94 protein-coding genes, 1 other RNA gene and 1 pseudogene (1 of these 96 only partly in view) are annotated in these 115,343 nt (G+C 39.5%); 59 read left to right on the top strand and 37 right to left on the bottom strand.

The genetic code is table 11. The annotated features are described in order from the left end of the window. Positions 1-316: 316 nt before the first annotated feature. Both bcp and ACT3S9_RS05370 read right to left on the bottom strand, forming a co-directional pair. Positions 317-799: a thioredoxin-dependent thiol peroxidase gene (bcp, locus tag ACT3S9_RS05365; RefSeq protein ID WP_441836434.1), complete on the bottom strand. Its 483-nt coding sequence runs from the start codon at positions 797-799 to the stop codon at positions 317-319. A 10-nt stretch (positions 800-809) separates the two neighbouring features. After that, positions 810-1,343 (bottom strand): glycine cleavage system protein R, encoded by a 534-nt coding sequence (locus tag ACT3S9_RS05370; RefSeq protein WP_441836433.1) that lies wholly within the window; start codon positions 1,341-1,343, stop codon positions 810-812. 353 nt (positions 1,344-1,696) lie between these two features. On the opposite strand from ACT3S9_RS05370, the gene bamC reads away from it, so the two are divergent. The 4 genes from bamC (at position 1,697) to ACT3S9_RS05390 (ending at position 5,692) form a co-directional block, all read left to right on the top strand. Continuing rightward, a complete protein-coding gene (bamC, locus tag ACT3S9_RS05375) occupies positions 1,697-2,758 on the top strand; it encodes an outer membrane protein assembly factor BamC (RefSeq protein ID WP_441836432.1) in 1,062 nt (353 codons plus the stop codon). Positions 2,759-2,825: 67 nt separating this feature from the next. Beyond that, entirely contained in the window at positions 2,826-4,244 is a 1,419-nt protein-coding gene (locus ACT3S9_RS05380; protein ID WP_441836431.1) for a YjiH family protein, read from the top strand. A 105-nt stretch (positions 4,245-4,349) separates the two neighbouring features. Next, entirely contained in the window at positions 4,350-4,850 is a 501-nt protein-coding gene (locus tag ACT3S9_RS05385) for a transposase (protein WP_444750572.1), read from the top strand. After that, positions 4,847-5,692 carry an IS3 family transposase gene (locus tag ACT3S9_RS05390; protein ID WP_444511517.1) on the top strand — a complete coding sequence of 282 codons (846 nt, stop codon included), beginning with the start codon at positions 4,847-4,849 and terminating at the stop codon, positions 5,690-5,692. Before ACT3S9_RS05385 ends, ACT3S9_RS05390 begins: the two co-directional genes overlap by 4 nt. Positions 5,693-5,745: 53 nt before the next feature. Here ACT3S9_RS05390 and ACT3S9_RS05395 read toward each other — a convergent pair whose 3' ends face one another. Continuing rightward, complete coding sequence (locus tag ACT3S9_RS05395; protein ID WP_441995199.1) at positions 5,746-8,115, bottom strand: EAL domain-containing protein; 2,370 nt, start codon at positions 8,113-8,115, stop codon at positions 5,746-5,748. A gap of 215 nt (positions 8,116-8,330) precedes the next feature. Between ACT3S9_RS05395 and pyrC the strand changes: the two genes are divergently transcribed. The 10 genes from pyrC to ACT3S9_RS05445 all read left to right on the top strand — a co-directional run bounded on the left by pyrC (position 8,331) and on the right by ACT3S9_RS05445 (position 17,955). After that, positions 8,331-9,383, top strand: a complete 1,053-nt coding sequence (gene pyrC, locus ACT3S9_RS05400) for a dihydroorotase (RefSeq protein WP_441836010.1) — start codon at positions 8,331-8,333, stop codon at positions 9,381-9,383. Positions 9,384-9,705: 322 nt separating this feature from the next. Further along, the gene (locus ACT3S9_RS05405; RefSeq protein ID WP_441836011.1) at positions 9,706-9,909 is read left to right on the top strand and encodes a cold-shock protein; all 204 of its coding nucleotides are present in this window, start codon (positions 9,706-9,708) and stop codon (positions 9,907-9,909) included. Between the two features lie 998 nt (positions 9,910-10,907). Next, positions 10,908-11,678 (top strand): DUF3450 domain-containing protein, encoded by a 771-nt coding sequence (locus tag ACT3S9_RS05410; protein WP_441833657.1) that lies wholly within the window; start codon positions 10,908-10,910, stop codon positions 11,676-11,678. Between the two features lie 6 nt (positions 11,679-11,684). Beyond that, entirely contained in the window at positions 11,685-13,049 is a 1,365-nt protein-coding gene (locus ACT3S9_RS05415) for a MotA/TolQ/ExbB proton channel family protein (protein WP_441833656.1), read from the top strand. Further along, positions 13,049-13,573: a MotA/TolQ/ExbB proton channel family protein gene (locus ACT3S9_RS05420; RefSeq protein WP_441833655.1), complete on the top strand. Its 525-nt coding sequence runs from the start codon at positions 13,049-13,051 to the stop codon at positions 13,571-13,573. Before ACT3S9_RS05415 ends, ACT3S9_RS05420 begins: the two co-directional genes overlap by 1 nt. A gap of 14 nt (positions 13,574-13,587) precedes the next feature. Further along, positions 13,588-13,992 (top strand): ExbD/TolR family protein, encoded by a 405-nt coding sequence (locus tag ACT3S9_RS05425; protein ID WP_441836012.1) that lies wholly within the window; start codon positions 13,588-13,590, stop codon positions 13,990-13,992. Beyond that, positions 13,992-14,609, top strand: coding sequence for an energy transducer TonB (locus tag ACT3S9_RS05430; RefSeq protein ID WP_441836013.1), 618 nt, complete (start codon positions 13,992-13,994; stop codon positions 14,607-14,609). The genes ACT3S9_RS05425 and ACT3S9_RS05430 overlap by 1 nt, the downstream gene beginning before the upstream one ends. A gap of 11 nt (positions 14,610-14,620) precedes the next feature. After that, a complete protein-coding gene (locus tag ACT3S9_RS05435) occupies positions 14,621-15,880 on the top strand; it encodes a hypothetical protein (protein WP_441836014.1) in 1,260 nt (419 codons plus the stop codon). Positions 15,881-15,942: 62 nt separating this feature from the next. Beyond that, entirely contained in the window at positions 15,943-16,971 is a 1,029-nt protein-coding gene (locus ACT3S9_RS05440) for a hypothetical protein (RefSeq protein WP_441836015.1), read from the top strand. A gap of 99 nt (positions 16,972-17,070) precedes the next feature. Next, positions 17,071-17,955: an IS982 family transposase gene (locus ACT3S9_RS05445; protein WP_444750803.1), complete on the top strand. Its 885-nt coding sequence runs from the start codon at positions 17,071-17,073 to the stop codon at positions 17,953-17,955. A 456-nt stretch (positions 17,956-18,411) separates the two neighbouring features. Here ACT3S9_RS05445 and ACT3S9_RS05450 read toward each other — a convergent pair whose 3' ends face one another. Beyond that, positions 18,412-19,374 (bottom strand): tRNA-dihydrouridine synthase, encoded by a 963-nt coding sequence (locus tag ACT3S9_RS05450; protein WP_441836444.1) that lies wholly within the window; start codon positions 19,372-19,374, stop codon positions 18,412-18,414. A 524-nt stretch (positions 19,375-19,898) separates the two neighbouring features. Here ACT3S9_RS05450 and ACT3S9_RS05455 point away from each other — a divergent pair. The 7 genes from ACT3S9_RS05455 to ACT3S9_RS05485 all read left to right on the top strand — a co-directional run bounded on the left by ACT3S9_RS05455 (position 19,899) and on the right by ACT3S9_RS05485 (position 25,524). After that, positions 19,899-20,048: a hypothetical protein gene (locus ACT3S9_RS05455; RefSeq protein WP_444511361.1), complete on the top strand. Its 150-nt coding sequence runs from the start codon at positions 19,899-19,901 to the stop codon at positions 20,046-20,048. Between the two features lie 356 nt (positions 20,049-20,404). Then, positions 20,405-20,527: a hypothetical protein gene (locus tag ACT3S9_RS05460; RefSeq protein WP_441836443.1), complete on the top strand. Its 123-nt coding sequence runs from the start codon at positions 20,405-20,407 to the stop codon at positions 20,525-20,527. A gap of 226 nt (positions 20,528-20,753) precedes the next feature. Continuing rightward, positions 20,754-21,299 (top strand): adenine phosphoribosyltransferase, encoded by a 546-nt coding sequence (gene apt, locus ACT3S9_RS05465; protein WP_441836442.1) that lies wholly within the window; start codon positions 20,754-20,756, stop codon positions 21,297-21,299. 3 nt (positions 21,300-21,302) lie between these two features. Next, positions 21,303-23,693 carry a DNA polymerase III subunit gamma/tau gene (dnaX, locus tag ACT3S9_RS05470; RefSeq protein WP_441836441.1) on the top strand — a complete coding sequence of 797 codons (2,391 nt, stop codon included), beginning with the start codon at positions 21,303-21,305 and terminating at the stop codon, positions 23,691-23,693. A gap of 58 nt (positions 23,694-23,751) precedes the next feature. Further along, positions 23,752-24,078 carry a YbaB/EbfC family nucleoid-associated protein gene (locus ACT3S9_RS05475; protein ID WP_441836440.1) on the top strand — a complete coding sequence of 109 codons (327 nt, stop codon included), beginning with the start codon at positions 23,752-23,754 and terminating at the stop codon, positions 24,076-24,078. Positions 24,079-24,100: 22 nt separating this feature from the next. After that, a complete protein-coding gene (gene recR, locus ACT3S9_RS05480; protein WP_441836439.1) occupies positions 24,101-24,709 on the top strand; it encodes a recombination mediator RecR in 609 nt (202 codons plus the stop codon). A gap of 101 nt (positions 24,710-24,810) precedes the next feature. Beyond that, the gene (locus tag ACT3S9_RS05485; RefSeq protein ID WP_441835895.1) at positions 24,811-25,524 is read left to right on the top strand and encodes an RluA family pseudouridine synthase; all 714 of its coding nucleotides are present in this window, start codon (positions 24,811-24,813) and stop codon (positions 25,522-25,524) included. A 32-nt stretch (positions 25,525-25,556) separates the two neighbouring features. Here the strand turns inward: ACT3S9_RS05485 and ACT3S9_RS05490 are convergent, their stop codons facing one another. Further along, positions 25,557-26,288: a CBM9 family sugar-binding protein gene (locus ACT3S9_RS05490; protein WP_441835896.1), complete on the bottom strand. Its 732-nt coding sequence runs from the start codon at positions 26,286-26,288 to the stop codon at positions 25,557-25,559. A gap of 850 nt (positions 26,289-27,138) precedes the next feature. Between ACT3S9_RS05490 and ACT3S9_RS05495 the strand changes: the two genes are divergently transcribed. Then, complete coding sequence (locus tag ACT3S9_RS05495; protein ID WP_444511362.1) at positions 27,139-27,333, top strand: hypothetical protein; 195 nt, start codon at positions 27,139-27,141, stop codon at positions 27,331-27,333. A 427-nt stretch (positions 27,334-27,760) separates the two neighbouring features. Further along, positions 27,761-27,847 (top strand): annotated as a pseudogene (locus ACT3S9_RS05500) (ATP-binding protein); the annotation flags it as partial. Positions 27,848-28,225: 378 nt separating this feature from the next. Here ACT3S9_RS05500 and agaR read toward each other — a convergent pair. From agaR to ACT3S9_RS05525, 5 genes are all read right to left on the bottom strand, one after another. Beyond that, on the bottom strand, positions 28,226-28,996 hold the full coding sequence (agaR, locus tag ACT3S9_RS05505) for a transcriptional repressor AgaR (RefSeq protein ID WP_441835897.1): 771 nt from the start codon (positions 28,994-28,996) through the stop codon (positions 28,226-28,228). 286 nt (positions 28,997-29,282) lie between these two features. Continuing rightward, positions 29,283-29,777, bottom strand: a complete 495-nt coding sequence (locus ACT3S9_RS05510; RefSeq protein WP_441835898.1) for a TlpA family protein disulfide reductase — start codon at positions 29,775-29,777, stop codon at positions 29,283-29,285. After that, entirely contained in the window at positions 29,777-31,879 is a 2,103-nt protein-coding gene (locus tag ACT3S9_RS05515; RefSeq protein ID WP_441835899.1) for a glycoside hydrolase family 36 protein, read from the bottom strand. Before ACT3S9_RS05515 ends, ACT3S9_RS05510 begins: the two co-directional genes overlap by 1 nt. Before the next feature lie 44 nt (positions 31,880-31,923). Beyond that, the gene (locus ACT3S9_RS05520) at positions 31,924-33,018 is read right to left on the bottom strand and encodes an amidohydrolase family protein (protein WP_441835900.1); all 1,095 of its coding nucleotides are present in this window, start codon (positions 33,016-33,018) and stop codon (positions 31,924-31,926) included. Between the two features lie 16 nt (positions 33,019-33,034). After that, complete coding sequence (locus ACT3S9_RS05525) at positions 33,035-33,250, bottom strand: hypothetical protein (protein WP_444751105.1); 216 nt, start codon at positions 33,248-33,250, stop codon at positions 33,035-33,037. A gap of 83 nt (positions 33,251-33,333) precedes the next feature. Here ACT3S9_RS05525 and ACT3S9_RS05530 point away from each other — a divergent pair, with 83 nt between their 5' ends. Next, on the top strand, positions 33,334-34,470 hold the full coding sequence (locus tag ACT3S9_RS05530) for an ISAs1 family transposase (protein ID WP_444750804.1): 1,137 nt from the start codon (positions 33,334-33,336) through the stop codon (positions 34,468-34,470). Here ACT3S9_RS05530 and ACT3S9_RS05535 read toward each other — a convergent pair. Both ACT3S9_RS05535 and ACT3S9_RS05540 read right to left on the bottom strand, forming a co-directional pair. Further along, positions 34,457-35,152: an EamA family transporter gene (locus ACT3S9_RS05535; RefSeq protein ID WP_444750805.1), complete on the bottom strand. Its 696-nt coding sequence runs from the start codon at positions 35,150-35,152 to the stop codon at positions 34,457-34,459. The genes ACT3S9_RS05530 and ACT3S9_RS05535 overlap by 14 nt on opposite strands. Positions 35,153-35,275: 123 nt before the next feature. Next, the gene (locus ACT3S9_RS05540; RefSeq protein WP_441835902.1) at positions 35,276-38,014 is read right to left on the bottom strand and encodes a TonB-dependent receptor; all 2,739 of its coding nucleotides are present in this window, start codon (positions 38,012-38,014) and stop codon (positions 35,276-35,278) included. A 202-nt stretch (positions 38,015-38,216) separates the two neighbouring features. Here ACT3S9_RS05540 and ACT3S9_RS05545 point away from each other — a divergent pair, with 202 nt between their 5' ends. The 5 genes from ACT3S9_RS05545 to adk all read left to right on the top strand — a co-directional run bounded on the left by ACT3S9_RS05545 (position 38,217) and on the right by adk (position 45,071). Next, positions 38,217-39,611 (top strand): D-tagatose-bisphosphate aldolase, class II, non-catalytic subunit, encoded by a 1,395-nt coding sequence (locus ACT3S9_RS05545; RefSeq protein WP_444750806.1) that lies wholly within the window; start codon positions 38,217-38,219, stop codon positions 39,609-39,611. 17 nt (positions 39,612-39,628) lie between these two features. Then, positions 39,629-40,780 (top strand): SIS domain-containing protein, encoded by a 1,152-nt coding sequence (locus ACT3S9_RS05550; RefSeq protein ID WP_441836582.1) that lies wholly within the window; start codon positions 39,629-39,631, stop codon positions 40,778-40,780. A gap of 28 nt (positions 40,781-40,808) precedes the next feature. Next, positions 40,809-41,747, top strand: a complete 939-nt coding sequence (locus ACT3S9_RS05555) for an N-acetylglucosamine kinase (protein WP_441836583.1) — start codon at positions 40,809-40,811, stop codon at positions 41,745-41,747. Between the two features lie 599 nt (positions 41,748-42,346). Beyond that, a complete protein-coding gene (gene htpG, locus ACT3S9_RS05560) occupies positions 42,347-44,260 on the top strand; it encodes a molecular chaperone HtpG (RefSeq protein ID WP_441993165.1) in 1,914 nt (637 codons plus the stop codon). Between the two features lie 166 nt (positions 44,261-44,426). Beyond that, the gene (gene adk, locus ACT3S9_RS05565; protein WP_441992779.1) at positions 44,427-45,071 is read left to right on the top strand and encodes an adenylate kinase; all 645 of its coding nucleotides are present in this window, start codon (positions 44,427-44,429) and stop codon (positions 45,069-45,071) included. A 65-nt stretch (positions 45,072-45,136) separates the two neighbouring features. Here the strand turns inward: adk and tpx are convergent, their stop codons facing one another. The 3 genes from tpx to ACT3S9_RS05580 all read right to left on the bottom strand — a co-directional run bounded on the left by tpx (position 45,137) and on the right by ACT3S9_RS05580 (position 46,758). Continuing rightward, the gene (tpx, locus tag ACT3S9_RS05570; protein ID WP_441834921.1) at positions 45,137-45,730 is read right to left on the bottom strand and encodes a thiol peroxidase; all 594 of its coding nucleotides are present in this window, start codon (positions 45,728-45,730) and stop codon (positions 45,137-45,139) included. 67 nt (positions 45,731-45,797) lie between these two features. Beyond that, positions 45,798-45,947 (bottom strand): hypothetical protein, encoded by a 150-nt coding sequence (locus ACT3S9_RS05575; RefSeq protein ID WP_441834922.1) that lies wholly within the window; start codon positions 45,945-45,947, stop codon positions 45,798-45,800. Positions 45,948-46,176: 229 nt separating this feature from the next. Then, positions 46,177-46,758, bottom strand: a complete 582-nt coding sequence (locus ACT3S9_RS05580; RefSeq protein ID WP_441834923.1) for a superoxide dismutase — start codon at positions 46,756-46,758, stop codon at positions 46,177-46,179. Between the two features lie 261 nt (positions 46,759-47,019). Between ACT3S9_RS05580 and ACT3S9_RS05585 the strand changes: the two genes are divergently transcribed. From ACT3S9_RS05585 to ACT3S9_RS05600, 4 genes are all read left to right on the top strand, one after another. Then, positions 47,020-47,358 (top strand): Grx4 family monothiol glutaredoxin, encoded by a 339-nt coding sequence (locus ACT3S9_RS05585; RefSeq protein WP_441834924.1) that lies wholly within the window; start codon positions 47,020-47,022, stop codon positions 47,356-47,358. A gap of 724 nt (positions 47,359-48,082) precedes the next feature. Then, complete coding sequence (gene gltB / locus ACT3S9_RS05590; protein WP_441834925.1) at positions 48,083-52,537, top strand: glutamate synthase large subunit; 4,455 nt, start codon at positions 48,083-48,085, stop codon at positions 52,535-52,537. Between the two features lie 8 nt (positions 52,538-52,545). Beyond that, a complete protein-coding gene (locus ACT3S9_RS05595; RefSeq protein ID WP_441834926.1) occupies positions 52,546-53,961 on the top strand; it encodes an FAD-dependent oxidoreductase in 1,416 nt (471 codons plus the stop codon). Positions 53,962-54,098: 137 nt separating this feature from the next. After that, a complete protein-coding gene (locus ACT3S9_RS05600) occupies positions 54,099-54,476 on the top strand; it encodes a septal ring lytic transglycosylase RlpA family protein (protein ID WP_441834927.1) in 378 nt (125 codons plus the stop codon). Between the two features lie 16 nt (positions 54,477-54,492). Here the strand turns inward: ACT3S9_RS05600 and cydC are convergent, their stop codons facing one another. The 5 genes from cydC to ACT3S9_RS05625 are packed head-to-tail and all read right to left on the bottom strand — an operon-like array spanning position 54,493 to position 60,884. Beyond that, on the bottom strand, positions 54,493-56,250 hold the full coding sequence (gene cydC / locus ACT3S9_RS05605) for a thiol reductant ABC exporter subunit CydC (RefSeq protein WP_441834928.1): 1,758 nt from the start codon (positions 56,248-56,250) through the stop codon (positions 54,493-54,495). Next, positions 56,247-58,007, bottom strand: coding sequence for a thiol reductant ABC exporter subunit CydD (cydD, locus tag ACT3S9_RS05610; RefSeq protein ID WP_441834929.1), 1,761 nt, complete (start codon positions 58,005-58,007; stop codon positions 56,247-56,249). Before cydD ends, cydC begins: the two co-directional genes overlap by 4 nt. Continuing rightward, the gene (gene cydX / locus ACT3S9_RS05615; protein ID WP_441834930.1) at positions 57,997-58,149 is read right to left on the bottom strand and encodes a cytochrome bd-I oxidase subunit CydX; all 153 of its coding nucleotides are present in this window, start codon (positions 58,147-58,149) and stop codon (positions 57,997-57,999) included. The genes cydD and cydX overlap by 11 nt, the downstream gene beginning before the upstream one ends. A gap of 12 nt (positions 58,150-58,161) precedes the next feature. Further along, entirely contained in the window at positions 58,162-59,301 is a 1,140-nt protein-coding gene (gene cydB / locus ACT3S9_RS05620) for a cytochrome d ubiquinol oxidase subunit II (RefSeq protein WP_441834931.1), read from the bottom strand. Beyond that, entirely contained in the window at positions 59,298-60,884 is a 1,587-nt protein-coding gene (locus ACT3S9_RS05625) for a cytochrome ubiquinol oxidase subunit I (RefSeq protein ID WP_441834932.1), read from the bottom strand. The genes cydB and ACT3S9_RS05625 overlap by 4 nt, the downstream gene beginning before the upstream one ends. Before the next feature lie 333 nt (positions 60,885-61,217). On the opposite strand from ACT3S9_RS05625, the gene lpxB reads away from it, so the two are divergent. From lpxB to ACT3S9_RS05660, 7 genes are all read left to right on the top strand, one after another. Next, on the top strand, positions 61,218-62,375 hold the full coding sequence (lpxB, locus tag ACT3S9_RS05630; RefSeq protein ID WP_441834933.1) for a lipid-A-disaccharide synthase: 1,158 nt from the start codon (positions 61,218-61,220) through the stop codon (positions 62,373-62,375). Further along, positions 62,365-62,961 carry a ribonuclease HII gene (gene rnhB / locus ACT3S9_RS05635; RefSeq protein ID WP_441834934.1) on the top strand — a complete coding sequence of 199 codons (597 nt, stop codon included), beginning with the start codon at positions 62,365-62,367 and terminating at the stop codon, positions 62,959-62,961. Before lpxB ends, rnhB begins: the two co-directional genes overlap by 11 nt. After that, positions 62,961-66,452, top strand: coding sequence for a DNA polymerase III subunit alpha (gene dnaE / locus ACT3S9_RS05640; protein WP_441834935.1), 3,492 nt, complete (start codon positions 62,961-62,963; stop codon positions 66,450-66,452). Before rnhB ends, dnaE begins: the two co-directional genes overlap by 1 nt. A 16-nt stretch (positions 66,453-66,468) precedes the next feature. Next, positions 66,469-67,425 (top strand): acetyl-CoA carboxylase carboxyl transferase subunit alpha, encoded by a 957-nt coding sequence (gene accA, locus ACT3S9_RS05645; protein WP_441834936.1) that lies wholly within the window; start codon positions 66,469-66,471, stop codon positions 67,423-67,425. Positions 67,426-67,578: 153 nt separating this feature from the next. Next, positions 67,579-68,886: a tRNA lysidine(34) synthetase TilS gene (gene tilS, locus ACT3S9_RS05650; RefSeq protein ID WP_441834937.1), complete on the top strand. Its 1,308-nt coding sequence runs from the start codon at positions 67,579-67,581 to the stop codon at positions 68,884-68,886. Continuing rightward, positions 68,883-69,215, top strand: a complete 333-nt coding sequence (locus ACT3S9_RS05655; protein ID WP_441834938.1) for a hypothetical protein — start codon at positions 68,883-68,885, stop codon at positions 69,213-69,215. Before tilS ends, ACT3S9_RS05655 begins: the two co-directional genes overlap by 4 nt. Positions 69,216-69,345: 130 nt before the next feature. Continuing rightward, on the top strand, positions 69,346-69,501 hold the full coding sequence (locus tag ACT3S9_RS05660; protein WP_444750807.1) for a hypothetical protein: 156 nt from the start codon (positions 69,346-69,348) through the stop codon (positions 69,499-69,501). A gap of 210 nt (positions 69,502-69,711) precedes the next feature. Here ACT3S9_RS05660 and ACT3S9_RS05665 read toward each other — a convergent pair whose 3' ends face one another. After that, on the bottom strand, positions 69,712-70,857 hold the full coding sequence (locus tag ACT3S9_RS05665; protein ID WP_444750808.1) for a patatin-like phospholipase family protein: 1,146 nt from the start codon (positions 70,855-70,857) through the stop codon (positions 69,712-69,714). A 154-nt stretch (positions 70,858-71,011) separates the two neighbouring features. Between ACT3S9_RS05665 and ACT3S9_RS05670 the strand changes: the two genes are divergently transcribed. The 9 genes from ACT3S9_RS05670 (at position 71,012) to ltrA (ending at position 84,205) form a co-directional block, all read left to right on the top strand. Beyond that, positions 71,012-71,884, top strand: coding sequence for a DUF3014 domain-containing protein (locus ACT3S9_RS05670; protein ID WP_441834940.1), 873 nt, complete (start codon positions 71,012-71,014; stop codon positions 71,882-71,884). A 133-nt stretch (positions 71,885-72,017) separates the two neighbouring features. After that, positions 72,018-72,114, top strand: an RNA gene (gene ffs / locus ACT3S9_RS05675) — signal recognition particle sRNA small type. A gap of 267 nt (positions 72,115-72,381) precedes the next feature. Further along, on the top strand, positions 72,382-72,591 hold the full coding sequence (locus ACT3S9_RS05680) for a Tn7 transposase TnsA N-terminal domain-containing protein (RefSeq protein WP_441834941.1): 210 nt from the start codon (positions 72,382-72,384) through the stop codon (positions 72,589-72,591). A gap of 49 nt (positions 72,592-72,640) precedes the next feature. Next, positions 72,641-73,755, top strand: a protein-coding gene (locus tag ACT3S9_RS05685; protein ID WP_444750809.1) for an IS3 family transposase whose coding sequence is annotated in 2 segments (ribosomal slippage) — positions 72,641-72,896 and positions 72,896-73,755 — 1,116 coding nt in all. Because the reading frame shifts where the segments join, the coding sequence is not laid out codon by codon here. Positions 73,756-74,340: 585 nt separating this feature from the next. After that, positions 74,341-76,683 carry a TonB-dependent receptor gene (locus ACT3S9_RS05690; protein WP_441836446.1) on the top strand — a complete coding sequence of 781 codons (2,343 nt, stop codon included), beginning with the start codon at positions 74,341-74,343 and terminating at the stop codon, positions 76,681-76,683. A 17-nt stretch (positions 76,684-76,700) separates the two neighbouring features. Further along, positions 76,701-77,921 carry a dipeptidase gene (locus tag ACT3S9_RS05695; RefSeq protein ID WP_441836447.1) on the top strand — a complete coding sequence of 407 codons (1,221 nt, stop codon included), beginning with the start codon at positions 76,701-76,703 and terminating at the stop codon, positions 77,919-77,921. Between the two features lie 710 nt (positions 77,922-78,631). After that, positions 78,632-80,074: an IS1182 family transposase gene (locus ACT3S9_RS05700; protein ID WP_004589456.1), complete on the top strand. Its 1,443-nt coding sequence runs from the start codon at positions 78,632-78,634 to the stop codon at positions 80,072-80,074. Positions 80,075-80,596: 522 nt separating this feature from the next. Beyond that, positions 80,597-82,132, top strand: a complete 1,536-nt coding sequence (locus ACT3S9_RS05705) for an acetyl-CoA hydrolase/transferase family protein (protein WP_441836448.1) — start codon at positions 80,597-80,599, stop codon at positions 82,130-82,132. Between the two features lie 798 nt (positions 82,133-82,930). Further along, positions 82,931-84,205, top strand: a complete 1,275-nt coding sequence (ltrA, locus tag ACT3S9_RS05710; protein ID WP_086960535.1) for a group II intron reverse transcriptase/maturase — start codon at positions 82,931-82,933, stop codon at positions 84,203-84,205. Between the two features lie 194 nt (positions 84,206-84,399). On the opposite strand, the gene ACT3S9_RS05715 is transcribed toward ltrA, so the two are convergent. The 7 genes from ACT3S9_RS05715 to ACT3S9_RS05745 all read right to left on the bottom strand — a co-directional run bounded on the left by ACT3S9_RS05715 (position 84,400) and on the right by ACT3S9_RS05745 (position 90,218). Continuing rightward, positions 84,400-84,798 carry a hypothetical protein gene (locus ACT3S9_RS05715; RefSeq protein ID WP_444750810.1) on the bottom strand — a complete coding sequence of 133 codons (399 nt, stop codon included), beginning with the start codon at positions 84,796-84,798 and terminating at the stop codon, positions 84,400-84,402. A gap of 111 nt (positions 84,799-84,909) precedes the next feature. After that, positions 84,910-85,662 (bottom strand): IS21-like element helper ATPase IstB, encoded by a 753-nt coding sequence (gene istB / locus ACT3S9_RS05720; protein WP_208835222.1) that lies wholly within the window; start codon positions 85,660-85,662, stop codon positions 84,910-84,912. After that, positions 85,655-87,148 carry an IS21 family transposase gene (istA, locus tag ACT3S9_RS05725; RefSeq protein ID WP_443490040.1) on the bottom strand — a complete coding sequence of 498 codons (1,494 nt, stop codon included), beginning with the start codon at positions 87,146-87,148 and terminating at the stop codon, positions 85,655-85,657. Before istA ends, istB begins: the two co-directional genes overlap by 8 nt. A gap of 87 nt (positions 87,149-87,235) precedes the next feature. After that, positions 87,236-88,003: a Bcr/CflA family efflux MFS transporter gene (locus tag ACT3S9_RS05730; RefSeq protein ID WP_441995312.1), complete on the bottom strand. Its 768-nt coding sequence runs from the start codon at positions 88,001-88,003 to the stop codon at positions 87,236-87,238. A 101-nt stretch (positions 88,004-88,104) separates the two neighbouring features. Further along, positions 88,105-88,782 carry a response regulator gene (locus ACT3S9_RS05735; RefSeq protein ID WP_441995310.1) on the bottom strand — a complete coding sequence of 226 codons (678 nt, stop codon included), beginning with the start codon at positions 88,780-88,782 and terminating at the stop codon, positions 88,105-88,107. 1 nt (position 88,783) lies between these two features. Next, positions 88,784-89,221 (bottom strand): ATP-binding protein, encoded by a 438-nt coding sequence (locus ACT3S9_RS05740; protein WP_441995308.1) that lies wholly within the window; start codon positions 89,219-89,221, stop codon positions 88,784-88,786. Positions 89,222-89,267: 46 nt separating this feature from the next. Continuing rightward, on the bottom strand, positions 89,268-90,218 hold the full coding sequence (locus ACT3S9_RS05745) for a HAMP domain-containing protein (RefSeq protein ID WP_441995306.1): 951 nt from the start codon (positions 90,216-90,218) through the stop codon (positions 89,268-89,270). A gap of 157 nt (positions 90,219-90,375) precedes the next feature. On the opposite strand from ACT3S9_RS05745, the gene ACT3S9_RS05750 reads away from it, so the two are divergent. The 4 genes from ACT3S9_RS05750 to tolC all read left to right on the top strand — a co-directional run bounded on the left by ACT3S9_RS05750 (position 90,376) and on the right by tolC (position 96,883). Continuing rightward, positions 90,376-91,521 (top strand): efflux RND transporter periplasmic adaptor subunit, encoded by a 1,146-nt coding sequence (locus ACT3S9_RS05750; protein WP_441993321.1) that lies wholly within the window; start codon positions 90,376-90,378, stop codon positions 91,519-91,521. Positions 91,522-91,533: 12 nt separating this feature from the next. Then, positions 91,534-94,638: an efflux RND transporter permease subunit gene (locus ACT3S9_RS05755; RefSeq protein WP_441993320.1), complete on the top strand. Its 3,105-nt coding sequence runs from the start codon at positions 91,534-91,536 to the stop codon at positions 94,636-94,638. Positions 94,639-94,711: 73 nt separating this feature from the next. After that, on the top strand, positions 94,712-95,467 hold the full coding sequence (locus ACT3S9_RS05760) for a DUF1499 domain-containing protein (RefSeq protein WP_441993318.1): 756 nt from the start codon (positions 94,712-94,714) through the stop codon (positions 95,465-95,467). A 60-nt stretch (positions 95,468-95,527) separates the two neighbouring features. Beyond that, positions 95,528-96,883, top strand: a complete 1,356-nt coding sequence (gene tolC, locus ACT3S9_RS05765) for an outer membrane channel protein TolC (protein ID WP_441993316.1) — start codon at positions 95,528-95,530, stop codon at positions 96,881-96,883. 418 nt (positions 96,884-97,301) lie between these two features. On the opposite strand, the gene pelG is transcribed toward tolC, so the two are convergent. The 4 genes from pelG to nadK form a co-directional block, all read right to left on the bottom strand. Then, positions 97,302-97,682, bottom strand: coding sequence for an exopolysaccharide Pel transporter PelG (gene pelG / locus ACT3S9_RS05770; protein WP_441993314.1), 381 nt, complete (start codon positions 97,680-97,682; stop codon positions 97,302-97,304). 81 nt (positions 97,683-97,763) lie between these two features. Next, positions 97,764-98,078 carry a GRAM domain-containing protein gene (locus ACT3S9_RS05775; RefSeq protein WP_441993312.1) on the bottom strand — a complete coding sequence of 105 codons (315 nt, stop codon included), beginning with the start codon at positions 98,076-98,078 and terminating at the stop codon, positions 97,764-97,766. 672 nt (positions 98,079-98,750) lie between these two features. Beyond that, entirely contained in the window at positions 98,751-100,424 is a 1,674-nt protein-coding gene (recN, locus tag ACT3S9_RS05780) for a DNA repair protein RecN (protein WP_441836322.1), read from the bottom strand. Between the two features lie 465 nt (positions 100,425-100,889). After that, on the bottom strand, positions 100,890-101,774 hold the full coding sequence (gene nadK, locus ACT3S9_RS05785; protein WP_441836323.1) for an NAD(+) kinase: 885 nt from the start codon (positions 101,772-101,774) through the stop codon (positions 100,890-100,892). 108 nt (positions 101,775-101,882) lie between these two features. Here nadK and ACT3S9_RS05790 point away from each other — a divergent pair, with 108 nt between their 5' ends. Both ACT3S9_RS05790 and grpE read left to right on the top strand, forming a co-directional pair. Continuing rightward, positions 101,883-102,848 carry an HrcA family transcriptional regulator gene (locus tag ACT3S9_RS05790; protein WP_441836318.1) on the top strand — a complete coding sequence of 322 codons (966 nt, stop codon included), beginning with the start codon at positions 101,883-101,885 and terminating at the stop codon, positions 102,846-102,848. 58 nt (positions 102,849-102,906) lie between these two features. Continuing rightward, entirely contained in the window at positions 102,907-103,521 is a 615-nt protein-coding gene (gene grpE / locus ACT3S9_RS05795; RefSeq protein ID WP_441836319.1) for a nucleotide exchange factor GrpE, read from the top strand. A gap of 47 nt (positions 103,522-103,568) precedes the next feature. Here grpE and ACT3S9_RS05800 read toward each other — a convergent pair whose 3' ends face one another. Further along, positions 103,569-104,771 (bottom strand): Bcr/CflA family efflux MFS transporter, encoded by a 1,203-nt coding sequence (locus ACT3S9_RS05800; protein WP_441836320.1) that lies wholly within the window; start codon positions 104,769-104,771, stop codon positions 103,569-103,571. Between the two features lie 210 nt (positions 104,772-104,981). On the opposite strand from ACT3S9_RS05800, the gene ACT3S9_RS05805 reads away from it, so the two are divergent. Next, positions 104,982-105,779 (top strand): M48 family metallopeptidase, encoded by a 798-nt coding sequence (locus ACT3S9_RS05805; RefSeq protein ID WP_441836321.1) that lies wholly within the window; start codon positions 104,982-104,984, stop codon positions 105,777-105,779. A gap of 117 nt (positions 105,780-105,896) precedes the next feature. Here the strand turns inward: ACT3S9_RS05805 and ACT3S9_RS05810 are convergent, their stop codons facing one another. From ACT3S9_RS05810 to ACT3S9_RS05825, 4 genes are all read right to left on the bottom strand, one after another. Next, positions 105,897-106,742 carry an IS3 family transposase gene (locus ACT3S9_RS05810; protein ID WP_444511517.1) on the bottom strand — a complete coding sequence of 282 codons (846 nt, stop codon included), beginning with the start codon at positions 106,740-106,742 and terminating at the stop codon, positions 105,897-105,899. Beyond that, positions 106,739-107,239 carry a transposase gene (locus tag ACT3S9_RS05815; protein ID WP_444750572.1) on the bottom strand — a complete coding sequence of 167 codons (501 nt, stop codon included), beginning with the start codon at positions 107,237-107,239 and terminating at the stop codon, positions 106,739-106,741. Before ACT3S9_RS05815 ends, ACT3S9_RS05810 begins: the two co-directional genes overlap by 4 nt. 96 nt (positions 107,240-107,335) lie before the next feature. After that, positions 107,336-108,457, bottom strand: coding sequence for a polysaccharide lyase family 7 protein (locus ACT3S9_RS05820; RefSeq protein ID WP_441993164.1), 1,122 nt, complete (start codon positions 108,455-108,457; stop codon positions 107,336-107,338). A gap of 331 nt (positions 108,458-108,788) precedes the next feature. Further along, positions 108,789-110,102, bottom strand: a complete 1,314-nt coding sequence (locus tag ACT3S9_RS05825) for a Na+/H+ antiporter NhaC family protein (protein ID WP_441836668.1) — start codon at positions 110,100-110,102, stop codon at positions 108,789-108,791. A gap of 736 nt (positions 110,103-110,838) precedes the next feature. On the opposite strand from ACT3S9_RS05825, the gene dapB reads away from it, so the two are divergent. The 3 genes from dapB to carB all read left to right on the top strand — a co-directional run. Continuing rightward, complete coding sequence (dapB, locus tag ACT3S9_RS05830) at positions 110,839-111,636, top strand: 4-hydroxy-tetrahydrodipicolinate reductase (RefSeq protein ID WP_441834825.1); 798 nt, start codon at positions 110,839-110,841, stop codon at positions 111,634-111,636. A 207-nt stretch (positions 111,637-111,843) separates the two neighbouring features. Continuing rightward, positions 111,844-112,980 carry a glutamine-hydrolyzing carbamoyl-phosphate synthase small subunit gene (gene carA, locus ACT3S9_RS05835; RefSeq protein ID WP_441834824.1) on the top strand — a complete coding sequence of 379 codons (1,137 nt, stop codon included), beginning with the start codon at positions 111,844-111,846 and terminating at the stop codon, positions 112,978-112,980. A gap of 16 nt (positions 112,981-112,996) precedes the next feature. Then, positions 112,997-115,343 carry the 5' portion of a carbamoyl-phosphate synthase large subunit gene (gene carB, locus ACT3S9_RS05840; RefSeq protein ID WP_441834823.1) on the top strand. Its footprint extends 872 nt past the window's final position, so only the first 2,347 of its 3,219 coding nucleotides appear in the window; it begins with the start codon at positions 112,997-112,999; its stop codon lies beyond the right edge, outside the window.

The following is a 115,343-nucleotide window of genomic DNA, read 5'->3' on the forward strand; positions in this document are numbered from 1 at the left end:
CAAGTAAAACTTTAAAAAATCGCCATATAAACATTCACTTCAGTATCCGATATTTCGACTAAGAATGATCGGATAAACAAGGAATAGGGTTCATTATATGCACTCTTTCAATAGTGTTAGTGAGTTCTTAAAGCCAAACTATTTAAACCACTCAATAAAGTAACGCTACATATTGGCAGCGCTTTTTACTTGTGCTGGAAGACTTGGTTTACCGTTGGTTTTTGCTTTACTCAACTCTGACTAACACTATAGGGTGTGCTTTAACCGTTTAATGTTAAGTTTTCTTTGGCCTTGTAACTACATTTCTTGCGCTAAACTACATTTCTTGCGCTAAATAGTCCAGCACCACTTGGTGATGATCTTTGGTTTTGAATTTATCAAACAAGTGCTTAACTTTGCCGTCTTGGCCGATTAAGAAGCTTAAACGGTGGATGCCGTCATATTCTTTGCCCATAAATTTTTTATAACCCCATATACCGAATGCTTCTGCAATGGCGTGGTCTTCATCTGAGAGTAAATCAAAGTTTAGTTCTTTTTTGGTTTCAAAGTTTTTTAAACGTTTGATTGGATCTGGGCTAATACCCACAATGCGGGTATTTAATTTAGCAAGCTCGGCTTTTTTATCACGTAGGTTTTCAGCTTGTACGGTGCAACCAGGGGTAGATGCTTTAGGGTAAAAATACACTAGTACTTGCTGTTCTTTTAACAAGGTATCAAGGGCGATTGTGTCGCCATCTTGATTAGATAAACTAAAAGCGGGGGCTTTATCACCGGCTTGTAATGGACTAATTGTGTTCATACTTTGCTCCTTAGCGAATACGTCTAAAAATATAATCAACGTTGAGAGTGCGCGAAAGTGCTTCAAAGCTCACTTTGAAGTTATCTATGCTAACATCAACGGGGATGTTAAATTCAAGCTCGCAGCGCATTTTTGTGTGTTTTTCGTCTTCATAAGTATCTGACTTTAATGAGCAAATACTTATTTTATGATCAGCAAAAAAGCGCGTTACTTTGCTTAATGTGCCAGGGGTATCTGTACCTGTATATTCAAGGTTATAACCGGCGCAAAATTCACTTTGGTTATGGCTAGAGGTACGTTTCATCATGGTCAGTAAACCAAGTTCCATACCTTTAACAGGCAGCGCATGATCTACACGACTGATGGCCGACATATCGCCTGCTAGCAACATTATAAAAGAAAACTCATTGCCTAAAATTGCGATACGACTGTCTATAATATTGCAATGACAGTCACTAACCAATTGTGTTAACTCACTCACAATACCTGGGCGGTCTTCTCCAATAGCGGTTAAAACAATCTGATGATTTGTAAATGCAGTCATGAATTCAAATACCTAGATAAAGTAAATAATTACGGTCAAACACGCCTAATAGCGCCAAATGTAAAGGTGTACGACAGTCAAGTTTACCATAAAAAGGGCTCTAAACTATAGTTTGCTAGAATTAACCATGATTAAAGCACAGCCTTTCTTGTTTTTACGAGCGTGTGAAAGTACCATAGTCAAAGTCTTGCATTAAACTGCCTTTTTTATGATTAAGTGTTCATTCACATCCATAAGCGGCTTGTAAAAAATAAGAAATGTAAAATTAATATTGATTTTACACTGAACCAAATCGGCATAACCCACTCATATATTTGTTACAACAATTAAGGGTTTGCTAAGGAGAATTATCTGTGCAGTATTGGATCCCAAAAGCACTTGCTATAAGTGTATTGGTCGGCTTATCAGGCTGTAGCGTTTTTACTGATGAAGCGCACCATAAACGTAATTACCGAGCTGGTGAAGCGGTTAAAGCCCCACAAGGTTTAGAACAACCAGCCCAAGATCCAACTTACAAGATGGAAGTGGCTGAGTATGACAATAACCCTGAAGCAAAAAACTATCGCCCGCCAGCACAAGTTTTAACGGTCGCTGAAGGCAGTTGGGTTGAAGAAACAGATAAGCAAGCCCGTGTTTATTTTGATAAAAATGACGGTATTGCTGATTTAAACGAGTACATTTGGGATTCTATTCAAAGTGTACTTACAGAACATCAAGTCAAAACAGTCAATGAAGATAAGCTTCTTGGCACTATCGAAACAGGTTGGTATTCCATAATTAATCCTGAAGACGGTTGGTTTTGGGAGAATGAAACTGAAGTTTCACAGCAACGCTTTGTATTCAATATTGAAGAAAAATCACACCAACGCACTGCTTCTTTGAGTAGTAAATTAGTTGAATATAAAAGTGATGAAGTAGAGCTGACTCCGTTGTTACAACAACAGTTAGAAGTCCGCGCTTTAAACCAAATAATAGCGGAATTTGACTATCGCTACCGTCAACTTGTAATTGAGATGCGTAAAAAGCAAGGTATTATCTCGCTTGAAATGGGCTTTGACAATAAAGGTAATGCAGCTTTAGTAACTGAACAAGATTACTCTGCTGTATTTGACCGTTTTTCTGGTTTCCTTGAGCGCCTATCATTCACTATTGTTGAAATTGACCAAGAACGCGGTCTGATCACAGCTGATTATGTTAAGCCTGAATCAAGTGTATGGGATTCAATTTGGGGTGATGAATTGGCTGAATTACCAGTTGATGAGGGGCAGTATCAAATATTAGTCAGTCGCACAGATGATGGCGGCACCAGCTTAACGTGGATGGATGATGAAGGTAATACGCTAGAGCCTGGTACGATGAATAGCTTACAGCAAGCATTAGAAAGTGCCTTGCGACAACGCGGTATCAACATTTAATAAAAAGTGAAACATCCACCACAAAAAGAGCTATGGCTCTTTTTGTGGTTTCTACAGGTTGAAAACAATGACGAATCTATCAACGTCAAACACACAGTTTGACTTAAAAGTATGGTTTACTTTTTTAGTTCCTTCACTAATCGGCATTTTATTATTTATGACCCCCGTGCCTATGAACGGCGCAATGACAATTCCAATAGCCGTAATGGCAAAGGCGATACAAACAACTATAGCACCTAATGTAGTGACGATTATTACCGCGATTATTTGTGCTACTGGTGTGATTTCATTGATTGTAAAACTGTTTAAACCTGTAAGTCTGATGCAGTCTGCGATTGTTAAGCACCTGTTTGACGTGCACTGGTTATGGCTGGTTATTCGGTTATTGGGTATGGCGGTTATTGTTTTACTGTTTGTGAATATTCATTACCCCGAGTTTAAATCTGCACTTCCTAATTTTTTACTGCCGATATTTAATGGTGTTACATCGCAGAACACGGGAGGCTTAGTGCTTAATGATTTATTGCCCGTGCTTTTATCGGTGTTTATATTGGCAGGGTTATTATTACCCTTATTGTTAAACTTTGGTTTGTTAGAAATGATTGGCACGCTATTAACCAAATTGATGCGGCCGTTATTTGGTGTGCCCGGACGTAGCGCGGTTGATTGCGCGGCCTCTTGGCTTGGAGATGGTAGCGTGGGTATATTGATGACTGCGCGTCAGTATGAAGAAAAGCATTACACTGAGCGCGAAGCGGCTATTATTGGTACAACTTTTTCGGCGGTTTCTATAACCTTCTCTTTAGTGGTGATAGGGCAAGTTGGACTTGAAAGCTTATTTGCTCCATTTTACTTTACTGTATGTATTGCAGGTATTGTTGCTGCATTGATTGTGCCGCGTATTCCACCACTTAGCTTTAAAAGAGATGTGTTTATAGATGGCACAGCCCCAGATAAACACGCAGAGCGTGTGCCAGATGGTAAAACCTTAGTGAGTCATGCATTGCATATCGCATTAACTAAAGCAAAAAAATCATCAGGATTTGCAGGTACCCTCAAAGAGGGGGTTCATAATGCACTTGATATGGTGTTTGCTGTGCTACCAGTCGTTATGGCTGTGGGTACTTTAGCATTGGTAATTGCTGAATACACCCCTGTATTTGAATATTTAGGTAGACCGTTTGTGCCATTTTTAGAGTTACTACAAATACCAGAAGCCGAGGCTGCAGCGCAAACGATTATGGTGGGTTTTGCTGATATGTTTATTCCGTCTATTCTTGCTGCAGGCACTATTGAGAGCGATGTTACTCGTTTTATAATTGCGGCAATAAGTGTAACGCAATTAATTTATATGTCTGAAGTGGGTGCGTTATTGTTAGGCAGTAAAATACCGGTTAATATTTTTGAGCTGTTTGTCATATTTATTTTAAGAACATTAATCACATTGCCTGTTATTTCTTTAATGGCGCATTGGTTAGTTGGTTGAGCGCTCGGTTGCTTTGCTGGTTTTAAGTCAAAATAAATCATTAAAAGCCCTGAATGTTGAAGTGACCCCCAATAGTTGGACAGTCCAATTACTGGGGGTCTTTTTATGTCCAAACATCATCGAGCTTTTAAGCTCAAAGTAGCTGAGTTCGCTTTATCTGAAAGCTCTCCGGCGATAGGTAATAGATTTAATGTTACACAAAGGCAGGTCCGATATTGGACCGCTGTTTATCGAATTCATGGCGCTGAAAGCTTCAGGTCTGTTCACAAACCTTATTCTCAAGCATTTAAGATAGAAGTGTTAAAATCGATGGCAGCTAACAGTTGGTCACTCAGCTATACCAGTGCGTTCTTCGATTTATCGTCCCCAGGTATTCTTTTTCAATGGCAAAAGCTTTATGCTCGCGATGGTATATCCCGTCTCCAACCACAGAAAAAAGGTAGGCCAACCATGACAAATAATTCTTCTTCATCAAAACCAGTAGAGCAAATGACTGAGGAGGAGTTACGAGAAGAGTTAGCATACTTACGAGCAGAGAATGATGTGCTAAAAAAGTTAGAAGCCTTGGCTCAAGCCAGAAAGAAAAAAGCAAAGACAAGACGATAGTCGTCGAAGAGTTCAAGGCAAAACATAGCTTACGACATCTATTAAAGGCCACGGGGTTGGCGAAGAGTGTCTACTATTATCATCGAACTACATGTGAGCAGCCCTGCGCCAACAGTGATTTACTCGTAAAAATACGTGATATCTATCACACGCATAAAGGGCGATATGGCTATCGCAGAATTACGAGTGCCCTAAGAAAAATGGGGGTACTCGTTAATCATAAGCGCGTTCAACGTCTAATGAATGAGTTAGGCCTTAAGTCAAAAGTAAGGCCTAAGCGCTATAAATCTTACAAAGGTGAAGTGGGTAAAATCGCAGAAAATACGCTTAACCGCGAGTTTACTGCGCAGAAGCCTAATCAAAAATGGGTAACGGATGTGACGGAGTTTAAAGTGGATAATGAGAAGGTATATCTATCGCCTATGATTGACTTATTCAACCAAGAGATAATCAGTTACGAAGTAAGAAAATCCGTTGCGCTTCCCTTGGTAACTGACATGCTTAAAACCGCAACGGCTAAGTTGAAGCCGAACGAGAAGCCGATAGTACACTCAGACCAAGGATGGCAATATCAAAACAAGCAATATCAAAAGCACCTTAAAGAAAAAGGGTTAAAACAAAGTATGTCTAGAAAAGGAAACTGTTTAGATAACGCTGTTGCTGAAAATTTCTTTGCCATACTGAAAAGCGAGATGTATCACAACGAAACGTTCAAGGACGCGAATGAACTCATTGAAAACATCAAAGAATATATCCACTATTATAACAATGAGCGTATTAAGCTGAAACTAAAAGGCCTGAGTCCGATACAATATCGAAATCAGGCCTTGGCTGCCGCTTAGAAATGAGTCCAACTTTATGGGGTCACTTCATGTTCAGGGCTTTTTTATTATATTTACAGTGGCTTATCAATCAGTTTAATGGCGTCGGCTGCGGGTAATGGTTTTGACTTTAAAAAGCCTTGGCCAAAATTACACTGGGTGTTTCGTAAAATAGCTAATTGCTGCTCTGTTTCTATCCCTTCTGCAACGACATCTAACTCTAATGATTGCGCCAAGGATAAAATGGCATCAACTAAAGGGTTTTGACCGTGATGTAAATGGTCAATAAAGCTCTTATCAATTTTTAGTACATGAATGGGTAATTGATGAAGGTAACCTAGTGCCGAGTAACCAGTGCCAAAATCATCAAGGCATAACTTTACTTTTAATGGTGCAAGCCCTTGAATAATATCGGTGGCTAAGGCAAGGTTTTCGATTAATCCTGATTCGGTTATCTCCAAGCATAAAGATCCCAATGGCAACTGGTATTTATTATAAATAGCATGGAGTTGCGAAACAAAGTCGAGGCTTGCAAAGTGCCTTGAAGAAACATTAACAGTAATACGTAAAAAACGTTTACCTTGCTGATGCCAGAGGGCTATATGTTGCGCGGCTAAGTCTAATAAGTGTAAGTCGAGATTGATTATTTGCCCGGTATCTTCCGCTACGGGGATGAAGTCATTAGGCGACACAAACCCTCTTGTAGGGTGGTGCCAGCGTACAAGGGCTTCAAAGCCCGTTATCCTACTGATTTGAATTTCAAATATAGGTTGAAAATAAAGTTCGAACTCGTTTTGCTCTATGCCTTGCTGTAAGTCATTTTCAATATCAGCATGGTTTTTCAGCTTTTTACGCATGGTATTATTAAAAAACTTAACTTGTCCACGTCCTGATGATTTAGCTTCGTACATGGCTGCATCAGCTTGTTCTAATAGCTCAAATGCTTTGTCGGTGTCTTGTATACTAAATGCGACCCCAATACTGGTAGAAGCTTGTAATAAATAGCCATCAATATCCAGTGGCTTAGCTAATGATTTTTTAATACATCTTAATGCTTCATAGACTTGGTTTTTATGAGTAATATTTTCCATAAAAATGGCAAATTCATCACCACCAAGACGAGCAAAGGTATCGGTATTACGAATTGATTTTTTTATAACGCTGCAAATAGTTATTAAAAAATGATCACCTACTTCATGACCAAGCGAATCATTAATACTCTTGAAACGGTCTAAATCAAGATATAACAAACAATGCATGGTATTTTTTGGTGAGCGAGTGAGGCGCATAATGGCGTGCTTTATCCGTTCGATGAGTAATGAGCGGTTGGCAAGGCCTGTTAATTCGTCATGTAATGCTTTGTGCTCAAGCTCTTGTCGAGAAAGTTGGCGATCAATAGCCATACTGACTTGGCGGCTTACATAAGTGAGTAAATCGAGGTCGTGATGATTGTAGTGGTGTGCGCTGTTATAACTTTGAATAACAATAACACCACTTATTTTGTCACTGACTTTAAAGGGAACTCCCAGCCATGACTCTGCTTCTCGGCCTATCATTTTGAAGTGGCCTTCGTCTATGTGTTGTTGATACTGTTCTTTAGACATCAGCATTGGAGCGTCAGCATTGAGCAGATAGTAAGAGGCTGTATCTTTTAATTGCTCTTTCGATATTTTGGTGTGCACACTTGAGCGCACGCCTTCCTCGATAATATAAACAATTTCTAAAATATCTACTTGCTTATTGTAAAGGCCAATAAAGAAGTTATCGGCACGGACTAAGGTGGTTATAATATTATGAATAGATTCAAAAAAAGTATCTAAGTCATTGGCTTGGTAAGTTAAATTAGCGATTTGCAGCATGCTACGCTCAAGTTGCTGGGCAGCGTTTAACTGAGTCACTGTGGCTTGAAGGTTACTAACTGTTTTTACATGGTTTATTTTAGCGCTTAGCAGATGCGCAACAGTGGTTAGAATTTCTAAGTGTGCATCTGTAAAGTAATTACGAGCGGGGTGTTCGCAGTCAATGACACCGAACACTTGCTCATTATAAATAAGCGGAACGCATAATTCAGAAAGCGCAGGGCGTGAATCTGCAATATAGCGCTTATCTGTTGTAACATCACCAGTCATTACAGGCTGGCTTGTTGAGGCAACATAGCCCGTAATACCTTGATCAAAATTAATCGTTTTTCGAGTTATATTATAACTACCTATTTTGTCATCTATTCCTATCGATGCTACTTCAAATAGTTTTTTTTTATCTGGCTCGGCCAAATATATCACGCACTCAACAAAGCCTAAGCGTTTTACCACTTGTGAGGCTACATACGCAAATAGTTCATCTAACTTTTCAAGTTGTAATAGGCTTGATGAAAACTGGTTAATAATGCTTAGTTGCTCAGTTTTAATTTCAAGCGCAGAAGCAAAATCAGGTTTTTTTGACATAGGCAATAGGGTTAATACAAACTAATTTATTTAGTACATGCCTATAACGTTAACCCAGTATTAATTTATTAACAAAGTAATTATAGAAATAATGACTTGAAATAACGTGTTTTTATAAAGTTCTTTGTGCTTTAACGTATTAATATGAATAAAATCTTTACTCAGTTACATCAGAACAATATGATCAACTAAATTCAGCTGTGGGAAATAGACTTATGAGTAACTCAGGACCAATTAAATTATCTACATTAACTCTGACACGTCCAGATGATTGGCATATACATTTACGTGATGGTGATCAGTTAGTGGATACTGTGCGCGATGTAAGCCGTTACATGGGTCGCGCGATTATAATGCCAAATTTAGTGCCCCCAGCGACCTGTACCGACACTGCTCTTGCCTATCGAGAGCGTATAATGGCAGCAAAGCCACAGAATAACTTTGAACCGTTAATGGTACTTTACCTCACGGATAAAACAACGCCTGACGAAATTCGTAAAGCCAAAGCCACAAGTAAAATTGTAGCTGCAAAATTATATCCTGCAGGGGCAACAACTAATTCTGATTCGGGTGTTACATCTATTAAAAATATTTACCCGGTACTCGAAGCAATGCAAGAAGTGGGGATGTTATTACTGGTACACGGGGAAGTAACTGATTCAGCTATTGATATTTTTGATCGTGAAAGAATTTTTATTGAAACCATCTTAGCTGATGTGGTGGCAGATTTTAGCGAACTTAAAATTGTACTTGAACACATTACGACCAAAGAGGCCGTGGAGTTTGTGAAAAGTGCGTCTGGAAATGTGGCTGCAACTATTACTGCTCATCACTTATTATATAACCGTAACCATATGCTTGCCGGCGGCATTCGGCCACATTATTACTGCTTACCTATTTTAAAACGTAATATCCATCAGCAAGCGTTGATTGAAGCCGCTACCAGTGGCAGTGAGAAGTTTTTCTTGGGTACTGATTCAGCACCACATTACAAAAACAAAAAAGAAGCTGCATGTGGTTGTGCTGGTGCTTATACTGCGCATGCTGCATTAGAGTTGTACGCTGAAACATTTGATGATGCTAATGCGCTTGATAAACTTGAAGGTTTTGCCAGCCACTTTGGTGCTGACTTTTATAATTTACCACGCAATACAGAAACCGTTACTTTAGTGAGAGAACCTTGGCAAGTACCTGCTAGCTACCCGTTAGGAGACTCGCATGTTGTGCCTATAAAAGCACAAGGCACAATTGATTGGCAGGTAAAGTGATTATTTAAAGCATCAAATAACTGCATATTAATTTTATTTATATGCAGTTATTGCTTGTAAAATCAGCAATTAAGCCTACGTTGCATCCTGTCTAAAATATTTATCAATTAATAGAGCTAAAACGAATTTATTGTGTTAACCTTAACTTGCTTTGAGTTTTTGCGTATAGAATTTATGGTTAAAGTACGGCGTTTATGGTTACCTGTTTGGTCAATTATTACTTCCTGTGCCTTACCCCAAAGATTTTTTGGGCATTCACTCAGGGAAGGTTATAGCCAATTTATGGCTGAATTTTAAATTTTGACTTACAGGAAAACATGGTATGTCAACTACTGGTAAAGTTAAGTTCTTCAACGAAGCTAAAGGCTTTGGTTTCATTGAACAAGAAAATGGTCCTGACGTGTTTGTACACTTCAGTGCTATCACTGGTTCTGGTTTTCGCACTCTTAGCGAAGGTCAAGCAGTGACATTCAGCATCAAACAAGGTCAAAAAGGCCCTGAAGCTGAGAATGTAGAAGTAGCATAATTTATTTTATGTGAACTATGTTCATCTTGGTGAAGCAGGTCTCTGTTTCACCATAATCTCTCCTCTTTTGATAATTTACCCTAATTCATACTAATCTAATGTAACATTACTTCTTAATTAATGTTTTATAGTAATGACTAAAGTCAAAGTAATCCCTCGAATATATACATGTAACTTCTCAGTATTAATGATTAACTTTTGATAGTTGAGATAACACGCGTATTCTTCTAATAGCATTTAATATCTATCATCAATGTCCTCACTAGCATCTCATTATTGATGGGTAACTGAATCTGTTTGTGCATTAGCTACAGTGAACTTATTTATAATGATTTTACAGTCGACACCGCATAGCTAATCCAATTAGTAACTTAAACAGCAACAATATAAATTACAAGCTACCTTCAGTTTGTTAAAGTCGAAAATACCGACTTAAAAGAGTGCCTATTTCATAAGACTTAAGCATGTTAGTAAATTACATATATAATAGTCATTTATCAGCATTTTGATTTACTACTAGGTTGTTTTATAGGCTAACAGAACTAGGCGTAGAATAAGTATTTAACTATGGCTGTAAAGCATAACTATCTCTTAGTGTAAAAATTGCACATTTATCTATTTTTTTATCAATTGTATTCATCGTCTCTATTTTTTTTTACGTCTTTATACACAGCAAAAAAAATTAATTAATGTTACATTTATGTTTTTTAATGCATTGACTATCAAAATAACTCAACGTTGCATAGGGTTACACTGGTATTATTAAAGTGTGTATTATTAAAGTGTGCTTTGTTATCACTGTGTTAAATTATTATTTCTTTTTGTGCTGGATGAGTTGATAAAGATAATTTATTTATTGTTAATTCTAAACATGAAGTTGACAGCGTGCATTGCATTCAGCATTATTGGATAGTTGATATCCGTTAAAGATATCTGGGTTGTCCTCTTCGGAGGGTAATTTAATTATAAAAGTAACATTACTTAATTGGTTGGGAACTATGTCTGTTAAAATCAGAAAGAGTCTTGTAGCAACTGCGTTGGTTGGCGCTTTTGCATTTGCAAGCAGCAATGTGATTGCAGATCCTTTGAAAGATGTGCAAAACGCAGATCAACAAATTCAAAAGTCTGCTGTTAAGTCTCAAACTAAAATTGACAATATCTTCGGTCAAACTCAAGATCTAGTAGCTGAGTACCGTGGCCTTGTTGATGAAACTGAGCTTTTAAAAGTATATAACGATCACGTAGCACGTTTGGTCGCAGACCAAAACGATTCTATTGAATCGTTTGATCGTCAAATAGCAACTATAGACAACACTAAGCAAAATGTTGTTCCTTTGATGTATCGCATGATCGATACGCTTGAGGAGTTCATTCAAGCGGATGTTCCGTTTAACCTTGAAAATCGTATGGGACGTGTTGAAACACTTCGTGACATTATGGCTTCATCGTCAGTTACGACTTCTGAGAAATTCCGTCAGGTACTTGAAGCATATACAGTAGAAGCTTCTTACAGCTCTGCCGTTAATGCAACACAAGGTACTTTAGAGTCAGAAGGCAAAAACATTAACGTTGATTTCGGTCGTTTAGGTCGTATCACTTATGTTGCGCAATCATTTGACCTTAAACACGCTTGGGTTTGGAATAACAACACTAAACAGTGGGAAAAATTAGGTGAAGAATACCTTAACCCTGTTAAAGAAGTGATTCGTATGGCGCGTAAACAAGCGACATTAGAACTTGTTAAACTACCAATCTTTGGCGCGGAGTAATCAATAATGAAGAAACTATTTAAAGGTTTTGCTGTTGCAGCAGTACTCTCTGTTTCTGCAGGTACCGCGCTTAACGCACATGCAAATACTGATGCTTTAGACAAAATTCTTGAGCAAGTAAAGCAAGAACGTATCTCTGAAGGTAAAATTAATAAGCAACGTGAGCAAGAATTCCTTTCAGCTCGTGCTGATAAGCAAGCGTTACTTAATAAAGCGAAAAGCCAATTAGCTGATGAAAAAGCACGTGGTGATCGTTTAAGTAAAGAATATGCACAAAACGAAAATACTTTAGCGGAAAAAGAGCAAGCTCTTCAAAACGCTCAAGGTACGTTAGGTGAGATGTTTGGTGTTGTACGTCGTGCAGCAGCTGATGCAATTGGTTCAATTGAAGCATCACTTGTTTCTGCTGAAAAGCCAGGTCGTGCTGAAGTTTTACGTTCACTAGCGGCAGCAAAAGAGCTTCCAACAGTACGTGAACTTGAAGAGCTTTGGATTGCATTACAAACTGAAATGACTGAGTCAGCTAAAGTTTCTACATTTGAAACTGAAGTTGCTGGTCTTGACGGCAATTCTTCAATGAAGGAAGTAACACGTATTGGTAACTTCAACTTAGTTACAGATGAAGGTTACTTAATTTATTCACCAGAAACTAAATCGATTCAACCTTTAGGTAAACAGCCAGATAGCTATATCCTAGACGGTATTAGTGATTTAGAAGGTACGTCTTCTGATAACTATGCAGGTGTTTATGTGGATCCAACTCGTGGTGCTATATTACGCATCAATACGCAGAAAAAATCGCTTATGGAATACTATAAGCAAGGTGCGGAAGTTGGTTACATCATCACAGCATTGCTAATCGTTGGCCTATTAATCTTCTTAATTCGTTTCGTTGATTTAACCATGACTACGGGTAAAATTAAGAGCCAGCTTAAAAACCTATCTGCTCCGAATTCAAATAATCCACTGGGTCGTGTTCTTAAAGTGTACACTGATAACAAAAACCAAGATGTTGAAAATCTTGAGCTTAAACTTGATGAAGCGATTCTACGTGAAACGCCACGCATCGAAGCGGGTATCAACATTATCAAGATCTTGGCTGCTATCGCACCATTACTTGGTCTACTAGGTACTGTTATCGGTATGATCTTAACATTCCAAACAATCACATTGTTCGGTACAGGCGATCCGAAGATTATGGCTGGTAATATCTCTCTAGCTCTTGTAACTACAGCGCTAGGTCTAATTGCAGCATTACCACTTATTCTACTTCACTCAATTGTTGCAGGTCGTAGTAAGTCGGTATTACACATCCTTGATGAGCAAAGTGCTGGTATCATCGCGTCTCACGCGGAGAAGGAGAAAGCCTAATGCTAGTCCTGATGGAGTTATGGGAATCTGTCAGGGATTTTGTTGGCACAGGCGGCCAGGTTTTATACGTGGTCGCGATAGCACTCTTTCTTATGTGGGTATTAATGATTGAGCGCTATTGGTTCCTACTTTCTGAATTTCCTCGTGTATCGAAGGAAATTGTAGGAAAGTGGGATGCCCGCCAAGACACTACGTCTTGGTACGCACACAGAATCCGTGAAGCATGGATTTCTGAAGCGTCTGAAAAATTAGATCAGCGTATGTTGTTGATTAAAACATTAGTGGCTATTTGTCCATTAATAGGCTTACTCGGTACCGTTACCGGCATGATCTCAGTATTCGAGACTATGGCGACACAGGGTACAGGTAATGCGCGTTTAATGGCATCTGGTATTTCAATGGCAACAATCCCAACAATGGCTGGAATGGTTGCGGCACTATCTGGAGTTTTCTTTAGCTCACGCCTTGAGGCAAGAGCGAGAGTGGTGAAAGCCAAACTTATAGATAGCATGCCTCATCACTAGAGAGAGAATTAAATATGGCACGTAAACAACGTTTTCGTGAAGAAGAAGAAGCAGCGGTTGATATGACGCCAATGCTTGACATCGTATTTATCATGCTTATTTTCTTTATCGTAACAACATCGTTCGTTAAAGAGGCTGGTATAGAGGTTAATAAACCAAAAGCAGCCCAAGCTACAAAGCAAAAAAATGCTAACATTTTTGTTGCTATACGTAGTGATGGTGCAATCTGGATTGATAAACAGCAAATTGATGTTGAACGTATTTCAGCAAAAATTGAGAGTTTATTAGCAGAACAACCTACTGAAGTTGTAATTTTGCAGGCTGATAAAGAAGCAAAACATGGCACAGTGGTTAAAGTTATGGACCAGATAAAAGCAACAGGTGATAACCTGAGAATTTCAATAGCTGGAGATCAGTAATGATTCGTTTTCTGTTTTCACTGATTGCAGGTGGGGCAGTTACTTTCGGCTTGTTCTACTTTATGGCGTACCTCATCTCCGGTGGAGCTGACCGTGCGACTGAACAAAAAGAGCAAATTGTAGTCGAAATTATGACGAATCCGCCTGAATCTAAGGTGCAGGAGAGGAAGCGTGTTCCGCCTCCGCCTCCACCACCGCCTAAGCAGCCGCCTAAACCGCAGCCGCCTCAGCCGGAAAATAATAACCCTAATCCGGGAGCTATGTCATTTAATATGGGTAGCATCGATGTGGGGAGTTCATCCGGTGGCCTAAGTGGTCCAGGTGCATTTGGACGTGATGGTGATGCGACACCTATCGTTCGTATTGAACCAAAATATCCAACACAAGCAGCACGTGATGGTAAAGAAGGTTGGGTACAACTTTCGTTTTCTATCGATAAACTGGGTGGAGTTACAGACGTTGAAGTTATTGACGCTGAACCTAAACGCATATTTGATAGAGAAGCTAAACGTGCATTGCGTAAGTGGAAATATCGTCCTAAAATTATTGACGGTGTAGCGCAAGTACAAACTGGTTTACAAGTACAGTTAGACTTTAAACTTAACCAAGGCAACTAAGGAGGCAAGTAATGAGAAATTTATCTAAAGTAACAGCACTTGCTCTAGTTATGTCTTTTTCGGGTGCTGTTGTAACAGCACCTGCTTTGGCTGCTGCCGATCCCGCTAAAGTTGAAGCGAGAAAGAATGCAAAAACCAAAGTAATGGGTGAGCGCGTTGGTAAAAAGGTTATTAAAGCGTTTGACCTGTACGGCGAAGATGACATTGATGGTGCACTTGCTATATTACAAGAACTTGACCCTTCGGATGAGTTTGATAAAGCAACAGTAAACCGTTATCTCGGTAGTATGTATGGTCAAAAAGAGCAATACCAACTTGCTATTAAACACTTAAAGCTAGCTGTAGCTCCTGATATTTTAAACTTTAACGATCATCAGCAAGCGTTAAAAACATTAGGTGATTTGTACGCTGGTACTGAACAATACACGGAAGCTAAAAAAGCTTATTTAGCTTGGATGGACTTCACAGGTGAAGAAGACGCCACTGTTTATACTCGAATAGCGCAAGCTAATTTCCAGTTAAAACAGTTTGAGGACGTAGCCGAGCCTGCCGACAAAGCTATTGCACTGGCAGAAGAACCGAGTAAAGGTCCTTACCAGTTGAAAGTTGGCGCCTATTTTGAACTTAAACAATATCAAAATATGGTTGAAGTAGCTGAAGAGGTTGTTCGTCAGTGGCCAGAAGATCAAAAAGCATGGGTAACCCTTGGTAAGTTTTACTTACAAACTGAGGATTATTCACAAGGTCTCGCTACTATGCGAGTTGCTTATAATAATGGCTACCTTGAGAATGAAGTAGAGTACAAAGTACTTTCTAACTTTTATTCTTTAAATGAAATCCCTTACAAAGCAGCAGTTGTGCTTGAAAAGGCGATGGATGAAGATAAAGTTGAACGTAATAAGCAAAATGTGAGAGCAGTGGCATCAAATTACCACCGTTCGAAAGATGTGCTTAAAGCGGCTAAGTATTATGAAGAAGCAGCTAAGTTTGATGACGATGCAGAGCTTTATCGTAAAGCAGGTTCACTACTTTTGGGTTCTCAAAAGTATAATGAAGCGGTTCTACGTTTAAACAAAGCATTGGAGTTAGGATCTGATAAAAAAGGAACTATCTATTCTGATTTAGCTGAAGCTTTCTACTATCAAGAAAAGTACAAGCAAGCTTATGCTGCTATTACTAAAGCTATGGACGATCCTCGCACACGCAAGTTTGCGAAAAGCTGGTCTGTATTTATTAAAGATAAAGCCGCTCGCAACGGTGTTAAGATTTAATAGCTAATTGTTTTAGTTTATAAAAAAGCCCCTATGGGGCTTTTTTTTATGGAAGTAAATGAATGAAAAAATCACTGTTATTAATTTTTTTATGGATCAGTACATTGGTAGCTTGTGGTGGTTCAGATGTACCTTTCTCATCTAAAGCTGATGCGTTTAAAGCGCTTTATTCACTCAATCAGGCCTTACACCCGCAAACTGAAATTAAAGTGCAGTATTGGCCTTTTACAGCAGCGTATCTTGAGCGGCGTCATTTAGTATATAAAAAAATAAATTTGTTAGATTTAACACCTGATCAGCAACAAGAACTAAATTATTTAATTATTGCGGAGCGGTTCCCGGAGCGTTTCTTTGCTTGGCCGGCTTATGTGTCAGTTATAAAAAATAGCATGCTTAGTCACGCATTAGAATCACAACAAATAGCATGGCTGGACTTTGCACAAAAGCAGCTTGTTGAAGCGCGTAAAAGCGGTTTAAAACTTAATAGATTAGAGCTGGCGGCAATAAAATCTCAGCTAGAAGAGCTGTTACCATCAACAAATAAGATGCCAAAATTACAACAAGCCCTTACTAAATTTAATGATTATTTAGCTAATTACTCGCCGCGTGGCAGTATTGGCTTGAATGGACTTACGAATGGTAATTCGTGGCATCAAAGTAAATTAAATTATTTTTCTGGGCAAACTTTAGCGCCGTTAGAGTGGCTAACTGCTATACAAGCAAAGCTTAAAAAAATGCCGGCAAGTCAACTAGATTATTCATTTAAGCGAAGTCATGCGGAGTCTGTTGCAGAGAAGTTATTAGCAACTAAAAATACTTTACCAGGCTTTGATTGGCAGCAAGGTTATTTTAATCTGCGCGCCCAAGCTCAACAAAGTGCTTTATCAGCAGCAGAGCAACAGTTTTGGCTGACACTAATGGAAACTGACATTGGTGTCCATTACCATCATTGGAGTAAGTCTCAAGCATTATTAAATCTTAAAAAAAGATTAAGTACTGACGATAATACTGCTAATTATTTACTTGAAGATATTGTGTTTTACCCGGGGTTTAGTTTTATTTTTGCAAGATACATCAGTACTAGCGATTAAACCTTAATTAACCTGAATCTCGTTTAAGAAATTGAACTAAATGCCTGTTCCGAGATCCGATCTTTCGACCAAGAACGATTGGATAGACAAGGAACAGGCATGATTAAATTAGTTGAATTGTTTTGCGATGTCGATGATTTTTGCAAAGTATTTATACCTCAATGGGAACAACAATTACTCGAAGATGGTACCCAAAAACGTCAGCGAGCAGGACGTATGACGACCAGTGAAATTATGACTATTGTCATCAGTTTCCATATGTCGCATCACCGTGATTTTAAAAATTACTATCTTGGTTATGTTTCACTTATGTACAAAAGTGAATTTCCTAACTTGCTCAGTTATACCCGATTTTTAGCCGTTATGCCGAGGGTACTTGTGCCGATGTGCGCCTATTTCACTTCGCTTAAAGGAAAGCCTACAGGTGTTGAATTCATTGATTCTACATGTATTAAGGTATGCCATAACATTCGTATTCCCAGGCACAAAACCTTTGATGGAATAGCCCAGCGAGGCAAAGGAACAATGGGTTGGTTTTATGGCTTCAAGTTGCATTTAATTGTTAATCATCACGGTGAAATTGTTGCTGCAAAGGTGACAACAGGTAATGTGCATGATACACAGCCAGTGCGTGAATTAGCGAGCTGTCTGACGGATAAATTATATGGTGACAAAGGGTATTTAAGTAAAGCTTTAGAAGCCGATTTACTCGATAAAGGGGTAAAGCTCATTACGACGGCTCGCAAAAACATGAAGGCAAAAGCGATGTCACTATGGGATAGAGCGATGCTTTCAAAGCGCTTTATAATTGAAACAATTAATGACCAACTCAAGAATATATCCTTCATTGAACATTCGAGGCATCGGAGTATGAACGGCTTTATGTTAAATTTAGTCGCTGGATTGGTGGCTTATTGCTTGAAAGAAAATAAACCACACCTTAATTTAACTGATGTAGAGCGCAATGCATTAGTTATCGCTTAAGCAGATCTCAGGTTAATTAGTATTAAACTGAGGTTTTAATTAGCAAGATTACCGTTGGCAGCATTGGCAACGCTGCGCAGCGGGATCGAGATTGAGGGTTTGCTCATCTATTTTTTCTTCGCAATCACAACAGTATCCATACTGGCCAATTTCAATCTGACTCAATGCTGCTTCCAGAGTATTTAACCGGGCAATAAGTGGTTGGTATTCCGGGCCAACTTTATTAGCGAGTAATTCAATCCAAAGTGAAGGTTCGGCATCGTGTATGAGTGCTAATATCGTGTGGTGAGCTGTCTCTGACGATGTATGCAATCTTTTCAGTAGTTGACACCTTATGCTCGTAAGCTCATTGCAAACTTGCAGGTGGTAATGATTAGTGTGATTTAACATGGTGAACCCTCATCGCTGTTGAGGAGGGATTATTTATCAGTTGCTGGTTTGTCACCATGACTTGCATCAAAGAATAGGGGCTTTGGCATATATTTTTAAAACGCTTGCAACGTCTTTTTTGCTTTTAAGACGCCTTATTTCATCAAAAAGCGTGTCTGCTTGCGGATATTGCCGTTTTAAATAGCCTAGCCATTGCTTTGTACGAGAAGCAAAATACTTTTCGTCTTTACTTGGATCGTGATGCATTGAAGAGTGAATTATATGATATAAAATATGTTCCCATTGCAACGCTTGGTAGTCTTCATTGTTGATATGCGCCTTAATTTTTTTAGCTAAGTCAGGATGCGATAACGCTCCGCGACCCAGCATTAAATCGCTGCAGCCGCTTCGCTTTTGACACAGTAGAGCATCGTTCACTTGCCAAATTTCGCCATTGGCGATGACGGAAATATCTTTATCTTTAATTAGAGGTGGGATCTTTTCCCAGTATGCAGGAGGGTTATAACCATCTCGTTTAGTACGAGCATGAATAGCAATACTTGAAGCCCCAGCACTGACAACGGCATCAAAAATTTCTTGGCTGTTGCTATCATCATCAAAGCCTAAGCGGATTTTAGCACTGACATTATGCTCGTCAGCCACTGCATCACGAACAGTTTTTATTATTTGGTACATGTGCTCGGGATCTTTTAACAGCACAGCACCGCCTTTACTTCGGTTAACTGTTTTGGCAGGGCAGCCAAAGTTTAAATCAATGCCATGGGAACCAAGTTTTATGGCCTTTACTGCATTCTCAGCCAGCACGTTAGGGATTTGACCTAGTAACTGAATCCTTACAGGTGTGCCTGAACGAGTGAAACCATTGTTATGGAGTTCGGGACAGTAGCGGTAAAATACTCGCTCAGGTAAACATAAATCCACAACCCGGACAAACTCGGTAACACATAAATCAAAGCCACCGATATCAGTAAGTAATTGGCGCATTTTAAAATCGACAACACCTTCCATCGGCGCTAACACTAATTTCATCAACAAGGCTCAATTAAAGACTGGAAAGGGCGCGTAGTTTACTCTGATAATACTGTTATCTCAAGTAAGCACCTTTGGTCATTAAATGTATTTCTTCTCGTTAATTGGCTTTAACAACCATAGTTAATTTACGATAAAGAAATTTATTTTAAAATTCGTGAAATATACTGTTTTAGTTAAGGCTAGTTGTTTACTGAGAGTGATTAAAATAAACATAGTTAAAGATAATTCAACCGCATTGATATTAAGAGCAGTTGTTATCGGTACAGCATGCTTTACAGCAAAAAATGCACAAGTTAGCCCATTTTAGTTCCATAAATGGTACTGAGTATCAAGTTGACGCTACAGAAGTTAAGTGAAGGGAGTGCAATGCGCCGAAGAGAAAAACGACACAAAGCGCAGCTAATCAGCTTATTTTGTGATTTAGTATAGTAAATTAGTTAGTGCCGTGAGGCCTTTATACTAATAGTCCGCAGTAGTAATAAAAACACATAAAAAAACCATTACTAAAGAGGTTGTCGTCCATGATGTATCGCGTATACAGCAAAAGATCTTCAGTGATTGAAAATGTATCTTACTACACAGCTCCGGGTCAGGAAATGACTGAAAATGAATTGCCTATAAGCCTTATCGCAATCACTTCACAATGGCTCTATTTAGCAAATACCACGTAACTTAAGTTATCAATTTACCGTGCAGCTGACGCACCATCAGAGCAATCTAGTTACTTTATAATATATCGTGATAATGGCGATAAGATACAATTTCTAACCCCTAGTGGCATGAAAGCTTTATTATTGGGGATTATTGAAACGCCGATGATTTTACTCTTAATGAAGTGTGTTTCAGGTAGCGCAACATGCACCTCAGTTTACTGATGAATAATTACAACAAGGTACATTAGTTATCCTAACAGCAATGGCCGAACGTGGTGTAAGAGTGACAAAAATCAAGCTTAAAACCTTTATACATAGCCTGACATCGTCTATTATATGCGGCGAATTATCGTGCTTAATAAAAGGTAGTAAAAATGTCAGATGATAAAGATTTTAAAGATCCGTTTAACGTTATGTACTTCATCGCTTTTTTAGCGGTTTTTGTTGGTATAGGTTGTCTCAATGCTATTTTAGGTTGGATCACCACTTTATCTTAATTTGCTTTATGTAAATTGATAGGTTGTTGTTGCGACCTAATATACCCGAGTCACCTTAAAATGCAGAATTTAGCGCTTCACAGAGGCTTATTATCGAGAAGTTACTTTGCAACAATGGCAGTTCCTTGGGTATATTACTAATTTTAATAACTTCTTACCGACAACCGATTTATCTAGTGTTATAATTACCTGCTTTGTAATATTAACTATTTGAGCAGTTCAAATTATGACTCAAGCAACGCCAGCAATTATTAAAGATAGCATTACTACTATTGTGGATTACCCAAAGGCGGGTATTTTATTTCGCGATGTCACTACTCTAATGGCAAATCCATCTGCTTTTCAGGCAACTATTAATGCTTTTATTGATGCCTACAAAAATCAAGGATTCACCAAAATCATTGGCACTGAATCTCGTGGTTTTATCTTTGGTGCACCATTATCCTATGCATTAGGCATCCCGTTCATTCCTGTAAGAAAGCCAGGTAAGTTACCACGTGAAGTGATCTCACAAGATTACCAATTGGAGTATGGTGACGACGTGCTTGAACTGCATACCGACGCTATAGTTAAAGGTGATAAAGTATTATTAGTTGATGACTTATTAGCAACAGGTGGTACGATTGAAGCCACTATTAAATTAGTTAATAAGTTAGGTGGCAATGCCACAGACGCGGCATTTGTTGTGTCATTACCAGAGCTTGGTGGTGAACAACGTATTGAAAAAATGGGCGTTAATATTTTAAAGTTGGTTGAATTCGAAGGCGAATAATTCATGAGTTATCAGGTCCTAGCGAGAAAATGGCGACCACAGACCTTTCACCAATTGGTCGGTCAGTCTCATGTGAGACAAGCGCTAATTAATGCGTTGACACAAAACAGACTGCACCACGCTTATTTATTCACCGGGACCCGAGGCGTAGGTAAAACCACGATTGCGCGTATTTTTGCCAAAAGTCTTAATTGTGATGAAGGTATTTCTGCTGATCCGTGTGGAAAATGCAGTAGTTGTACTGATATTGAGGCTGGGCGTTATATTGATTTATTAGAAATCGATGCGGCGTCACGTACCAAGGTGGAAGACACTCGGGAAATCCTTGATAACGTTCAATATGCACCAACTCGTGGTCGTTACAAAGTGTACTTGATTGATGAAGTACATATGCTCTCAAAGCATAGCTTTAACGCATTATTAAAAACGTTGGAAGAGCCTCCAGAGCATGTAAAATTTTTACTCGCTACCACGGATCCACAAAAACTACCTGTCACTATTTTATCGCGATGCCTACAATTTAATTTAAATGCGATATCACAACCAGAAATTAAACAACAGCTTGAATTTGTACTTCACGAAGAAAAGTTGAGTTACGACAGTCAAGCGCTGCAAATTATTGCCAAATCTGCAGATGGCAGTATGCGTGACGCACTAAGCTTAACTGACCAAGCTATTGCACAGACTAACGGCGATATTAATCATCAAGCCGTGCAGGCCATGCTCGGATTAATGGATACCCATTATAGTCAGCATATGTTGGCAGCTTTACTCGCTCAAGACGGTAAAACATTACTTGATGAAATAGCGGCAGTGGCTACTAAAAGTCCAAACTATCCTGCCTTGTTAGATGACTTAATCGCACTGACACATGTTATTCAGCTTACTCAGTTAGTCCCTAGTGCAGCTGAGCTTGATGAACATAATCAAGAATTTGTAGAGCAGGTAGCTGCAAGTTGTGATGCTAAGCAGATTCAAGTGTATTATCAGTTATTATTGAACGGAAAAAAAGACCTACACTGGGCGCCAGAACCACGACTTGGTTTTGAAATGGTGCTACTGCGTTTACTTGCGTTTGAACCGAGCGAGCAGTTTGCTCAAGCACCCATAAACAATAACAGTCTGCAGCAAAGTGTGGAAGTAAAACAACAACGTGCAAGCTCACTGCGCGACATTATTAATAAAACTAAACCGCAATCTAACGACATAGATGTACATAAAGCTGACCAAAATAAAGCGCCAACGAGTAATGAATCTGTCTCTATAAATACTCAGCAAGTACATGATATTGCTCATGCTCATGCTCATGCTCAAGTAAATGATGTGCAAATCGCTGATAATTATCAAGCTAACAACGTTGCGAATAGTGACAATGAAACTGATATCGAAGCTAATGAATCATTATCTGAATCATCGCCAAGTATTGATGAAGCAACGATTGCGTCGCAATTTGATGATGTGATGAGCCAAGCGACAGAGCAAGGTTTTCAGCAACAGCCAGGAAAGAATGAAACTGACTCTGAGCCACAAGCTCATGATAGTAACCTTCATGGATGGTCCGAAACTGAATCTCAAAATGCTGAACCGCATAATTTGGAAACCGAAACGGTTTCGCCTGCTAATTCGCCAGTGCAGTTTGCAGGTGGTGACGTTGCACAAAAAGAGGCGCAAGCACAATCTGCTATTGCCCGCATATTACGTGATAGAAATATATCAGGTACAGGTACTTTATCAGGTGCTAAAATTGAACCTACGTCAATTCAAGCAAGCACTGAATCTGAGGACCCTTCGCCAAAAAAGCTACAACCCCAACAAAAAGGGGCAGTACAAAAACCAATAGCGAATAAAACAGCTAAAGTTGATTTTAAGCAAAAACATCAAACTATCACTGAGAATTTAGCGACAGAGTTACTTGAGCAAATTAACCCGCAAAAAACCGTGAATAAAGTAGAGGCAGAACCACAAATACCTGTGCCTGATGACTTTGAAAGCCCGATAAGCAGTATTAAGTTTGCTCACGAACAAGATGAATGGGCATATTTAATTAAACGAATGGGGCTTGGTGGCCGAATGCGCCAATTTGCGCTGCATTCTATTTTTAACAAAAATGACCTACAACTACGCATTAGTGTTGACTCGTCGCAAAAACATTTAGATAGTCCGGTACTTAGACAAAAGCTAGATGCTGCACTAAGCGAAATATACAACCGTAATGTTGAGCTGACCATTGAGTTTGCTCAAGGAGTCATTGATTCGCCATTTTTAATTCAGCAAAAAATTGATGCTGGTCGATATCAACAAGCGATAGATGTGATTAATTCAGACAACAATATCATCCAGTTTAAGCAATTATTTAGCGCAGAAATTGACGAAAACAGTATTCAGGCATTGTAATTCACTACAATAGCCCTTATCTTCAAGCCAACTAAGTATTTTAGAAAGAGAGAGAATTATGTTTAAAGGTGGAATGGGTAATATGATGAAGCAAGCGCAGGAAATGCAAGAGCGCATGCAAAAAACCCAAAATGAAATTGCCAGCATGGAAGTTGTTGGTGAAGCGGGTGCCGGTCTTGTAAAAGTAACTATGCTTGGTAATCACAATGTACGTCGTGTTGAACTTGATCAAAGCCTAATGGAAGACGATAAAGACATGATTGAAGACTTACTAGCAGCGGCTTGTAATGACGCAGTCCGCCGTGTTGCAGATGAAACACAAGAGCGCATGAGTAAAGTAACTGGCGGTATGGAATTGCCACCAGGTATGAAAATGCCGTTCTAACACAAGGTTGAATAGCTAGATAATGCAATTATCACCTTCACTCACTACGCTTATTGATGCGCTACGATGTCAGCCGGGCATTGGGCCTAAATCTGCGCAGCGTATTGCGTTTCACTTACTGGAACGCGATCGACGTGGCGGCACGCAGTTGGGTCAAGCACTGACTAAAGCGATGACTGCCGTCGGGCATTGCCAAACGTGTCGTACTTTTTGTGAGCAACCGCAATGCGAAATTTGCTTAAGCAATAAACGCCAAGACAGTGGTCTATTGTGTGTTGTTGAGTCGCCAACTGATGTACTCGCAATTGAACAAACAGGCCAATATAAAGGGCTATATTTTGTTCTAATGGGGCACTTATCACCCATTGATGGTATTGGGCCCAATGAAATTGGCCTTGATGTGCTTGAACGTCAATTAAAGCAGGGCGCAGTAAATGAAGTGATTTTAGCCACTAACCCAAGTGTTGAAGGCGAAACTACAGCGCATTTTATTGCCCAGCTTTGCCATAAATATCAAGTGGGCGCGTCACGCATTGCCCATGGTATACCGGTTGGTGGGGAGCTTGATTTATTGGATGGCATGACACTTACACATGCCTTTAATGGTCGTCGTATCGTTAGCCAAGAATAATAAACTTACCCACAACTTAACTAAAAGCCTGCACTTATTTATGCAGGCTTTTTTGTAGTCTAAAATTTATAGTGTTGAGCTTATAACCTCAAGGGGTAGTCATGCCTTCCGATGAAGCTAAATCTGCTACCATTACCGATAACTTTGTTGCTCCTGCGTGTGATGACTTTATAGAAATACTCTATCAAGATGATGATATATTACTTATTAATAAACCCAGTGGGCTGTTTAGCTTGTCAGGGAAGAACCTGCTTAATTGGGATTCAGTGCATTATCGTTTGGTGCACGGGCAAGCGGGAAGAACGCCGTCTTTTGTTAATGCTAAGCTCCCCCATAGGTTAGATTTTGGTACCTCAGGTATTATGGTTGTGGCGCTTAATAATGAGTCGGCAAGTCATCTTAATAAACAATTTCAAGCACGTAAGGTAAAAAAAAGTTACGTGGCAGTGCTTGAAGGATGGCTTAATGATGATGAAGGAGTATTCAGTGCGCCAATTGCTAAAGATAAGGAACTTTTCCCAAAAGTTAAGATTTGTCATATCCAAGGAAAACACGCCAGCAGTGAGTATAAAGTGTTGCAGCGCTTAGAAAATCCTAAGCGCTGCTTGGTACGTTATAACCCGCATACGGGGCGTACTCACCAATTACGAATACACAGCTTGAGGCTAGGCCACGCTATTTTAGGTTGCGATTTGTATAAAAGCGCACAAAGTGAAGCGATGGCTTCGCGTTTATTATTACATGCCAGCGATATTTACTTTCAGCACCCAAAAAATAACCAACAGATGCACGGGCAGTGCCCATGCTCATTTTAATATTCCGTAGGCATATCTCTTCTTGAGTTATGTCAATCTTGCTTTTTACTAACTAAAGTGACTTCACCAAATACATCAGCATCAATAAAGCCAAGATTACGACTTCCCTTAACAGGCTCAATTTTATGGGAGCCCATAAAGTGCTCTCTTACGTCGCTGCCGTCGTTATCACAGTATGCGAGCATAAAACCAATTACTTTATCAGCAGTTATCGTCAGTGGTGTGTTTTCGCCGTCTTGCTTATAATTATCAACGTAGAGCTTAATTGCAACCTCCCAAATAATGTTGTTAGGGGTTTTGGGGTCGCGCTTCCAATTACTAATAAGATGATCAGTGTATAAGTGTGGTTTTTTATCTGGGCCAAAATCAGCAGCCTGATTATCTAAACCGATGTGATAAGCAAAAGCAGTGTGATTGTATTGATGGTTTCCACCCGAAGCGTCGCTATCTATAAATATTTCTAGTGCATCATCATCCCAATATTTATCAATAGGGTTAGCATGGGAATCAATTAAGACATCATCAACAATAATCGCTTGTAAATAAAGGTAATTTTCATCCCACAATAGCCGGTATTTACCACTGAAATCTGTTTTAGAAGGAAGTACGCCATCCATTAAATGTGGCATCGCGTGCCAATCTGCATGTTGCCAAGCAGCGTCAGTGACTCCATCAATGACAATCGGAGTATCGGTGTAATTTGCCTGTTGCGCCATCACTTGGCTACTAAATAAAAGTGAGGCTGCTAATAACTTTATGCTCATGTTCTTACTCGCTTATTTTATAAATTATTTAAGTTAACAGATTACGACTATTTTTTCACGATAGTAATAAAATCTAAACGAGGGCATGGTTTGCGTTAATATTGTCTAAGTGTGAATATTAACCTCAGTGGTTTTTAAATTTTTTCTGGAAGTTAGCAAACCTTACCCGGTATATATTACATAACCCAGACACTTTGCTGATTGGAGGTTTACACAATGACTGCAGCAAAAAAGAAACGCTAGGCTTTCAAACAGAAGTTAAGCAATTACTTAACTTAATAAACCACTAAATCCAGTCAATCTCCGTTATTAATTTCTATCCCAAAATAATGCTTTTTAAAAAATATAAAACAATAGTTTACCATCATCTTGACGCCACCTATCGCTGTCTATCACCGAATAAAAACTAATAATACCCGTGAGAATTGCGTACCACGCCGTGTAGCATCATTTTATAATTAATACTTTGGGACACAAATGAAGTTAAAAGCCAATGAATATAACGGCTGCGAAGTTAAAGAGCATTAACGGACAAACCTGTTCGCTACAAAATAGGCACTTATCTAGCAAAGACTTTAGCGATACCTCGTGAAGAGAGTGTCAGAAAATGAAAGTCCAGTGCATGATCCATGGTATCAACTGGTACAAGTTCTAATGTTTAATGATGCGAGATATTAAACAGGATAACATCATGTATAAACGGTGATTTGCGCGAGCAATATATATCAGAGATAAACATCACTTTTCAGTATTGCTTAAATCCATGAATGATGAAAACTTGGCGACGTGCAGGGGCGAAGGATTTGCGTTTAACTCGATCATTGAACTTAGATCGGCCCTTAGATTTTTCTTGCGACAAGGTTATATATCTAATTCTGAATTTGAAGCTTTACGCCCTAGTGATTTTGCTAATGACGATAAGCCAAGAGAGCCTCATTTACCGCTTAATGAGTGTCGGTTAATTTGGAGTAACGTTGATCAGCTAGCCTTAACTGATAGAAATAGGGGCTTTACGGTGCGCTATGGTTTTTGGCTGTCGTATTAATACACTCGATACGGCGCATAAGTCGGACTTTGATTTAGATAATCGCCTATTACTGTAAGAAGAAAATACGAATGGATTGATAAGTGGGTGGGTATGCTAAAAAAAGAGCAGCCTGCTGATTTAATCTCTCATAGCATCTATCTATAGTAGGCTTTAACCAACGGTTTGGCTTCCCATAATGGGCTGGTGATATAAATTCCCCGCGGTATACTTGTCCTTGTAAATATCCAGGGGTAATGCCCTCCATAGCGACTACTTATTTTTTGTGTAATACATACTGGATGGAAGGCTCATTTCGTTATTCTTAATAAACATTTTAGTTGTGCTTGTACTTCTCATACTTCAAGCCATGGATGATATGTTTAAGTTGTAAGGTCAACAAACTGATTTTTTTATGACAATGTAACATTTTGCGAATGATACAGCGCCAACATCAGCTATGTTAGATAGAATTTTTCATCACTCATATATTGATCAAATTAAGGGTGAGAGTTACAGGATCAAAGAAAAGTAACAAATCTGATTAATGTAAAACTTTAATAAATAGTGGATCATTGTTCAAATGGTGGAGTGATTCACTTTTTTGGTTGCTGTTGATACTTGGCATAAAATCATTGATTCAGAATGGTTATCGAAGCACGAAAAACTGCCAGTTAAGAAACAACGCCTGCTGTGATTAACAAGCGAACACCACGCATAGCTTGTTTTGTTTTAACAACGAGGGGAGGCGCCATTGGTTAACGTGATGTGTTAGTTCATTGTAGCACTGGCTAAAGCGATGGCTTCGCGTTTATTATTCATGCGAGCGAGTTACATTTTGAACATCCAACCAGCGAAAAACGTATTCATGGTCAATGCCCTTGTTCGTTTTAATTATTTAAAGTAATAATCATTAAGCGATTATTACTTTAATACCAAGGCGTTCAAGCCCCTCTAAATAATTGTTGGGTATATTGCTGTCGGTAACCACTGTAGTGACTGCTGCCGGTTCAAGAATTTTATGTAGGCAAACATGTTCGAACTTAGATGAATCAGTAACAATTATTATTTCAGACGCGATTTTACACATCACTCTATTTAACAATGCTTCAGCCTCAAAGTGTGTGGTAATGCCGCGTTCCATATGAAAACCATCAACGCCTAAGAATAGTTTATCAACATGTAAATCTTCTAAGCACTTTTCAGCTGAGCTACCAAAAAAAGACATATTTTTACGTCTTAATGTACCGCCAAGTAACATAACGTCTACTTCGTCATATACCGACAGCTTATTCACAACATTTAAACCATTAGTAATAATGGTCAAATTTTCTTTATCTTTTAAGTGCGCCGCAATTTGAATGGTGGTAGATCCCGAATCTAAAATGATTGAATCATCAGAGTTAATTAGTTGGGCAGCGGCTTTACCAATACTGAGTTTTTCTTCAGCATGGAGTGTTTGTTTCCGGTCTATGGCGAGTTCGGTTTCAATTACATTTTTTTCTTTCAGCATTGCCCCGCCGTATGAACGAGCAGCAATACCTTGCTGCTCTAAAAATCGCAGGTCTTTTCTTATTGTAACGGTTGATACGTCATATTTCTCTGCGAGGTGAGGGACTTGTACGCTGCCTGTTTCCTTTAACATTCGACTAATTTGCTCACGTCTTTGGCTGGTGTCGCGCATAATTTCCCTTTTATAAAAAAGTTTCAAACCTAAATAATGAAGCATAATTATATATGAAATGAAACATTATTACCAATAAAGCCTTTCGGTTTTATAAATAATTAAAAAATAATATACGCTATAAATTAAAGTATAGCGTGATTAGCCTACCTATCTATTCAAATGTATCAACAAAAGGGGGAAGCTTATTTAATGTAAAAGCCACTCAAGATATGAGTGGCTTTTATTAAAAAGAAGTCATAAAAAAATATCGTTTTATTTAATAATTTTTATTTTGAACCCTTCGTTAAAATTCTGAAACGAGTTTGTCGACAACGGCCTCAAGATAATCTTTTTGTGCGGGATTAAACCCCATATGTTTAACCCTTATGTTTCCATTTTTTCCTATTATATAGGCTGTTGGCATAGCTATAATTTCGTAATCAGTGCCCACTGTACTGTTATAGCCAGCTACAACAGGGTATGAAACGGGGTGTTGAGCTAAAAACGCATTAGCGGCCTCTGACTCTTGCTCTAAGTTTATTGCAATTACCTCAAAGCCTTTGTCTGCATACTCTTTTCGTAGCGCATTTAAAAAAGGGAATGAGCGGCGACATGGTACGCACCATGACGCCCAAAAATCAACATACACTACTTTGCCTTTATAATCAGATAGGGTGATCGTGTGTTCATTGTTTAATAACGGTAAAGAAAATGCTGGAGCAGTTTCTTTTACCGCTAACGGCTGAGCTACACAAAAAGAGCATCCTATGTACAACAATAAATAGATAATTGGCTTCATTAATTAACCGCCTTTGTTGGCGTCAACTCTAATAACAAGTAACCTTTAAATTGAGTCTTTAATTTAGCGCTGGCCCCTGAGACTGTGCCTAAAATTTTATTATTCACATAATCTTTTATTTGATACTCGCCTTGTTCTAACCCTCTTAGTTCTACTTCGCCACCCCAGCTATCGGCATAAAATGCGTAGTACATATTAGCGCCTTTTTGTATTGCATGGGTTTCTGGGAGGTCAAAACCAATATCGTATAGCTCCCCTAAATAGATACCTTTCGGTAGCATTTTTTCTTTATATATATCAATCCATTTTTTCCATGTTTGTTCTGTTTCTTTATCTAAGGCAAACTCAGCGGCAATACCTGTTGAGTTAGGCATGGTAAATTTTGTGCCAATAATACCTCCAATACCAACAGATGATGCGAAGTCATTGGCATTATCGCTAAGTTCAACATGATCTCCATAATAAGGTGACGATTCGCCCATTAAACCTTTTAGCGTCTTTCCTTTGTGGCGTATTTGCCAAGACGATAATGGGTCTGAGCTAACAGTCTGATTCATATAGGGCAAGTTATGGAAAGCGTACGATGTGCCGCAAGGACAAATTTCAATCACCGCATCGGGGTTTACTTCTTTTGCTGTTTTAAATATTTCTTCCCAATACTCAGCTAACTTTTCTACAGACTCTTCTGGGTGTTCATGATTGTGTGCAGGGTTATAACAAGGTGCAACGCCGTTGAGGTGGTGTCCGTCAATTTTGAGTCCTTCATATCCCCATTCCCCCAGCATTTTGCGAACAAGTGCTTTACTGTGCTCAATTGTGTCTTTGTAGGCAGGGCAAAGGTAAAAACTATTCCACCATGTTACGTCTTGAGCAGCTCCGTTTTCATCAAGTAATAACATATCGGTGTGTTCGTGTAATAAGTCGGTGCCAGGATCTACCGCTAAAGGAGCCCACCATAATTTTGCTTTTAGCCCGGCTTCGTTTATTTTGGATACAAAGGCTTTCATATCTTCATCGCCATTGGGAAACTTTTTACGATCTAAGTACCAATCTCCTTCAGCTGTTTGCCAACCATCATCGAGAACAGCCCATTCTAAGCCCATTTTTTTAGCGGTTTCTAATGTACCAAGCACTTCATTTACATCAAAGTTACGATCGTAACCCCACGCACACCAAATAGGTTCGTATGCTGAGTCGGGTACATCAGCCATTTTTAACCCTTTATCAGCCATTACTTTGCGGTAGTTTTTAAGTGTGACGTAATAATCGTTATTATGGATGTTTACAAAGGTTTGAATGGTATTCAGTGTTTCACCTTTTTTGAGTTCATTTCCTTTTTCAAGCTCAACGTGAATTGTTGCACCGTTATCTGTTTTTCTATAATTAAGTGGTAATGAGACTAATTTGGGCGATGTTTCGGTATGGCCGACGGCAATACCTATATCTTTTCGCCATAAATCAACGATTGCAGTGCCGCCGCCGTAATCAGATGAGTTCATGCCCATGTAATTTTGTTGGCTATAACCAGGAGTGATTGGGGTTATCCAATCTCTTCGATCTACATAAGAAGCGCCCTGATAAGACCAGTAAGCGGGTTGCTCGGCTTGAACTGTTTTATCGTCTAAAAGTGTGTAGTCGTTATTAACCCATTTTACAATTTTAATATTAGCGTCAGTTGTATTAGTGTAACTCACATTAAAAAATGCCATAGTCGGGTAACGTTTATATACACTCACGACTGTTTTTTTAAGCAGTCCCTGTGATGATATACCGCTTAGCTCTACTTGAGTGCCGTTGCCTAATTCGTTTTCTATTGGCTGCACTTTTTTTTCAATAAAGTTAAAGTCGCTAATTACTTTTTTATCAAGTGTCACCACATATTCACTAGGCTTAATGTCGCCTAACGCTATTTGGGTTCCGTTTACATTCCCGACAATATTGCTATGTAGTAAATTATTAAATTCTAAAGAAAGAGCATCTGTTTTTACGGTGTAGACTATATCATTGTTTATATTTGAGTTAATTGCTTGTTTAGAACAGCTTATAAGTGAAAAAATGCTAATGGCGCAAATGAGTAAGTTAGAGGTATAATTTTTTTTCATTATTTGTCCTTTAAAATAATATATTGAAAGTGCAAAGCTAACGGTTAGTTTTCACTTATATTGAAAAAACGAATGGCGTTGTTAGCATATAAATTATCAATCACGCTTTTTGGTAATGCTAAACCCACGATATCGCCATCCACTTCAGGCACACTTAATGACTTATCCGTATTTAGATACAGCCAGTCTTCAGTCCATTTCTTATGAGTTTCTTTTTTAAGCTGCATATCAACAGCATCTGGATCGTGAGTTAAATCAGTCGCATATAAAATACGAGTTTGATATTTAATAAAAAATTCACGTACTTTCTGTCTATCGAGTTTTGATTGATACTGAATTTGCCCCATTCTTGCTGCCAAATCGACAACTGTATTTGGGTAGGTATCTAAAAATAAGGCTATTTCATCAACGCTCCACTCTAAACTTGCTAAGTGTGCTCCCATAAAATGCATATCAGGGTGTTTATTAAGCATATTGTTACGTACTTGCATTTGTTGCTCATAGCTTGGCATTTCAGGGTGTAAATACATATGGTATTGTGGATGGGCGGCAAAATATTGTTTATCATTATTTACCGTCATTTTACTCACAGGTAACCAGCAATTTTTAGGCTCGCCTTGATGACCAATTAATGGAATGTTTTTATTGGTTAAATGGTTAAAAATAGGATCGAAAATTGGATCGTCAATCATTACCAAATTTTGTTTTTGGTTTTTAAAGTCCATCCCTATGTTTTTCCATACTTTTACTGCTTTTGCGCCTTTATCCACTGCTGAATCAATGCGTTTAATTACGTTGTTTTTCCATTGCGGGGTATCTGCGCCTTGCATTGAAAACGTAGTAACGAAATAAAAATTATGCGGGTATTTTTTCGAAAATAACTCCGCAATACTCGCTTGTTTATCAATACTAGGGAAGTCGGGGTAGTCGACGTTTATTGATAGTAACTTTATGTTATCTTTTTGCGCTTGCTCAATAAAAGCGGCAGATGTGCTATTGGCATGTACATGAGCGTCAATTTTATTTACTGAATAGTAATCACTCATTGTGTAGTGTGCACTGTTAGCGTTATCACTTACGCTTGAGCAACCGGTTAAAGAAAATGCGAGAACAGAAATCGCGACAATGTGTTTTTTCATAATAGCCTCTCAAAAATTAGTTACTAGATTTGTTATTTTCAGGCTCTATAGCCAATAATATTGCTGCGATAATGGCGAGTATGATGCCTAAAATCTTAAGCTCATTCGGGATAACCCCAATAAAAAGGATACTTAATATTGAAGAAATTAAAGGGGCACCTGCGTTTGTTAAAGGCGACACTACCATTGCTTTGCCATAACGAAATGCATAAACCAAGCATAAGGCACCAATAGCACGGCAAGATCATTATAAATTGAACTTATAGAGCAAGTAGTGATCAGATCAAGGCATAATAATTACTTGGTCGCATAAATATGAGCACTACTTTTCTGAAACATTTTAATTCAATTACAGATCCTCGCATTGAACGTTGTAAAAAGCATGAACTTATCGATATTCTTCTCCTTTCTATTAGCGCTGTACTCTCTGGTGCAGAAGGATGGGAAGATATTGAAGACTTTGGGCACCTAAAGCTTGATTGGTTAAAAAAATACGGCACGTTCAACGCAGGAATTCCAAAACATGACACGATTGCTCGCGTCATGTGTCGGTTAAAAGCAAATGAAATAGAAAGGGCATTTCAATCTTGGATATCATCACTGATTGAAACTACAGGTGCAGATATCATCGCTATCGATGGCAAAACCGCACGGCGTTCATTTACCACAAAAGACAGAAAAAGTGCCTTACACACGGTCAGTGCATGGAGTTGCCAACACCAGTTAGTGCTTGGGCAGACGGCTGTTGATAATAAAACAAATGAAATCACCGCAATACCAGAATTACTCACCCTGCTCGATATTGAAAACAGTATCATTACGTTAGATGCGATGGGATGCCAACAAGAAATAGCAAAACAAATCATCCAACAAAAAGCAGATTATATTCTTGCACTTAAAGGTAATCATTCAGGCATGCAAAAGGAACTAGAAGCGTGGTGGCACAAGTGCGAGCGTGAAAGGTTAACTAAGCATAATTGTGATGAACATACCGAAATAAGCTCAGGACATGGGCGTGTTGAAACACGTACATGCCAGCAGTTACTTATAGATAAAAGCTGGCTAGGCAAGGATTATCGTTGGCCTGGCTTAACGAGTATTATTAAGGTCAGGGCTGAAGTTCATGATAAGTCGGCAGGGTCGGATACCACTGAAACACGCTGGTATATAAGTTCATTAGACTTAAATGCAGCGCAAGCACTCAATGCAGTACGCAGTCACTGGCAGGTTGAAAGCATGCATTGGATGCTTGATATGAACTTCAGAGAAGATGAATCGAGAATACGCAAACTTCAAGGGCCATTAATGTTTAATGTAATGCGAAAGATAGCCATGGCGCTTTTTAAACAAGATGCATCTAAGTCAGCAAGTATGGCGAGGAAAAAGAAAATGGCAGGGCTAGACGATGATTACCGCTCAACCCTGTTAGAGTCTGGGATTAAAATGCGCTAGCCGTGGCACCAATAGAGTTTAGGATTTGAATACTTGCAATTGATGGGATTGTACTAAAATCAAAGTCTTTTAATGACTGTGTATCAGTCATAAAGTAAGCAACAGGAATTAATAGAAGCGCCGTAATTGTCATGTAAAAAAAGATACTTTCGGCGTTCATATGGTTATTAGAGAACTTCATAAAAAAAGCTTGTAGCCCCCATGCAGCCATTACTGAAATAGCGAGTAAGAACCATACTAAATTGTGGGTACTTGATTCATCGCCTTGTGAGTATTCAAATAATGGCAGTGTTATTAGCGCTAAAAAAATACCAATAGTGCCTAGTTTGCCAGTACGTTCTTTGAGTAATAAAAAAGATAAAACGATAGTGATGAGTGGCGACAATGAAACAATGGGGAAAATAAGGTAAGCAGGGCCGGTATCTACAGCATGGAATAACAGCATTTGACCACCCGAGCCAAGAAACCCAATTGTACACCCCAGTAAAATTGAGTATTTATCAGTTGCTAATTTCCAGCCGACTAATTTAAGGGCGATAACGCAAGGAATGACCATTGTCACAGCCCAAATAGAATAAATAATTGTTGAGGGAGTGCCGCTTCCGAGCATTGCGGTAAGTGCCCCCCATAATCCCCACATAACGGTAACAGCGACCGCGAAAAGTAACCAAGGTTTTTGCATTTTGTATATCTCTTATTATATTGGTGATAGCTTTTATCGTATTGAATGATGCGAAGTTATATCTAAACGTTGTTATCGAATGCCTATATATTTTGTATAGGCATTCGTTTTTAGCATTAAAACTTAAAAAGATGCACGTACGCCTAAGCTAAGTGTTCTTCCATATAGTTGAATGGAGCCGGGCATATCATCTCGACCTTGATATGTTTGGTTTGATTCATCAAGCAAATTTTGTGCTTCAACAAAGACTTGAAAGTTTTCGTCAATGTCATATTGCATTGATGCAGAAACAATATATTGCTCATCCATAGATGTTTGATAATCATCACCAAGTGGGCTAAATGGGTCAGTTACGTAACCATCGGTATAATCTAGTGCTATTTGGGTGCTGAATTTATCATCTTCATAAATGAATGAAACAGAGTATGAGTTATCAGCAACACCTGATAACGAACCCGCATCTACCCCATCGACTGTTGTACTTGTGTCTGTATAGGCATAGCTTGCGGTAAATCCAAAACCACTTTCGAAGAATTTCTGTACACTTAGTTCAGCACCTAAAACTTCTGCTGAATCGCCGTTAATAGGCTGAGTTACTTGGAATATTTCGGATGCAATTTCTACTTGAGTGGTATTCATTGTAATAAAACCGTCCAAGTCTTTCCAAAATATGGCACCGGCTAACAATCCACCGTCTTCAAAATACCACTCTAGAGAAAGATCGGCTTGATCTGAAAATACTGGCTCAATACTTGGGTTGCCACTAATCGCCATAGTGAATAACCCCGACTGTGCGTTATCGGTCGTAAGTGGAGCCAATTGATCTAAAGTTGGTCGCGATAATGACTGTGCTAATGCGCCACGTAACAAAAGATCTTCGCTAAGGTAAAAACCCGCATTTATTGCGGGAAGCAACTTACTATAGCTTCCTTGTGCTTCTTGGTTGGCACTATCCGAATAGGTAACATCCCAAGATGGATTCGCTGCGTCGGGGTTAACGATTTGTATAGACTGGATAGAGTTATAAGAATATTTAGACGACACTTCGGTTTCAATCCAACGTAAACCAACATTAGCAAACCATTCTTCGCCGGCTAAATCGGCTTGAACATAAACTGCGGTCGTATCTTCTGTAATATCATAAGAATTTACGGGGTTAAAAATAGGTGACCACAAATCAGACTCATTCTCGGAAAATGTTCTTTCATTTCCTAAATAGTCTGTAATTGTTTGACCATCTGATGCCGCTAAACCGGCTGCATAATCAGGGATACTAAAAATTGGAAAAGAGCGGGGAATATTTGCAGAATCACCAGCAAAGAAATCATCATAAGGGAATTCTCTGGTAACATCAGCGCCCACTTCGCCAAAAGTGAACGGATAGCCACAATAATTACAAGCGCCTAGTTCATAGTTATCGTAAGCGGCATTTGTTTTATCTCTTGATGTAAACGCAGCACCAAACTGTACTTTTGGCATATATTCATAATCGAGAAATAGCTCCGCATCTAATGAAACACCGGTAACGGTGTCTTTAATATCGCTGCCATCACGAGCAGCCCAGTGCGGTGAAAAATCGTCATTGCCAAAGTCGTCAGATGTTCTGCCTTGTGTCCAATTTGCAATGTAATCAGGTAAACCGCCAGAATTAGACTCGTAATGACCAGTATGCGCACCAGGCGCACCCGCAACAACGTAAGTATTTTTACCGCCTGAGTCACGCTCAGAACTTGATTGGTAAATATCACCTTTAATAGTTAAATCATCGGTCGCATTAAAAGTACCACTTAAGCCAAACATTTTGGTATCAACAGTTCGGTGTTCATCCAATGTGATTAATTCCATCGACACATCTGCAATATCCATTGCTGTTACAACGTTACCATCGAGAACAATATTCGATAATCGATTTTGTGTAGCGCTTTCGTCTGCCATATAAAAGGACTGAGAGTATCCAGTTGCATCAGATTCTAGTTTTGTAAGCATTACATCGGCAACAAGTTCAAAACGATCGGATACTTTCCATTCAATCGAAGACGTAGCACCGGTACGTTGAAAGTCAGTTGCATAAACACCTAGTGCGTACGAACCAGGCATAACAAGGTTGGTTTCGTCAGAAGTGATATTTCCGTCATTGTTAACATCGTATGATATTTCATCATCGACACCAAAGAAGAAATTATCAAACATCTCATCGGTGCGTCTAGTGCCTGTTGAGTGTGATAAGCCAAAAATGAAGCCAACGGTATCATCAGAAAATGTATTACTATAAATAGCATTTAATTTTTTACCGGTATCTTCTGATAAATCATTGTAATCAGCGGTGGCAGAAAAAAGCATTTGCTGGCCTGGGTTATCAAAGGCACGCGCTGACTTAAGGTTGACAGCACCACCAATACTACCTTCTATATTTTTTGCTTCTACCGATTTCCATACATCCGCACCACTTATCATTTCAGAAGGGAGTACATCAAATGCAAAGTTACGACCGCCATCGTCGGTTGCTAAAATTCGATTGTTAAGTGTTACAATACTAAACTCTGGTCCGAGTCCTCGAATATTTACATATTGAGCTTCACCACCCCGAGTACGGCTAACAGTAATCCCCGAAATATGAGAAAGGGAATCCGCTACATTATTATCAGGAAACCGACCCAACTCTTCGGCGGCAATTGAATCAACTAAAGATTTAGCTTCTTGTTTTATATCTGACGATTTAGCAAGACTGCCACGAACACCTGTAATACTAATTACTTCAATGTCTTTACTTTCTTGCGTTTCTTGAGCTAGCACTTGTTGATGACATGCGCCAAATATTGCAATCGTCAATAAGGTTTTTTTAAAGCTGATCCTGTTGTTCATAATATTCACCTGTGGATTTTTTATTGTAATAAATATAGAAATTATTTTACTAAACCGCACAATTATATTGAAGGACATTGAAACCGCTGTCAAACGAAAGGTGACAATAAAATGAAATTAAATTAAAGTAATATTAACAATTGAGATTGATTTGCAATCTAAATGCATCTTTTTATTTAATTTTAATGGTTTTTATTATAAAGTGAAGCTAAATGAAACTAAAAGTTGTTTACTTGTTTCTATGTTTGTTTCATACTCAGCTCAGTTTCTTAAAAACATTTCAGTTTTAATTGCTTTATTAGGAGGTCAATTGAAAGTATTACAAGATTTAATTCAACAGCATAAAATGGGTAAACAAAATGGCTTATATTCAGTGTGTTCATCACACCCATTAGTGCTTGAGGCTGCTATGAAGCATGCATTAAATAAGGGGGAACATCTGATAGTTGAAGCAACGTCGAATCAAGTGAATCAAGATGGTGGTTATACAGGTAAAACACCGAGTGATTTTTATGATCTAATCCATGTTTTAGCTAATAAAGTAGGTTTACCTCTTGATAAAGTTATTTTGGGTGGAGATCATTTAGGTCCAAATTGTTGGCAGGATTTATCCGCTGAAGAAGCGATGGCTAAATCAGATGTGCTTATAGATGCTTATGTTAGTGCTGGTTTTAGAAAAATTCATTTAGATTGTTCAATGTCTTGTTCAGATGATCCTGTCCCCCTAGGAGATGCTGATGTTGCTAAACGTGCCGCTCGGATGTGCGCTGTCGCTGAAAAAGCATGGCATAAAGTAGGCGGTGAACCACCAGTTTACATTATAGGTACGGAGGTGCCCGTTCCTGGTGGGGCGCAGGAAGGGTTAGATTGCTTAGAAGTTACATCATCTGAGGCAGCGAATGAAACAATTAATGTGCATTATGACGCGTTTATTAAAGTGGGCTTAAAAGATGCTTGGGAGCGTATTATTGGCTTAGTTGTTCAGCCTGGTGTTGAGTTTGATCACCATAAAGTGATTGCCTTCGAGCCTGAAAAAGCGGCCGTATTGAGTCAATTTATTGAGTCAAATAAAAATATGGTATTTGAAGCACATTCAACTGATTATCAATCCGTTGGACATTTGAGTGAATTAGTAAAAGGGCATTTTGCAATATTAAAGGTTGGTCCGTGGTTAACATTCGCGCTTCGCGAAGCCGTTTGGGCTTTGGATGCTATTGAAAAAGAGTGGATAGACTTAGAATCACGCTCAAATGTAAAAAGTGTCATCTTAGAAGCAATGCATGAAAACCCAGTCTATTGGAAAAAATATTATGCAACTGAGGCAAAGCAACAAGCCTTAGATTGCCAGTACAGCTTAAGTGATCGAGTTCGTTATTATTGGCCTACGCCAAAAGTTGATTTTGCATTAGATCTATTGATTAGTAATCTTCAGCTTTCTCCACCACCTTTAACGCTACTTAGCCAGTTTATGCCCGAGCAGCATCAAGCTATTAAAGATGGAAAACTAAAAATGAATATACGTGAATTAATTTTTCATAAAATCTCTCAAGTATTAGAGCAGTATTCTGTTGCTTGTAATACAGCTGTTAACGCTTAAAAAAGGACGCTTAATCTATGACTTACTTAAACTACTCTCAAGATTTATTAAAAGAGAAAGACGCGTATTGGACGGCAAAAGAGATTCAACAACAGCCAGCATGTTGGGATAAAGTGCTCTCTAATTTAATACAAGTTCAGCCTAGTATTGATGCATTTTTGAAACCTATTTTAGCAAAGCCTAATTTACGAATTATTTTTACAGGCGCAGGTACATCTGCTTTTGTTGGTGAGAGTATTGCTCCTGCGGTTTGTGCTAAGTTAGGTAAACGAGTAGAGGCGATAGCTACAACTGATTTAGTATCAAATCCACATGATTATTTTCAATCGGATATACCAACTCTTTTAGTGTCGTTTGCTCGCTCAGGAAATAGCCCAGAAAGTGTTGCCTCTGTTGACTATGCTGATTCGCTAGTCAAGGAGTGTTACCAGTTAGCAATTACATGTAACGAAGAGGGCGAGTTGTATAAGCGCTGTTCTGACACTAATAAATTTGCTTTATTAATGCCTCCAGAAACAAACGATATAAGTTTTGCAATGACGTCGAGCTTTAGCTCGATGATGCTATCTGCATTGTATGTTTTTTGCCCGGTAGAAAATTTCAAATTACAATTTGAAAAAAGCATGGCCGCTACAGAGTCGTTAATAACGCGTTATGACCAAATAATAAAAACAGTTGCAAATAAAAAGTACGAACGCGTTATCTATCTTGGAAGTGGTATATTCAAAGGGCTTGCTCGAGAAGGTGCATTAAAATTACTTGAGCTTACCGACGGTGTAGCAGTGTCGAGCTTTGATTCTCCGTTAGGGTTCAGGCATGGACCAAAAGCAATTGTGAATGATAAAACGCTCGTTATATTATTTATTTCAAATCACCCGTTAACGCGTAAATATGATTTAGATTTACTCACTGAGCTAACCGGTGACTCAGAAGTAGGTGAGATAATTGTTGTTGATGCAAAAGCAAGTGAAGAACACGTTGGCTTTGAATGTTTGTCTTTATCAGGAGTGGAAAATACAGAAGATATATTTTTGCTTTTCCCTTATATTGTTTGCGTGCAAATGTATGGTTTTGAGCATGCCTTAGCGATTAATAATACACCCGATAACCCTAGTTCATCTGGAACAATAAACCGTGTTGTGCAAGGTGTAAATATCTATGCTTTATAAGCAAAGATGATTGAACAGGAGAAACATTATGTATTATTTAGGTGTTGATGGCGGTGGAACAAAAACGGCGTTTGCATTACTTGATCATGAACATAATGTAGTAGCAAGCCATGAGTCTGGAACTTGTTACTATGTTGAAGTTGGCTTGGGCGGTGCTCAATCGGTTTTAGAGTCCGGTGTTAAAGCACTGCTTGAACAAGTGAACGGTTCAGTAGGTGATATTACTTTTGCTTTTTTTGGGTTACCCGCATATGGCGAAGACAGTAAGTTAATTAATGAAATTAATGCTTTGCCGTCACACTTTATGTGCTCTGATAAGTATCATTGTGATAATGATATGGTCAATGGTTGGGCTGCTGCATTTAATGGGGCTGACGGTATTAACATTGTTTCAGGGACTGGTTCAATCGCTTATGGCGTGAGTAATAACCAAAATGCTCGCTGTGGTGGTTGGGGGGAGCTTTTTAGTGATGAAGGCTCTGCTTATTGGATTGGCCGTAAAGGACTGCAAGTATTTACAAAAATGAGTGATGGGCGATTAGCCAAAGGGCCGCTATACTTTTTATTAAAAACGACGTTTGATATTGAAAGTGACCTAGATATTACAGGGTTAGTGCTTAGTGATTGGAATGGGGATAGAAGTAAAGTGGCTTCTATTTCTACTTTAGTTTGTAAGGCTGCTTCAGAGGGCGACAAATACGCCATAGCCATTTTAGATGATGCGGCTAACGAATTAGCTGAAATAGTTGAAGGGGTTCGTAAAGTATTACCGTTCGCTGAAGGTGAAGAGGTTAAGGTATCTTATTCTGGCGGTGTGTTTAATGCTGGGGCATTAGTGCTGTCTCCTTTTATTAATGCGTTAAAGCGTTTTTCGTGTAACTATAAACTTTATGAGCCACTTCAGACCCCCGTTGTTGGTGCTGCTTTATACGCTGAGCGCTTAGCTAACTTAAAAAATATAAAATAAAAATGAAATAATGATCAGGGCGTGTTTACCTTTGGTAATTAAATTTACAGCAGTATGTGTGGTATTTACGCAAAGCAACCTATGATGTGTGGTTGCTCCTCACAAATAGGCGATAGCGCAGTATAAAGGCAATACATGCGCTACTTTTTTGGTTCTTCTAGGGGCAATTGACTCTTTTTTGCTTACATGGATGTAGGTAAACGGCGTGAGCAGGATGCGTAACTTTGCTCAATTTTTACTTATTCTTACATTGATGTCAGTCAGTAGAAGAGTGCAGGAGCAGTTATAGAGCCCGCCAGGTTAAAAGCTTCGCGCTGGGGTTAATCGTCCCTAGATTGAACAAAGTCTAATCCACAAAGAACAACACACCCTAAGGTAATTTTTTTATAGCCTACACGGATGCAGGCTATAAGAATAATGAAAGGGCAGTTTCCTATTTCAAATAATAATTCCCCTGTAATAAACACCAGTGTGAGTAATTAAATAGCTTCTTTTTACTTTTCCTTATCAAAAATATATTTGTTTTGCCTTGAAGTTTTATTACCTTACCCCATATATGTTGCATAACGCAGACACTTTGCTAATTGGAGATTTACACAATGACTGCAGCACAAAAAGAAACACTAGGCTTTCAAACAGAAGTTAAGCAATTACTTAACTTAATGATCCATTCACTTTACTCTAATAAAGAAATATTTTTACGTGAACTGGTATCAAATGCCTCAGATGCAGCGGACAAATTACGCTTTTTAGCGTTATCAAATGGCGATTTATACGAAAAAGATGCCGATTTAAAAGTGCGTATCAGCACCGATAAAGAAGCTAATACCGTCACTATTTCTGATAATGGTATTGGTATGACTCGTGACGAAGTCATCAACTCTTTAGGTACTATTGCAAAATCAGGTACTGCTGAATTTTTCAAAAATTTAACTGGCGACCAAAATAAAGATTCAAAATTAATAGGTCAATTTGGTGTTGGTTTCTACTCAGCATTTATCGTTTCTGAAAAAGTGACAGTGCGCACCCGCAAAGCAGGTGAAAGCCAAGGTATTGAATGGCAATCAGAAGGTGAAGGTGAATATACCTTACAAGAGATCGAAAAAGAAGGTCGTGGTACAGAAGTAATCCTTCACTTACGTAAAGACGAGACTGAGTTCGCTGATGACCACCGTCTGCGTGGTATCGTTACTAAATACTCTGATCATATCTCAATTCCGGTTGAAATGTATAAAGCAGAAGTACCTGAGTCAGAAGGTCCTGACGGTGAAAAGATCCCCGCAGAGCCTGCGGCATGGGAAAGTATTAACAGAGCCACGGCACTTTGGACGCGTGATAAGTCAGAGATAAATGAAGACGAATACAAAGAGTTTTACAAACACGTAAGTCATGATTGGGAAGATCCACTAAGTTGGGGCCATAATAAGGTTGAAGGTAAAACAGAGTATACAAGCTTATTATACATACCTAAAAAAGCGCCTTTCGACTTATGGAACCGTGAACGTCAAAGTGGCTTAAAGCTTTACGTGCAACGTGTATTTGTAATGGATGACGCTGAGCAGTTTATGCCTAGCTACTTACGTTTTGTGAAAGGTTTACTTGATTCAAATGATTTACCGTTAAATGTGTCGCGGGAAATTTTACAAGATAATAAAGTAACTCAAGCAATCCGCAAAGGTTGTACCTCACGCGTATTAAAAATGCTTGAGCGTATGGCTAAAAACAAAACTGAAGATTACCAAACATTCTGGAATGAATTTGGTCAAGTGATCAAAGAAGGGCCAGCAGAAGATTCAGTAAATAAAGAAGCGATTGCTAAGCTATTACGTTTTTCGTCAACGCATACAGACGAAAGCACGCAAAATGTGTCGCTCGAGCAATATATTGAACGCATGGATGAAGAGCAAGATGCAATTTATTATGTTGTTGCAGACTCGTTTGCTACTGCAAAAAATTCACCGCACTTAGAGATCTTCCGTAAGAAAGGTATCGAAGTTTTACTATTAAGTGACCGTGTTGATGAGTGGATGATGAGCCACTTAACAGAGTTTGCTGAAAAACCGTTTAAATCAATCACCCGTGGCGATCTTGATTTAGGTAAAATGGATGATGAAGAAACTAAAAAGGCCCAAGAAGAGTCTGAAAAAGATGTTGCTGGCCTTGTTGAACGTATCAAAGCAGCGTTGGGTGAAGCAGTAAAAGATGTACGATTTACTCATCGTTTAACTGACTCACCAGCCTGTGTAGTGAGTGATGACAATGATATGAGTTCGCAAATGCAAAAGCTTATGGAGTCAGTGGGTCAACCTGCGCCAGAAGCGAAGCCTATTTTTGAGTTGAACCCTGATCATCAGCTTGTTAAGCATTTAAATGACGAGCAAGGTGAAGATAAGTTTAGCCAATGGTCGCACGTATTACTTGATCAAGCGTTACTTGCAGAGCGCGGTACATTAAAAGACCCAGCAGGGTTTGTATCTCGCCTTAATAAACTGATGCTTGATTTGAACAAGTAAAGTAATCAGCTTTTATAAGTGTTGAATGTAAAAAGGGAACTCAGGTTCCCTTTTTTATTATGCAAATGATGGTTAGTATAACCAATTAGTATAAGTTGCTTGAGTCATCGACTTAGTTGTGGAAGAATTCAGGCTTTAGAAATAAACTCATACAGAGGACAATGATATGCGCATTATTCTTTTGGGCGCGCCGGGTGCAGGTAAAGGTACTCAAGCTCAGTTTTTGATGGACAAATACAGTATTCCACAAATTTCAACGGGCGATATGCTGCGTGCAGCTATCAAAGAAGGCACGCCTCTTGGTCTAGAAGCAAAAAAAGTAATGGACGCGGGTCAATTAATCTCTGATGATATTATCATTGGCCTTGTAAAAGAACGTATTGCAAAACCAGATTGCGATAAAGGTTTTTTACTTGATGGCTTCCCACGTACTATTCCACAAGCGGATGCTATGAAAGAAAATGGCGTTGTGGTTGATCACGTTATTGAGTTTGATGTGGCTGATGAAGTTATTGTTGAACGTATGAGCGGACGTCGTGTCCATCCTGGTTCTGGCCGTGTATATCATATTGTTTATAATCCACCAAAAGTCGACGGTAAAGACGATATTACTGGTGAAGATTTAATTATTCGTGATGACGATACAGAAGAAACGGTACGTAAACGTTTAGGTATATATCATGATCAAACAAAGCCGTTAGTTGATTATTATCAAGCTGAAGAAAAAGCAGGTAACACTCAATACCATAAGTTGGACGGTAAGCAAGCTGTTGAAGAAATAAGTCAGCAGTTAGGTAAGTTACTAGGTTAATTAAATAATCTTAATTTAAATAAAAACCCCTTAATTTATAAGGGGTTTTTATTATTATCAGAAAGTTAAAGCTTTTCTAACTGACCAATAACCGATGCATAATCGGGTTCTGTTGATAAGTCAGCGACAAGTTGCTTATAAATAATATTATGCTTGGCATCAAGTACAAATACAGCGCGCGTTAAAAGTCCCATATCTTTAATAATCAAACCATAGTTTTGACCAAAGTCACGCCATACTGAATCCGATAGGGTGATCACTTTATCGATATTTTCTGCTTTGCAGAAACGCTTTTGTGCAAAGGGTAAATCTGCGCTGATTGTCAGCATGGCAATTTGTGGAAACTTATCTGCAACCTTTTCATTAAAGTGTTTAGTTTGAATGCTACATACACCCGTGTCTAAGCTTGGCACAACGCTAATGAGTACCGCCTTACCTTGGTAGTTCTCCAAAGTGATAGGAGTAAACTGCTCATCAACTACTTTGAAATCCGGTGCTTTATCACCCACTTCGACCCCTTGGCCGAGTAAAGTGATAGGTTTGCTTTGTGCCGTTACTTTTTTTGCATCTAATGTGTTTTCAGTAAGCTCTGCTGCTTGAGTGAGAGATACTGCGCAAAGCGCCGTGAGAACAAAAGTGAGAGAACGTAGTCGTAGCATAAGGTATTTCCTTTAAAGTAAACGCAGTTCAAGCCAGTGTATTATACTGACCCATAAGCACCAAGTTTTACTGAAATTTAAAATTGTAAATAGATGATACTTTTTCAAGCTTAATTTGAAAGTCCCATAGTCGATATAGGTGCTTAAGAACTTTGATGTTGTACTCTTCTTCTTGTGACTTTTCGTATTGTGATTGCTTATGCTCAAAAATACTCATAGAGACCTGCAAAAACGTGTTTTTACTTTAAGAAAAAACATAGGGTAATTTGAGGATAGTCACGGTTTTAAATTTTTGCGCAATAAGGTTAATAATTTAATCTAAAAATTACTTCAGTGGACAGGTTTAAATATGATTGCGTATCAGACACTTTAATAACATAAATAACAGACATTAAAAAAGACGCCGTAGCGTCTTTTTATCGATTGTTAATTAACACTTAAGCTAATTAAGCGAAGTTCGCGTTTGCGAATTCCCAGTTAACTAATGACCAGAAACCTTTAAGGTAATCAGGACGGACGTTACGGTAATCGATGTAATAAGCATGTTCCCACAGATCCACAGTAAGGATTGGTGTAACACCCTCATCAGTTAGTGGTGTTGCTGCGTTAGATGTATTTACGATGTCTAAAGAACCATCAGCAAGTTTCACTAACCAAGTCCAGCTTGAACCAAAGTTGTTAACTGCTTTATCATTTAATGCATCTTTTAGCGCGTCAAATGAGCCCCATTTCGCGTTGATTGCATCTGCGATTGCGCCTGTAGGTGCACCGCCGCCATTTGGAGATAAGCTGTTCCAGTAGAAAGTGTGGTTCCAGATTTGTGCTGCGTTATTAAATACGCCACCATTTGAAGAGCATACGATTTCTTCAAGCGATTTGCCTTCAAATTCAGTACCTGGGATCAAACCGTTAAGTTTAGTCACATAAGTGTTGTGATGCTTACCGTGGTGAAACTCTAGCGTTTCTTTTGAAATATGTGGTTCAAGTGCATCAATTGCATACGGTAGTGACGGTAGTTCAAATGCCATTTTTTTATCTCCATCTTCTTGGTTGATAGTCCAGTCGGTTATAGGTAATAGCTATGCTAACAAAGTGCTTACCTATACCAAGTGGGATTATAGTGTTACTATAATAGTTGAGTATTTTACTCAAGTTTTAGCAAACAGCAATGCTCTTGTTAAAGACTATTTAAGATTGTGGCGTTAATCGCCCATTTAATATATATCTGAGGCCACAGTGAAACTTTTTCAAGGCCTAATGTGTTCGCTATCGTCATTTTGAGGTTGTAAATGGAAACCATTGATAAAATTAAACAGCAAATTGCTGAAAACCCGATCATCTTATTCATGAAAGGATCACCAAAACTGCCTAATTGTGGTTTTTCTTCGCAAGCATCACAAGCGCTTATGTCATGTGGCGAACCGTTTGCGTATGTTGACATATTGCTAAACCCAGACATTCGCGCAGAGCTACCAGCTCACGCTAACTGGCCTACCTTTCCACAGCTATGGGTCGAAGGCGAATTAGTTGGTGGTTGTGATATTATCATTGAAATGTTTCAACGTGGTGAACTACAACCACTGATCACTGAAACAGCTAAAAAACATAAAGAAGCTGACGCAGAATAATTTAGTTGGCTCAATTAAATTCAAAAGGTCGCGAGCATGCGGCCTTTTTGTAGTTAGTTCAAATTCTTGATATTATTTTAATAGATCTAAAAACTCTTCATACCTTCTAGTTGCTTTTTTATTTCCCACGCTATATTCAAATTTAACGATGTTTCAATTTATAACTAAAATACTATCTGCACCCGGGCAAAATATACTCACACCATAATAAGAATACCTTTATGTAAATTATTACCTCTTTAAAGAAAAGTTTTGCTTGTTTATAAAGGGTAATGGTTATGCAATAAATGCATCACTATAAGCATTTTTTGTATTGGTTATTCACTCTTGTATGACCAGCTTTGTTAGTGCCCATTAGGGTATTAATAGTACGTAGTTAAAATGATTAAAAAAAACCAAATTGAACAACTATATATGGAGTGAATAAATATTCACAAAAACACAGGGTTTACGTTAACGTAAACTGCATGGTTTTTGAGTGCTTATTTTACAAATTGTTAAATATGACACCAGTGTCATGAAAAGATAGCGCGATAATAAGCGTTAAATGTTAAAAAATAACGATAAAGAAAAGCATTGTATTGAAGTGAGAAATATTCAACAATGTGAATATGTATTCAAAATTATGTTGACTCAACTGCCAATTGGCGATATTTTTGTCCGTCTGCTAGCAAACCGTCAAGAACGTCATTACTGCTAGTTGTTGTAGCAAGGGGAGGGGTCTATGTTATACGACTCAAAATTAGAAAAAGATAATTGTGGCTTTGGTTTAATTGCCCAAGTCAATGGCCAAGCGAGTCACCGCTTGGTGCGTACTGCAATCACGGGGCTTGATCGAATGGAGCATCGTGGTGGTATTTCTGCCGATGGCAAAACTGGCGACGGCTGCGGCCTATTGATGCAAAAGCCAGATAGCTTCTTTCGTGCAATTGCCAATGAAAAAAACTGGCATTTAGGCAAGAACTATGCTGTTGGCATGATATTTTTAAATGCTGATCCAGTACTTGCTCAAACAGCTAAAGATGTACTAAGTGAAGAATTAGAAAAAGAAACACTTAATATTCAAGGTTGGCGTGTGGTGCCGACGGATGAAGACTGTTTAGGTCCTATTGCAAAAAAGCAATTACCTAAGTTTGAACAAATTTTTGTGAGTGCGCCAGAGGGTTGGCGTCCAAAAGATCTTGAACGTCGATTATATGTGGCACGTCGCCGTGCTGAAAAACGGCTTATAGATGATGAACATTTTTATATTGCCAGTTTGTCAGGTTTGGTAACTGTTTATAAAGGCTTAATGATGCCTGTAGACTTACCTAATTTTTATCTCGACTTGGCTGATATTCGCATGGCCAGTGCGATTTGTGTATTTCACCAACGCTTTTCAACGAATACGCAACCACGTTGGCCACTTGCACAACCGTTCCGCTATTTAGCGCATAACGGTGAAATAAATACTATTCAAGGTAATCGTCAGTGGGCACGTGCTCGCTCGTATAAGTTTTCTTCTCCACTGATCCCTGACTTACAAAGCGCAGCACCTTTTGTAAATGAAACGGGTTCAGACTCGTCAAGTTTAGATAATATGCTAGAGCTGTTTTTAGCTGGCGGCATGGATTTATTCCGTGCAATGCGCATGCTTGTACCGCCTGCATGGCAAAAAAACCGTGCGATGGATGACGATTTACGCGCTTTTTATGACTTTAACTCAATGCATATGGAACCATGGGATGGCCCTGCGGGCATTGTAATGTCAGATGGTCGCTTTGCAGCTTGTAACCTTGACCGTAATGGTTTACGTCCAGCGCGTTATGTAATAACTCAAGATGGCTTTATGACGCTTGCCTCTGAAGTTGGAATTTGGGATTACACTGCAGATGAAGTGGTTGAAAAAGGCCGTGTTGGCCCTGGTGAGTTATTGGTTATAGATACCCATCAAGGTAAAATTTGGCATTCAGGCGAAATTGACCAAGATTTAAAATCACGCCATCCTTATAAATCATGGCTTGAAAAAAATGTTAAGCGCTTAACTCCGTTTGAGCAGTTATCAGAAAAAGACGCAGGTAATCGCTCATTTGACGATGCGACCTTACTGAAGTATCAAAAAATGTTTGGCTTTACTAATGAAGAGTTAGACAGCGTTATTCGGGTAATGGGTGATATTGGTCAAGAAGCCACGGGTTCAATGGGTGATGATACGCCTTTTGCGGTACTATCTGAAGGCAATCGTTCGCTGTTTGATTACTTTCGCCAAAAGTTTGCTCAGGTAACTAATCCGCCTATCGATCCGCTGCGTGAAAATCATGTAATGTCGCTTGCGACCTGCATCGGCTCTGAGCAAAATGTTTTTAATGAAACCACTGGCCACGCTAAACGCTTACAGTTCGAAACGCCTATTTTAATGTACGCTGATATGAAGCAGTTATTAGATGCTGATGAAGCGCATTATAGCTATTGTAATATCGATATTACTTACACGGTGGAAGAAGGCCTTGAAAAAGCGGTAACACGTGTTTGTGATGAAGCTCAAGAAAAAGCGGCTTCAGGTTGTGTGATGCTTATTTTAAGTGACCGTAACTTTAGCGAAACGCATTTACCTATTCCTGCTGCAATGGCCGTGGGGGCAGTTCAAAAACGTCTAGTTGATAACAACTTACGTTGTGAATCTAACATTATTATTGAATCAGGAAGCGTACGTGATCCGCATCAATTTGCGGTATTACTAGGCTTTGGTGCAACGGCAATTTACCCCTATTTAGCGTATGAATCATTAGTTGCGATGACCGATTCAAAAGTGATCAACAAAAACTATTGTGAAGTAACTCTTGCTTATCGTGGTGCGATAAACAAGGGCTTGTACAAGATTATGTCGAAAATGGGCATTAGTACGGTTGCTTCATATCGTTGCTCAATGCTATTTGAAGCCGTGGGTTTATCTGATTCAATTGTTGAAACATGTTTTAACGGTGTAGCAAGTCGTATTAAAGGCGCTTGTTATAGTGATTTTGATGTCGATCAGCAAAAGCTTCACAAGTTAGCATTTAGTCGTCGTAAGTTATTAAGTCACGGTGGTTTATTAAAATATGTCCATGATGGAGAGTACCATGCGTACAACCCTGACGTGATTTTCTCCTTACAAAAAGCAGTGCGCTCTGGTGAGTATAAAGACTATAGCGTTTACGCTGAGCTTGTTAATAAACGCCCGGTGGCAACACTGCGCGATATGCTAGCGTTAAAGTCAGTAGAAGGCATTAGTATTGACGATGTAGAGCCGGCTACAGAACTTTATAAACGTTTTGACTCAGCAGCTATGAGTATTGGTGCATTATCGCCAGAAGCCCATGAAGCACTAGCGATTGCAATGAACCGTTTAGGTGGTTGTTCAAATTCAGGTGAAGGCGGTGAAGACAAACTACGTTATGGTACTGAGAAAAACTCACGTATTAAACAAGTTGCTTCAGGTCGCTTTGGGGTGACACCGCATTACTTGCAAAGTGCTGATGTTATTCAAATAAAAGTTGCGCAAGGTGCAAAACCTGGCGAGGGCGGGCAGTTACCGGGTGAAAAAGTCACGCCCTATATTGCAAAGCTTCGTTATTCTGTGCCGGGTGTGACGTTAATTTCGCCACCACCGCATCACGATATTTATTCAATTGAAGATTTAGCCCAGCTGATTTTTGACTTAAAGCAAGTTAATCCAAAAGCAATGATCTCTGTAAAGCTAGTATCAGAGCCAGGTGTAGGTACCATCGCAACCGGTGTCGCCAAAGCGTATGCTGATTTAATTACTATTTCAGGTTACGACGGTGGTACAGGTGCAAGTCCGCTCACCTCAGTTAAGTATGCCGGTAGCCCGTGGGAGCTTGGCCTTGCTGAAACCCAGCAAGCATTAGTTGAAAATGGTCTTCGTCATCGTATTCGCTTACAAACTGATGGCGGTTTAAAGACGGGGTTAGATATAGTGAAAGCGGCTATTTTAGGTGCTGAAAGCTTTGGTTTTGGTACCGGCCCAATGGTTGCGCTTGGATGTAAATACTTACGTATTTGTCATTTAAATAACTGTGCAACAGGTGTTGCAACGCAAGATGACACCTTGCGTCAAAAGCACTTTCACGGCTTACCAGAAATGGCGATGAACTACTTTAAGTTTATAGCCCAAGAAGCACGTGAAATAATGGCAAGCTTAGGCGTTACAAGGTTAACCGATTTAATTGGTCGTTTAGATTTACTTGAGGCGATAGAAGGTCAAACTGAAAAGCAAAAGAAAATTGATTTATCGTCACTGCTCGCTGTGCCAAATAATCCGACGGGTGAAACTTTGTATTGTAGTACGCCTAATAGCTCTCATTATTTAGGCAAGTTAAACGAAACATTATTAGAAAAAGCTAAAACAGCGATTGATGAAAGTGGCGGTATTTCACTGGTTAATCGAATTTATAATACCGACCGTTCTGTAGGTGCTATGCTCTCTGGTTATATTGCTTCTAAGCATGGTAATCAAGGTATGGCAGCGGATCCAGTAGCAATTGAATTGCACGGTACTGCGGGTCAGTCATTTGGTGTGTGGAATGCTGGCGGCCTTGAAATGACCTTAGTCGGCGATGCTAACGATTACGTTGGCAAAGGAATGGCTGGTGGTAAACTGGTTATTCGCCCACCATTGGGTTCATCATTTGAAAGTCATAAAGCGACTATTGCTGGTAATACTTGTTTATACGGTGCAACAGGTGGCAAGCTATTTGCGGCCGGTTGTGCTGGAGAGCGCTTTGCAGTACGTAACTCAGGTGTTCAGGCAGTTGTTGAAGGTGTAGGTGACAATGGTTGTGAATACATGACCGGTGGTGTGGTTTGTATCCTAGGTAAAGTAGGCGTTAACTTTGGCGCTGGTATGACTGGCGGCTTTGCTTACATTCTTGATGAAGGCAGTGACTTTGAAAAGCGTATCAATCCAGAATTGGTTGAAATTGTTACTATGGAAAATCTCGCTTCACACCAAGAACATTTACGCGGTTTAGTTGCTGAGCATTTAGAGTTGACCGCTTCAAGTAGAGCAGAGCAGATTTTGGCAAATTTTGATTTGTACATTCCGATGTTTAAATTAGTAAAACCAAAATCAAGCGATGTTAAAAGTTTACTTGGACACCGAGCGCGTAGCAGTGCAGAACTGCGTGTTCAGGCTCAGTAGGGGGTAGTATGAGCGAAAATGTATATCAATTTATCGACGTGCAACGTGTTGATCCACGTAAAAAACCAATTTCGTCACGCAAACAGTCTTTTGTTGAGATTTATGAACCATTCTCAGAGACACAAGTTAATTCACAGGCGGATCGCTGTCTTGACTGTGGCAACCCGTATTGCGAGTGGAAATGCCCAGTACATAACTATATTCCACAGTGGCTAAAGTTAATTCGTACCGGTCGTATTTTAGAAGCCGCAGAACTGTCACACCGTACTAATAGTTTGCCAGAAGTGTGTGGCCGTGTATGTCCACAAGATAGGTTATGTGAAGGCGACTGTACGCTAAATGAAGAATTTGGCGCAGTAACAATCGGAAATATTGAAAAGTATATTACCGACACCGCATTTGAAATGGGCTGGAAGCCGGACATGTCTTATGTGGTATGGACTGAGAAAAAAGTAGCTGTTATAGGTGCCGGTCCAGCTGGACTTGGGTGTGCAGATATCCTAGTACGTAATGGCATAAAGCCAGTGGTATTTGACCGTCACCCTGAAATTGGTGGGCTACTAACGTTTGGTATTCCTTCATTCAAACTTGAAAAAGAAGTAATGCAAAAGCGTCGTGAAATTTTCACTGAAATGGGTGTTGAGTTTAAACTTAATACTGAAGTCGGTGTTGATATTACTATGGATGAAATTTTAGCTGAGTATGACGCGGTATTTTTGGGAGTGGGGACTTATCAAAGTATGCGTGCAGGTCTTGAAAACGAAGACGCGCCTGGCGTACATGACGCCTTACCATTTTTAATTGGTAATACTAACCGTGTTATGGGCTATGACGAAACCAATCAAGCCTATCTTGATATGGCAAATGAAAAAGTTGTGGTACTTGGTGGCGGCGATACCGCTATGGACTGTGTACGAACTTCTATTCGCCACGGCGCAGAAAAAGTAACCTGTGCGTATCGTCGTGATGAAGAAAACATGCCTGGTTCAAAGCGCGAAGTTAAAAATGCCAAAGAAGAAGACGTTGAGTTTATTTTTAACGTGCAACCAACCGGGATTTTATTAAACGATAAAGGCCATGTAGCAGGTGTTCAAATGGTGAAAACCCAAATGGGTGAACCAGATGAAAATGGTCGTAGTCGCGCTGAAGTGATTGCTGGTTCAGAGCATGTAATTGAAGCCACTCAAGTGCTTATGGCATTTGGCTTTAAACCACATAAAATGGACTGGCTTGAAAAGTACGATGTTGAAATAAATCATTGGGGCGGCATTAACGCACCAGAAAAAGGCGAGTTTACGCATCAAACAACTAACCCTAAGATTTTCGCTGGTGGTGACATTGTACGTGGTTCAGACTTAGTGGTAACTGCTATTTTTGAAGGACGTAACGCAGCAGAGGGCATTTTGGATTATTTAGACGTTTAATCTGCAAGCTACATTTAATAAAATTAAACCCTGCACATTTATTTGTGTGGGGTTTTTTATGCTTAAATAAAACAAGCTAATTCAGCTAATACTCAGTTATTTTTTGTTAATGTAGCCTGTTAAAAAGGAGCTACACTGTGTTTAAACTAATTTTAACTTTTTTGGCTATAACGACCTTGGCGGGTTGTAGTAGTGCCCCATCATTCAGTACAAGCTCCGCTAAGCAACAAGGTAAAGCAAGTTACTACGCTGATAAGTATCACGGCAGGCTTACTGCAAGCGGTGAAGTGTACAGCCAGCAAGGGATGACCGCGGCCCATAAAGAATTACCTTTTGGCAGTAAAGTACGAGTAACTAACCTAGCTAATAATCGATCTATAATCGTCAAGATTAATGATCGTGGGCCATTTATCCGCGGTCGTATTATAGATTTAACCAAGCATGCATTTAGCCAATTAGCTAACCTCAACGAAGGGGTTGTCGATGTCGAAATTGAACTGCTAAATACTGATTAATAAGCACTTAGCATAACTAAAAGCGTGTGATAAGTGAAAGGTAATCGGCATGCTCTTTAAGTAATATTTCATGCTTAGCCACAGCACGCACCTTTCCTTGCTCAAGCCAGATTACTTTATCCATAGTATTCAAAAGTGTGGGATCGTGAGTAATTGTTAACACGGTTTGATTTCTCATGACATGCAAAAGTGTATTAATAACGGCATGTTTAGTTTGGTTATCAAGGCTTTCTGTTGGCTCGTCTAACACCACAATCTCGCTATTACGTAATAACGCTTGAGCAAGTGCAATACGTCTAGATTGCCCTTGTGAAAGCTTCCTTCCTGCAATACCTAGCCTTGTATTTAGCCCTGCCTTTAAATTATCAAGCCAATCACCTAGCTGCGCTTGCTGACAGGCTTTAATAAGCATTTCATTATTTGCATTAGGTGAAGCATAAAGCAGGTTTTCTTTAAGAGTGCCATCAAATATATGATGTTTTTGGGCAACAATAGACAACATTGAAAAGCGCTGCTCTGGTGTTAAGCTTTGTAAATCTATGTGTTGCTGATCGCTAGTTAATATTGCGCTGCCTGTTTGTAATGGCCAAAGTCCGGTTAAAATATTAACCAAGGTTGTTTTACCACTGCCGCTTGGGCCCACCAGCGCAACTTTTTCAGCTGCATTAATGGTTAAATTAATATCATCAAGTGCGAGGTGTCTATTATCATAGCTATAGCTAATATTGTTAAGAGTTAAGCCAATAGGTTGCTCTGATCTTATTTGTTGGAAAGGAGGAGCTATTTCTGGCGCAGAATTTGTTTTGCTTATAGCAAGTTTGTCTTCTAACTCAAAAATACGTTTTGCGGCGCCTAATACACTTGGTAATTGGATGAATGCATTTGGTAGACTAAGCACTGTTTCGAAGCTGGCTAAAACGAATAGACTCATCATCGCAAGTTCGACGTTTTTCATTGCCCCGCTAAAGACTAAAGGAGCAATAATAATAACGCTTGCCAGCATAGTAAACTGTACTATAAGTAAATTAACCCCATTACTATTTGCAACTGCTTTGTGGCGTTTATAGAGCTCTTTATTGTAGTTAGTGCTAATTGTGTCGCACTTTATAATTTGTTGTGGTGCGGCTTGATATATAGCAAGTTCACGGGCGCCTTTAAGTGTATCTGCAAGCTCAGCGCGAAGATACGCAGATTGCTCTGCTTCTACATCAGCGCTTTTATGCAGTCGCTTACTTAAAACTGCTGGAATAATCACCCCAATAATCATCAAGGCAGTAAAGCATATTAGTGCTACTTGTGGGTTATAAATACTCATAAATAACATCACAATAGGAATGCTAAAAAGGGCCACTACAATGGGTAGCAGCACGTTCAGGTAAAACTTATCAAGCGCATCAACATCGTTTTGCATACGATTAACTAAATCGGCACTGCGGCTCATTGCTAAATCAACATTGTTGAGTTGGGCGAGGGTGGCAAATACTCGCACGCGGATCTCACTAAGTAATAAAAATGTGGCGTTGTGAGTAACTAATCGCTCACCATAGCGAGATGCGGTTCTGACAATAGCTAAAAAGCGAATGGTGCCTGCGGGAGTAAAGTAATTCATATGAACGCCAGCAATTCCCGCCGCAGCCATAGCAGCTAAAAACCAGCCTGAAATCGCTAATAAACCCACATTAGCAAGCACGGTTAAACTCGATAAAAAAGCGCCAAGCAGCAACATACCAGCATGAGGCTTGCAAAGGCTTAATAATCGTAAAAAGTGAGTCATGATTGAACACCATTGGCTGTTATTAAGCGATGAAACGGTCCTTGCTGTTTAATTAGTGTTGCGTAATTACCTTGCTCAATAAGCTGTCCATTTTGCAATACATAAATAGTCTTGGCATGCTTTACTGTGCTCAATCGATGAGCAATCACTAGTACTAAATGCGTTTTAGCATAGTCATTTATAGCATTATTGATAAGCGTTTCAGTTTGGCTGTCAAGGTGAGCGGTCGGTTCATCAAGTACTAAAATAGGAGCATTTTTTAAAAAAGCCCGTGCGAGAGCAATACGTTGTCGCTGTCCGCCAGAAAGCCCTTCGCCATGCTCACCTAAAAGCGTATCAAAGCCTTCCGGTAGCGCATTAATAAATGTTAAAGCACCGGCTTGCTCAGCCGCATTTTGTATTTCGCTGTTATTTGCATGAGGTTTACCAAGTTTTATATTGTCGCGAATGCTCATAAAAAATAACGTGGGCTGCTGTGGGATCCAAGCTATATGTTGCTGCCAGTCAGTGATTGAATAATCACTTAGTGGTAGATCGTTAATCTGTATTTTTGATTGCGCCTCTGAATGAAAGCCTAATAAGCAATCAAATAAAGTGCTTTTTCCTGCTCCACTTTCACCAACAAAAGCATATAACCCAAGGGGTGATAAGTTAAGTGATATATCGCTTACTCCTTCGTTACTATCAGGGTAAATAAAGCTGAGCTTGTGGGTGGTAATTGATTGAATTGGCAAATTTATAGGTTGAGAGCCTGTTGACTCATTTTGCGATGAGGCATTGATTATATCAATCATATCGGCAGCGGCGCTAATGCCTTCAAGTCGTGCGTGGTAGTGGGTGCCCATTTGCCTTAGCGGTAGGTAAAACTCCGGGGCAAGTAGCAACACCACAAAACCTGTCGCAAAATCGAGCGTGCCAAAAAAGAGCCTAAAACCGATGATCACAGCTACTAACGCCACACTAATCGTGGCAAAAAACTCTAGAGCAAAAGAAGACAAAAATGCGACCTTTAATACACTCATAGTCGCACCACGAAAGTCATCTGATATCTTGGCAATGTTTTTTAGCTCTTGCTGAGTGGCACTAAATAGTTTTAATTGCGTCAGTCCTTGTAAACGGTCAAAAAAGTAATTCCCTAGCACGGCTAGTTTTTGCCAGCGCTGTTGATTCAGTTGTTCAGCTTGATGACCTACTAAAATCATAAAAAATGGAATCAATGGAGCGGTTAATAAAAAAATCAGCCCCGCTTTATAGTCGGTCGGAAAAATCACTATTAATATTGCCAGTGGAATAAGGGCGCTGTAAGCAACACTCGGTAAGTAATTCGCATAATATTCGTGTAATGCTTCAACACCATTATGTACCACATTTAAGGTTGCGCCTTGGCCCTTTTGATCTGTATAAGTTGGGCCTAGTTGGTTGAGTTTTTTAAGTAAAGTTTTGCGCATTGCAGACTTTATTTTTAACGCTGCATAATTGCTGACACGTTCACTGAGTGCTAAAAAAGTGGCGCGTAATAAAATCAACCCTGCTAAAGGCCAAAGCAGATAAGTAACGTTTGCTAGGTTATCTCCTGCAAACATCACTTGATGCACTGCGCGGGCTAATAAATAGCACGAGGCAATCATCAACAAGGCGTTAATGGTACCAAGAGCAATACTAAGCTTTAATAAGTGACCGGCGTGGGATGAGTGGTTTTTTAAAAATGCGCGCAGCTTCTTTTGCTGCGCGCGGTCAGGTCGGGGGCTAGTCGTCATTTTGATTATTTAACATATCATGTAGTTCTTGTTCGTCATCAGCAATGCTGTTTTTATGCTGTTGAAACTCGTACCACATCACATTAATAACTCCTAATGTACAAGCTAAAATCACTCCTAAAATCCAAGCGAAATACCACATAAATTTATCTCCTTAGTAGCTACCATGAGTGTTATTTTCAATTTCATCAGTAGTTATTCTGCGCCACATTTTTACATAACACCACGTGGTGTAACTGAGGATCAGCGGCACAAAAATCACGGCGGCAATAAACATAACATTAAGTGTTCGATGACTAGATACTGCATCCCACATGGTTAAGCTTATATCTGGATTGTTACTTGATGGCATAATAAATGGGAATAATGCTGTTCCTGCAGTCATGATTACACCAATCAGCATAATACAGGTTGATATGAGTGCGAGCGCGGGTTTATTAATCTTTGAAAAAATGATGCCTAACATTGCCATTACAAAGGCAAGTACTGGAAACAAGATAGTTAACGGCATTGCAGTATAATTATTTAACCAACCACCAGGAACAACCGATACTGTTTTGGCTATCGGGTTTGCATAGCTTTGTGTGTCAGGCATAGAAGTAATTTGGTAGCCATTTAAATTTGCCACCCAAAAACCTGCAGCTGCGAATAGCACCATAAAAGCAATGAGTGAATAGCGTCCATACTGCGCTGAACGTAATGCGACTTTAGCATCAGTTCGCAGTTGCAACCACATACCTGCATGGCCCACCAACATGGTAATACTGATAAGACCAGCGGCTAGCCCGAATGGATTAAGCAGAGCAAAAAACGAGCCTTGATAGCTTACTCGCAAATATTCATCAATACTGTAAGGCACTCCTAAAAATAAGTTACCAAATGCAACACCGAATACTAGAGCAGGAATTATACTACCTATAAATAGCCCCCAATCCCAGTTGTTGCGCCAGCGCTGTGAATCTACTTTACTGCGATAGTCAAACCCTAATGGTCTAAGAAATAACGCAAACAATACTAACATCATGGCAAAGTAAAAGCCTGAAAAGGCGGCTGCATAGACCATTGGCCAGGCAGCAAATAGCGCGCCACCGGCGGTAATAAACCAAACCTGATTGCCATCCCAATGAGGCGCAATAGTATTAATAACAGTGCGTCTCTCTAAATCGGTTTTGCCCACTAGGCGCAGCAAAATGGCAGCCCCCATATCCATACCGTCAGTAATTGCAAAGCCAATTAACAAAATACCGATTAGCAGCCACCAGGCCAGCTTTAGCGTTTCGTAATCAAAAATCATGAGTCGGCTCCTTGATTGGTAGCTTTGTTTTGCGCTGGCAATTCAAAGTGATATTTACCGGTATGCAGGGAACTTGGTCCTTGTTTGATAAAGCGTAACAGTAACCAACCTTCTACAATAGCAAGTGCAATATAAAAAATAATAAAACCAGTCAAACTTATTAGCAAGTCATTCACGGTCAGTGATGAAGTAGCTAAGAAGGTGGGAAGTATTTCGGATATAGCCCACGGCTGACGGCCATATTCAGCGACTATCCAACCAAATTCGATAGCAATCCAAGGTAGCGGAATACTCCAAACTGCGGCCCATAATAACCAGCGTTTTTGTTCAATAACTCGCTGTGCATTGTAATAAAATGATAATGCAAACACTATAAGCATGATCATGCCACAGGCTACCATAATCCTAAATGACCAAAACATTGGGCCAACTTTAGGAAATGAGTCTTTAACGGCTTGTTGAATTTGCTCTTCGGTAGCGTCTACCACATTTGGGGTGTAGCGTTTTAGCAGCAACCCATAACCTAAGTCATCTTTAAGTTTATCAAATTTAGCAATGTTCTCGGGTGTATCATCGCCATTTCTGAGTTTTTCAAGGTATTTATAAGCTATCATGCCATTACGAATACGAATGTCGTGCTGCTTTTCCAAGTCATTAATACCGGTTACTTGTTCATCCAAGGAGCGCGTAGCAATTAACCCTAGCGCATACGGTATTTTAACTGCTGCGTGAGTTACTTGCTCTTCTGAATCTGGAATGCCCATTAATGTGAATGCAGCCGGTGCTTCTTCGGTATGCCATTCGGCCTCTATGGCAGCCAGTTTAACTTTTTGCACTTCTCCGACTTCATAACCTGACTCATCACCGAGTAAAATCACACATAAAATAGACGCTAAACCAAAGCCGGAAGCGACTGAGAACGAACGTTTTGCAAAGGCTAAATCTCGTCCCTTTAATATGTACCAACTACTAATACCGAGTACAAACATTGACGCAGCAACATAACCTGCCGACACCGTATGAATAAATTTAACCTGTGCTACAGGATTGAACACGAGCTCAGCAAAGCTGGTCATTTCCATGCGCATGGTTTGATAATTGAACTCTGCACCGACAGGATTTTGCATCCAACCATTAGCAATCAATATCCACAGTGCAGACATATTTGTGCCAATCGCCATTAAAAAGGTTGCTCCTAAGTGTTGGCGTTTAGAAAGTCGTTGCCAGCCTAAAAAGAACATACCCACAAAAGTGGATTCTAAAAAGAATGCCATTAGGCCTTCTATAGCTAAGGGCGCACCAAACACATCGCCTACATAGTGTGAATAGTATGACCAGTTGGTGCCAAACTCAAACTCCATTGTAAGGCCGGTCGCAATACCAACAGCAAAGTTAATACCAAATAACTTACCCCAAAATTTAGTCATGTCGCGATAAATCTCACGGCCTGTCATTACATACACAGACTCCATGATCACTAAAATCCATGTCATACCTAAGGTCAGTGGCACGAATAAAAAGTGAAATAGGGCAGTGACGGCAAACTGCAATCGGGATAGATCGACAAATAATTCATCTATCATTTTAAAAGGCTCCTTGTATGTGTAACAGCAAACACATGACAAAATTAATCAGTTACGTAATAAACATGATGTTTCAGTAATTATTGAAACTTTATAAGTATTGACCTTTGCTCATTTTTTGTCAACAACTAAATGAAGCAACAAAATAGCTAGGTCAGTGAAACACAATGAGGTATAAGTTACCAACATATGTCTATAAAACAGTCGAATAGTGATTGAGTCTAGTTTAAAAGCAGACAAAGTAACAGTGCTTTGATTAAAGGATTTAATCAAAGCATAAAACACGGTAAACTACCTATATTAATAGCCTTTAAACGTGTGAATTAAAAGCAAATGAAGAAACATAATGCTCCTCTCAGAATAGCGGTAGTGGTCGGTGAGCTCTCAGGAGATATTTTGGGGGAGGGGCTAATAAAAGCCTTAAAAACACGTTTCCCCGATGCTGTTTTTGAGGGGATAGCTGGCCCAAAAATGCAAGAGCAGGGATGTAAAAGTTTATTTGATATGGAAGAACTGTCAGTAATGGGGCTGGTAGAAGTACTTGGCCGATTACCGCGGTTACTTAAAATTCGCAAACAATTAGTGCAGCACTTTATTGATAATCCACCGGATGTATTCATAGGTATAGATGCGCCTGATTTTAACTTGCGGGTAGAAAAACCACTTAAAGATGCGGGTATAAAAACCGTACAGTATGTTAGCCCTTCAGTGTGGGCATGGCGTGAGAAACGGATTAATACTATTAGCGCCGCCACGAACTTAGTGTTGGCATTATTACCATTTGAAAAAGCCTTTTATGATAAACATCAGGTGCCTTGTACATTTGTCGGCCATACCCTCGCAGATGATATTGCCCTAGAACACGATGATACCAAAGCGCGTGAACGGCTTGGTTTATCACCTAGTGATAAAGTACTCGCATTGTTACCCGGTAGTAGAGGGACTGAAGTCGGGTTACTGAGTGAAACTTATATTAAAACCGCGGCTAATTTAAAGGCGCAACATCCTAATTTAAAGATTGTTGTGCCACTGGTTAATGAAAAGCGTAAAACGCAATTCAATGAAGTACTAGCTAAAACAGCACCAACACTTGAGCCTATTTTACTAGATGGCCAATCTGATATTGCTATGCAAGCAGCCGATGCGATTTTAATTGCCTCTGGCACAGCTACACTTGAAGGTATGCTCTATAAAAAGCCAATGGTCGTGGGCTATAAAATAAAAGCACTCAGTTATTGGATTTTTAAAAGCTTATTCACCTTTAATATAAAATATTTCTCATTACCTAACTTACTAGCTGATGAGGAGCTAGTTCCTGAATTTATGCAAAGTGATTGTAATGTAGAAAATTTAACCAATGCACTTTCACCTATGTTAAATTCAGACAACAGTGAACTTAAAGCACGCTTTTTAGCTATTCACCAACAAATACGCTTAAATGCAAGTGTTCAAGCCGCAGAAGCGGTAGCGGAGCTTATTAATGCAGATTGAACGTCCAAATGTTAAACTCATTGCTGGGGTAGATGAAGTAGGTCGAGGTCCACTGGTGGGGGATGTAGTCACTGCAGCAGTGATACTTGACCCATTAAAACCTATTGCAGGTTTGGCTGACTCTAAAAAACTCAATGATAAAAAGCGCCAGTTACTTGCGACTGAAATAAAAGAAAAAGCACTATGTTATGCGTTTGGTCGCTGTAATTCTAACGAAATAGACGAGCTAAATATTCTTCACGCAACCATGCTTGCAATGTCGCGGGCAGTGGCATCTCTTGTGATTGAGCCTGAGTTTGTATTTATTGATGGTAATCGTTTACCTGCGCTCAACATGCCTGCGCAAGCTGTAATAAAAGGCGATAGTTTAGTGGCGGAAATTTCTGCAGCTTCTATTTTGGCAAAAGTAGCTCGTGATGACGAAATGCTAGAACTTGATAAACGCCATCCAGAATATGGTTTTGCAGGACACAAAGGCTACCCGACTAAAGCACATTTTGCGGCGCTTGAGAAATATGGTGCAATTAGTGAACATCGAAAAAGCTTTAAACCAGTACAACGAGTACTTACTATGCAGGAGCAATAATGGCGTCGCCTGATTTTGTTCACTTACGTGTTCATTCCGACTTTTCTATGGTTGATGGCCTAGCCAAAACAAAGCCAATTGTAGCCAAAGCCCTAGATCTGCAGATGCCAGCGCTTGCAATTACTGACCAAATGAACTTATCTGGTTTAGTACGTTTTTATGAAGGTGCACACGGGGCGGGTATAAAGCCATTAGTGGGGGCTGATTTCTGGTTGCGTAGTCCAGAATTTGAAACCGAACCATGTCGCATCACTATTTTAGCTAAAGACAATGAAGGCTATAAAAACCTTACGTTACTTATTTCAAAAGCCTTTCAGCGCGGCCATATTTTTCATCGACCAGTAATAGATCGGGAATGGTTGGTGGAATTAAAAACCGGCCTTATTTTACTCTCAGGCGCGAAAGATGGCGATTTAGGTAAAGCGTTATTAAAAGGTAATCCGACGATAGTTGAATCGGTAGTGAGCTTTTATAAACAGCACTTTAGTGACCACTATTATATTGAGTTGATTCGCACGAGTCGGGAACTAGAAGAAGACTACCTGCATTTGGCAGTAGAGCTTGCAACTGCAGAGCAACTGCCGGTTGTCGCTACTAACGAAGTAGTTTTCTTAAAGGCTGAAAACTTTGAGGCTCATGAAATACGTGTCGCTATTCATGATGGCTATACATTAGATGATAAGCGCCGTCCGAAACGCTTCTCACAAGAGCAATATTTAAAAACTGCCGAGCAAATGGCTGAGCTATTTAGTGATATTCCTGAAGCACTGCAAAATACGGTGGAAATTGCTAAGCGCTGTAATGTTACAGTGCAGTTAGGCACTTACTTTTTACCTGACTACCCAACTGGCTCTTTAAAAATTGATGATTTCTTAGTTAAGGTTTCTCAAGATGGCCTAGAAGAGCGTTTAAAGTCTTTATTTCCTAATGAACAAGAGCGCCAAGAGAAACGCGGTGAATACGACGAACGACTCAGTATTGAGTTAGGTGTTATTAACCAAATGGGTTTCCCTGGTTACTTCTTGATCGTAATGGAGTTTATCCAGTGGAGTAAAGATAATAATATACCTGTTGGGCCGGGACGAGGCTCAGGCGCGGGTTCATTAGTGGCTTATGCGCTAAAAATTACCGACTTAGACCCACTTGAGTTTGATTTACTTTTTGAACGCTTTTTAAACCCTGAACGTGTATCTATGCCCGATTTCGATGTCGATTTCTGTATGGATAGACGTGATGAAGTTATCGATCATGTATCGGCACTTTATGGACGAGACGCAGTCTCGCAAATCATTACCTTTGGTACCATGGCAGCAAAAGCGGTGATTCGAGATGTAGGGCGTGTGCTTGGTCATCCGTATGGCTTTGTAGATCGCATATCAAAAATGATCCCTGGCGATCCCGGTATGACACTTGCCAAAGCGTTTGATGTAGAGCCGCGCTTGCAAGAGGCTTACGATGGTGACGGTGAAATAAAAGATTTGATTGATATGTGTCGCATCCTTGAAGGCTGTACACGTAACGCCGGTAAGCACGCCGGAGGGGTGGTTATATCACCCACCACTATAACCGACTTTGCGGCACTTTATTGTGATGACGAAGGTAAGTTTCCGGTTACTCAGTTTGATAAGAACGACGTTGAAACCGCAGGTTTAGTAAAATTTGACTTTTTAGGCCTTCGAACGCTCACTATTTTACAGTGGGCAATTGATATGACTAACGAGCGTATGGCTCGTGAGGGTAAAGAACCCGTCGATATCAATAGTATTCCACTCGATGATAAAAAAAGTATTGAGCTATTATTACGCGCCGAAACGACCGCGGTATTCCAGTTAGAGTCGCGCGGTATGAAAGACTTAGTTCGCCGCTTAAAGCCCGACAGTTTTGAAGATATGATTGCCTTAGTTGCTTTATTTCGCCCGGGGCCATTGCAGTCAGGCATGGTAGATAACTTCATTGACAGAAAGCTAGGCCGTGAAGAAATCTCCTATCCAGATGCGCAGTACCAACACGAAAGTTTGCAGCCTATTCTAGAGCCGACCTACGGCATTATTCTGTATCAAGAACAAGTAATGCAAATCGCGCAGGTATTAGCTGGTTACTCTCTTGGCGGTGCCGATATGCTACGCCGCGCCATGGGTAAGAAAAAACCTGAAGAAATGGCCAAGCAGCGTGCAACGTTTGAAGAAGGAGCGCGAAATAACGGTATCGACGGCGAACTTGCAGTTAAAATATTCGACCTGGTAGAAAAGTTCGCAGGCTATGGTTTTAATAAGTCGCACTCCGCTGCTTATGCGTTGGTGTCGTATCAAACGCTGTGGATGAAAACCCATTATCCAGCCGAATTTATGGCCGCGGTCATGTCGGCGGATATGGATAATACTGACAAAATTGTTACCTTGGTGGATGAATGTGAAAATATGAAACTCACCTTGTTACCTCCGGATGTAAATGCGGGTGAGTATAAGTTTACAGTCAATCTTAAAGGTGAAATTGTTTACGGTGTTGGTGCAATTAAAGGGGTCGGTGAGGCACCTGTAGATGCGATATTAGATGCGCGCCAAGCTGGTGGACCATTTAAAGATTTATTTGATTTTTGCGCCCGAGTTGATTTGAAGCGTATTAATAAACGGGTTACTGAAAAGTTGATTTATGCGGGCGCATTAGACAAGCTCGGCCCTGAAAAAACACAGCCTGCGCGCGCAACATTATTAGCAAGCTTACCAGGGGCCATGAAAGCGGCTGATCAACACCACAAAGCTGAGTCACTAGGGCAAAGTGACTTATTTGGTTTATTAGCAAGCGAGTCTGATGAAGTCGAGCAGGCATTTGTAAAAACCACACCACTGACTGATAACCAGTGGCTTGATGGTGAAAAAGATACACTCGGTCTTTACCTAACCGGTCACCCAATTAACCAGTACCGTAAAGAACTACGTTATTACACATCGTGCAAGTTAGTCGATTTACAACCGACTAATCGCGATGTGCAATCAACCGCGGCAGGATTGGTTATATCGGCGCGAACACTTATCAATAAAAAGGGAAATCGTTGGGGTCTTGTAACTTTAGATGACAAGAGCGCACGAATTGATGTACGATTATTCCCAGAACAGTTCGAAATGTACCAAGATATGCTACAAGTTAATAATATCTTGGTAATATCCGGACAGGTCAGCTTTGATAACTTCTCTGGTGGTATTACAATGACAGCCAGAGATATATGCACTATCGCACAAGCACGCGAAAAGCGTATTAAAGCGCTGAAAGTGACGCTTAATATGGTGCAAGTCGAAGCAAGCTTCTTCGAAAATTTACAACGAGTACTTGAACCTTATAAGTTTGGTACTTGTCCGATTAAGGTTTTTTACCAACGTCCAGATGCGCTGGCAGAATTAACCCTCGGAACCGAATGGTGTGTCACGCCAACAGATGATTTGATCCATAAATTATCTTTAATGGCGGCGCAAGATGTAGAACTAGAATTTAACTAATTAGGTAGTTTAGAGCATGAGCCTCAATTATCTTGATTTTGAGCTTCCAATTGCAGAATTAGAAGCAAAAATTGAAGAGTTACAAAATGTAAGCCGCGCTGGCGAATTAGACCTTGGATTAGAAGAGGAAGTCAGTCGATTAAAAGAGAAGTGCACGCAAATGAAAGAGAAAGTATTCTCTGAATTAGGTGCGTGGCAAGTTTCACAACTAGCCCGTCACCCATTGCGTCCTTATACTCGCGATTATATCGAGCGGATGTTTACTGAATTTGACGAGTTAGCAGGCGATCGTACGTTTGCTAATGATCCGGCTATTTTAGGTGGTGTTGCCCGTTTTGAAGGCCAACCAGTGATGGTTATTGGTCAGCAAAAAGGGCGCGGTACTGCTGAAAAAATTAAGCGTAATTTTGGCATGCCAAAACCGGAGGGTTATCGTAAAGCACTGCGTTTAATGGAAATGGCTGAACGGTTTAAAATGCCAATTATGACCTTTATTGACACGCCTGGTGCATATCCTGGTGTTGGCGCTGAAGAGCGTGGCCAATCTGAAGCAATTGCTCGTAACCTAAAAGTAATGGCCACTTTAAAAGTGCCCACAATTTGTACAGTTATCGGTGAAGGTGGTTCAGGTGGTGCATTGGCAATTGGTGTTGGAGACCGCGTTAACATGTTGCAATACAGCACTTATTCAGTAATTTCGCCAGAAGGTTGTGCATCAATCCTTTGGAAAAGTGCTGATAAAGCTCCGCTTGCAGCAGAAGCGATGGGTGTAACTGCAGAGCGTGTTAAAGAGCTTGATTTAATTAACAGCTTAATTGAAGAGCCTTTAGGTGGCGCACATCGTAATTACGATACAGTGGCACGTAACCTTAAAAATCAATTAAAGCGCGATTTAGCCGAGCTTCAAGAGTTAAGTACTGATGAAATGCTTGATAAGCGTTACAAACGTTTAATGTCGTTTGGTTATTGTTAAATAAGTAAGTTAATGAAAAAAAGCCGCTTTTGCGGCTTTTTTGTTTAATCGCAGGCGCATTTTATTTAGCGTGGCTAAATGCCAAGCCTTTGACATATAAAGAACACATAACAATGTTGTTTTTAATATTTTTAACCTAATGGTTTTAAGTTCATGCAAGTAACCGCTTTATACCCGGAGTTTTCCGCTCAAATTGACTCACTTATGAACCAAGGTCATGCTAATTTTACCGTGGCATTATCGGGTGGTGTAGATTCGGTCGTGTTACTGCACTTGATGACGCAGTATAAAGCAGTACATGGCAATATAGGCTTAGACGCTATTTATGTAAATCATGGCCTAAGCGAGTATGCCGATGATTGGCAGCAGTTTTGTAAGCAGTTATGCAGCTCACTAACGGTTCCTTTTCAGGCTGTTAAAGTAACTATTGAAAACAAGCCGCGTAATAGCTTAGAAGCACTAGCGCGAGATGCGCGTTATCAAGCACTTGATGAAAAAAGTCCAAAAGACAGTGTTATTTTATTGGGTCAGCATTTAAATGATCAGCTTGAAACCTTTATGTTAAGACTTAAACGTGGTTCCGGTTTACAAGGCTTAGCTGCTATGAGAGAAAACCGGAAACTTAATTCAGGGCGAATATGTGCAAGGCCTCTTTTGAGTATTACTCGTCAAGAGATAGAGAGCTTTGCTGAAGTGCAGGGGATTTATCATATCACCGATGATTCCAACTTTGATGAATGCTTTGATCGTAACTTTATTCGTCAGCAAATAATTCCTTTGCTAGCCGAGCGCTTTACAGGCTTTGAAAAAAGCACAGCGCGAAGCATTGGCTTATTACAGCAGCAACAAGATGTGCTTGATGAATACACGCAAATTGACTTAAGTCGTTGTCAAAACAATCAGCAAGGACTTAATTGCCAATTGTTAAATGATTTTAGTGCACCTCGCCAAGCCAACGTATTACGGGCTTGGTTGAGTCAATTTATGGCACATTTACCATCGCAAAAACAAACCGAGCAGATACTTAGTCAAGCCTTAACGGCAAGAGTAGATGCTCAGTTGTTAATACAATTAAGTAATGGGCAAGTTCGTCGCCACCAAGGCTATTTATACTTTGTTACTGAATGTGTAGATATTAAAGATCAAGAATTAACCTGCGACGTAACCGTGTTATCTGATGGTAGTAAGCTGGTATTAAAGCAAGGAGAGGGTATTCGTAAGCCTTTTACTAATGAGCAGGTAAGTGTGCGTTTTAATTGCTTACAGGCACGGATAAAGCCAATTAATAAACCCGGTAATAACACTCTTAAGCACTGGTTTAAAGATGCTAAAGTTGCACCGTGGCTGCGCGCACATGTACCACTTATTTTTTATAATGACGAATTAGTTCAAGTAGGCGACTACTTTATAAGTTCGACGCATGCTGATAAAAATGGTGTTTTTTGGGAGAAAAAAGTATGAGCGAACAGCCTCATGTAGGCTTATCACTTGTTAATAAAGCCCCTTCAGGGATTGTGATTACTGTATTAATGGTACTGGTTGCGAGCCTTTTATTTGAGCTTCATTTAACCACCTTGGTATATGCTTGTGTAGGTGGATTATTGTGCGGCATTATATTAATTGCTTATTGGCTGGGCAAGGGAGGAATATTTTTTATATTAGGCATTAGTGCGCCGCTATTATTGGTGGTTATAGTGCCGCTAACCACGAAGGCTGCATTGTTGTATTTAATTAGTGGTTTCTTTTTTGGTTTTTGTTTGGCGTTACTTGGCTATAAACTTAAAAAGTAATTAAAAAATAAAAGGCAATAGGGCCATGGTTTAAAAGGTATTTTAAAATTATCAGGCGTTGTTGATTATTGACGCCATTACGCAAGTTTAATGCTTGTTTAACATGATACTTTTAATATCAGATCTACCAATGACGCTTCCTGTAAGTAGAGTCAGTAAAAAAGACGTAATCGTCATAAACTTTTACATGGCTTTTTTTACTTGCGACCAGTTAGATAATGAAAAAGTTAGCAGCGAGCTGCTTAAGTCTTTGCATGTTATTGCCTTTGCAATAAATAAAACCTAAGCAGAATTAAATTTAGAAAAGCGCCTGTACCTGTAACTGTTAAAACGCTTCGACGCGAAGGTAAAGAAATTAAACAACCAGAACAACAAACCAAGCTTTTATCCGGTAATATCTTGATGCAACAAGGCAAACCTCATCGGGTAGAACATTATTTATCTGACGGTAGCGAGTAGCTAAACTAGTTTGGTTTGTGTTAGCCACTCATGAAAATTAGTCTAATTCTAAAAAGGTTCTAATTTCAGGCAATTTTTTTAAGCCATCCGGGTAACCTATTTCAATTAGCTTTTGGGTGTAGCGCTTCTCAAACAATAAATAACTGGTTAAACTCGATTGTGAGTGCTTTTTAACTCCGATCATGCGTAGTAGTATTTTGATAGGCAATGGCATATCGTCATAGTACTGGGCAGCAATAGCATTAAAGTTCTCAGACGGATTGATCACACAAGTATCAATATGTTTGAGTTCTTGATGCTTATCACGACCAGGCAACAAACCAAGGGTACGATTTATTCGGTCTAGGCGTTCTAAGTCTGACTGTAACGTATCAGTAAATACGCTATCGAGTAAGTGCCCCGCAATCGCTGATACCCCCGGGTAATGCGGTACATAGCCCGGAGGATGAAGAGCACTTGGTTGATCTACACCAATGACAAATATTTTCTCAGCACCTAAATGTACACATGGACTTAACGGCGATAGTTGGTGAATTGAGCCATCCCCAAAGTAATGGTTGTATACATTCACACTTGGAAACACCATAGGAATAGCACTTGATGCCATTAGATGCTCAACATTAATCCGTGTCGCTTGGCCTTCACGTTTTGCGCGTCGCCAAGTTGTTTGATGGTTAGATTGGAAAAATGCTACCGAATCACCGGTCGTATAACTTGAAGCGGTAATCGATAGTGCTTCTAAGTAATGACGATGTATGTTGCGCTCAATGCGATGTAAATCTAATATTTCATTCAACAGCTTACGCAGAGGTTGATTATTTAATAAGCTAGCCGGTGGGTGGTTAATATGTTCAGACTGAAAACTAGTTAGCATATTACGAGTAATATGGCCAAACACACTTAAAAAGTCGCTTTTATAGACCATCGAGGTAGAAAAGTTTTTCCATACCGATTCAAGCTTTCTAACCGCCAAATGGGCACATGATGCATAACATGCCAGCGCAGCTGAATTAATAGCCCCCGCTGATGTGCCATTAATAATAGTAAAAGGTAATGGCGCATTACGTGGCATACTTTGCGCAAGGGCTTTTAATACGCCCACTTGATAAGCTGCGCGTGCACCACCACCTGTTAGTAGTAGAGCTATTTTCGGTTTGTCGTGATTAACTTGCTTGATTTTCATAGTTGCAATTAAACTGTTGTAGGTATTTACTTTATTTATTAACTGTAAGTCTTTAAGCTAGAAGAATCAAAGGATACCTTAGCCTTGTTGTTTTTTTTTGCTTGGCGATGTAATTTTACGCAGAGTATCAATTTTTAATTTTTATGGAGTTCGTATGTCAGATCAAACACCACAACCAGAGATTGAAAAACGTGCACCAAACAATAACTTTCTGTTTGCTATTGTCATCCTTGTTGTAATCGCTTGTGCCGCAGCTTTTGTTTTACTAAGCTCCGATGAAAAAGAAGTGGCTACCGAAGTGGAGCAAGCGCCGGTGGAACAACCGATGCAGACGTTTGAAGAACCAGAACCAGAACCAGAACCCGTAGAGCCTGAAACAACGATAGAAGAGCAAAATACAGCCATGCAACCACCAGTGCGTGATGCAGAGCCCGCGCTTGAGGTAAAACCGCTGCCAAACTTAAATGAAAGCGACGAAGTAGTTGTAGAGCGTATGGATGAGCTGCTAAGTGATCAGGTAATGAGTTTAATGATCACAGATGATGTAATCCGCCGTGGCGTTGTGTTTGTTGATAACCTTGCTGATGGGAAAATAGCTAGTAAGCATGCCCCAGTAGAGCGCCCAGAAGACACATTTAAAGTAATTGAAGGCGATATACTTACCATCGACCCTAACAGTTATGAGCGTTATACACCGTATGTAAAAGTATTTACTAGCATGAGCGCGGCACAAATTGTACGGATGTACGATGAATACAAGCCGTTAATTAATGATGCTTATGCAGAAATTGGCTATGACAGCGATGCTTTTAACCAAACATTAGAAGAAGCCATTGAACTACTATTGGATACCCCAGAGCCAAAAGGTGATATGCCGCTTATTCGTGATTCTGTCAATTATCAGTATGCGTATGCAGAGTGGGAGCAACTTCCTGCCGCACAAAAACAATTGTTGCGTATGGGCCCAGAGAACATAAAAAAAGTAAAAGCAGTTCTACGGAATGTGAAAGCAGAGCTCGAAAAGTAAAATTAAGTCTATAAAAGCCTGCGATTGTATAGCAAGTATGCAATCGCACTTTCTTTTTGCAATATCCCTTGAATAACACCGTAAAAGTAGAGATAATCCTTTCCGCGCCAAAGAAGGCCCTCAATGGTAGTCTTATTGGTCCTCTCGCAACACTAGTAGGTGAACTTGGTCAGGCCCGGAAGGGAGCAGCCACAGCTTACGACGTGTGTGCCGAGATGCGGCTGGTAAGACTGCCACCCAAACTATTTTAATTTATGTTGTTTGAAGTATAAGTTGACATATTTGTACTAAAAGATGGCATAAATTGGAAATATAAGGTGGCATAGTCTAGTATTTAACCAGATGGTTAGATGGCTGACTCACATGTACAGAAGAAAACTTAAACACTCTCGTGTTAAAAACCTCCATAAATTTGCTAGTCAAAAAATAAATCTACCTGTTTAGTCGAATCCTCTTTAGAGTTTGATGCTTGCTTTCATTTTGAATTTTCAACATCAATAGCCGCATTTGAAGCACAACCACTAGGTTACGAATATCAGTTTGATAACCGTACATGCAGTTATACACCTGACTTTTTACTTACCCGCACAGACGGTACGCAAAAATTTATCGAAGTAAAACCACAAAGCAAAATTGCCGACGAAGACTTTCGTGCACGTTTTATTGAAAAGCAAGCCATCGCTAAGGGTAATCCCCCCGAAAAATAATAGATGCCAAACGTAGAATTTTCTCTTATTGTAAACACAGGAGAAAATTATGAAAAAAGCACATTTTTCGGACAGTCAGATCCTCGCCATTTTGAAGCAAGCCGAAAGCGGTGTGCCCATTCCTGAGCTATGCCGTGAACATGGTATGGGCAACTCAACCTTTTATAAGTGGCGTGCTAAATACGGCGGCATGGATGCATCTTTAATGACGCGAATGAAAGAGCTGGAAGATGAAAACCGCCGCTTAAAGAAAATGTATGCTGAAGAGCGGCTCAAATCAGAGGTCATTCAAGAGGCCATGGCATAAAAGTGGTAAAGGCTTCTGAGCGCAAAGTATTGGCACATGAAGTCGTTAGCACAAATAGAATGAGCATTGCTTTAGCCTGTCGTACTTTCATGATCAGTGAAACTTGTTATCGTTATGCGTCGATATTAAAAAATGAAAACCTAAAAATAGCAGAGCTGTTACTCGATCTGACTGAGTCAAAGCGGAACTGGGGTTTTAGGTTATGTTTTTTATATTTGCGCAATGTGAAAAAGTATAAGTGGAACCACAAGCGAGTTTACCGCATTTACTGTGAGCTTGAGTTGAACTTGCGTATCAAGCCTAGGAAACGCTTAAGTAGAGATAAGCCTGAGCCATTGGCAGTACCAGAAACCATCAATGAATGTTGGTCAATGGATTTTATGCATGACCAATTAGCGGATGGCAGAGCGTGTCGTTTGTTTAATGTCATCGATGACTTTAATCGTGAAGGGCTGACTATTGACGCTGATTTATCACTACCAGCTGAACGTGTGATCCGCTCGTTAAATCAAATTATAGAGTGGCGCGGTAAACCAAAAGCTATCAGATGTGATAATGGCCCTGAATATATTAGCAAGCAGCTAGCGCAATGGGCGTTGAATAATGATATCGAATTACGGTTCATTCAGCCCGGCAACCCGCAGCAAAATGCCTATATAGAGCGCTTCAATCGAACGGTACGTTACGACTGGCTAAGTCATTATATTTACAGTGATATTAGTGAGTTACAAGACAGAGCGACTGATTGGCTATGGACTTATAATAATGAGCGTCCTAATATGGGGTTAGGTGGTATAACACCAATACAAAAGCTGGAAAAGTTAATCAACGGAAATTCTACAGCTAGCCTCCATTAAAAATGGGGGGATTACCGAGCGATAAGTAGACAGTCAATAATTGTAAAGTCTGAAGTCAAGATTTGATAATCATATAGAAAGTTCCTCGAGTTTTTCGATACAGCTGCCTGACCGGAATTAACTGATGGGTGCTCCCTTGGCTTTGAGGTAAGTGATTATGAAGGTAGAAAAGGCAGTTTGTTACTATGAATTGATATGATGCCGCAAATATTTGAGTAGGGGGTATATTAAAAACCTCAGCAAGCAATAACTGGCGCTATTATTAATAAATTTAGAATAATCACGTGCTTATTATTAGTGCGTTTTATGTACAAAACTGTGCAATGTCATCATTCTTATAATATTCATCTACGGTTAATCTCGTTATACCATTGAATGAAAATAGATATTGTTCCTCCCCAAGGCTTATATAACTTAAGCATAATCTGAAATACATCTTATGGCATGCCCATATAGTTAAAGTTGGTACGTTTATTGTACAGCTTGGCTTGCGGTCTATCTATTAGCTTTTTCGTATACCTTATTAAAAACATTTTTTTTGGTGCAATACGTCAGCTATTTTTATAAAAACAAAGGATTACAGGAATGATAAAAACTAAAAAATATTTTCGTCCTACTTTATTAAGCATATCAATTGCAACTTTATTTTCTGCTGGCCCCACTTTGTCCCAAGAGGTTGATGGTGAGTATAACGATGAGTCTACAGAAAAAATTCAAGTGATTGGCCGACGTATTTCAGAAACAGAAATAGCAATAGGTACTGGTGAAGTTTCTAACACAATCGCTGTTACTCGGGATGAATTATTATCAGCCCCTGCTGGGGTTTCTGGTCTAAAAATGCTTGAGAGTTTACCTGGGTTTAACGTACAAACTGATGGCGCATTAGGTCTTTATGAATTTGGTAATTCAGTAAATGTAAGAGCATTTAATTTAAGCCAAATAGGTTTTGTATTAAATGGCGTGCCCATGGGACGCTCAGACGCTTTTGGCGGTAGTCCGATATTTAGATATGTAGACAATGAAAACTTGGCATCAGTCATAGCATCACCTGGTGCAGGTGATGTGTCAGCACCGAGTTATTCGACACTAGGACCTATTGCTGCTTATAATTCAGTTGATCCATCACATGAAATGGGCGGAATGGTCTCATTAACGGTTGGTGATGACAACTTACAGCGCTCATTTATAAAACTTGAAACTGGCGATATCAATGGTTTTAGAGCTTATATTAGTCGCTCTAAAACCGATAGTGATTTATGGCGCGGCCCTGGTACTATTGATAGAGAGCATATTGAAGGTAGAGCTATATATGAATTTAGTGCAGAAACATCACTAGAGTTTAGTTATGTAGGAAATGATTTTTTTGATTATGACTCTCCCTCGGGTACGGCAGAGACTTTTGCTAATAATTACAATTACGGCTATGTAGGCTCTATCCCAGAAGGCTGTATTTCAGCTCAACCTGAAGTTTATGATTTTAACCAAGATGGCACAATAAACGAAGCGGATTTCACACCTGTTTTTACTGGCGATAATTGTACTACTTATTATGAAGATCGTATAAACGTACGCGACGACCAATTATATTCGCTGCAACTTAATACCTACCTGACAGATTATTTACTCTTTACCGGTACATACTACCTTGAAGATAAAGACGGATATGGCGTATCTCCAGATACTTATAGCAATACATTAGAGATTTATGAAAGTCAGCTTTCTGCGGGGTTAGATGTTACTCATCCACGCGGCGTACAATATGGATTATCTGGAGTCAGTGGTGAGAGGGAAGGCTTTCTGGCAAGCTTCAGCTTAGAACTTGAGCAAAACCAAATAGAGTTTGGTGCTTGGATAGAAGAGGATAATTATACCCGAACACAACAACGGCTAAATAAAACAGGAGGGAGCGTTGATGGCGATGTTATCTGGGATGAGGTTGCTTATTACCGACGTAATTACACTTCAGTTCGTGATACTACTCAACTGTACATTAAAGATACCATCAGCTTAATGGAAGATAATTTAATATTAGAAGTTGGTCTTAAGTCCCTCAGTGTAGATTATTCTTTAAATGGATATCGTGATTACAACGATTATGAAATTAATGGTGAAGCGGGTTATGGCCCACAGTCTGTAGGTGATGAATTTAGTAACCACTTCCTACCTTCTATTGGGGCAGTATATACATTGAATGATACCGACCAAGTATTTACGTCGTACTCTAAAAATTACGCATTACCAAGTGGCACCGATGATATATATAGTCAAGCGATAAGTTTTGAAGCAGATACACTAGAAGGTGAAGAAGCCGATAATTATGAGCTAGGTTACCGTACTAACCATGAAAACTTTAATGCAGCGCTTGTATTATTCTATACTCGTTTTGATAATCGTTTGTTCGCGAGTAATGTCATTAATCCAGCAACCCAACAGCCCGAAGGGTTTTATGTAAATGGCGGTGCTTCACAAGCATACGGTTTTGAATTAAGTGGTGTTTATCAACCTGAGATATTCAATAAGTCGCTTTATTTTAATGCTAATACCTCTTATAAAAATGCAACGTTGGTCGATGGTTTTGATAACAACCCTGAAGGCAGTCGCTTGGCGGATAGTCCAAAATGGTTGATGACGGGAGGTATAACTTACGAGCCGAGTAATTGGGTGGTGACAAATATTTCTGCTAAATATACAAGTGAACGTTACACCGATTATGCCGAAACTAATGAAATGGAAGGCTACACAACTGTTAGCGCTTATATTGATATAGGTGGAGGTAACCCCTTCGGCATGCCAGAAAACGTTAGTTTACGCTTAAATGTTGATAATTTATTCAATAAAGAAGTGTTATCTTTTGGCTACATTGGCTCAACTTTTTATCGTCCTCTTAACCCTCGTAATGTACAAGCTTCATTAACTGTAGCATTTTAAATAGTATGGAGAAATATATGCATAAATTGAACAAAAAAATATTGTTAATTGCCTTTAACCTCTTTGTTTGGCAAACAGCAAACGCAGTAACGATAGAAGAAGCTACAGCAATACAACGTTCGCTAATAACCTTAGATACACATCTAGATACACCTTCTAAACTAGTTATACCGGGGTTTGATATTTTAGAACGTCATAGCTATTCGCATGATTTTTCACAAGTAGATGTACCTCGCATGCAAGAGGGGGCATTAGATGGTGGTTTCTGGGCTATTTATTCACCCCAAGGTGAATTAACCCAGTCAGGGTATGAAAAAAGCCGTGATACAGCTTTACTACGAGCATTAGCAATTAGAACAATGGTAAATAAAAACTCAGATACATTTACATTTGCCACAGAAGCAGACGAGGCTAGTAAGATAAAGAACGACGGTAAACTTATCGTATATATGAGTATGGAAAATTCATATCCTCTAGGTACCGACCTCAGCTTACTTGAAACGTTCTATAAATTTGGGCTACGTATGGCAGGTCCTGTACATTTTAAAAATAATCAATTTGGTGATAGTTCAACTGACCCTGAAGGCGTTAAGTGGGATGGTTTATCCCCTTTAGGAGAAAAGTTTGTCACTGAAGCAAACCGCTTGGGTATAGTATTAGATGGATCTCACGCACACGATGAAACTGTGAGGGATATGATCCGCCTATCTAAAGTACCAATCATTTTGTCTCACACGGGTAATAAAGCAATTTTTGATCATCCACGTAATATTGATGACACCTTGCTTAAACAGTTAGCTAGTTCAGGTGGAGTCATTCAAATGAATGCCTATAGTGAGTATTTAAAAGAACTACCGTCAAATCCAGATCGTGAGAAAGCGTTTAAAAATTTGATGGTTTTATATAATAATGGAACTGACTCTGAGACTATTTTAGAAAAACGCCGTGAAATCGAAAAAAAATATCCAGCTGTTAAAGCGTCATTTGATGTGTATATGGATCATTTTTTACATGCGTTAAAAGTTGTAGGGCCAAAACATGTGGGTGTTGGTGCCGACTGGGATGGTGGAGGTGGTGTCGAAGGGATGATGGATGTCGTGAACTTACCTTTAATTACTCAACGTTTACTTAAGGAAGGTTATGAAAAGTCTGATTTGGCTGACATTTGGAGTGGTAATGCATTACGTGTTTTACAAGATGTACAAGATTATGCAGCGTCATTAAAGTCAGAAAAATAATAGCAAAAAATAAATAATTGTTACTGCATAGTGTTGAGTGATAGTTGTCAATGATGCGTATAACACCCATTTATATCTTAATTATGATGGGTGTTTAGCTAATATACTATAAATTATGGGCTGTGCGGGAGTAAATTGATTAATCTTGTCGTGTCGTTATCAAATAAAAGAGAGCGACTACTCTTTGCTATAAATATACTTAAAGAATGAAATTTTTGTCAATTTAAGCATAAATGGAATATACTCTCGGCGCCTTACCACTAGACACTTCAAGTAATTTTAGTGATGAGCTATAGCTCAGTTGGTAGAGCCTCTGATTGTGATTCCGGCTGTCGAAGGTTCAGTCTCTTTAGACAATACACTTTTCTACCTATTACATCCTTATATTGAACTAACCTTGGCTAAAATGACGGTGATTTTGGTTTTTCCGTGACTGAGAGGTTAAGACATTTTAGCTTGAGAAATATGCTAGTAATCTAAATAAAGTAAGCGCTCAATTCTCGGCGTATAATGACAGTCAAATGAAAGTTGGGAAGTCCACTCATCAAGAATTATCAATGTCCGCTCATGGCACAGACTGTGTGAAAACTCTGATCACCTTTTGGTCTAAGTATGTTCTGCTTATGATCTATTAATCTATACATTTAGTTCACTTAATATACTGATATTTATATAATTAGACTATTGATTCAGTTGAGGGTTGAGGCAGTATGTCAAAGTTTATAAGCGGTGAAAGTCGTGACCAATCAACGTTATTTCCAGAATCGTTGGAAGACTACGTCAGTGAAGATAATACGGTCAGAGTGATTGATGTTTTCATTGAGGAACTAAATCTAGCTGAATTGGAGTTTAAAGGGTTAACTTTAAAGTCCACAGGCCGCCCTAAGTATCATCCAGCCACATTATTAAAACTGTATCTTTATGGTTACCTCAACCGTATTCAATCATCCCGCCGATTAGAAACCGAATGCCAACGCAATATTGAACTGATGTGGCTACTTGGTAAGTTGGCACCCGACTTTAAAACGATTGCTGATTTTAGAAAAGACAACGGAGATGGTATAAAAAATGTGTGCAAAACGTTTGTTGAAGTCTGCCGTCGTCTGAATATGTTTGAGAAACCAGTTGTTGCCATCGATGGTAGTAAGTTTAAAGCTAGCAACAACAAAGGCAATAATTTTACGCCAAGCAAAGTTAAATTCCACATCGACCGAGTCGAAAAGAATATTGAACGTTACCTTGAATTACTTGATGAAGCCGATAAAGAGCAAGCTAACGTCACAAAAATTAAAGCCACAAAAGATAGGCTAGCTGACTTTCGCAGCCAGTTAAAAAAACTACACGAGATTAAAGAACAAGTTGAAGCTCATCCTGACAAGCAAATATCCACTACTGATCCTGATTCACGTTTAATGAAAACTCAAGGTTTTACAAGAGTTGTGAGTTATAACGTGCAAAGTGCGGTTGATACCAAGCACCACCTTATAGTGGCGCATGAGGTGACCAACGTGCCAGATAGAGGCCAGCTTGCGTCAATGACAAAACTCGCACAAAAAGCATTGCGCAAGGAAGATATAAGGGTATTAGCAGATAAAGGTTACTTCAGTCAGCCCGATATAAAAGATACTATCGATTTGGGTGCAGAGCCAATCATGCCCAAGACGGATACATCGTCCTCTGAAAAGAAAGGGATATTTAACCGCTCACTCTTCAAATACGATGCAAATAAAGATATTTACTTATGCCCCGCTGGTAATGAACTTCAAAATCGAATGCAGGTATTTGAGCAAGGTAAATACCTTGATGTTTACTTCAATCACATTGCTTGTCGAGATTGTAAAATAAGAAGTCAGTGCACTAACTCTAAAAAAGACCCTAGGCGAATAAGGCGGTGGGTGCATGAGATTCTGACAGAAGAAATGCTTCAAAAGCTAAAGAATGAACCTGAATTGATGCTTCATCGCAAGCAAACTGTTGAGCACCCCTTTGGCACAATTAAACTCTGGATGGGAGCTACCCACTTACTAACACGAGGTTTAAAAAGCGTGGGGACAGAAATAAGTCTTCATGTCCTAGCTTACAACTTCAGAAGAATGATAACAATTATGGGAGTTAACGGCCTAAGTAAAGCAATTAGAGTAGCGTTGCCATAGCAGTTTCGCTCGCGCGGAGAAAATTGCGATACTGAGAAAAAATCGATCGCAACCATCTTAAATGGTTTCAAACTAAGAACATACCCAAGACAATTTATTAAAAATTAGTTTTCACACAGTCTGGGCACATAGCAGCCAACTAAAGTAGGCAGTATATTTATGAGGTTGGCTTTATAAAGCTTGTATTTGGTAACTTTATGCCATTTTAAGCTTCAATATTATGTCAACTTATACTTTACTTGCGGCGCTGTAGCTCAGTAAAAGCGTATGTTATTATGTCAATTTATGCTTCAAACAACATTGGTTGTTTTAATTGATAAGCTTTAACACTTCAAAATATTTATTTAAATTACTAATCCTGATTGCTAATTACACTACTAGATAGTTGAAGTGATGTTTATGCATGATAGAAAGCTTTTGTTAAATGAATTTCTCATCCTAATTATGTGAATACGACTTAAGTATAGATTATTTGCTTCTAAGTAAAGATTAGAATAAGTAAAACTTAGAAAGGGGCTCAATATGAACTTAGAACGTATTCGCAATAGTAATCTGCATCAAAAAGTAATGTCAGCAGATCAAGCCAGCCAATTTATTAAAGATGGAATGACGGTTGGAATGAGTGGCTTTACTCGTGCCGGTGAAGCTAAAGCTGTACCTAGAGCATTGATTGAGCAAGTTAAAAACAATCCTATTAAAATAAATTTAATGACAGGTGCCTCTTTAGGTAATGATTTAGATAAGCTACTTACCGAAGCGGGAATTTTAGCTCGCCGTATGCCTTTTCAGGTAGATAGCACTTTACGTAAAGCGATTAATAACGGTGAGGTGATGTTTATTGATCAGCATTTATCTGAAACTGTTGAGCATTTACGTAATCACCAATTAACAATGCCTGATGTAGCTGTTATTGAAGCTGTAGCTATCACCGAAGAAGGGCATATAGTGCCAACTACTTCAGTAGGTAATTCTGCAAGCTTTAGTATTTTTGCAAAAGAAATAATCATCGAAATTAATATGTTACATAGCCCTGAGCTTGAGGGGTTACATGACATATACATTCCTTCTTATCGTCCAACCCGAACACCTGTGCCTCTAGTAAAGGTTGACGATCGTATCGGTAGTAAAGCTATTCCAATAGATCCTGCAAAAATTGTTGGTATTGTTTTTACTAACCAAAGCGATTCGTTTTCCACGGTTACTGACCCAGATCAAGAGACTGCATCAATTGCACGTCACTTAGTTAACTTTTTTAAAGACGAAGTGACTGAAAGTAGATTGCCATCTAATTTAGGGCCATTACAAGCGGGTATTGGTAACATAGCTAACGCAGTTATGATGGGGTTATTAGATTCTGATTTTGAAGATTTAACAATGTACTCAGAGGTATTGCAAGATTCGACATTTGACTTAATCGATGCTGGTAAGCTTAAATTTGCATCGGGGAGCTCAATAGTTTTATCAGAGCGTTGTAATGCACAAGTATTTAATAATTTAGAGCAATATAAAGATAAGCTTGTGTTACGCCCTCAAGAGATTTCGAATCATCCTGAAATAGTGCGCCGTTTAGGTATTATTGCAATTAACACAGCACTTGAATTCGATATATACGGTAATGTGAACTCAACACATGTGTGTGGCACTAGAATGATGAATGGTATTGGTGGCTCTGGTGACTTTTCTCGTAATGCGCATTTAGCTATTTTTGTTACTAAATCAATAGCTAAAAATGGCGATATTTCAAGTGTTGTGCCTATGGTTAGCCATGTTGATCATAACGAACACGATGTTGATATTTTAGTAACAGAGCAAGGTTTAGCTGATTTACGTGGCTTAGCGCCACGTGAGCGGGCTGTACAAGTTATTAAGCATTGTGTGCACCCAGAATATCGCGAAGCGATGTTAGATTATTATGAGCGTGCTTGTGATCGCGGTGGGCATACTCCTCATTTACTTGAAGAAGCGTTTAGCTGGCATATTCGTTTGGAGCAGGAAGGTAGTATGAAAAAAGCACCTGTAACGCAAAATCAAGATACTCCAGTACCGCTATCAGCCTAAGGCTGCTTTTGTTGAATAAGTAGCTAGTTTAAATAACGCTCTTTTATGGAGCGTTATTTTTTGTTTGCCCAGCGAAGCTGGCAAACCCGATAGGCTGAAAGATGCCTTATCACCCTGACTAAGGGGAAGATAATCTGAATGGCAAGGGCGTCACTGGCCAACGGTGGGGTCTGAAGGAAGCCATAAGAAGTTAGAGGTACACAACTAACCGTAACCTGTTTCGGCAGTATTGGTGGGTCAGCGTGCAAAATAGCGCAACGCCCTATACTTAGTCAGACCAATACTGTGCTTGAGGGTGGGATTTCTAACAGGGAGCCAGTGCAGTAACTGGGGAAGCCTGGCATCTAAACTTAATGAGAGTAAGTGGCCTAAATTCAAGGTGAAAGCCAAGATTTAGTGTCGGTGTGAGGTGGCAGATGAACCCGTAGTAGTGAGTAAGGCTAGGCCGATGAAAGCCAGTAATGGTGTGGAGGGGAAAACCAAGCCGACCATCAACATTATGTTTGATGGGGTCAACTTTAGCCAAAAGCTTTAATTGATTGCGAAGGGGGGAAGTATTCTTTAAGCGTATGAAAGACGGGAACTTTTGTTTATCGGCTCACAAGTATTTCGACGGAAATAGCCAAAATATGACGGCCAAACAGGAATGTAGACGCTGAGAATTGAAGGGCGAGCAATGGAGTAATGACTGACCACTTAGGCAGATTGCCAAAAAAGGCTAGCACACCTAATGTCATCATGAAGAATCAGCGATAAGTAGAGTGACACGAGCAGACATACCGCAAGCAAAGGCAGAAAATGACAGTTTACTACAGCTTGTACGGACAATTATTAGACATTAATAACCTGTACAAGGGATTCAAAAAAGTGAAAGCAGCTAAAGGAGCGGCCGGAATAGATAGGCAGACCGTAGGCGCATTCGCCCTGAATTTAGAAGCAAACTTAAAACAACTGCAACTTGAGCTGCAAACCAAGCAATATAGGGCACAACCTGTCAAACGGGTGGAAATACCCAAAGATGATGGCGGTGTCAGAATGCTAGGTATCCCCGCAGTTCGAGACCGAATAGTGCAACAAACACTATTGAACATACTCCAACCGATATTCGACATCGACTTTCACCCATCGAGTTATGGGTATAGGCCGAAACGAAGCTGTCATGACGCTATCAGTAAAGCAAGTGTATTTATCCGTAAATACCATCGCGACTGGGTCGTAGACATGGATTTGTCGAAGTGTTTTGACCTGCTTGATCATGCTTTGATAATTAGGAGTGTTAGACGCAAAGTGACGGACGGTAGTATTTTAAAACTGATTAATCAGTTCTTAAAAAGCGGAGTAATGATAGGTGAACACTGGGAGGCTAGTACGATAGGAAGCCCACAAGGTGGCGTAATTAGCCCGTTATTGGCCAATATCTACCTAGATGCTTTCGATCAAGAAATGAAAAAGCGTAATCACCGAATAGTGAGGTATGCAGATGATATCTTGATTTTGTGCAGCACAGAAAAAGCAGCGCAAGAAGCACTTAAGGCATCCACCCAGATACTAGAGCGAGACTTGAAATTAACCGTGAACCAAAATAAAACCCATATTGCTCATAGCAGCAAAGGAGTGAAGTTTTTGGGAGTAGAGATAGGTAGCCAGTGGACACGGATACAAGCATCAAAACTCATCGGGTTTAAACAAAAAGTGAAGCAATTAACAAAACGTAACGGCGGCATAAATTTAGCAGAAGTAATAAAACGGCTAAATCCAGTTGTGCGCGGTTTTGTAAATTATTTTAGTATAGCCAATTGTAAACGAGAGCTAAAAGCCTTGGCAGGTTGGATCAGACGAAGACTAAGGGCAATACAGCTGAGGTTGTGGAAGAAGCCATCAAGGCTACATCGACGACTAAAGCAGTTAGGAAAAAAGCCACCGTTTAAGTTCATTAAGATGAACTCGTGGCGTAACTCACTAAGCCCTTTATCTTGTGTATCGATGCCAAACCAATGGTTTGAGGAGCTTGGTTTATATCCAATAGAAAAAGTGAATACGGGATGGCTTGCTTTATCGGCGTTTAGGAAATAAGTTGATAAAATGTGAAGGGTACAGGAGCCGTATACGAGGTCCGTACGTACGGTTCTGTGAGAGGGATGAGGCATAAGCCTCACCCTACTCGATGCAATACACTATGTAGTAAATTAGCAGTTTAGTCATGGTGTTAGGAGAGTATTAAGTAAGTGCTAGCTCATATTGTAAATAGGTGAGGGGTCATCAACTATTTAAGCTTTAGATAGGTGGTTTAGTACGTATGCTTTATTTTTTACGAGTAACCATAAAGCCAAAACGAGAGCACCAATACTTAATTGAATAATACCTAAGTCACTAATAAGTGCATCTGGGCGTATTGACACAAGCATCATACCGGTTGCACCTGCAATCATTGAGAAAAACTGAATAACCGCAACCGCAGAGCCTGTATCGGTAGTTTGCTGCTCTAACATTAAATTAGTACCAGGTACGCGTGTAATAATAACCATAAGCGTGGCTGGAGCCGCAATAGCAGCAAATATCCAAGGCGAAAGATGTCCAATGTTAAGGGTAAGTACACCGCACAGCGTGAGTAATATAAAGCAGGTAGTAATTATTTTTTTCACTGATATAGTTTGAGAAAGCTTCATATAAATACTTGGGCCGAATGACGCACAAAGTGCATTAGCTGCAAATGCTATCTAGCGTCAATTAACTTGGCCGGTTCCGCGTCAATTATCTTGGCCGGTTGACACCGAATTTTATTTGCTCTTATTGAGCGCTGTTTTGCGTCGGTAACTTTCACCTTCGCAATGAATAATCGTTGCATGATGAACCAAGCGATCTATTGCCGCTACAGTCATCGTTGAATCATCAAATAGTTCATCCCATTGTTCGAATGATTTGTTTGATGTGATGATCATGCTGTGTCGCTCATAGCGATGGGCTATCAATTCAAACAGCACGCTCGTTTCCTGTTCCGTTTTTCGTACGTAACCAACGTCATCAACGATTAATAAGCTGTATTTATCGAGCTTTACAAGTTCGTCTTGCAAGCGTAAATGTCGCTTTGCTTGCTGGAGTTGTTGAACAATCGCTGACGCGGCAACAAACTTAACTTTATGGCCCTGCTCGATAAGGCCATAACCGATACTACTGGCGATATGCGTTTTACCAAGACCACTGGCGCCAAATAGCAATATATTGCCACCGTGCTTCAACCAATCCGGCTGATTTATTAAATCAGCAACAAGGGGCTTACTAACCCCATCAACAAGGGTAAAGTCGAAGCTGCTAAGGTGTTTACCCACGGGCAATTTTGCATCTTTTAAAAGCCGCTGAAGGCGTTTATCATCGCGTGTCGCAAGTTCAATATGGCACAGCTCAGATAAGTATTGCTGTGGGCTCCATTGTTCTTCTATCGCTTTTTTGCCCAGGGTATTCCACTGTTGAAGCATGGTGCTAAGCTTTAATTGTTTCAGCATTAAAGGTAACGAGGCCGTGAAGTTATCCATGTAGACCTCCCGGTATCATGCTGCTATAAGCGCTCAAGCTGTGTTGCTTTATTGTTATTGTGGGTATGTTTGATGCAATCACTAAAAATTGCGCTTCACATTCTCGGATGGCCGGTAATTGTCGCTGAGTAATTGACGCTGCTACAAATCGTCCTAATTGACGTTCGCACCCACTTTGTTTTGCTAAATGGAGCAGTTTTACCATGTAATAGCTCGCTTCATCCGCTAAAAGGTGGGCATTAACGTATTCCCAAATAGCTTTGTAATTGTCGCTTGGAAGTAAGTCGTCACGTAGTTGTGAGTAGCGAAATGCCAATGGTTTTTTAACCAGTGCGTCAATAACATGCAAGTAACTAATATTACGTGCACGGCATCCTTTAGAAGCATAGACACGCGCTAACGTTTGAACTAAATCGCTGCCATAGTGCAGCTCTAAACGGTTGTCATATAAACGAACCAGTAATCGGCTACCAATAAGGCGTGACGGGACGCTATAGGTAACACGTTTCAATGAAATAGTACTCGTACGTGACACCGTTAGATAATGCTCGGTGTAATTGACGCTCATCGTCCGTGGTAAAGCATGTAATTGTCGCTGCTCTACTGCGTATTTATCACTTACACGGCGATTACGGCGAGCTACAATGTCGGCAACAAACGATTCATAGACTTCTCTTGTCTGAAAGTCATAACTACCACGGATTTTTAATGCTTGCTCCAGTTGCGATTTAAGATGCCCATGAGGGCTCTCAATAGCCCCATTTTCATGCGCAATACCGCGGTTATTGCGGGTCGCTTTAAAGCCATAATGGGTGACTAATTCATTAAAGCGCTCTGTAAAATCGTTATCATTAGTGTGATTACGATAGGCGGCACTCAGACTGTCTGTACGCACTTCTTTAGGCACACCGCCGGCTGCTTTAAATGCGTTTTGCACGCCATCAGAAAAAGCAGCAAAGCTTTCACCGCCGTAGATCACTTGGGCGTAAGCCCAGCCACTGGCGGGCATACGATAATGAAACAACATATGCTTTAAGGGTTCACTAGCAATGGTAACGGGTGACTTCACATGTGTAAAATCACACATACCTAATAGGCCATACTCGTGTGTTTGCAGGAATACGACCTCTTTACTTGAGCCATACAGTGCCCGCCATTTATGAATTCGACGCTCTAATGTACGCCGTGAGCTAGGGTTAAATTTGTCGGTGTGAAACTCGCAAAGGTGATCAAAAATTCCCACCGGAGTTAACGTTGCATCACCTTGAAGTAGAGGGACAACAATACTGTCCCAGATAGACTCAAGTGGATCTATACGCGTTCGCCATTGGCGTTTATTAGACAATGGCTGCTCATCCAGTTTATCAATGCGCCTTGCTGAACGTTCTGAAATACCTGCTTTCGCAGCCGCGATAACTTGGCTATTACGTTTTCTATGTTTCATATAAATAGTGACCTGCTGATCAGTGATTCGTGTTCCCGGCACAGTGAACTCCTCCGTTCTGCTGTACCGAACCTTATCAGATCAACCGGCCAAGATAATTGTCGCTAGACCGGCCACCGTAATTGTCGCTTAATAAAATGCATAGCTAAAGGTTTGCTCAGATAAACCAAAGCCATCAATATAAATATACGAACCAGCCGCTAAAAACGCCATGAGTGTCATTGGGGGAATAGTAAAAATAACTAATAAAGAAAGCAAACGAGGGTTTTGTATTACAACAGCTAATCGACCCCAAGATTGAAGTATTGATCCCGTGAATTTACTTTGTAATGTTTCACGATAGGCAATAGCAAATAACATCGACATAGCACCAAACCCAGCTAGTACATAAAACATCATATGCCAAGAGCCTACTTTTAATAATAATGCACCAATTACCGGGGCAACCATTGGTGCGATTATCACTAACGACATGATAGTTGCTATGATCTTTTCTCGTTCTCGACCATCGTATAAATCCTTTACTATTGCTGTTGCTACAACGGTCACAGCGCTTCCACCAAAGGCTTGAATTAAACGAGCTGAAATAAGCATTTCTACTTTATTCGAAAGTGCGCAGAGTAAACTACCGACTACATAAATACTTAAGCCAAGTATTATTATAGGCTTGCGCCCATACTTTTCGCTTAGCGGCCCCCAAAATAGTAATCCAATTGCGTAGACAATAAAGTAAACGCTAAGTGTTAAATTAACCATTGCCTGATTAGTACTTAGCTTGTCGACCATACTCGGTAGTGCAGGTAAATATAAATCGGTTGTTAAAGGGGGAAAGGCACTAACAATAACTAAAAACAACAATGTACCTGTTTTACCTAAAATCGGCTGCTCTACTTTCACACTAAAACTCCAAAATAATGTAATACACAAGCTATACTCTTTCTGAGTATGGCACTTAATCGTGAGGGAAATATGGAGCTTTAAAAAGTAATCGGCTTAATTTAGTTTTCAAACTTATAACCCATGCCATAAATAGACTTAATACATTCAGATCCATCATTTATTGTGTGAAGTTTTCGGCGTAAATTCTTGATATGGCTGTCTACTGTTCTGTCGGTAACAATACGACTATCATGATATATTTTATCCATTAGCTGGTTACGGCTGTATATTTTGTTTTTATTATTAAATAAAAAGTGAAGTAACTTAAATTCCGCAGGTGTGAGTTTTAATGCTTTTTGATAGTAGTGAGCGGTCATTGCTTCTTCATTTATTATTAAGTTTTGAGTTTGCGGCTCTAAGGTATTTCGTCTTACTATATTTTTGACTCGAGCTACCACTTCTCTTGAGCTATAGGGCTTACAAATATAATCATCTGCCCCTAACTCAAGCCCTAGTAAACGGTCAATTTCTTCTACTTTTGCAGTCGCCATAATGACGGGAATACTGCTAAACGTTCTGAGTTCTTTGTATATATCAAGGCCATCTCGATGAGGAAGCATAAGATCTAAAATCACAAGGCTTGGCTTGTGCTCTTTTATCCAGTCTATAACCGTTAGCCCATCTGCAATTATGTGCGTATTAAACCCTGATTGTTGTAAATATTCAGACAATATTTGTCCAAGTGTTGGCTCATCTTCAACAATAAGAATTGTGTGAGTGTTATCTTGGAAATTCATATTAGTGACCTTCATTATATTGTTTTTTAAAGCTAACAATCATTGCTACACCGCCTAATGATGAAATTTGTGCGCTAATACTGCCATTATGTTGTTCAATAATATTTTTACAAATAGATAAACCTAAACCAGAACCACCAGAGTCTCTGCTACGCGATTGATCAACTCGGTATAAACGGCCGAATAATTTATCCAGCGCTGTTAATGGTACTGATGGGGAGCTGTCTTCTATCCATAGTTCAATAGTCTCTTTTTTGTTTTTTATACTCACTTTAATCATGCCTGGGTTGTCGGTATAGCGAATGCTATTTTCAAATACATTAACAAGTAATTGACGAATTAAGTCTTCATCTAAAAATAAAGTGACTTCATTAAGCATTAAATTGTTACTTTTTAGTGTTAGTCCTTTTGCTTGAGCGCGGGCTTCAAAGTTATACATTACACTGTTTACTAATTTATTGAGGCTGATGGGTTTTAATTGCATGTTATATATTGGCTTCGGATTTAGAAAGTACATATAAATCTTCTACTAACTTACCCAAATTTAGAACTTGTTGGTGCATTGAATCAATGTTTTTAGGCTCAGGTGTACGAATACCATCTTGAATGGCTTCTATTTCGCTGCGTAAAACGGCAATAGGAGTTCTTAGTTCATGAGAAATATCAGTGATCCACTGCTCTCGGGTACTTTTTTGTTGTTTTAAACTGATCGAAAGCGAGTTAAAAGCGTTGCCCAGCTCGGCAATTTCGTCTTTGCCTTTGGTTGCAATTTGGGTATTAAAATCGCCTTTTGCTAACGTAAGGGCACCTTGGTGTAATTGTTTTAATGGGGCTAAAAAATGACGAACTAAAAATACAGCACATATTAATGAAAATATACTTGCTAACCCTATTATTAAATAGAGATTTTGTTTTTGTTGATTATAAAAACTGCCAGCCAATGGACCAACAAGATAACTAGTTTGCTCAATAGCTAGCCAACCAATAATTTTTGTGTTTTTTATTATCGGAATTCTAGCAATATTAGACGTAGGATCGTTAGTTGGAGGTAACGTGCCAATAACCCATTTATCGTTTACATCAAGTACAAAAGCGCGATAGCTCGGAGGCCGAATACCATCTTCTTTTGAATATTTAAAATTGCGTTTAATATCGAGACTAATAATTGGTCGTGGTGGCAGTGGCTCACCAATATTAGTAAATAGTTTCTTCCAATGTTGTAAGTCTGAAGTTAAGGGTGTCCAGCCTGTTTTATCATCATAAAATTCTGCTATGGGTTTGGTAAGTTTTGATAGATTTTGCAACTCTGTTTGGTTTATATAGCTTTGAAATCCTTTATTAAAACTGTAATTGGTAAATAGTAAGATTCCAATCACCATTAACAAACTGGTAGTAAAAAGTGACAAAAACAACTTAGAAAAAATAGTTAAGCGCATAAACTTTTAACCTACAACCTATAAATGAACGTTAGTTTATATTTTATTTTGCAGTTTCGGAATCAAATAAAACAATCTCCTTTTTTTCTCCATATTTGCCCCTCTTTTAGTATCAATAATGAGGTATTCCTAATTAAAGCAAAGAGATTAAAGAGTAATGAAAGCATTTCGCAACTTATTTTTAATACCGAACTTATTAATTATCGTCTTAACACTAAGCGCCTGTGGCGAGGTTCAAAACTTACCAGATAATAAAAATGATGCTGTTAAGGTTGATGTTATTGAGCTTAAGTCGATTACGTATCAGCCGTCGGTTGAATTACCTGGTCGTGTATCTGCAATTAAAGAGTCTGAGGTACGTCCTCAAGTAAGCGGTATTATTAAAAGCCGATTATTTACCGACGGTAAAGATGTAAAAGAAGGCGATGTGCTTTATCAAATCGATCCGGCTATTTATCAGGCAAATGTAAACAATGCGCAAGCAAGTGTTAAAAAAGCACAAGCAGATCAAAAAGTAGCTAAAAAAACATTACTGCGCTATGAGAAATTGGCAAAAAATAATGTGGCTAGCCAGCAAGATTTAGATGATGCAGAGGCTAGTTATGAACAAGCATCGGCAGAGGTTAATGTAACTCAGGCTAACTTAGATTATAACAATATTTTATTGTCTTATTCTCAAGTTAAAGCGCCAATTTCTGGTCGTATTGGCATATCAACTGTATCAGAAGGTGCTTTAGTAACTGCAGAGCAGTCGTCATATTTAACAACTATTAAGCAGTTTGACTCAGTTTATGTTGATATGACTCAGTCATCATTAGCGCTACAAAAAATACGTAAAGAGCTTATAGGGCAAGAGAAAAAAGACGATATTGATGTCCCTGTTACTATTAAGCTTGAAGATGGCAGTGCGTATCCATTAAAGGGTTACCTTGAGTCATTAGATATCACGGTTGACCAATCAACAAGTAGTGTAACGCTGCGTGCAATTATGCCAAATCCCACTTTAGAATTACTGCCAGGTATATTTGTGCGAGCCACAATTATGGGGCCAGTAATGCAAAATATTAAGTTACTCCCACAGAGCGTTATTATTCGCAGCCAAAATGGTGCGCCTTATGTTTACGTTGTTAATGAAAATAACCAAGCGGTTAAAAAGGATGTCGTATTGGGACAAGAAATCGGTACTCAGTGGGAAATAAAGCAAGGTTTAACTGATGGCGACAAAGTGATCATCAATAGCTTTTTACAACTTAAAGATGGCGTTGCTGTAGTTATTGATCAAACGTCTACTTCTGACCAATAGTTGAGGTTTAATATGTCTGCATTTTTTATTAATAGACCTATTTTTGCTTGGGTGATTGCTATTGTGATCATGTTAAGTGGTATTTTTGCAATTAACTCATTGCCAATAGCGCAGTACCCCACAATAGCGCCGCCAGCAATTGAAATAAGCGCTTCTTATCCTGGGGAATCAGCTAAAGCTGTTGAAGACAGCGTCACGCAAGTTATCGAACAAGGCATGACAGGTTTAGATAACTTACTTTATATGTCATCTAAAAGTGATTCATCAGGGAGCGTGAGTATTACTCTTACTTTTAGCGCTGAAACCGACCCTGATATAGCACAAGTTCAAGTACAAAACAGCTTACAGCAAGTCGAAAATAGTTTGCCATCACAAGTGCAAGCGCAAGGTGTATCTATACGTAAAAATACCTCAGGCTTTATTTCTATGATTGCCATTTACTCACCAGACAACAGCATGAGTACCGGCGATATCCAAGATTACGTCAATTCATACGTTAAAGACCCTGTTAGTCGTGTGAGCGGTGTAGGTGATGTAAATGTATTTGGCCCATCGTACGCGATGAGGATTTGGTTAGATCCAACTAAACTCAATAGTTTAAAAATGACCCCAAGTGATGTTTACGATGAAATTGCTAAGCAAAACTCACAAGTAACACTCGGCCAGTTGGGAGGCGCGCCCTCAACCGACGACCAACAGTTTAACGCAACGATCAAAGCGCAAAGCCTGTTAACGAGTGTTGACGGATTTAAAAATATTCTTTTAAAAGTAAATACAGATGGCTCGCAAGTACGCCTTCAAGATGTGGCTACCGTAGAGCTTTCGAGCGAAAGTTTCAGTGCTATTCCTACCTTTAATGGTCAAGGTACATCAGGTATAGGTGTAACGCTTGCATCAGGTGCAAACACGCTTGATACCCAAGCAAGTATTGACGCTAAGCTTGAAGAACTTTCAAAAAGCTTTCCTAATGGCTTAAAAGTTGCCAAGGCGATGGATACAACACCGTTTATTAAGTTATCAATTGAAGAAGTTGTATACACCTTAATAGAAGCCATTGTTTTAGTATTTTTTGTTATGTTGTTATTTTTACAAAACTTTCGCGCAACACTTATTCCAACTATTGCAGTGCCGGTGGTACTACTAGGCACATTTGGTGTCATGTCACTTGCTGGATTTAGTTTAAATACCTTAACCATGTTTGGGCTAGTGCTTGCCATAGGTTTACTTGTTGATGATGCAATTGTTGTTGTTGAAAACGTAGAGCGTTTAATGCATGAAGAAGGTTTATCAGCAAAAGACGCAACGCGTAAATCAATGACCCAAATTACGGGTGCTTTAGTGGGTATTACCACGGTATTAGCGGTGGTATTTGTTCCTATGGCATTAATGGATGGCTCAACAGGGGCTATTTATCGTCAGTTTTCTGTAACGATTGTCTCTGCAATGGTGCTTTCGGTTATTGTGGCGCTTATTTTAACGCCAGTGTTGTGCGCTACTTTGCTTAAAGCACCAACGACGAAGGATGAACATAAAAAAAATTGGTTTTTTAAAACCTTCAACAAAGGGTTTAATGCGTTAGCTGGTTACTACAACGTATCGGTAGGGAAGGTACTAAAGCGTCCGCTTCGTTCGTTATCTGTTTACGCTTTACTATTAGTTGCGTGTGGTTTTATTTATCAATCATTACCAAGTTCATTTTTACCTGATGAAGATCAAGGTAATTTTACGGTAATGGTGCAGTCACCTAATGGTTCTACATTAAAGCAAACAGCAGAAGTGATGCAAGACATAACAGATTATTATCAAGAAAATGAAAAAGATACTGTAAATACTGTTTTTGGTGTATCAGGGTTTAATTTTTCAGGGCGTGGGCAAAACGCAGGAATGGCCTTAATTGGGTTAAAAGATTGGTCAGAACGCACTGAAGCGGGTCAAGATGTTAATGCAATTATTGAGCGCACGATGGCGCATTTTAAAGGGTACAAAAAAGGCTCTGTAATTGCTGTTAATCCACCGTCAATACGCCAGCTAGGTAATGCAACAGGCTTTGACTTTTATCTTGAAGATATGGCTGCTATTGGTCACGATAAGCTATTAAGTATTCGTAATCAGCTGATAGAAGAAGCTAATCAGCACCCCGCGTTACAAAAAGTAAGAGCTAACGGACTCGAAGATAATGCTCAGTTTGTACTCGACATTGATTATGAAAAAGCTAAGGCGCTAGGTATTGATTTTGACGATATAAATAATACGCTATCAATCGCATGGGGTTCGTCATATGTGAATGACTTTATTGACCGAGGACGCTCTAAAAAAGTATATATTCAAGCACAAGCCCAGTACCGCATGACACCTGAAGATATTGACGCCTGGTATGTACGAAATGGTGATGGAAACATGGTGCCTATTAATGCATTTAGCTCGTCTCACTGGGAAGAAGGCTCCCCACAGTTAATTAGATATAACGGTAATACAGCGTTTGAAATAGTGGGAGAAGCGGCGCCTGGTTACAGCACCGGTGATGCGATGTCAGTAATTGAAAGTATTTCAAATCAGATAAGCCAAGATACAGCGGTTAGTTGGACAGGCACATCATATCAAGAGTTAGAGGCAGGAAATCAAGCGGCTATTCTTTATGCTGTATCAATACTGATGGTGTTTTTATGTTTAGCGGCATTGTATGAAAGTTGGAGTATTCCTATATCTGTTATTTTAATTATTCCACTGGGCGTTCTAGGCGCATTAGTCGCTACTTACTTTAGGGGCTTGGAGAGTGATGTGTATTTTCAAGTTGGGGTATTAACCACCATTGGTTTATCTGCAAAAAATGCCATTTTAATTGTCGAATTTGCAAAAGAGTTAATGGAAAAGGGGGCGAGTGTACTTGATGCTGCCGTTCAAGCATGTCGTATGCGTTTACGACCTATTATTATGACCTCAATGGCATTTGTTTTAGGCGTATTACCACTGGTTGTCAGCTCTGGTGCAGGTGCAAATTCAAGGCAGGCCATTGGTACATCTGTTATGGGGGGAATGCTATCTGCGACCTTATTAGTTATTTTCTTTGTGCCGTTATTTTTTGTTTTAATACAAAAGTATGTAAGTAAATCAGAGTAATTAATAATACTAATCCATTTTAATCGTTGCTATTAAAATGGATTAGTAGGCCACTTAGGCTATAGGATAAATAATGATGAAAATGAATGTTGCGTGTGCAAAGTTTCCCAATATAGCGTTAGTTATAGGTGTTTTATTTGCTGCTATTGCAACCTTAATGGTATTTGGGTGTTCCTTAGGGTTTTGGGATGCAATAACAGGATTTAGAGCAAGTAATAATTATAATAATTTATTAGGCTACAGCGTACTTGCTTTAGCACTACTTTCATTAATATACAGCGTTAAATACCATATAAATAAAGGGATATTAAAGTCAGTAATTACGCTTCTAATTGGCTTAGGTATTTTAGCCCCGAGTGTTATTAATATTTTTAGCAACTCTGAAAAATTTCCACCAATACATGACATAACCACTAATATTGAACAGCCTCCAGAGTTTGAGTTTTTAATCGAAAGTCATGAGGGTAGAAAAAACTCATTAATTTATGGCGGCGATAATATCGCAAAACAACAGAGACAAGCTTACCCAAATATTCAACCAATTCAATCAGAGCTAAGTGTTGAGGGAGCGTACCTTCATGCGCTAAATACGGCTTATGAAATGCAGTGGAAAATTGTTTATCAAAACCCAAGTCTACTCAGTTTTGAAAGCATTGCACAAACCCCTTTTTTTAACTTTTCAGATGATGTAATTGTAAAGATCACTGCTTATAAAAAAGGAAGCCAAATTGATATTCGCAGTGTGTCGCGTATTGGTCGGGGTGATAGGGGGGTTAACGCTAAGCGTATTCTTGAATTCATTAAACTATTTAAAACAAACACTTATTAATTTTTATTACCGTTTATTACATTGCTATTAATTTAACGTTGTTTAAGGATTCGATTCTAAATGAAAAAATATATTTTTGCTGTGGTACTTTGTTTACCTAGCTTATTTATTATGAAAACTGCGAGTGCAGATAACTTGTTAGAAGTTTATGAAGTTGCTATTGCTAACGATCCGACTGTGTTAAAAGCAAAAGCTGACGCTGAGGCGCAGTCTTACGAAAGTGATACTGCAATGAGTGCTTTGTTACCGCAAATTGGTTTAACCATGGGTTATACAAAAAGTAACTCAACCTCATTTCAAAGTGTGGGCGATTTAACAAATCAAGTTGAGGTGCAAAGTGATGCTGATGCGTTCTCTCGGGGCATTACCTTAAGTCAAACTCTATTTGATTTAGGAGCATGGAACACATTAGATATTGCAGACAAACAAGCACTGCAAGCAACCGCTCAATACGACGAAGCTAAGCAAAATTTAATCGTACGCGTTGCTCAAGGGTACTTTAATGTATTAAGTGCACTTGATGATCTTGAGTTTACTCAGGCCGAAAAGCGTGCAATAAACCGCCAGCTAGAGCAAACAAAACAACGTTATGCCGTTGGGTTAACAGCTATTACAGACGTACATGAAGCACAAGCGCAGTACGACAACTCGGTCTCTCAAGAGATCATTACGAGTAACTCAGTCGAAACAGCCCGTGAAGAACTGCGTGAAATAACAGGTAAATATCATGCAAAGCTAAGCTTTTTAAATACAGATAATTTTTCAATGGTTAAACCTGTAAAACGTTCAAACGATTTTGTTAAAGTAGCCCAAGGAAAAAACATTAGCTTACAAGTCTCCAAAGTAATGGTTGGCATAGCTAAACAGCAAATTAAATTAGCACAAGCTGGGCATTATCCAAAGCTTACATTAGATGCAACATACGGAGATTCACTCAGCGATGGAACTATTAACAATGTAAACTTTAACGACCAATCACGCAGTGACTCAAGTTCTGTAGGTATTAACCTTAGCGTTCCTTTATATTCAGGTGGTGCGACCGCAGCTGCAACGAACCAAGCGCGCGCATTTTATGTATCTGCAAGCCAAGATCTAGAAACAAATCTTCGTGCAGTGACACGCTCTATAATAATATCTTATAACCAAGTTGTATCTGATATTGCAACGTATAAAGCACTAGAACAAGCTGTTGTTTCAGCGCAAAGTGCGCTAAAAGCCACAGAGGCGGGCTTTGAAGTAGGTACTCGAACTATTGTTGACGTACTCGTTAGTACACAAAGCTTGTATGATGCAAAACGTAACTTAGCCGATGTGCGTTATCAATATGTGCTATCGACCCTTAGCTTAAAGCAAGCAACAGGGACACTAACAGGCGATGATTTAGTCGCAATTAATGAGGGCTTAAAAGCGCTCTAGGCACTTATTTTGTGTTCAAATAGCAAGTGTATAATAAGTTAAATATGAGCAATTAATATCGAATCTACATGGCAAGATTAATGGAAGAGATGAAGTATGGAATGTCTTATCCAAAATAGCGCCTAGATATTAAGCCCCAGTGAAGTGCTGAGTTCTACATCTTCAGGTTATTTAGTATATAAGGTGCAGGCAGGTTTCCATGGCGAAATTCAGATCCTTATTTTGGCATATGGCTACCATTAATAGGCGGTTTAATTCATGGTAAAAAATGGAATCTACCTGGTTTATTATTGCTCACATAATTACTTAGTTTATACACATTAATAGTGCCAAAAGTGATTAAAGTTTGCCAAGAATAAATACGCCATTCACTCTAAGAGAACGGCGTGAACATCATATATTCAGCTTTTTATATTATTTATTGCAGCATAAAGGTTTCGTATTCTAGCTCTTCAAATTGCTTTGAAAGCCAAAATAATCCGACTACCGAGGTAATTATAGTGGCTAATGCAAAGCCATAACCATAAAACTGCGGGCCTAAGGCTATTGATAGTAAAGTTAAAACAATATTTATTAGTAAAAATAACCCAGCTAAAAAAAGTACTGTTGAGCGTTTATCTAAATAAAACAAAACATTTAAAATAGATAAAAATATAACCTGTACGCCTACACCGACCACATCAATAAATACTAACGTTTTATAGTTGGGATCAATACCAATAAAAGTCAGTATCTGTTCACCCCATAATAATAAGCATGTTTTAGTTAAGTATTTCGGCGCTGGTATAAATCTGTTCATTATCCAGCACATAGTTTGGGATGACTTTTCGGCTGGTGGCTGGGTCTGTTTACATAGGAAAAAGAAAGGCTAGTTCACAACTTAGCTTTTAAGAAAACTTAACCACTCATCAGGCTCAGCTAAAATAAATTCAATATTGTGATTTTCTTGGGTTGTAATTTTAATACTGTTGCGGTTAATGGAAATTATGTCAGCAGCTTTGGTAGAAGACTTTTCAACGTGGACTATTGATTCCAGTTTAATTGCATATGAGCCTAATTGAAGCTGCTTATTTAACGCTTTAAAATGCAGTAAGTGGTCAGTTAAAGTTAAACGGCCATCAGCTTTAGCTACACCTAACTGCAATGTCGCGTAGCAACTTTTAAGTTGAGTTACTTTGTCTAGTGCTGCATTCATTTTCGCTCCATGATGGTCACATGTTGTTATTATTTTTTAGAGTGTAATTGGCTAATTTAAATGTGTCAATAATGTAAAATAAATGTTTTTATCTGGTCGTTTTTGCTCATATTATAAAAAATATCGTTGTTTTTTATCTTTAATTTGTTGTTTTTTAAGTGATAAGTAGGCACTGATAGTCAGTAACACTTGAAACAACGATGAGATTATAATTATATTTGAATTCAATGTTCTAGATAAGTTATTAGCTAAATTTAACTCTGTAACCCAGGCCAAAGTAAGCATTAAAATTAAAGCTATATGTAAATAGCGTTGTAAACTTATTTTAAAGGTGAGGTTTTTCCAATAGCTTAAAATAATTAACATAACGCTAATTATTGGCACAATAATAATAAAGCTAAAAATAGAGCTGTGTTTAGCCGGTATAATGCTCTGATTTGCCTCAATATGATTACAAGCATTAACAAGACTTGCTAAAAATAAAACGTTAGTTGCTTTTATTATTTTTTTAACATGCTGGTTTTCTTAGTTAAAATTAGTGAAACGAGGTTGTACTTAATGCCATGAGCAAACGCAGCTTTTGGTACAAAGCTGGCTTGATTGTTTATAAATAAAAGCAAGACTAGACCGAATAAGTTTCAACCCTTTAAGGTTAACAAGCCCTAAGCAAGCTTACCCATGTGCCATGATCAACTCTTTTGCGTTTGCTCGGGCGGTTTTACTTATGTTGTCGCCTGCGAGCAGCCTTGCTATTTCATCAACTCGGCCTGCTTTGTTCAATGGCAGCATGTGGGTAAAGGTTTCGTCATTAGCTATTTCTTTGGCAACAAAAAATTGTTGATGAGCAGAGCTTGCAACTTGCGGTAAATGAGTAACGCAAATTACTTGTGTGGATTGTCCTAACTGGCGTAATAGCTTACCAACAGCTGAGGCGGTTGGACCTGAAATACCTACATCCACCTCATCAAAAATAAGCGTAGGTGTAGTTACTTTTTGCGCTATTATCACTTGAATAGCTAAGCTGATACGTGACAGCTCACCACCCGATGCAACCTTTGAGAGCGGCTGTAGGGGTTGTCCGGGGTTGGTTGATACTAAAAACGATACGGTATCAAACCCTAAGCTGTTTGGGGGGCGCCCAGGCTGAGGTGTCAGGGAAATTTCAAATACGCCATTTTCCATTGATAAATGCGCCATGCTTTCGCTAATAAGCGTATTTAATGTTTTAGCAGCTATTAGGCGGCTATCGCTTAATGCTTGAGACGCTTTGATATATAAGTTTAAAGCGTGTTCAATTTCGCATTCAAGCTCAGCCAATCGGGATGAATTATTACTGATTGATTCTAGTTCTTGTGCAATATCTTGGTGAAAATCAACCAATTGTTCGGGCTTTATATGATGTTTGCGGGCTAAATCCATCGCGCCTGTTAAGCGTGTTTCAACTTCATCTAGCCGGGCAGGATCAAGATCGCTTTGTTCAGTGTAGCCACGTATTTCTCGGCTGGCTTCTTCAACTTGTACCGCAGCCTCTGCTAGTAGTGCTGCAACGCTTGATAGGTTTTCGTCGTAATTAGCTAGTTCAGCGAACTGTTGGGCGCTGTGTTGTAATAGTGAGCAGGCATTTTGCTCATCACTTTCATACAGTGCTTGTAGCTCACGTTGGCAGGCTTCTATTATTGTTTGACTATGGCTTAACTTATAATGCTCGGCTTCAATTTCTACAAATTCATCTGGTTGTAGTGCAAATTCATCAAGCTCAGCAACTTGATATTCTAGTAGCTGTTTTTGTGCCGCTTGCTGTTGTTGTTGCTGCTCAAGCCGGGTAAATTCTTTTTGTAAAGACTGGTATTCATTGCAGCTATGACGTACTGATTCTATGAGTTCAGAGTGGCCTGCATATTCATCAAGGAGCTGCAATTGGTGCTCGCTTTTTAATAAGTGTTGATGCGCATGCTGGCCATGGATTGAAATTAAATATTGGCCAAGTTCTTTAAGCTGTGTAGCTGTGACAGGACTGCCGTTTATATAGCTTTTACTACGACCATTTTTACAAATAACACGCCTGAGCAAGCACTCTTGCTCGTCATTTGAGAGCATGTTTTCTGTTAAAAATGCGTTAGCAAGAGGGAGTTGAGTGAGGTCAAACTCGGCGCATATTTCGGCGCGGTCAGAGCCTGGGCGAACGGCTGAGGCTTCAGCGCGCTCACCTAAGCACAGTGATAAAGCATCAATTGCAATTGATTTACCTGCGCCCGTTTCGCCAGTTATAGCGCTCATGCCGGCGTGCCATTCTGTGCTTAAGTTACTTACAATTGCAAAATCTTTAATTTCTAAACCAATTAACATACTGTTCATCCATCCAGTCATTTAACTGTCAATTTATACAGTGTTTTTACTTTTTGCAAATTAAATTTCAGCTTTTATACAATGAAAGTTACTTTTTTGAACGCTATATTATTCAATTTTTTATTATTATCAAGAGCATCTGAGCATAAAGAAGGTATTTTAAGCATGGTAATTAATACAGGGAAAATTTAGTTATAAAACACTTTATTAAAAGTAATACCGGTTTGAATTCGCTTTGCAAAAATGCCTAGACGTTGCGTTAGTTCGTCGTGTGTATCTGTGAGGTAGGATTTGGTTAGTTCATTGCTTGCCTGTTTTGTTTGCTAGGTTATTAAATAAGACCCAAGCAAGAAGGTAGAGGCAATAGAGCAAAAAACTTCAAGCGGATATTGTTATTATTTTTTGCTGATAACGAATGGTCATTTTTAGGTGTTTTGCGCTAAAGGGTTAGTTAGCGCAATAAAGTTAGTATAAACGGCTGCCCCAATTTAATTTGGTACGCAATACATGATAATAAGAGTAGTCTTTTGGATGAATAAGCCTTAATTTTTTATCGGCTTTTTTTATCACTACTTCATCACCAGGTAATACTGCAAGCACCACGTGACTATCACAACTGACTTGCAAGCTGTCGGTGTTATCAAGGCTGAGTTTTAAACGTACTTCGTTATCGGCATCAATTACTAGTGGGCGACTTGATAAGGTATGTGGAAACATTGGTACTAACGAAATCGCATTTAATTCAGGGGTTAAAATTGGCCCGCCTCCAGAAAGAGAGTAAGCAGTAGAGCCCGTTGGAGTAGAAACAATTAAGCCATCAGATCGCTGAGAAAACACAAAAGCGTCATTAACAAAAGCCTCAAATTCAATCATATGCGCTACTTTATCGGCATGTAGTACGGCTTCGTTAACAGCCGAATTTGCACTTTTAAGCTCAGCATGGCGGTATACTTCAACTTCTAATAAGAAGCGATTTTCTTCAATGTATTGGCCGCTTAGTACTTGCTCTAGGCTTGCTTCAAAGCCTTCTGGGTCTAAATCAGTTAAAAAGCCTAAGTTGCCTCGGTTAACGCCAATAACCGCGACATTAAAACGCGCTAATACGCGAGCTGCGCCCAGCATATTACCATCACCGCCAACCACAATAGCTAAATCGGCTTGTTCTCCAAGCTCTATTAATTTAACTAGCTTTTGGCGTGGTACATCTTTCAACTGATGGCCGGTACGTTGTTCAACTATTACCGTAAACCCGAGCGCATTTAAGAATGTATATAAACGCTGTAATGTTGCAGCAGCATTTACATGATTTGGTTTGCCTATTAAGCCAATTGTTTTAAACGGTGATTCCATGTTAAATACATCATTAGTATGAATATCAGTAGAGTAACGTAAAACGAGCAGCTTTGAAAATACAGATTTTACACTTGAAAAAATCTTTTCAGCCCCGATATACGTTGTATGCATAAAGATGTAGATACCATGATTTTAAATCCACGCGATCAACAAATATTTTCCGCCGTTATGAGCATGTATTGCAACGGTGAAGGCCTTCCAGTGGCATCAAGCCGGATTGCAAAACAAAAAGGTATGGCTGTGTGTTCTGCGACAGTAAGGAGTGTTATGGCACGTCTTGAAAAAGTAGGGCTTTTATATTCACCGCATACATCAGCGGGGCGTGTGCCTACCAATGCCGGCTTTGACTATTGGCTGGATGAGTTCTTTCCACTTGCTGAAATTGCCAGTTATTGGGAACCTAAACAAGCTGAACTTGTTGAGCTTGCTCATGGTTTGAGTCAACGCTATCAAGTATGTTGTTGTGTGGGATTACCGCAAGTGAGCTCGCAGCAAGTATTTAGAGTAGAAGTACTTGATTTTGATAGTAGCGATTGGCTTGTACTTATTCTTGACAGAGCCGGGCAAAGCCACAATATTTGTATTCATAAACCTGATGATGCAAGCGATACGGTTCGTTACCATTTTGCAACGTGGCTGAATACTGTATTTAGTCAGCAAACTTTAATGGAAGGTTTGTATCGCATGCAAGCGATGGCGAATACGGCACCACGAAATTGTCATTCATCATTGAATCAGTGGACGAGGGAATTAAGCCATAAACTGGGATCCGACAACAGTATTGTGGTGGGAGAGCATTACCTTTATAAAAAAATTGATTGCGAGCAAAATTTAAATATTGGTGTTTCTTTTTTAAATTATGTTGAAGATAAACTGGCCTTTAGGAATGGTTTGTCGGTACTCGGTGCTGGACAACTTCCTTTTAGTGAGTGTGATGAGTTAATTACGATAAGTGTTCCTTATTTTCAAAACCAAGGATACCAAAGCCGCTTTTGTGTTATTTGCCCTAAATCGGCGCAAATTGAAGCAATCATCCAAGAATTTAAACTAATCGAGTCGATGAGTACTTGAATCTTTTCATTCAATCCCCATAATTACCGCAGTTATAAAGAATTGGAGTAAATTAATTATGTCTGAGCAGACAAAGACACCAGAGCAAGAAGCACAATTAAACGAAGAGTTTGAGCAAATGCAAGCAGAGGTTGATGCTGCCGTTGATGCAGCAGATGGTGTTGAAAATGAAGAAGCATCAAGCCCAGAAGCTGAAATCGCTATGCTATATAGCGAACTTGAATCGGCTAAACAAACAATTTCTGATCAAAAAGATGGTGTTGTGCGTGCCGCAGCTGATGTTGAAAATATACGTCGTCGTGCAGCGCAAGATGTTGAAAAAGCACATAAGTTTGCACTTGAAAAATTTGCCAACGAACTACTACCAGTAATTGATAATCTAGAACGTGCGATTGAGTTTTCGGATAAAGAAAACGAAGCATTAAAGCCGTTACTTGATGGTATCGATATGACAGTTAAGAGCTTTAATGAGGCGGTTGCTAAGTTTGGTGTTGAAATTGTTAACCCAGAAGGCGAGCAATTTAACCCTGATTTTCATCAGGCGATGTCTATTCAGCCAAGTGATGATGTGTCAGCAAATACGGTATTAGCTGTTATGCAAAAAGGTTATACATTAAATGGTCGTTTATTACGCCCTGCAATGGTGATGGTATCTAAAGCCACTGACGCTTAGTTTGCTTTTTTAAATGTGTCTGGTTAAATAAGTTTATAAAATGCCCGTTAAATACGGGCATTTTTTTTCTCTCGAGCACGATGCAAAAGCTGAGCAATTAAGGTAAGTACTAACGCGCTAAACATTAAGCTTGAAAAAGGTACCGCGTTTTGTGCATGCATCAGCGCAAGTATTGGTCCAACTAACGCACCACTACCAAACCGTAAAGTACCAATGACTGCGGTTGCGGTGCCTGAGTTTTTCTCAAACTCCATTAAAATAAGTGCATCTGCGTTACTGGCTATTACCCCTAAGCTCATCATTAGTGGTGCAATTGCGGCAACTACATAAAATAACGGGAAGCGCAAAATACTAAAAGTAAGTAAGGTACTGCCGGCGATAAAACCAACTGTAAGCCCATAATAAAGCATTTTACGTGAGCCAATACGCGGTACTATACGGGTATTTAAAAAGTTACCAAACATGAGTGCCATGACATTAAAAGCAAACAGTACACCAAATAGTTGCTCTGAGACTTTAAAGTAATCAAGATAAACAAAAGGTACAGCGGTTAAAAAGCAAAAAAAGCCAAACGATACAAACATTGAGCTGGCAATATCAGCGTGAGCCCCTTTATTTTTAAATACCGTTTTGTAGCTATCAAAAAATAATGCAAAGCCTTTTAATGGGCTTTTAAAAATAGGGATATCAATAAGGTAAATTTGTACAAAGACTAAAATAGCCAAGCTGTAGCTTGCCAGAACCAAAAAGATAGTTTGCCAATGTGAAAAGCCCATAATAGCTGAACCCACCGTTGGGGCTATAAGCGGTGCGACCATCATGATCATCGAAACATACGACATACCCTTTGCAGTGTCTTTTTGGTAAATATGACGAATAATGCCGGGAACGACAACCGTTGCTGCGGCGCCAGTAAATGCTTGTAAAATGCGCAGACCCCAAAATAAATGAATGTCGTTACAAAAAGCCAGTGCCAATGAACTAATCGCGAAACCAATTAAGCCTATTTTTGCAAGTACACGGCGGCCAATTTGATCAGCGATGGGCCCAAAAAATAGCATGCCAAGAGAGTAACCGGCTAAATATAAACTGAGAGATATTTGCACGTTTGGCATATCTGTATTGAGATCATTTGCAATCACTAGCATGGCTGGCAAATACATATCAATTGCCAAAGGAGTAATAGCAACAATACTTGCTAATAATGGCAGTAAAAGGCGTTTATTAAAAAATGCCGGAGAGTCTTGCATAATCTACTCTAATAAATAAAAGGCTCTTATAGTGTAACAGTACGATGAATGCCTGGGTACTTAGTTTGCCTGCTAAGTTTATTCTTTAGCCTTGCAGTTAAGATGTTCTTTTATTATATATTGCATGGTGATGTTAAATAGTTTTTGGTTTGTTATATTACATTTATTATACATGACTTTGAGTTAATGATTGTTTATTGAGGGAATCGAATGAAAAAATTAGTGTTAGCTGCATTAGCTGCTGCTGTATTAGTTGGCTGTAAAACATCACCAACAGGACGTACTCAGATTGCTCTTTATTCAGATCAAGAGATGAGTGAAATGGGTCAGCAAAGTTTTGCTGATATGAAAAAAAACCAAAAGGTAAATAGCGATCCTAAAGTTAATGCTTATGTAAGATGCATTGCCGATGATGTGATTGCTGTTTTGCCTAATCAATATGCCACTCAAAAATGGGAAGTCGTGGTTTTTGAAGAGCCATCAGCAAACGCATTTGCCTTACCCGGTGGTTTTATAGGTGTGCATACCGGATTACTAGATGTCGCGGTAAATCAAGATCAAGTAGCGACTGTTTTAGGGCATGAGGTCGGGCATGTAATAGCTGAGCACTCAAATGAGCGTGTATCGCAAAATTCATTATTACAAACAGGCATGCAAGTAGGCGGTGCAGCGCTAGATATGGGTAATATTCAATATCGCGGCGAAATAATGCAAGCGCTTGGTTTAGGGGCTCAGTATGGAGTTGTTTTACCATTTAGCCGCTCACATGAGTCTGAGGCGGATGTTATTGGTCTTGATTTAATGGCACAAGCAGGTTTTGACCCTAAAGAGTCTGTTACGCTTTGGCAAAACATGAGTAAAGCTGGCAGCGGTGAAACGCCAGAGTTTATGTCGACTCATCCTGCACCGGGTAATCGTATTAAAGAGCTACAAGCCAAAATGCCAGAAGCGCTTAACGAACAAAAAGCAGCGAGCGGCAAAGGTAAAAACCCACAATGTACATTATAGTTAATAGTTATAAACTCTGCTTGAGATAGACTGTATCCAGAGTTTAGGTTCTTTAGGTAGTAATAAAATGAAAAAGCCTGTGAACATTGAAGTGACCCCATAAAGTTGGACTCATTTCTAAGCGGCAGCCAAGGCCTGATTTCGATATTGTATCGGACTCAGGCCTTTTAGTTTCAGCTTAATACGCTCATTGTTATAATAGTGGATATATTCTTTGATGTTTTCAATGAGTTCATTCGCGTCCTTGAACGTTTCGTTGTGATACATCTCGCTTTTCAGTATGGCAAAGAAATTTTCAGCAACAGCGTTATCTAAACAGTTTCCTTTTCTAGACATACTTTGTTTTAACCCTTTTTCTTTAAGGTGCTTTTGATATTGCTTGTTTTGATATTGCCATCCTTGGTCTGAGTGTACTATCGGCTTCTCGTTCGGCTTCAACTTAGCCGTTGCGGTTTTAAGCATGTCAGTTACCAAGGGAAGCGCAACGGATTTTCTTACTTCGTAACTGATTATCTCTTGGTTGAATAAGTCAATCATAGGCGATAGATATACCTTCTCATTATCCACTTTAAACTCCGTCACATCCGTTACCCATTTTTGATTAGGCTTCTGCGCAGTAAACTCGCGGTTAAGCGTATTTTCTGCGATTTTACCCACTTCACCTTTGTAAGATTTATAGCGCTTAGGCCTTACTTTTGACTTAAGGCCTAACTCATTCATTAGACGTTGAACGCGCTTATGATTAACGAGTACCCCCATTTTTCTTAGGGCACTCGTAATTCTGCGATAGCCATATCGCCCTTTATGCGTGTGATAGATATCACGTATTTTTACGAGTAAATCACTGTTGGCGCAGGGCTGCTCACATGTAGTTCGATGATAATAGTAGACACTCTTCGCCAACCCCGTGGCCTTTAATAGATGTCGTAAGCTATGTTTTGCCTTGAACTCTTCGACGACTATCGTCTTGTCTTTGCTTTTTTCTTTCTGGCTTGAGCCAAGGCTTCTAACTTTTTTAGCACATCATTCTCTGCTCGTAAGTATGCTAACTCTTCTCGTAACTCCTCCTCAGTCATTTGCTCTACTGGTTTTGATGAAGAAGAATTATTTGTCATGGTTGGCCTACCTTTTTTCTGTGGTTGGAGACGGGATATACCATCGCGAGCATAAAGCTTTTGCCATTGAAAAAGAATACCTGGGGACGATAAATCGAAGAACGCACTGGTATAGCTGAGTGACCAACTGTTAGCTGCCATCGATTTTAACACTTCTATCTTAAATGCTTGAGAATAAGGTTTGTGAACAGACCTGAAGCTTTCAGCGCCATGAATTCGATAAACAGCGGTCCAATATCGGACCTGCCTTTGTGTAACATTAAATCTATTACCTATCGCCGGAGAGCTTTCAGATAAAGCGAACTCAGCTACTTTGAGCTTAAAAGCTCGATGATGTTTGGACATAAAAAGACCCCCAGTAATTGGACTGTCCAACTATTGGGGGTCACTTCACATTTGTTCACAGGCTTTTTAAGTGTTAGTAGGGAGAAACTAATAACATTATTGCTTAGGTGCCTCACTTGGGCCTAGTAGTAATTTAGAGAACGTGACTTGTGCGTAATTACCATTGGCTTTATCTGTTGCCCAATTTCCAGTACCAGGGCAAGCTGTGTACCAGACACCGGGGGCATCTTTAGTACTACACTGGTTATATCCACCAGCTTTAAAGTAAAGCGAATCGGCGGTGTAACCTAAACGATGATCGTGCTGGTCAACATTACCTTTAGGGTCAATGTTGTTAGATAAATCAACGCTGTACTTTACTGTTGGTTTATCTGGTGCTGTAAACGTTAAATACATAGTACTTTGATGAACATTTATCTCGTAACTAAACTCTTCACCTAGTGCGATACCTTTTTCACCTGGCATAGCAGAATTTTCCCATGTATTACCCCATACAGGGTAGGCAATATCGATGCGGTTTGGATCATCTTTAGCTAAGTTACGCTCATAGTTCCAAAACACCGAACCAGTTTTATGATCAGGCCATTTTTTATAGTAGATTTTGATTGGCTCATTTCCCGACCCAAAACCTAAATTTTTAGCTATTAAAGCTTTGTCTTTGCCGGCGTGGATTTGTCCAACAACAACACTATAAGCAGGTGGTTTATCAGGGTGACCCGCATGGCTTGAAACATGATCAACTTTTAAAGTCGCAGACATTTTACCGCCTACTGCTCCAAAACGCTCGGATAAAGGATGTGCAGCCAAAGCAAAATTATTACCAGCACTCTTTGTTTTTATTTTAGTATTTGTGCCGCGGAGCATTTGCCTTAATTCGCTGCGGGTATTACTTGATGTAGCGGTAGTAATTGCTTTGTTTGGGCTAGTAAATACCATGCCACCTTGGTCATCTAGATAAAAGAAATCAGGGTGTGAATAGGTTTGTATTTCTTTCACATCAATTTCGTCAATTTTACCATTTTTGTCTTTGTCGATTGGTACGGTAATTTTCCAGTTACTAAGATCAAATTTATCAGCAGGCACAGATTGGTTTGTGTTATCAGCTGTTGATTGGTCACTGACTTGCGTTTCACTACTAGAGCAAGCAACGATAGCAGTTAAAGAAAGGGGTAAAATAGCGCCGTAAAAAGATAGTTGTCTAAGTCGATTTTTATTCATACTGGTCTCTTTATAAATTGCGTGTGTATATTGTGTGTGACATTCGTTAACAAAATATAACATACCAATTATTCAAATCAACCATACCAATTAGGTTTTACTATAAAACTTTTGGTCATACCAATAGGGTAATTAATATTTTGATTTCATATAAGGATAACTTGCAAAGGAGGGAGTAAGGTTGAAATTAACTCTAGGGAGCTAGAACCATAAAATTTTTATTTGCTGCAAACGTGCATGTATAGATTGATTTATAGATTATTAGATATGCAAAGGGCAGTGAAAGGTTACTGCAAAGCACTTACTACAGTGCTTTGCAGTATTAGTTGGATTAAGCTTTATTTCTTCGTAAACAAATAACCGTTACTGCAGTAAAGGCTAAAATAAAGCAATAGTAAGAAGATGTTGATACTTCCCATGGGCTTATTTTAAACGTTGCACCAAGCAGTAGAGCTTGTGCGCCATAAGGGAGTGAGCCTTGCGTTACACAGGCAAAAATATCCAGTAAACTTGCAGATCGCTTACCTGTGATTTTACCATCACCAGCAAGCTTTTTAGCAATAGGGCCTGCTACAATAATTGACACGGTGTTATTAGCAATACACACATTACTGGTCATTACTAATGCAGCAATACCGAGTTGGTCAGCCACTTTACGGTGCCATTTAGCGATGATCTTTGTAATTGCTTGAATTTTATTTGCGATGTAATCAAGGCCACCATTAATACGAATAAACTCCGATAAGCCACCAATAAACATTGACAGTAAAAATATTTCTTGCATATCGGTAAAACCTTTATAAATATCTTTTACAAAGCTGCCACCTTGGTAATCAAAAGCGAACCCTACAAATGCGGCAAAAATAATACCGCTAAATAGCACCACAAATACGTTAAAGCCCATCACTGCAAGTACTAAAATAAAGGCATAAGGCAGTACTAGCCAAATGTTGTAATCACTGGTGTCCACTGCTTGTGCCTCAGGTGTTAAAAAGAATAATAAGGCAATGGTTAGTGCAGCAGCAGGGAGAGCTATTTTTAAGTTCTCACGGAATTTATCTTTCATTTCACAACCTTGGGTGCGGGTGGCAGCGATGGTGGTATCAGAAATAATCGATAAGTTATCACCAAACATCGCGCCTGAAACAATCGTACCGGCCATAAGCGCAGGATCAATACCTGTTTTGACTGATACCGCATAAGCAATTGGTCCAATTGCCCCAATGGTACCCATTGAAGTTCCCATCGCCGTCGAAACCACCCCAGCAATTAAAAATAGCCCCGGTAATAATAAGCTAGGTGGAATAAGTGATAAACCTGCGTTAACGACTGCATCAACACCGCCTGTGGCACTTGCTACAGCTGAGAACGCACCGGCTAACAGGTATATTAAGCACATGGTGATAATATTGCTGTGGCCTGCTCCTTTAATAAAAGTTTCGACACTGTGATTGATCGTGTTTTTATTTAAAAAGAACGCCAGCATAATGGCGGGTAGAATAGCTACGGGCGCAGGCAATTGATAAAAAGCGTAATCAACCCCTTGTGATTGCAAATACAATCCGGCGCCTAAAAATAGCGCAACAAAGGTAACTAATGGCAGCAAAGAAAGCTTTGCTTGGGTTTTATTAAATGATGGCTGCATCATATTCCTCGTTAGATAACATTTATACCCAAGCCACCCCTAGATGCGAGTTTCAGTTGGAATTAAAAGCGATTTAGGCAAGGCATTGATTGCAAATAATAGTGGTTCTATTGTTAAAATCAATAATGCAGTATAAATCGCTTTTAAACCAACCCTTTGGGCGTTTCACAGGCAGTTACTCTCATTGTTGTTACTTCTTAAAAGGGATTGCCATTCTTGCAAAGTAACGCCTTGATATTAAGCCCCTGTGAAACGCTGAATTCTGCATCTTGAGGTGGTTTGGGTATATTACAGCCAAAACTTCCCTTTTTTAGCTGAATTCAGTTGTGTTCTTTTCACTGAAAAGAGTGTCAACAGCGCCCGCAAGTCAAAGACAAATCAGCGCAAGGTGAGAAGTTTAAATGTATAGATGGCTAAATGCAAAGGCTATCTGTTATTATTGTTTTTGTAAAGTTAAGGTGGTTTTATTATAAAGCTTTCCCGACTATTACATGAGTTTTAGATAAAATCTAGCTTATGTAACCAAGTAACCTCAAGATGCAGAATTCGGCGTTTCACAGGGGCTTAATATCAAGGCGTTACTTTGCAATAATGGAAGTCCTTTTAAGAATAAGTAAAAACGTAGGAAGTCAGTTCCTCTAAAGCACTTAAAACGTGTGTTTAAAAAGATTTAATTACAACGACGCTCGCATCATGATGTGGCTTGAGTATAAATAACAACAGATAAGGTAACAGTATGAACCAAATTGGTATATTTGGAGCTAATGGCCGAATGGGGCAGGCATTATTAGAAGCTGCAACAAATAAAAATAATTCACAATTAAGCGCCGCTTACGTAAGAGCAAGTTCATCTTTATTAGGCCTCGCTGTAAACGAAGTAAATAGCGCTGTAAAATCCGACATTACTTTTAGTGATGAAGGGCAGCTAAATAATATTGATGTATTAATTGATTTTACGCTACCTGAAGGCATGCGTAACCATTTACAAAATGCCGTAAAAAACAATATTCCAATGGTGATTGGTACTACGGGGTTAGGTGCAAGTGATATGGAAACACTTGAGCAGGCAGCTAAACAGATCCCGATTGTATTTGCACGTAATTATAGCGTGGGTGTTAATGTAATGCTTAGCTTAGTACAAACCGCAGCGACTAAGTTTGGTGATGATTTAGATATTGAAATACTTGAAGCTCACCATCGTCATAAAATCGATGCGCCATCGGGTACGGCGCTTGCTATTGGTGAAGCAATTGCAGATGCTAAAGGGTGGGACCATGATGATGCCGCTGTGTTTGATCGTAGCCAAGTTAAAAATGAAAAGTCTCAAAATGAGATTGGTTATTCAGTCATTCGTGGTGGAGACATAGTAGGTGAACATACCGCTTATTTCGCAACTTCCGGTGAAAGGCTTGAATTAACTCATAAAGCAAGCTCAAGAATGACCTTTGCATTAGGTGCTATAAGAGCTGCAGCGTGGTTAAAAAACAAACCCGCAGGACTTTATGATATGCAAGATGTGCTTGACTTGAAGTAGTTTACTTGTGTTTTTGGCTGTTTGAGTCAGTATTTAGTTAATAGTGCCTGTTTTAGCTGTTTTAATAATTAGGGTTAGATCTAAAAGGCAAAATACTATAGAATAGTCTCAATTTGCCAAAAATTAATAAATGCGTGTTTCCAATCGCTTAAGCGGGTAGTAGAGCAAATGACTTTACGCCCGTTTTTTACTGTTAGGAGGTTTAACTTGACTAAATCCGCTCTGTTAGTCCTAGAAGACGGCACAGTGTTTCGCGGTACTGCAATCGGTGCTGACGGCATATCAGCCGGTGAAGTAGTATTCAATACGTCAATGACTGGTTATCAAGAAATTTTGACAGACCCTTCATACGCGGAACAAATCGTAACTTTGACGTACCCACATATCGGTAATACGGGTACTAACAGCGAAGACGAAGAAGCGAATCAAATCTGGGCTAAAGGCCTAGTGATCCGTGATTTGCCACTGCTAGTAAGTAATTTTCGTAGCGAGAAATCGTTAGGAGATTACTTAAAAGAACGTAACATCTTAGGTATTGCAGACATCGACACCCGAAAGTTAACCCGTATTCTTCGTGATAAAGGCGCACAAAACGGGTGTATTATTGCAGGTGACGAATTAGATGAAAACAAAGCACTGGAAGCGGCAAAAGCTTTCCCAGGCTTGAAAGGCATGGATTTAGCAAAAGTAGTTTCAACCAAGGAAAATTTTCAGTGGCGCGAGTCAAGTTGGGCATTAGGTGAAGGGTTTAAAACCTTATCAGCCACCGATGAAAAATTTCACGTTGTTGCTTATGACTTTGGCGTAAAACGCAATATTTTACGCATGCTTGTTGACCGCGGTTGTAAATTAACAGTAGTGCCAGCACAAACCTCAGCAGCTGATGTATTAGCACTTAACCCAGATGGTATCTTTTTATCGAATGGCCCAGGCGACCCAGAGCCATGTACTTATGCCATTGATGCAATTAAAGCGTTTTTAGAAGCTGAAACGCCTATCTTTGGTATCTGTTTAGGGCATCAATTATTAGCTATAGCTTCAGGTGCAAAAACTGCAAAAATGAAGTTTGGTCATCACGGTGGTAATCACCCAGTGAAAGACTTAGACCGTGATGTAGTGATGATCACTGCGCAAAATCACGGCTTTGCAGCAGACGAAGCAAGTTTACCAGCAAACCTACGCGCAACACACAAGTCATTATTTGACGGCACATTGCAAGGTATTCATCGTACAGACAAACCAGCGTTTAGCTTCCAAGGTCACCCAGAAGCAAGCCCAGGCCCACATGATGCTGCACCGTTATTTGATCACTTCATCGAACTGATGCAAGCGCGTTCTAACTAAATTAACCGGAGTAACAATGCCAAAACGTACTGATTTAAAAAGCATTCTTATCCTAGGCGCAGGCCCGATTGTAATTGGCCAAGCCTGTGAATTTGACTACTCTGGTGCTCAAGCGTGTAAAGCACTTAGAGAAGAAGGTTATCGAGTTATTTTAGTTAACTCGAACCCTGCAACAATAATGACTGACCCTGACATGGCCGATGCGACGTACATCGAACCAATTCACTGGGAAGTTGTTGAAAAAATTATCGAAAAAGAAAAGCCAGATGCTGTACTCCCTACTATGGGTGGTCAAACAGCATTAAACTGTGCGCTTGAACTAGACAAACACGGAGTACTGGCTAAGCACGGGGTTGAGCTTATTGGTGCAACGGCTGATGCAATTGATAAAGCAGAAAACCGTGAGCGCTTTGATGCAGCCATGCGCAACATTGGCCTTGAGTGCCCACGCGCTGAAATTGCACACTCAATGGAAGAAGCTAAAGACATAATGTCACGCATTGGCTTACCGTGTATTATTCGTCCTTCATTCACCATGGGCGGCTCCGGTGGTGGTGTTGCTTACAACATGGAAGAGTTTGAAGAGATTTGTGAGCGCGGTTTAGACCTTTCACCTACTAATGAACTATTGATTGATGAATCCCTCATTGGTTGGAAAGAGTATGAAACCGAAGTTGTACGTGACAAAAACGACAATTGCATCATCGTATGTACTATTGAAAACTTCGACCCAATGGGCGTACACACAGGTGATTCAATTACTGTTGCACCCGCACAAACATTAACTGATAAAGAGTATCAGCTAATGCGTAATGCCTCTATGGCGGTACTGCGTGAAATTGGTGTTGAAACCGGTGGGTCAAACGTACAGTTTGGTGTTAACCCAGATGATGGTCGTATGGTGATCATCGAGATGAACCCGCGTGTATCGCGTTCATCTGCACTAGCTTCAAAAGCAACGGGTTTCCCAATAGCTAAAATTGCCGCAAAACTTGCGGTAGGTTATACCCTTGATGAGCTACAAAACGATATTACTGGTGGCAAAACACCAGCGTCATTTGAGCCGTCAATTGACTATGTAGTAACAAAAATTCCTCGCTTTAACTTTGAGAAATTTGCCGGTGCAAACGACCGTTTAACGACGCAAATGAAATCAGTGGGCGAAGTAATGGCGATTGGTCGTAACCAACAAGAGTCATTACACAAAGCTCTTCGTGGTTTAGAAGTAGGTGCAACGGGCTTTAACCCAATTGTGGCACTTGATGACCCTAAAGCGAAAGAAAAAATCATTCGTGAATTACGCGAGCCAGGTGCTGAGCGTATTTGGTATATTGCCGATGCGATGCGCCATGGTATGAGTGTTGATGATGTATATGAGCTAACAAAAATTAACCGTTGGTTCTTAGTGCAAATCGAAGACATTTTAAAAGATGAAGCAAAAATCAGTGAAGTAGGTATGGCTGGTTTAAATGCTGACTTCTTACGCAAATTGAAACGTAAAGGGTTTGCAGATCCACGTATTGCCGATATTGCCGGTGTATCTGAAGCTGAAATTCGTAAAAAACGTCACTTACTAAACATTGTACCCGTGTATAAGCGTGTTGATACTTGTGCCGCTGAGTTTAGCTCAGACACAGCTTACATGTACTCAAGTTACGATGAAGAGTGTGAAGCAAACCCATCAGACAAAGACAAGATAATGGTTATCGGTGGCGGTCCTAACCGTATCGGCCAAGGTATTGAATTTGATTATTGTTGTGTACACGCGGCGCTTGCAATGCGTGAAGACGGCTATGAAACAATCATGGTTAACTGTAACCCTGAAACGGTTTCTACAGACTATGACACATCAGACCGATTATACTTTGAACCAATCACCCTTGAAGACGTACTTGAAATTGTACGTGTTGAAAAGCCTAAAGGCGTTATTGTGCAGTATGGTGGTCAAACACCTCTTAAACTAGCTCGCGAACTTGAAGCGAATGGGGTGCCTGTAATTGGTACTTCGGCTGATGCAATAGACCGTGCAGAAGACCGTGAACGCTTTCAACAACTTGTTGATCGTTTAAACTTACTCCAGCCAGAAAACGCAACGGTAACCTCAACAGAGGAAGCGATAGCTAAATCTGCTGAAATTGGTTTCCCACTCGTTGTACGTCCTTCTTATGTACTAGGCGGTCGCGCAATGGAAATTGTATACGATGAGCAAGACTTACGACGTTACATGACCGAAGCCGTATCTGCATCAAACGAAGCGCCAGTTCTACTTGACCGTTTCTTAGATAACGCAATTGAAGTTGACGTTGACGCAGTTTGCGACGGCGAGCAAGTGATTATTGGCGGTATTATGGAACACATTGAGC

It is taken from the genome of Pseudoalteromonas sp. AOP31-A2-14 (assembly GCF_052378035.1).
Lineage (GTDB): Bacteria > Pseudomonadota > Gammaproteobacteria > Enterobacterales > Alteromonadaceae > Pseudoalteromonas.

Excerpts from the sequence above, each read along its gene's own strand:
- bcp (WP_441836434.1), bottom strand. The coding sequence starts at position 799 with ATGAACACAATTAGTCCATTACAAGCCGGTGATAAAGCCCCCGCTTTT.
- ACT3S9_RS05370 (WP_441836433.1), bottom strand. The coding sequence starts at position 1,343 with ATGACTGCATTTACAAATCATCAGATTGTTTTAACCGCTATTGGAGAA.
- ACT3S9_RS05380 (WP_441836431.1), top strand. The coding sequence starts at position 2,826 with ATGACGAATCTATCAACGTCAAACACACAGTTTGACTTAAAAGTATGG.
- ACT3S9_RS05385 (WP_444750572.1), top strand. The coding sequence starts at position 4,350 with ATGTCCAAACATCATCGAGCTTTTAAGCTCAAAGTAGCTGAGTTCGCT.
- ACT3S9_RS05395 (WP_441995199.1), bottom strand. The coding sequence starts at position 8,115 with ATGTCAAAAAAACCTGATTTTGCTTCTGCGCTTGAAATTAAAACTGAG.
- pyrC (WP_441836010.1), top strand. The coding sequence starts at position 8,331 with ATGAGTAACTCAGGACCAATTAAATTATCTACATTAACTCTGACACGT.
- ACT3S9_RS05405 (WP_441836011.1), top strand. The coding sequence starts at position 9,706 with ATGTCAACTACTGGTAAAGTTAAGTTCTTCAACGAAGCTAAAGGCTTT.
- ACT3S9_RS05410 (WP_441833657.1), top strand. The coding sequence starts at position 10,908 with ATGTCTGTTAAAATCAGAAAGAGTCTTGTAGCAACTGCGTTGGTTGGC.
- ACT3S9_RS05415 (WP_441833656.1), top strand. The coding sequence starts at position 11,685 with ATGAAGAAACTATTTAAAGGTTTTGCTGTTGCAGCAGTACTCTCTGTT.
- ACT3S9_RS05420 (WP_441833655.1), top strand. The coding sequence starts at position 13,049 with ATGCTAGTCCTGATGGAGTTATGGGAATCTGTCAGGGATTTTGTTGGC.
- ACT3S9_RS05425 (WP_441836012.1), top strand. The coding sequence starts at position 13,588 with ATGGCACGTAAACAACGTTTTCGTGAAGAAGAAGAAGCAGCGGTTGAT.
- ACT3S9_RS05430 (WP_441836013.1), top strand. The coding sequence starts at position 13,992 with ATGATTCGTTTTCTGTTTTCACTGATTGCAGGTGGGGCAGTTACTTTC.
- ACT3S9_RS05435 (WP_441836014.1), top strand. The coding sequence starts at position 14,621 with ATGAGAAATTTATCTAAAGTAACAGCACTTGCTCTAGTTATGTCTTTT.
- ACT3S9_RS05440 (WP_441836015.1), top strand. The coding sequence starts at position 15,943 with ATGAAAAAATCACTGTTATTAATTTTTTTATGGATCAGTACATTGGTA.
- ACT3S9_RS05445 (WP_444750803.1), top strand. The coding sequence starts at position 17,071 with ATGATTAAATTAGTTGAATTGTTTTGCGATGTCGATGATTTTTGCAAA.
- ACT3S9_RS05450 (WP_441836444.1), bottom strand. The coding sequence starts at position 19,374 with ATGAAATTAGTGTTAGCGCCGATGGAAGGTGTTGTCGATTTTAAAATG.
- ACT3S9_RS05455 (WP_444511361.1), top strand. The coding sequence starts at position 19,899 with ATGATGTATCGCGTATACAGCAAAAGATCTTCAGTGATTGAAAATGTA.
- ACT3S9_RS05460 (WP_441836443.1), top strand. The coding sequence starts at position 20,405 with ATGTCAGATGATAAAGATTTTAAAGATCCGTTTAACGTTATGTACTTC.
- apt (WP_441836442.1), top strand. The coding sequence starts at position 20,754 with ATGACTCAAGCAACGCCAGCAATTATTAAAGATAGCATTACTACTATT.
- dnaX (WP_441836441.1), top strand. The coding sequence starts at position 21,303 with ATGAGTTATCAGGTCCTAGCGAGAAAATGGCGACCACAGACCTTTCAC.
- ACT3S9_RS05475 (WP_441836440.1), top strand. The coding sequence starts at position 23,752 with ATGTTTAAAGGTGGAATGGGTAATATGATGAAGCAAGCGCAGGAAATG.
- recR (WP_441836439.1), top strand. The coding sequence starts at position 24,101 with ATGCAATTATCACCTTCACTCACTACGCTTATTGATGCGCTACGATGT.
- ACT3S9_RS05485 (WP_441835895.1), top strand. The coding sequence starts at position 24,811 with ATGCCTTCCGATGAAGCTAAATCTGCTACCATTACCGATAACTTTGTT.
- ACT3S9_RS05490 (WP_441835896.1), bottom strand. The coding sequence starts at position 26,288 with ATGAGCATAAAGTTATTAGCAGCCTCACTTTTATTTAGTAGCCAAGTG.
- agaR (WP_441835897.1), bottom strand. The coding sequence starts at position 28,996 with ATGCGCGACACCAGCCAAAGACGTGAGCAAATTAGTCGAATGTTAAAG.
- ACT3S9_RS05510 (WP_441835898.1), bottom strand. The coding sequence starts at position 29,777 with ATGAAGCCAATTATCTATTTATTGTTGTACATAGGATGCTCTTTTTGT.
- ACT3S9_RS05515 (WP_441835899.1), bottom strand. The coding sequence starts at position 31,879 with ATGAAAAAAAATTATACCTCTAACTTACTCATTTGCGCCATTAGCATT.
- ACT3S9_RS05520 (WP_441835900.1), bottom strand. The coding sequence starts at position 33,018 with ATGAAAAAACACATTGTCGCGATTTCTGTTCTCGCATTTTCTTTAACC.
- ACT3S9_RS05530 (WP_444750804.1), top strand. The coding sequence starts at position 33,334 with ATGAGCACTACTTTTCTGAAACATTTTAATTCAATTACAGATCCTCGC.
- ACT3S9_RS05535 (WP_444750805.1), bottom strand. The coding sequence starts at position 35,152 with ATGCAAAAACCTTGGTTACTTTTCGCGGTCGCTGTTACCGTTATGTGG.
- ACT3S9_RS05540 (WP_441835902.1), bottom strand. The coding sequence starts at position 38,014 with ATGAACAACAGGATCAGCTTTAAAAAAACCTTATTGACGATTGCAATA.
- ACT3S9_RS05550 (WP_441836582.1), top strand. The coding sequence starts at position 39,629 with ATGACTTACTTAAACTACTCTCAAGATTTATTAAAAGAGAAAGACGCG.
- ACT3S9_RS05555 (WP_441836583.1), top strand. The coding sequence starts at position 40,809 with ATGTATTATTTAGGTGTTGATGGCGGTGGAACAAAAACGGCGTTTGCA.
- htpG (WP_441993165.1), top strand. The coding sequence starts at position 42,347 with ATGACTGCAGCACAAAAAGAAACACTAGGCTTTCAAACAGAAGTTAAG.
- adk (WP_441992779.1), top strand. The coding sequence starts at position 44,427 with ATGCGCATTATTCTTTTGGGCGCGCCGGGTGCAGGTAAAGGTACTCAA.
- tpx (WP_441834921.1), bottom strand. The coding sequence starts at position 45,730 with ATGCTACGACTACGTTCTCTCACTTTTGTTCTCACGGCGCTTTGCGCA.
- ACT3S9_RS05575 (WP_441834922.1), bottom strand. The coding sequence starts at position 45,947 with ATGAGTATTTTTGAGCATAAGCAATCACAATACGAAAAGTCACAAGAA.
- ACT3S9_RS05580 (WP_441834923.1), bottom strand. The coding sequence starts at position 46,758 with ATGGCATTTGAACTACCGTCACTACCGTATGCAATTGATGCACTTGAA.
- ACT3S9_RS05585 (WP_441834924.1), top strand. The coding sequence starts at position 47,020 with ATGGAAACCATTGATAAAATTAAACAGCAAATTGCTGAAAACCCGATC.
- gltB (WP_441834925.1), top strand. The coding sequence starts at position 48,083 with ATGTTATACGACTCAAAATTAGAAAAAGATAATTGTGGCTTTGGTTTA.
- ACT3S9_RS05595 (WP_441834926.1), top strand. The coding sequence starts at position 52,546 with ATGAGCGAAAATGTATATCAATTTATCGACGTGCAACGTGTTGATCCA.
- cydC (WP_441834928.1), bottom strand. The coding sequence starts at position 56,250 with ATGACTCACTTTTTACGATTATTAAGCCTTTGCAAGCCTCATGCTGGT.
- cydD (WP_441834929.1), bottom strand. The coding sequence starts at position 58,007 with ATGACGACTAGCCCCCGACCTGACCGCGCGCAGCAAAAGAAGCTGCGC.
- cydX (WP_441834930.1), bottom strand. The coding sequence starts at position 58,149 with ATGTGGTATTTCGCTTGGATTTTAGGAGTGATTTTAGCTTGTACATTA.
- cydB (WP_441834931.1), bottom strand. The coding sequence starts at position 59,301 with ATGATTTTTGATTACGAAACGCTAAAGCTGGCCTGGTGGCTGCTAATC.
- ACT3S9_RS05625 (WP_441834932.1), bottom strand. The coding sequence starts at position 60,884 with ATGATAGATGAATTATTTGTCGATCTATCCCGATTGCAGTTTGCCGTC.
- lpxB (WP_441834933.1), top strand. The coding sequence starts at position 61,218 with ATGAAGAAACATAATGCTCCTCTCAGAATAGCGGTAGTGGTCGGTGAG.
- rnhB (WP_441834934.1), top strand. The coding sequence starts at position 62,365 with ATGCAGATTGAACGTCCAAATGTTAAACTCATTGCTGGGGTAGATGAA.
- dnaE (WP_441834935.1), top strand. The coding sequence starts at position 62,961 with ATGGCGTCGCCTGATTTTGTTCACTTACGTGTTCATTCCGACTTTTCT.
- accA (WP_441834936.1), top strand. The coding sequence starts at position 66,469 with ATGAGCCTCAATTATCTTGATTTTGAGCTTCCAATTGCAGAATTAGAA.
- tilS (WP_441834937.1), top strand. The coding sequence starts at position 67,579 with ATGCAAGTAACCGCTTTATACCCGGAGTTTTCCGCTCAAATTGACTCA.
- ACT3S9_RS05655 (WP_441834938.1), top strand. The coding sequence starts at position 68,883 with ATGAGCGAACAGCCTCATGTAGGCTTATCACTTGTTAATAAAGCCCCT.
- ACT3S9_RS05660 (WP_444750807.1), top strand. The coding sequence starts at position 69,346 with ATGACGCTTCCTGTAAGTAGAGTCAGTAAAAAAGACGTAATCGTCATA.
- ACT3S9_RS05665 (WP_444750808.1), bottom strand. The coding sequence starts at position 70,857 with ATGAAAATCAAGCAAGTTAATCACGACAAACCGAAAATAGCTCTACTA.
- ACT3S9_RS05670 (WP_441834940.1), top strand. The coding sequence starts at position 71,012 with ATGTCAGATCAAACACCACAACCAGAGATTGAAAAACGTGCACCAAAC.
- ACT3S9_RS05690 (WP_441836446.1), top strand. The coding sequence starts at position 74,341 with ATGATAAAAACTAAAAAATATTTTCGTCCTACTTTATTAAGCATATCA.
- ACT3S9_RS05695 (WP_441836447.1), top strand. The coding sequence starts at position 76,701 with ATGCATAAATTGAACAAAAAAATATTGTTAATTGCCTTTAACCTCTTT.
- ACT3S9_RS05700 (WP_004589456.1), top strand. The coding sequence starts at position 78,632 with ATGTCAAAGTTTATAAGCGGTGAAAGTCGTGACCAATCAACGTTATTT.
- ACT3S9_RS05705 (WP_441836448.1), top strand. The coding sequence starts at position 80,597 with ATGAACTTAGAACGTATTCGCAATAGTAATCTGCATCAAAAAGTAATG.
- ltrA (WP_086960535.1), top strand. The coding sequence starts at position 82,931 with ATGACAGTTTACTACAGCTTGTACGGACAATTATTAGACATTAATAAC.
- ACT3S9_RS05715 (WP_444750810.1), bottom strand. The coding sequence starts at position 84,798 with ATGAAGCTTTCTCAAACTATATCAGTGAAAAAAATAATTACTACCTGC.
- istB (WP_208835222.1), bottom strand. The coding sequence starts at position 85,662 with ATGGATAACTTCACGGCCTCGTTACCTTTAATGCTGAAACAATTAAAG.
- ACT3S9_RS05735 (WP_441995310.1), bottom strand. The coding sequence starts at position 88,782 with ATGAATTTCCAAGATAACACTCACACAATTCTTATTGTTGAAGATGAG.
- ACT3S9_RS05740 (WP_441995308.1), bottom strand. The coding sequence starts at position 89,221 with ATGTATAACTTTGAAGCCCGCGCTCAAGCAAAAGGACTAACACTAAAA.
- ACT3S9_RS05745 (WP_441995306.1), bottom strand. The coding sequence starts at position 90,218 with ATGCGCTTAACTATTTTTTCTAAGTTGTTTTTGTCACTTTTTACTACC.
- ACT3S9_RS05750 (WP_441993321.1), top strand. The coding sequence starts at position 90,376 with ATGAAAGCATTTCGCAACTTATTTTTAATACCGAACTTATTAATTATC.
- ACT3S9_RS05755 (WP_441993320.1), top strand. The coding sequence starts at position 91,534 with ATGTCTGCATTTTTTATTAATAGACCTATTTTTGCTTGGGTGATTGCT.
- ACT3S9_RS05760 (WP_441993318.1), top strand. The coding sequence starts at position 94,712 with ATGATGAAAATGAATGTTGCGTGTGCAAAGTTTCCCAATATAGCGTTA.
- tolC (WP_441993316.1), top strand. The coding sequence starts at position 95,528 with ATGAAAAAATATATTTTTGCTGTGGTACTTTGTTTACCTAGCTTATTT.
- pelG (WP_441993314.1), bottom strand. The coding sequence starts at position 97,682 with ATGAACAGATTTATACCAGCGCCGAAATACTTAACTAAAACATGCTTA.
- ACT3S9_RS05775 (WP_441993312.1), bottom strand. The coding sequence starts at position 98,078 with ATGAATGCAGCACTAGACAAAGTAACTCAACTTAAAAGTTGCTACGCG.
- recN (WP_441836322.1), bottom strand. The coding sequence starts at position 100,424 with ATGTTAATTGGTTTAGAAATTAAAGATTTTGCAATTGTAAGTAACTTA.
- nadK (WP_441836323.1), bottom strand. The coding sequence starts at position 101,774 with ATGGAATCACCGTTTAAAACAATTGGCTTAATAGGCAAACCAAATCAT.
- ACT3S9_RS05790 (WP_441836318.1), top strand. The coding sequence starts at position 101,883 with ATGCATAAAGATGTAGATACCATGATTTTAAATCCACGCGATCAACAA.
- grpE (WP_441836319.1), top strand. The coding sequence starts at position 102,907 with ATGTCTGAGCAGACAAAGACACCAGAGCAAGAAGCACAATTAAACGAA.
- ACT3S9_RS05800 (WP_441836320.1), bottom strand. The coding sequence starts at position 104,771 with ATGCAAGACTCTCCGGCATTTTTTAATAAACGCCTTTTACTGCCATTA.
- ACT3S9_RS05805 (WP_441836321.1), top strand. The coding sequence starts at position 104,982 with ATGAAAAAATTAGTGTTAGCTGCATTAGCTGCTGCTGTATTAGTTGGC.
- ACT3S9_RS05815 (WP_444750572.1), bottom strand. The coding sequence starts at position 107,239 with ATGTCCAAACATCATCGAGCTTTTAAGCTCAAAGTAGCTGAGTTCGCT.
- ACT3S9_RS05820 (WP_441993164.1), bottom strand. The coding sequence starts at position 108,457 with ATGAATAAAAATCGACTTAGACAACTATCTTTTTACGGCGCTATTTTA.
- ACT3S9_RS05825 (WP_441836668.1), bottom strand. The coding sequence starts at position 110,102 with ATGCAGCCATCATTTAATAAAACCCAAGCAAAGCTTTCTTTGCTGCCA.
- dapB (WP_441834825.1), top strand. The coding sequence starts at position 110,839 with ATGAACCAAATTGGTATATTTGGAGCTAATGGCCGAATGGGGCAGGCA.